This is a genomic window from Algibacillus agarilyticus, assembly GCF_003286125.1.
In the GTDB taxonomy this organism is placed as follows: Bacteria; Pseudomonadota; Gammaproteobacteria; order Enterobacterales; family Alteromonadaceae; genus Algibacillus; species Algibacillus agarilyticus.
This window is the reverse complement of the sequence record NZ_QMED01000002.1, coordinates 1-115,343: the sequence shown is the minus strand read 5'-3', so window position 1 is coordinate 115,343 and position 115,343 is coordinate 1. Positions and strand designations below refer to the sequence as shown.

83 protein-coding genes and 1 riboswitch (1 of these 84 running past the window's edge) are annotated in these 115,343 nt (G+C 39.2%); of the genes, 63 read left to right on the top strand and 20 right to left on the bottom strand.

The window, feature by feature from the left end; all coding sequences use genetic code 11:
• On the bottom strand, window positions 1–1,289 hold the 5' portion of the coding sequence (locus tag DPX34_RS02475; protein ID WP_111976829.1) for a fatty acyl-AMP ligase. Its footprint begins 514 nt before the window's first position; 1,289 of the gene's 1,803 nt are visible here — the first part of the coding sequence; the start codon lies at window positions 1,287–1,289; the stop codon falls past the left edge of the window.
• Between the two features lie 233 nt (window positions 1,290–1,522).
• A complete protein-coding gene (locus DPX34_RS02470; RefSeq protein WP_111976828.1) occupies window positions 1,523–3,877 on the bottom strand; it encodes an efflux RND transporter permease subunit in 2,355 nt (784 codons plus the stop codon).
• A gap of 387 nt (window positions 3,878–4,264) precedes the next feature.
• Here DPX34_RS02470 and DPX34_RS02465 point away from each other — a divergent pair, with 387 nt between their 5' ends.
• Both DPX34_RS02465 and DPX34_RS02460 read left to right on the top strand, forming a co-directional pair.
• The gene (locus tag DPX34_RS02465; RefSeq protein ID WP_111977009.1) at window positions 4,265–6,652 is read left to right on the top strand and encodes a DNA polymerase II; all 2,388 of its coding nucleotides are present in this window, start codon (window positions 4,265–4,267) and stop codon (window positions 6,650–6,652) included.
• 19 nt (window positions 6,653–6,671) lie between these two features.
• Window positions 6,672–7,049: a cytochrome b562 gene (locus DPX34_RS02460; RefSeq protein ID WP_111976827.1), complete on the top strand. Its 378-nt coding sequence runs from the start codon at window positions 6,672–6,674 to the stop codon at window positions 7,047–7,049.
• A gap of 503 nt (window positions 7,050–7,552) precedes the next feature.
• Here DPX34_RS02460 and DPX34_RS02455 read toward each other — a convergent pair.
• On the bottom strand, window positions 7,553–8,737 hold the full coding sequence (locus DPX34_RS02455) for a tetratricopeptide repeat protein (RefSeq protein ID WP_111976826.1): 1,185 nt from the start codon (window positions 8,735–8,737) through the stop codon (window positions 7,553–7,555).
• Between the two features lie 296 nt (window positions 8,738–9,033).
• Between DPX34_RS02455 and DPX34_RS02450 the strand changes: the two genes are divergently transcribed.
• From DPX34_RS02450 to lpxC, 20 genes are all read left to right on the top strand, one after another.
• Window positions 9,034–12,939 carry a hypothetical protein gene (locus DPX34_RS02450; RefSeq protein ID WP_111976825.1) on the top strand — a complete coding sequence of 1,302 codons (3,906 nt, stop codon included), beginning with the start codon at window positions 9,034–9,036 and terminating at the stop codon, window positions 12,937–12,939.
• A 10-nt stretch (window positions 12,940–12,949) separates the two neighbouring features.
• Complete coding sequence (locus DPX34_RS02445) at window positions 12,950–14,950, top strand: hypothetical protein (RefSeq protein WP_111976824.1); 2,001 nt, start codon at window positions 12,950–12,952, stop codon at window positions 14,948–14,950.
• Window positions 14,951–15,013: 63 nt separating this feature from the next.
• Window positions 15,014–17,719, top strand: coding sequence for a pullulanase-associated domain-containing protein (locus DPX34_RS02440; RefSeq protein WP_111976823.1), 2,706 nt, complete (start codon window positions 15,014–15,016; stop codon window positions 17,717–17,719).
• 71 nt (window positions 17,720–17,790) lie between these two features.
• A complete protein-coding gene (locus DPX34_RS02435; protein WP_198673601.1) occupies window positions 17,791–20,910 on the top strand; it encodes a S8 family peptidase in 3,120 nt (1,039 codons plus the stop codon).
• Window positions 20,911–21,306: 396 nt separating this feature from the next.
• Window positions 21,307–21,765, top strand: coding sequence for a division/cell wall cluster transcriptional repressor MraZ (mraZ, locus tag DPX34_RS02430; protein WP_111976821.1), 459 nt, complete (start codon window positions 21,307–21,309; stop codon window positions 21,763–21,765).
• A complete protein-coding gene (gene rsmH / locus DPX34_RS02425) occupies window positions 21,765–22,712 on the top strand; it encodes a 16S rRNA (cytosine(1402)-N(4))-methyltransferase RsmH (RefSeq protein ID WP_111976820.1) in 948 nt (315 codons plus the stop codon). The genes mraZ and rsmH overlap by 1 nt, the downstream gene beginning before the upstream one ends.
• A complete protein-coding gene (ftsL, locus tag DPX34_RS02420; RefSeq protein ID WP_111976819.1) occupies window positions 22,702–23,028 on the top strand; it encodes a cell division protein FtsL in 327 nt (108 codons plus the stop codon). The genes rsmH and ftsL overlap by 11 nt, the downstream gene beginning before the upstream one ends.
• Window positions 23,029–24,771: a peptidoglycan D,D-transpeptidase FtsI family protein gene (locus DPX34_RS02415; protein ID WP_111976818.1), complete on the top strand. Its 1,743-nt coding sequence runs from the start codon at window positions 23,029–23,031 to the stop codon at window positions 24,769–24,771. It abuts the gene before it with no gap.
• On the top strand, window positions 24,764–26,275 hold the full coding sequence (locus DPX34_RS02410) for a UDP-N-acetylmuramoyl-L-alanyl-D-glutamate--2,6-diaminopimelate ligase (RefSeq protein ID WP_111976817.1): 1,512 nt from the start codon (window positions 24,764–24,766) through the stop codon (window positions 26,273–26,275). The genes DPX34_RS02415 and DPX34_RS02410 overlap by 8 nt, the downstream gene beginning before the upstream one ends.
• Window positions 26,272–27,636: a UDP-N-acetylmuramoyl-tripeptide--D-alanyl-D-alanine ligase gene (locus DPX34_RS02405; protein WP_111976816.1), complete on the top strand. Its 1,365-nt coding sequence runs from the start codon at window positions 26,272–26,274 to the stop codon at window positions 27,634–27,636. The genes DPX34_RS02410 and DPX34_RS02405 overlap by 4 nt, the downstream gene beginning before the upstream one ends.
• Window positions 27,630–28,712 carry a phospho-N-acetylmuramoyl-pentapeptide-transferase gene (gene mraY, locus DPX34_RS02400; protein ID WP_111976815.1) on the top strand — a complete coding sequence of 361 codons (1,083 nt, stop codon included), beginning with the start codon at window positions 27,630–27,632 and terminating at the stop codon, window positions 28,710–28,712. Before DPX34_RS02405 ends, mraY begins: the two co-directional genes overlap by 7 nt.
• Window positions 28,713–28,715: 3 nt before the next feature.
• Window positions 28,716–30,065: a UDP-N-acetylmuramoyl-L-alanine--D-glutamate ligase gene (gene murD / locus DPX34_RS02395; RefSeq protein WP_111976814.1), complete on the top strand. Its 1,350-nt coding sequence runs from the start codon at window positions 28,716–28,718 to the stop codon at window positions 30,063–30,065.
• Between the two features lie 31 nt (window positions 30,066–30,096).
• Window positions 30,097–31,320: a cell division protein FtsW gene (ftsW, locus tag DPX34_RS02390; protein WP_111977008.1), complete on the top strand. Its 1,224-nt coding sequence runs from the start codon at window positions 30,097–30,099 to the stop codon at window positions 31,318–31,320.
• Complete coding sequence (gene murG / locus DPX34_RS02385) at window positions 31,317–32,390, top strand: undecaprenyldiphospho-muramoylpentapeptide beta-N-acetylglucosaminyltransferase (RefSeq protein ID WP_111976813.1); 1,074 nt, start codon at window positions 31,317–31,319, stop codon at window positions 32,388–32,390. Before ftsW ends, murG begins: the two co-directional genes overlap by 4 nt.
• 37 nt (window positions 32,391–32,427) lie before the next feature.
• The gene (gene murC / locus DPX34_RS02380) at window positions 32,428–33,855 is read left to right on the top strand and encodes a UDP-N-acetylmuramate--L-alanine ligase (RefSeq protein WP_232824635.1); all 1,428 of its coding nucleotides are present in this window, start codon (window positions 32,428–32,430) and stop codon (window positions 33,853–33,855) included.
• Complete coding sequence (locus tag DPX34_RS02375; protein ID WP_111976812.1) at window positions 33,852–34,769, top strand: D-alanine--D-alanine ligase; 918 nt, start codon at window positions 33,852–33,854, stop codon at window positions 34,767–34,769. The genes murC and DPX34_RS02375 overlap by 4 nt, the downstream gene beginning before the upstream one ends.
• A 6-nt stretch (window positions 34,770–34,775) precedes the next feature.
• Window positions 34,776–35,522 (top strand): cell division protein FtsQ/DivIB, encoded by a 747-nt coding sequence (locus DPX34_RS02370; protein ID WP_111976811.1) that lies wholly within the window; start codon window positions 34,776–34,778, stop codon window positions 35,520–35,522.
• An 8-nt stretch (window positions 35,523–35,530) separates the two neighbouring features.
• Window positions 35,531–36,763, top strand: a complete 1,233-nt coding sequence (ftsA, locus tag DPX34_RS02365) for a cell division protein FtsA (protein WP_111976810.1) — start codon at window positions 35,531–35,533, stop codon at window positions 36,761–36,763.
• A gap of 72 nt (window positions 36,764–36,835) precedes the next feature.
• Entirely contained in the window at window positions 36,836–38,002 is a 1,167-nt protein-coding gene (gene ftsZ / locus DPX34_RS02360; protein ID WP_111976809.1) for a cell division protein FtsZ, read from the top strand.
• A 312-nt stretch (window positions 38,003–38,314) separates the two neighbouring features.
• Complete coding sequence (gene lpxC, locus DPX34_RS02355; protein ID WP_111976808.1) at window positions 38,315–39,226, top strand: UDP-3-O-acyl-N-acetylglucosamine deacetylase; 912 nt, start codon at window positions 38,315–38,317, stop codon at window positions 39,224–39,226.
• 84 nt (window positions 39,227–39,310) lie between these two features.
• On the opposite strand, the gene DPX34_RS02350 is transcribed toward lpxC, so the two are convergent.
• Entirely contained in the window at window positions 39,311–39,781 is a 471-nt protein-coding gene (locus tag DPX34_RS02350) for a hypothetical protein (protein WP_111976807.1), read from the bottom strand.
• A 23-nt stretch (window positions 39,782–39,804) separates the two neighbouring features.
• On the opposite strand from DPX34_RS02350, the gene DPX34_RS22230 reads away from it, so the two are divergent.
• The 3 genes from DPX34_RS22230 to mutT all read left to right on the top strand — a co-directional run bounded on the left by DPX34_RS22230 (window position 39,805) and on the right by mutT (window position 43,981).
• On the top strand, window positions 39,805–40,737 hold the full coding sequence (locus DPX34_RS22230; protein ID WP_111976806.1) for a M23 family metallopeptidase: 933 nt from the start codon (window positions 39,805–39,807) through the stop codon (window positions 40,735–40,737).
• 51 nt (window positions 40,738–40,788) lie between these two features.
• A complete protein-coding gene (secA, locus tag DPX34_RS02340) occupies window positions 40,789–43,497 on the top strand; it encodes a preprotein translocase subunit SecA (protein WP_111976805.1) in 2,709 nt (902 codons plus the stop codon).
• A gap of 73 nt (window positions 43,498–43,570) precedes the next feature.
• Entirely contained in the window at window positions 43,571–43,981 is a 411-nt protein-coding gene (gene mutT, locus DPX34_RS02335) for an 8-oxo-dGTP diphosphatase MutT (RefSeq protein WP_111976804.1), read from the top strand.
• A 90-nt stretch (window positions 43,982–44,071) separates the two neighbouring features.
• Here the strand turns inward: mutT and DPX34_RS02330 are convergent, their stop codons facing one another.
• The gene (locus DPX34_RS02330) at window positions 44,072–44,464 is read right to left on the bottom strand and encodes a MerC domain-containing protein (RefSeq protein WP_111976803.1); all 393 of its coding nucleotides are present in this window, start codon (window positions 44,462–44,464) and stop codon (window positions 44,072–44,074) included.
• Window positions 44,465–44,657: 193 nt separating this feature from the next.
• Between DPX34_RS02330 and DPX34_RS02325 the strand changes: the two genes are divergently transcribed.
• From DPX34_RS02325 to ahcY, 11 genes are all read left to right on the top strand, one after another.
• Window positions 44,658–46,799, top strand: a complete 2,142-nt coding sequence (locus DPX34_RS02325; protein WP_111976802.1) for a tRNA(Met) cytidine acetyltransferase TmcA domain-containing protein — start codon at window positions 44,658–44,660, stop codon at window positions 46,797–46,799.
• A gap of 193 nt (window positions 46,800–46,992) precedes the next feature.
• Window positions 46,993–47,922: a GTP cyclohydrolase FolE2 gene (gene folE2, locus DPX34_RS02320; RefSeq protein ID WP_111976801.1), complete on the top strand. Its 930-nt coding sequence runs from the start codon at window positions 46,993–46,995 to the stop codon at window positions 47,920–47,922.
• A gap of 361 nt (window positions 47,923–48,283) precedes the next feature.
• Window positions 48,284–52,753 (top strand): glutamate synthase large subunit, encoded by a 4,470-nt coding sequence (gene gltB / locus DPX34_RS02315; protein ID WP_111976800.1) that lies wholly within the window; start codon window positions 48,284–48,286, stop codon window positions 52,751–52,753.
• A 9-nt stretch (window positions 52,754–52,762) separates the two neighbouring features.
• Window positions 52,763–54,178, top strand: coding sequence for an FAD-dependent oxidoreductase (locus tag DPX34_RS02310; protein ID WP_111976799.1), 1,416 nt, complete (start codon window positions 52,763–52,765; stop codon window positions 54,176–54,178).
• A 173-nt stretch (window positions 54,179–54,351) separates the two neighbouring features.
• Entirely contained in the window at window positions 54,352–56,100 is a 1,749-nt protein-coding gene (locus DPX34_RS02305; RefSeq protein ID WP_111976798.1) for a monovalent cation:proton antiporter-2 (CPA2) family protein, read from the top strand.
• An 85-nt stretch (window positions 56,101–56,185) separates the two neighbouring features.
• Window positions 56,186–56,788 carry a DUF2726 domain-containing protein gene (locus tag DPX34_RS02300; protein WP_111976797.1) on the top strand — a complete coding sequence of 201 codons (603 nt, stop codon included), beginning with the start codon at window positions 56,186–56,188 and terminating at the stop codon, window positions 56,786–56,788.
• A gap of 457 nt (window positions 56,789–57,245) precedes the next feature.
• Entirely contained in the window at window positions 57,246–57,938 is a 693-nt protein-coding gene (gene mtnN / locus DPX34_RS02295) for a 5'-methylthioadenosine/S-adenosylhomocysteine nucleosidase (protein WP_111976796.1), read from the top strand.
• Window positions 57,939–57,953: 15 nt separating this feature from the next.
• Entirely contained in the window at window positions 57,954–58,928 is a 975-nt protein-coding gene (locus tag DPX34_RS02290) for a cobalamin biosynthesis protein CobD/CbiB (RefSeq protein ID WP_111976795.1), read from the top strand.
• A gap of 23 nt (window positions 58,929–58,951) precedes the next feature.
• Complete coding sequence (locus DPX34_RS02285) at window positions 58,952–59,257, top strand: hypothetical protein (RefSeq protein WP_111976794.1); 306 nt, start codon at window positions 58,952–58,954, stop codon at window positions 59,255–59,257.
• A 163-nt stretch (window positions 59,258–59,420) separates the two neighbouring features.
• Entirely contained in the window at window positions 59,421–60,419 is a 999-nt protein-coding gene (locus DPX34_RS02280; RefSeq protein WP_111976793.1) for an adenosine kinase, read from the top strand.
• A gap of 35 nt (window positions 60,420–60,454) precedes the next feature.
• A complete protein-coding gene (gene ahcY, locus DPX34_RS02275; RefSeq protein WP_111976792.1) occupies window positions 60,455–61,822 on the top strand; it encodes an adenosylhomocysteinase in 1,368 nt (455 codons plus the stop codon).
• Window positions 61,823–61,901: 79 nt separating this feature from the next.
• On the opposite strand, the gene cysK is transcribed toward ahcY, so the two are convergent.
• Entirely contained in the window at window positions 61,902–62,864 is a 963-nt protein-coding gene (cysK, locus tag DPX34_RS02270; protein WP_111976791.1) for a cysteine synthase A, read from the bottom strand.
• A 571-nt stretch (window positions 62,865–63,435) separates the two neighbouring features.
• Window positions 63,436–63,750, bottom strand: coding sequence for an isoamylase early set domain-containing protein (locus DPX34_RS02265; RefSeq protein WP_111976790.1), 315 nt, complete (start codon window positions 63,748–63,750; stop codon window positions 63,436–63,438).
• A 923-nt stretch (window positions 63,751–64,673) separates the two neighbouring features.
• Here DPX34_RS02265 and DPX34_RS02260 point away from each other — a divergent pair.
• Genes DPX34_RS02260 through DPX34_RS02240 form a run of 5 tightly spaced genes read left to right on the top strand, consistent with a single transcriptional unit; the run spans window position 64,674 to window position 68,703 of the window.
• Window positions 64,674–65,306, top strand: coding sequence for a paraquat-inducible protein A (locus DPX34_RS02260; protein ID WP_111976789.1), 633 nt, complete (start codon window positions 64,674–64,676; stop codon window positions 65,304–65,306).
• Window positions 65,296–65,916: a paraquat-inducible protein A gene (locus DPX34_RS02255; protein ID WP_111976788.1), complete on the top strand. Its 621-nt coding sequence runs from the start codon at window positions 65,296–65,298 to the stop codon at window positions 65,914–65,916. Before DPX34_RS02260 ends, DPX34_RS02255 begins: the two co-directional genes overlap by 11 nt.
• Window positions 65,913–67,556, top strand: coding sequence for an intermembrane transport protein PqiB (gene pqiB / locus DPX34_RS02250; RefSeq protein ID WP_111976787.1), 1,644 nt, complete (start codon window positions 65,913–65,915; stop codon window positions 67,554–67,556). Before DPX34_RS02255 ends, pqiB begins: the two co-directional genes overlap by 4 nt.
• A gap of 10 nt (window positions 67,557–67,566) precedes the next feature.
• A complete protein-coding gene (locus tag DPX34_RS02245) occupies window positions 67,567–68,088 on the top strand; it encodes a PqiC family protein (RefSeq protein ID WP_157964595.1) in 522 nt (173 codons plus the stop codon).
• A 15-nt stretch (window positions 68,089–68,103) separates the two neighbouring features.
• Window positions 68,104–68,703: a glutathione S-transferase family protein gene (locus DPX34_RS02240; RefSeq protein ID WP_111976785.1), complete on the top strand. Its 600-nt coding sequence runs from the start codon at window positions 68,104–68,106 to the stop codon at window positions 68,701–68,703.
• 14 nt (window positions 68,704–68,717) lie between these two features.
• On the opposite strand, the gene DPX34_RS02235 is transcribed toward DPX34_RS02240, so the two are convergent.
• Entirely contained in the window at window positions 68,718–70,238 is a 1,521-nt protein-coding gene (locus DPX34_RS02235) for a YifB family Mg chelatase-like AAA ATPase (RefSeq protein ID WP_111976784.1), read from the bottom strand.
• Window positions 70,239–70,482: 244 nt separating this feature from the next.
• Between DPX34_RS02235 and DPX34_RS02230 the strand changes: the two genes are divergently transcribed.
• The 4 genes from DPX34_RS02230 to DPX34_RS02215 all read left to right on the top strand — a co-directional run bounded on the left by DPX34_RS02230 (window position 70,483) and on the right by DPX34_RS02215 (window position 75,698).
• Complete coding sequence (locus DPX34_RS02230; RefSeq protein WP_111976783.1) at window positions 70,483–71,268, top strand: TetR/AcrR family transcriptional regulator; 786 nt, start codon at window positions 70,483–70,485, stop codon at window positions 71,266–71,268.
• Window positions 71,269–71,342: 74 nt separating this feature from the next.
• Window positions 71,343–73,670, top strand: coding sequence for an efflux RND transporter permease subunit (locus DPX34_RS02225; protein ID WP_111976782.1), 2,328 nt, complete (start codon window positions 71,343–71,345; stop codon window positions 73,668–73,670).
• Window positions 73,639–74,454 carry an outer membrane lipoprotein-sorting protein gene (locus DPX34_RS02220; RefSeq protein ID WP_111976781.1) on the top strand — a complete coding sequence of 272 codons (816 nt, stop codon included), beginning with the start codon at window positions 73,639–73,641 and terminating at the stop codon, window positions 74,452–74,454. Before DPX34_RS02225 ends, DPX34_RS02220 begins: the two co-directional genes overlap by 32 nt.
• Window positions 74,455–74,507: 53 nt before the next feature.
• Window positions 74,508–75,698 (top strand): hypothetical protein, encoded by a 1,191-nt coding sequence (locus tag DPX34_RS02215; protein ID WP_111976780.1) that lies wholly within the window; start codon window positions 74,508–74,510, stop codon window positions 75,696–75,698.
• Between the two features lie 72 nt (window positions 75,699–75,770).
• Here DPX34_RS02215 and prlC read toward each other — a convergent pair whose 3' ends face one another.
• A complete protein-coding gene (gene prlC / locus DPX34_RS02210) occupies window positions 75,771–77,810 on the bottom strand; it encodes an oligopeptidase A (RefSeq protein ID WP_111976779.1) in 2,040 nt (679 codons plus the stop codon).
• Window positions 77,811–78,107: 297 nt separating this feature from the next.
• Here prlC and DPX34_RS02205 point away from each other — a divergent pair, with 297 nt between their 5' ends.
• Both DPX34_RS02205 and DPX34_RS02200 read left to right on the top strand, forming a co-directional pair.
• Window positions 78,108–78,524 (top strand): helix-turn-helix domain-containing protein, encoded by a 417-nt coding sequence (locus DPX34_RS02205; protein WP_111976778.1) that lies wholly within the window; start codon window positions 78,108–78,110, stop codon window positions 78,522–78,524.
• A gap of 90 nt (window positions 78,525–78,614) precedes the next feature.
• Window positions 78,615–79,220, top strand: a complete 606-nt coding sequence (locus DPX34_RS02200) for an adenylate/guanylate cyclase domain-containing protein (protein ID WP_111976777.1) — start codon at window positions 78,615–78,617, stop codon at window positions 79,218–79,220.
• A 102-nt stretch (window positions 79,221–79,322) separates the two neighbouring features.
• Here the strand turns inward: DPX34_RS02200 and DPX34_RS02195 are convergent, their stop codons facing one another.
• On the bottom strand, window positions 79,323–82,217 hold the full coding sequence (locus tag DPX34_RS02195; protein ID WP_111976776.1) for an insulinase family protein: 2,895 nt from the start codon (window positions 82,215–82,217) through the stop codon (window positions 79,323–79,325).
• A 758-nt stretch (window positions 82,218–82,975) separates the two neighbouring features.
• Window positions 82,976–83,638: a ribosome biogenesis GTP-binding protein YihA/YsxC gene (yihA, locus tag DPX34_RS02190; RefSeq protein ID WP_111976775.1), complete on the bottom strand. Its 663-nt coding sequence runs from the start codon at window positions 83,636–83,638 to the stop codon at window positions 82,976–82,978.
• A 401-nt stretch (window positions 83,639–84,039) separates the two neighbouring features.
• On the opposite strand from yihA, the gene DPX34_RS02185 reads away from it, so the two are divergent.
• The 8 genes from DPX34_RS02185 to DPX34_RS02150 all read left to right on the top strand — a co-directional run bounded on the left by DPX34_RS02185 (window position 84,040) and on the right by DPX34_RS02150 (window position 93,030).
• Window positions 84,040–84,660: a c-type cytochrome gene (locus tag DPX34_RS02185; RefSeq protein WP_111976774.1), complete on the top strand. Its 621-nt coding sequence runs from the start codon at window positions 84,040–84,042 to the stop codon at window positions 84,658–84,660.
• Window positions 84,661–85,489: 829 nt separating this feature from the next.
• Window positions 85,490–86,050: a Der GTPase-activating protein YihI gene (gene yihI / locus DPX34_RS02180; protein ID WP_111976773.1), complete on the top strand. Its 561-nt coding sequence runs from the start codon at window positions 85,490–85,492 to the stop codon at window positions 86,048–86,050.
• The gene (locus tag DPX34_RS02175; protein ID WP_111976772.1) at window positions 86,050–86,529 is read left to right on the top strand and encodes a DUF2489 domain-containing protein; all 480 of its coding nucleotides are present in this window, start codon (window positions 86,050–86,052) and stop codon (window positions 86,527–86,529) included. The genes yihI and DPX34_RS02175 overlap by 1 nt, the downstream gene beginning before the upstream one ends.
• A gap of 199 nt (window positions 86,530–86,728) precedes the next feature.
• Window positions 86,729–88,738 carry a hypothetical protein gene (locus DPX34_RS02170; protein WP_111976771.1) on the top strand — a complete coding sequence of 670 codons (2,010 nt, stop codon included), beginning with the start codon at window positions 86,729–86,731 and terminating at the stop codon, window positions 88,736–88,738.
• The gene (locus tag DPX34_RS02165) at window positions 88,704–89,060 is read left to right on the top strand and encodes a putative signal transducing protein (RefSeq protein WP_111976770.1); all 357 of its coding nucleotides are present in this window, start codon (window positions 88,704–88,706) and stop codon (window positions 89,058–89,060) included. Before DPX34_RS02170 ends, DPX34_RS02165 begins: the two co-directional genes overlap by 35 nt.
• Window positions 89,061–89,069: 9 nt before the next feature.
• Complete coding sequence (locus DPX34_RS02160; RefSeq protein ID WP_111976769.1) at window positions 89,070–89,663, top strand: YjaG family protein; 594 nt, start codon at window positions 89,070–89,072, stop codon at window positions 89,661–89,663.
• Between the two features lie 444 nt (window positions 89,664–90,107).
• Window positions 90,108–91,928 (top strand): DUF885 domain-containing protein, encoded by a 1,821-nt coding sequence (locus DPX34_RS02155; RefSeq protein WP_157964594.1) that lies wholly within the window; start codon window positions 90,108–90,110, stop codon window positions 91,926–91,928.
• 19 nt (window positions 91,929–91,947) lie between these two features.
• Window positions 91,948–93,030 carry a response regulator gene (locus DPX34_RS02150; RefSeq protein ID WP_111976767.1) on the top strand — a complete coding sequence of 361 codons (1,083 nt, stop codon included), beginning with the start codon at window positions 91,948–91,950 and terminating at the stop codon, window positions 93,028–93,030.
• 203 nt (window positions 93,031–93,233) lie between these two features.
• On the opposite strand, the gene moaA is transcribed toward DPX34_RS02150, so the two are convergent.
• Complete coding sequence (moaA, locus tag DPX34_RS02145; protein WP_111976766.1) at window positions 93,234–94,208, bottom strand: GTP 3',8-cyclase MoaA; 975 nt, start codon at window positions 94,206–94,208, stop codon at window positions 93,234–93,236.
• Window positions 94,201–94,336: riboswitch (molybdenum cofactor riboswitch) on the bottom strand. It overlaps the preceding gene by 8 nt.
• Before the next feature lie 208 nt (window positions 94,337–94,544).
• Here moaA and DPX34_RS02140 point away from each other — a divergent pair.
• Window positions 94,545–94,841: a DUF1244 domain-containing protein gene (locus tag DPX34_RS02140; RefSeq protein ID WP_111976765.1), complete on the top strand. Its 297-nt coding sequence runs from the start codon at window positions 94,545–94,547 to the stop codon at window positions 94,839–94,841.
• Window positions 94,842–94,905: 64 nt separating this feature from the next.
• Here DPX34_RS02140 and rpoD read toward each other — a convergent pair whose 3' ends face one another.
• The 4 genes from rpoD to rpsU all read right to left on the bottom strand — a co-directional run bounded on the left by rpoD (window position 94,906) and on the right by rpsU (window position 99,489).
• Window positions 94,906–96,738, bottom strand: coding sequence for an RNA polymerase sigma factor RpoD (gene rpoD, locus DPX34_RS02135; protein WP_111976764.1), 1,833 nt, complete (start codon window positions 96,736–96,738; stop codon window positions 94,906–94,908).
• A 112-nt stretch (window positions 96,739–96,850) separates the two neighbouring features.
• Window positions 96,851–98,605, bottom strand: coding sequence for a DNA primase (gene dnaG / locus DPX34_RS02130; RefSeq protein ID WP_111976763.1), 1,755 nt, complete (start codon window positions 98,603–98,605; stop codon window positions 96,851–96,853).
• A gap of 207 nt (window positions 98,606–98,812) precedes the next feature.
• Window positions 98,813–99,259 (bottom strand): GatB/YqeY domain-containing protein, encoded by a 447-nt coding sequence (locus DPX34_RS02125; protein ID WP_111976762.1) that lies wholly within the window; start codon window positions 99,257–99,259, stop codon window positions 98,813–98,815.
• A gap of 14 nt (window positions 99,260–99,273) precedes the next feature.
• Window positions 99,274–99,489: a 30S ribosomal protein S21 gene (gene rpsU / locus DPX34_RS02120; RefSeq protein WP_111976761.1), complete on the bottom strand. Its 216-nt coding sequence runs from the start codon at window positions 99,487–99,489 to the stop codon at window positions 99,274–99,276.
• 190 nt (window positions 99,490–99,679) lie between these two features.
• Here rpsU and tsaD point away from each other — a divergent pair, with 190 nt between their 5' ends.
• Entirely contained in the window at window positions 99,680–100,702 is a 1,023-nt protein-coding gene (tsaD, locus tag DPX34_RS02115; protein ID WP_111976760.1) for a tRNA (adenosine(37)-N6)-threonylcarbamoyltransferase complex transferase subunit TsaD, read from the top strand.
• A gap of 65 nt (window positions 100,703–100,767) precedes the next feature.
• On the opposite strand, the gene plsY is transcribed toward tsaD, so the two are convergent.
• The gene (gene plsY / locus DPX34_RS02110) at window positions 100,768–101,418 is read right to left on the bottom strand and encodes a glycerol-3-phosphate 1-O-acyltransferase PlsY (RefSeq protein ID WP_111976759.1); all 651 of its coding nucleotides are present in this window, start codon (window positions 101,416–101,418) and stop codon (window positions 100,768–100,770) included.
• 100 nt (window positions 101,419–101,518) lie between these two features.
• On the opposite strand from plsY, the gene folB reads away from it, so the two are divergent.
• From folB to DPX34_RS02095, 3 genes are read left to right on the top strand one after another with little or no spacing between them, the layout of a single operon-like run.
• Window positions 101,519–101,875 carry a dihydroneopterin aldolase gene (folB, locus tag DPX34_RS02105; RefSeq protein ID WP_111976758.1) on the top strand — a complete coding sequence of 119 codons (357 nt, stop codon included), beginning with the start codon at window positions 101,519–101,521 and terminating at the stop codon, window positions 101,873–101,875.
• Window position 101,876: 1 nt separating this feature from the next.
• Window positions 101,877–102,371 carry a 2-amino-4-hydroxy-6-hydroxymethyldihydropteridine diphosphokinase gene (folK, locus tag DPX34_RS02100; protein ID WP_111976757.1) on the top strand — a complete coding sequence of 165 codons (495 nt, stop codon included), beginning with the start codon at window positions 101,877–101,879 and terminating at the stop codon, window positions 102,369–102,371.
• A gap of 50 nt (window positions 102,372–102,421) precedes the next feature.
• Window positions 102,422–103,228: an undecaprenyl-diphosphate phosphatase gene (locus DPX34_RS02095; RefSeq protein WP_111976756.1), complete on the top strand. Its 807-nt coding sequence runs from the start codon at window positions 102,422–102,424 to the stop codon at window positions 103,226–103,228.
• Window positions 103,229–103,331: 103 nt separating this feature from the next.
• Here DPX34_RS02095 and DPX34_RS02090 read toward each other — a convergent pair whose 3' ends face one another.
• Window positions 103,332–104,600, bottom strand: coding sequence for a multifunctional CCA addition/repair protein (locus DPX34_RS02090; RefSeq protein ID WP_111976755.1), 1,269 nt, complete (start codon window positions 104,598–104,600; stop codon window positions 103,332–103,334).
• A gap of 91 nt (window positions 104,601–104,691) precedes the next feature.
• Here DPX34_RS02090 and DPX34_RS02085 point away from each other — a divergent pair, with 91 nt between their 5' ends.
• Together DPX34_RS02085 and DPX34_RS02080 are read left to right on the top strand one after the other, a co-directional pair.
• Complete coding sequence (locus DPX34_RS02085; RefSeq protein WP_111976754.1) at window positions 104,692–106,323, top strand: ExeA family protein; 1,632 nt, start codon at window positions 104,692–104,694, stop codon at window positions 106,321–106,323.
• Window positions 106,324–107,265: a general secretion pathway protein GspB gene (locus tag DPX34_RS02080; protein ID WP_111976753.1), complete on the top strand. Its 942-nt coding sequence runs from the start codon at window positions 106,324–106,326 to the stop codon at window positions 107,263–107,265.
• Window positions 107,266–107,615: 350 nt separating this feature from the next.
• Here the strand turns inward: DPX34_RS02080 and DPX34_RS02075 are convergent, their stop codons facing one another.
• A complete protein-coding gene (locus DPX34_RS02075) occupies window positions 107,616–108,089 on the bottom strand; it encodes a DUF4442 domain-containing protein (RefSeq protein ID WP_111976752.1) in 474 nt (157 codons plus the stop codon).
• A 179-nt stretch (window positions 108,090–108,268) separates the two neighbouring features.
• Window positions 108,269–109,942, bottom strand: coding sequence for an asparagine synthase B (gene asnB / locus DPX34_RS02070; protein WP_111976751.1), 1,674 nt, complete (start codon window positions 109,940–109,942; stop codon window positions 108,269–108,271).
• A gap of 460 nt (window positions 109,943–110,402) precedes the next feature.
• Between asnB and DPX34_RS02065 the strand changes: the two genes are divergently transcribed.
• On the top strand, window positions 110,403–115,343 hold a 4,941-nt coding region (locus DPX34_RS02065), incomplete at its 3' end, for a beta strand repeat-containing protein (RefSeq protein ID WP_157964593.1).

Sequence of the window (115,343 nt, the reverse complement as noted above, 5' to 3'; positions counted from 1 at the left end):
GCTAGCATGCCCGAAAAATCAGTGCCTAATACACTTTTTCTTTGCCAATAACCTTGCGCGATGCTGGCGCCTTGGATCCAAACTTCGCCTATTTCACCTTCTTTGCACGGTAGACAAGTGAGTGGATCAACGACTTTTATGCATAAATCGTTATGTAAGTGTCCGCTGCTGACCAGTGTTTGTGCATCGTGTGCTTGGCTTGTCATTGCTATATTTTGCTGTAAGGCTGTACGGTCTACTTTTTTGTATATTGCGCCTTTATTGGCTTGGCTTCCCGCGACAAATAAAGTGGTTTCGGCCATGCCATAACAAGGATAAAAAGCATTATGATTAAAGCCATGTGATGCGAAGCGTTGAGCAAAACGTTGTAAAGTGTTGGCATTAATAGGCTCAGCCCCGTTAAAGGCAATACGCCAACTTGATAAATCGATTCCGGCGAGTTGTTTATCTCGAATACGGTTAACACAAGCTTCAAAAATAAAATTGGGTCCGCCAGAAATCGTAGCTTTGTATTCGTGTATCGCTTTAAGTAATTTTATAGGGCGTTGTATTACGGATATTGGCGATAAAATGACACAGTGAAACCCTGCATATAGCGGTTGTAGTAATCCGCCAATTAAACCCATATCGTGATAAGGCGGTAACCAAGTAACACAGCATGAATCGGCGCTGGATTGCGTATTTTTATGAATTAAGCTTGAATTATGCAATAGGTTTGCATTAGACACCATGACGCCTTTTGGCGCACCGGTTGAACCGGATGTATATTGTAAAAAGGTTATATCATCTGGTTTTAAACTGATAGGTTGCCATTTTTCATTAGCTTTATTGTTAAGTGGTAAATTATCGGTTGTTAGCCAGGTTGCGCCAAATTGCGCTAATTCATCTAAAGCGTCTTTGCTTGAAATGGCTAACGTTGACTCTAAGGTTAATAGAAGTTTGGGTTGAGCATCTGCGAGTATATTAGCTAAGCGATTAAAATGACTACTTTGTCTGGGCTCGTATACGGGGACGGCTATCGCACCGGCAAAAATAACCGCAAAGTAAGCCACAATATAATCAATACCCGTTGGATACATTAATATGATGCGTTCACCTTTTACGTTATAGCTTTGTATGTGAGCGGCTAACGTTAATATACGTTGCTGAAATTCGGCATACGTGATGTTTTCTTTTTCATCTTTACGATCTTTTAAATGCGTATAGGCAACATCATTCGGTTGTACTTGAGCTCTAAAATTGACGAGTTCGATGAGTGAATCGCCTTCAAAAGGTATTAAACTTTTCATTAGTTTCGGTCCATGAGTTATTAAAGCTCAGGCCGAAGCCTGCGCTTTAATGGGTCTTTAAAATACTAAGTTTTAGAATTTATAGTCTTCTCGCTCAGGTTTTATGGTTCATTGTCAGCGCTTACTCGCCCCAATCACATAGTAGAGCATATGCTCATGGGGTCTCGAAGCTTGACAGCTTCCCCTAAAACCTGATCGCTTTGACTATATATAGGTTTTTAATTTGGCATTCATTATTGTGCATTTGTTTCGGGCTTTAATTGCTCACTGTATTGCTCTGATTGAGTGGTGCTTTTAAATAACCAAGGGTCAAGCTTGTAAAGCAAAGCCGGTAAAATGAATAAGTCCATCACGAGTGCGATAAAGATAGTCAGTGCTGACAGGTAACCTATTATGCTATTAACTTTAAAACCTGAAGTCGCTAACATTGAAAAGCCAGCAATTAAGACAATAGAGGTGACAACAATGGCTTTACCAACGGTTAAAAACGTTTGTTGTATGGCTTCATTTGCCGGTAAACCTAATTCGCGGCGATTACGTATGTAGCGAGTTATAAAATGGATGCTATCGTCTACAACAATACCAAACGTTAAAGCGGTAATAATTGAAGCCGCTAATCCGATCATGCCTACGGTTAGGCCCCAAATGCCTAATGCAACTAAAGCCGGTAGAACATTTGGAATGATACTTAATATGCCTAAGCGAACTGACTTAAACGGCAGAATTAACACAACACTTATCATGAACACCGCTAATAAAGTCGCATTTAACATAGAGGTAATATTTTTTTGCGCAATACCCCCAAACATAACTGACCAACCTAGACCTTGGGCATGCATGGTTGCAGGCAAATTTTGTTGCATCCATGTTTGTGAGCGTTGCTCAAAAGCCAGAAGCTCGTTATTGGTAATGTCATTTAAGGTTACGGTTAAACGTGTTGCTGATTTATCGAGTTTAACGCGGTCGGTAATGCCTAAGCCAAAAGGGAGTGATGTTTCGTATAATAATACCAGCTGTGCTGTTAGTTGATGATCGCTTGGGATCTGATAAAAAGCCGGATCATCCTGGTTAATATTTTTATTTAGGCGCTTAATGGTGTCGCTGAACGTATTAACATGAATAACTTCAGGTTGTTGATAAAGCCAAGCCGTAAATTTATCTAGGTTATTTAAATAAGCGGGTTGAACTATTTGGCCTTTAGCGGTGGCTTTTATGTCGTATTCAACAATATTGATCCCCGTTAAATTTTCAAGTGTAAATTCGGTGGCAACTCTCACTTCAAAACTTTCATCAAAGTAGCGAATAAAATCTTCGTTTAATTCATTTTTCATTGCACCACTGGCAATTAAAATAGCGGCCGATAAACCTAAACCTAATACTAAATTATACTTTTTCAATACCAGTTTAGCGCAAGCGTTCATTGCACTGTTTAGCCATTTGTTTTGCGGTTTAGCCGTTTGTTTATGTTTAATGGGTAAAATATTGAGTAAAGCGGGAAGCAGGGTTAAAGATAAGATGCACGCAGCTATTATGCCTACCGCTGCTATATTACCCAGTTCTCTAAAAGGTGGAGCTTCACTAAAGTTCATGGTTAAAAAGCCGATTGCTGTACTTAAGGTTGTGAGTAACACGGGCTTTACATTGACGGCCATGGCTTCTTGAATTGCTTGTGGCTTAGGCTGTTTTTTATTACGTAAATTATTAACGTAACTCATTAAGATGTGCACACAGTCAGCAACGGCGATGGTTAAGATAATAATAGGAGCAGCGCCAGAAACTGGGTTGATTTTATAGCCAATAAAGCCTGCAAATCCCATTGCAGCGACAATTGAAAGCAAGATGATTGTTAAACTGGCAATGACGGCTGAAAACGATCTGAGTAGTAAAAATAAACCAATTAATATAAGTATCAACATTAAGGGGATAAGTGTGGCGCCGTCTTTTTCGGATGTTTCGGGAAATGCATTATTCATCATAACAATGCCAGTTAAGTGAACCTGAACATCGGGTGATGCTTGACGGATTTGGTCTGCTATTTTACGAGCATAAGCAACGACCTCTCTGGTTTGCGTGTCAACTTGCCCTGGCGTAAAGTTAATCGTGACATTAACAGCACTGACATCCCCTTTTTTAGATATTAATCGGTTAACTAAATTAGGTTCATTTAATGCGGTGTTTTTGACTTGTTGCAAATAGGGTTTATTCGCGACTTTATTTATATTGACTAAATCTTCGATGATTAAATCATCACCTTCAGCGTAACTGTGTTGGTAGTTGATAATTGAATCAACACGGGTTGAATAAGGGATTTGCCAACTCGACTCTGTGAGGTTAGCGAGTAGAGTTAGTGTTTTTTGACTAAAGATGTTGCCTGATTTTGGGGCGATAACAAAAAGTATATTGTCACTTTTACTGTAACTGTTACTTAAGGCTTCAGAAGCGAGTAAATCTTTATCGTTACTTTCAAAGTAAACTTTATAGTCAGCCGTTTGGACTAAATTTTTAGCCCCAGCTCCTACAAAACTTACGAGTATAATACTCAGTATTAATAGTGCCCAACGTTGTTTGTGAACCCAACCGAATCCCATTGTGTTTATCCTTTTTTTTGTTTAATCCAATAATTTTATTGTTTAAATATAAATCTTTATATTTAAGTGGTTAATTTTTTGGCGAACGTCTATTACTTTATTTATGAAAAAATAAATTCATCCTGTTGTTTTTAAATGTCTTTTTTAAATGGTGTTATTCTTTTGTTATTTTCAACTCTAAGGGGGTAATGTGTAAGAAATGTGGATTATCGACATATTTTTTAATTGTGCAACGCGGATATTTAATTCTGAGACGTATTTAACATTACTTTTGTGATGTAATTTTAAATTGCGTTAAAAACAACCTAGATGCGGGGTTTATATTGATGTGTATACCTTGTCGATTCGGTATATAATCGAGCTAACTTACTTTTGTGTTTTTTTGTTGTGCAGCAAGGTTTTTTATTAACAAGACAAAGTCATGATACCCCGACTGGCACACAAATTGTGTTGTGGCTAAAAACACTTAACGGTCCGGTTAAATTGGTTGTTGATAATCAACAACCTGTTTTTTTTGTTGCGCAACGCGATCATAAGCAAGTTGCCTCTCTTCTTGCTCGCCATCACATTTTATATCGTTATGACCCGTTAACATTATCTACCTTTGACGATGTATTAGTCGGTGGTTTGTATTTTCAATTTATTCGCGATCATAACAAAGCCTTTCGGTTGTTAAAAAAACACAATATTGAATTATTTGAAGATGATGTGCGTTTAGAAAATCGCTTTTTGATAGAGCGTTTTGTGCATGCGGGTATTGCTTTTGTTGGTAATGAACGCGTTGATTTGCAGTTTTCTGAATGGACAAACGTTAAGTTAAAACCAACGGAATGTGTTGTCCCCTTGACTATGTTATCACTTGATATTGAATGCTCGATGCAAGGTGAATTATATTCTATTGGTTTACAGGGTTGCGGCATAAAACGTGTCTTGATGATTGGCAATCCTGAAGCGTACGATATTGAACCGAGTGTTGATATTATTCATCCGCCAGAATCGTTACAAATTTTTTGGGTTGAGAACGAAAAAGCCTTATTACAAGCGCTTGAGCTACATTTAACTCATATTGATCCGGATATTATTATTGGTTGGAATGTTGTTAATTTTGATTTTAAGTTATTACTAAAACGCGCTGAATTACACAAACTCAAATTAAAATTAGGGCGTGATCATCAGTATGCTACTTGGCGTGAAAATCGCAATGCCACACATCAAGGCTTTGTTACGTTGCCTGGGCGTGTGGTTATTGATGGCATTGATGCATTAAAAACCGCCACTTATCACTTTGATAGCTTTAGTTTAGAATCGGTTGCACAAACGTTATTAGAGCGCGGTAAAAAAATTGAAGATGTGACGAATCGTGTTGAACATATTACGCATGACTTTAATCATAATAAACTTAAATTAGCCGAATATAACCTAGAAGATTGTCAGTTAGTTACCGATATTTTCAACCATACACAGATCTTAGATTTTCTTATTTTTCGTAGCCAACTCACCGGCTTAGAATTGGATCGAGTTGGTGGTTCGGTTGCTGCCTTTACTCATGTCTACTTACCTAAATTGCATAGAGCAGGGTATGTTGCGCCTAATTTGCCATTAGATGGCGGGTTAGCGAGCCCTGGTGGTTATGTCATGAATTCTAAACCTGGTTTGTATGACAATGTCTTAGTGCTTGATTTCAAAAGCCTTTATCCTTCTATTATTCGAACTTATAAAATCGACCCTTTGGGTTTGATTGAAGGTTTAAAAAGCCCTGATTCAGCCATTGAAGGCTTTAAAGGGGCAAAATTTTCGCGTGATAAGCATTTTTTGCCCGATATTATCGATACCTTATGGCAGCAGCGCGATCAGGCTAAGCGCCATCAAGATGCACCACGATCGCAAGCCATCAAAATTTTAATGAACAGTTTTTATGGGGTGTTGGGATCGGGTGGGTGCCGTTTTTATGATACGCGTTTGGCTAGCTCAATTACGATGCGCGGCCATGAAATAATGCAGCAAACCGCGACCTGGATTGAAGCACAGGGATATGATGTTATTTACGGCGATACAGATTCAACTTTTGTTTGGTTAAAAGATGAATCCGACCCTGAAAAAATACAAAAGCTGGGTAATGAATTAGCTCAATTAATTAATCAAAAATGGCAAGATAAATTAAGCCAAGAGTTTGATTTGCCCTGTTATCTTGAAATTGAATTTGAGACACATTTCCGACGCTTTTTAATGCCAACGATTAGAGGTTCTGAAGCCGGTAGTAAAAAACGTTATGCTGGCACTGTGATTGATAAGCAGGGCAATATTAAGTTGGTATTCAAAGGGCTTGAAACAGTAAGAAGTGATTGGACCGCTTTAGCAAAAGAATTTCAATTGCATTTATACGAGCTTGTTTTTAGTGGCCAAGATCCAAGACAATATATCCAAGATATTGTTGCCGCGACACTTAAAGGTGAGAAAGATCATTTATTAGCTTACCGAAAACGTTTACGACGTAACTTGGCCGACTATGTTAAAAATGTGCCGCCGCAAGTTAAAGCAGCCCGTATGGCTGATGAAGAAAATAAGAAACGCTCGTTTCCTTTACAATACCAGAATAAAGCGTGGGTTGAATATGTGATCACAACACAAGGGCCGCAAACCACGGAATATAAAAATGCCCCTTTGGATTATCAGCATTACATTGATAAGCAATTATTACCCATTGCGGATGGTATACTGCCTTTTATCGATTTATCATTTCAAAAAGTACTTAATCGACAACTGAGTTTATTTTAAATTAACCTTCGAGGATATTATGTTTAAAGCAAGTAAGATCATCTTTTTTATTGTGATAGCAGGTTTAGTTGCGTGTAGCCGCACCACACCTTTACAAGATTCAATGCAGGGGATGGCCAAAGGCATAAAAACCATTGTTAAAGCCCAAGCGCATGAAGATAAAGAAGCTGGGTTAGCTTTATTGCAAGAGCATATTGCGATCGCAAAATTGCAGAAAGTAAGACCAGATGACCAAGAACAATTTGATGAAGGTTTAACTAAGATAGAAGCGTGTTTAGCTAAATTAGCCACAGCGGTCGCGTCAAAAGATGATGAACAAATTATGGCGGTTTTAAAAGAATTAAAGAAAATTAAACAGCATTATCATGAAGCGATTATTGATGAGCCACAGTCTTAATTAATTTTATGAGTGACTCGAGGGTGGAAAGTAAAAAACTCTTGCCGAGTTAAAAGGTTAAAGATCCCGGCAAGAGCAAACACAACCAACAGGGGGAAGTATGCGAAATAAGCGTGTAAACCCAGATAATAACGTGGCTATTTGTTAATAGCTCGCTAATGAGTTTGACTTATTTTTCATGTGGTTATGATAGTGATTTTTGCGTGGAATATAAGTCTGTGCATACGTATTCAAATGCATGTTGCTAATGCATACGTATGTATAGTCTTCTCGCTCAGGTTTTATGGTTCATTGTCAGTGCTTACTCTCGACTTTGGCTCCTGCGTCGTTCTAACACCTAAATCCATTTAGGCGGCCCCAATCACATAGTAGAGCATATGCTCATGGCGTCTCGAAGCTTGACAGAACTCCCTAAACTCCGATCGCTTTGACTGTATATTAAGCGTTATTGGTTTAATAATTGGTTTTGGTCAGCCATTCTCTTAAATCATGGTGCTCAAATTTTATAATTGATTGAGCACATCTATTTTAGCTTGATATTGAGATGACATATCGTTGAATTCGGCATATCGCTTTGCTTTACTCAAGTAATGTTTAGTTTGTGATTTATCGCCTAAGCTGTAATAAGCTTGGGCTAAATTAAAGTAAAAACTATCTACTTTATTATTCAGTCTTATCGCTTTTTTGTAATGCTTAATCGCTAACATAAAATCACCGTCTTCAACTGCTAAATCTCCTTTTAATTGATGAAAGTAAGGATTGGTATAGCGTTTTTTATTTAACGACGCGTATATTTCTTCTGCTTTATCCTCTCGTCCTATTTCGGTATATAACGCGGCTAAATTGTCATAAACCGTTAAATTAGTTGGGTCTAATTTCAGTGCTTGGTTGTAGGCTTTTTCTGCCATTGCCACCATTTCTTTGCGTTTATATAACAGACCTAAATTAGACCAAGTTGGTGAATCATTTGGATGTAATTCAATAGCTTGTCTTAAATAATGATAAGCATAATTTAAGTCACCCGCGATTAAAGCCGATGCCGCTTTGTTGTTGTAAAACATCGCTTGTACTTGCGCTTCAGATAAACTGATTCGAGGGTATCTTTTATTGTCTAAATTGGGGGCAAAATCTATTTCTTTTGAATAGCTAAATAGCTCTGTTGTGCTGCTAAACTTAGTCGCAACTATTTTTAGATTAACATGGCCATTGGCAAGTTTATTACCTTCACGATCAGACCATAACTCAGGTACTTTAACTTCTTGTAGATGTACTTTTAAGTTGGCCGTTTTAGCCATCGCGTAAGCCATAATTGATAATGAAAGGCAATTAGCGGTTTTGTTTTGATAAGCTTGAGTAGCCGTTAAATCGGCGGTAGCACTGTATTTTATATCTTCGTTGGGTTTGCCAACAATCTCCTCAATTAAAATATTAACTTTTTTTTGGTAACTATTGGTTTGCGCCATTTTTTTCTTTATGGCGAAAGCAATATTGTTGTCGAGCTCAAAAATATCGTTCCGCGACTCAATATAATAATAATTGGGATCATCAAATTGATGATCTGCCAGTAATTGCTTATCTAGTTTTGTATTGAGATGGTTTGGTAATTGACTGCACCCTGTTACTAACATCAAGCTTGTGATTATTTGAATGAATACACGCACTCTTTCTGCTCTAAGCCACATTCTCATTTTAATCACCTATATGCTTTTTAATTACTACCATATAAGCATTGCCGTAATTCTGTAAAAAGCAATATAAAATGTTTAAAAAATGTTAATAATAATTAAATTGTAAAGTGTATAAAAAACAGTCACTTAAAAAATAAGCTCTTGGTATGCTGTTGTTTATAAAGATTTTTTATTTATAGGTTTTTTGATTTAATTTTTGAATTTATTGAGAATTGTACTAATACTGATTTAAACCAATTTAAATTAGCATTGTGAATTTACAAAATAATAATAATTTTGAAGATTAAGGAGAATGTATGCGACCGTTTAATAAAACGCTATTAGCAACTGTTATAGCGTCTTGTTTTGCCTTATCGGCTTGTGGGGGCAGTGATGACCCTGCTGATGCAGATAATGATGGTGTGATTGATGTTGAAGATGCTTTTCCAAATGACGCCAGTGAAACGCTTGACACAGATAAAGATGGTATAGGTAACAACGCAGATACGGACGATGATGGTGATGGATATGCCGATAGTGATGAAGTTGCCTCAAACTCAGACCCGCTCAGTGCCGCTAGTAAACCCACCGATACCGATAACGATTTTATTTCAGATGCAACAGACCCTGATGATGATAATGATGGCGTCTCTGATGTTGATGAAGCCACCAATAATACCAACCCATTAAAAGCTGATTCAGATGATGATGGGGTTAATGATAATGTTGATGAATTTCCGAATGATGCAACAGAAACAGTAGATACCGACAATGATGGTACGGGTGATAACGCCGATACTGATGATGACAACGACGGTGTTTCAGATGTGGACGAAGCCACCAATAACACCAACTCATTAAAAGCTGATTCAGATGATGATGGGTCTAATGATAATGTAGATGCCTTTCCGAATGACCCTGCTGAAACAGTCGATACCGATGGTGATGGTACCGGTAATAATGCAGATACCGATGACGATAATGATGGTGTTTCAGATACAAATGAAGCCACCAATAACACGAACCCATTAAAAGCCGATTCAGATGATGATGGGGTTAATGATAATGTAGATGCCTTCCCGAATGATGCTGCTGAAACTACGGATACTGATGGCGATGGTATGGGCAATAATGCCGATACCGATGATGATGCCGATGGGTATTCTGATGTCGATGAAATAGCGAATAACTCAGACCCGTTAGATGCATCTAGTAAGCCGCTTGATACCGATGGCGATTTTATCCCTAATTCAAGTGATCCTGATGATGATAATGATGGTGTATCGGATGTTGATGAGGCAAAAAACAATTCTGATCCATTACTTGTTGATACTGATTCGGATGGTACAAATGATGATGTTGATAAATTTCCGGCTGATCCGGCTGAAACCGTTGATAACGATAATGACGGAGTCGGCGATAATGCCGATACTGATGATGATAACGATGGTATACCGGATACAGTTGAAGTTGCCGCAGGTTTAGACCCATTTGATGCGGCTGATGCTGCACTTGATTCGGATGGTGATTCAGTTAGTAACTTAGATGAATATAATGCGGGTACAAGCATTACCGTGGCTAACGCTTCTGTTAGTGGTGTAATTATCGCGGGGAGCGTTAAGTCGGGCAGTACTTCTGGGGCTGCAATTAGCGGCGCGGTTGTTGATATTAGTATTTTTAACACTGCGGGTAATGTGATTGCCACGCAATCAAGTTCAACAGGCGCTAATGGTAACTATCAAGTGCGTATTGCAGACCAGGTGTTAGTTGAACAACCCAATTTACATAATAGCTTCCAAGTTTCAGTCTCGAAAAAAGGGTTTGCCCAAGGTGTTTTTAAAGCCGACTCAACTAAAAAAAGTGGGCAACAAATATCGTTAAATGCGGCACTGCAGCCTGTTGCAACTAAAACCGTAAAAGTAAAAACAGATACGGCGGTTACTGCGTCAGATGGTGTGCGCAAGCTCAAATTTGGCTTGTTTAAACGTAAATCATCAGGACAAGTTAGTTTGTTAGCGGGAGAAGAGTATCAAGCCGCTAAAATTGCAGCTGACGGTGATGTATCTAACATGCTGACGGCTGAAATTCCTTTTGCGTTTTTACCTGATGATTTAGAAAAAGTAACCATAGAATCGGGGTATTTTAATCCAAATTCTGAAAAAGACCGTAACGCATTTCCGGGTGATTTTGTGGCTACGGGTAATACTGAAAATCAAGGTGTAGGTATTACGTTAGAACCGGATTCAGCCAATGCTGCCGCTGAAGATGACGAAGAGTACCGTTTAATTTCTTCTGTGTTTGCAGCACTTAAAATCTCGGATCAAGATGGCAATAATTTAACACTAGATGATTCAGCCGCAACGGCTGCAGATGGTGACCCGGTTATTACTTTAGCTGTACCTACTGATAGTTATAGCACAATTGTTCGTGACCAAGACGCTTCAATGACTGGGGTGCAAGTTCCAATTTACGTTTATAACGATGGTTGGAAATTTGTTGGTAATGCAACCTTGGTTATCGATTTAGGTGTTGGGGTTACAGAATACCAATCAAGTGGTTTTGGTTTGTATGAAGGTGCTTTAGTGCCAACTGTTGATAGTGTTATCGGTGGTAACCTTTATGCTTATATTGAAATTGTTGATGGTAATGATTGGCTGCAATGGGTCAATGTAGATTGGCCTATATTGGCCGCTAATGAAGAAACAATTAACAGTGTTTGTTTTGAAGGTTCTGTTGTTTACGAAAGTGGCAGTGATGAGCCTGAAGCATTTGCTGGTTATGTTGATATTCAATTACCTGATGGTGGATATGAATGGAACTATGTTGAAGAGTCTGACTTCCGTCACGATACATTAACATCCGAAACCGGAACCCCTGATGATTGGTTGTTTAATATTTGGAATGAAAAAACCAATGACTATGAATCAATCGATAAACCTTTTGACACTATTGTCGTTAATGATGATACCGGTGAAAACTGTAATGACTTTGGTCAAATTGTTTTATCTAATCCTTTCCGCTGCAAAATCGAAGGTTCGATAACCAATAGTGCTGGCGCGCCTGCAGAGTGGCTATATGTGCAAGCATCAAATACGTCATCTGATTACTTCAATTATGCCTATTCAAATGACAGCGGTATGTACAGTATTAATGTGCCGTGTGATGAAGCCGTAACCTTACAACCCGGGTTTGATGAGAGCGCAGCGACTAATCGTACTGTCACCTCGACTCAAGGTAAATTAACGGTTAATTTTGTCTTAGAAAATCAAGCGCCACAAGTTGAAATTTGGGGTGATGATGAGGCTGATTCTGCAGAAGCGATAACACTAAATTACTGGACTTTTGATGCTGATGGTAATGATGTTTCTGTTGTACCAACATGTGATAAAACGTGTGATGTGAGTGTGGTTGATGGTGATTCTTTAGCGTTCTCTGCTCAAGAGGGGGGTACTTATACTATCTCTTTAGTCGCTACCGACGACGCGTCATTGAGCAAATCAGCCCGCACATCTTGGGAAGTTGAAGTGTTTTCTGCTGAAAATAATTTGCCGGATATTGTCAGCGTGCAAATTGACAGTGCTGTGTATGCTTCGCCCAGCGTGATTAACCATGCCGTCAGTTTTGAAAATAGTTTATCGGTTAATATCGATGTGTTTGCTGATGATGTTGATGGTGATGATTTAACTTATAGCTGGCAAGGATGTACCTCAACCTCACCTCTTTGTACGCTAAGTGATGTTATCGCCGGTGAAACGTATAACGTAACCGTTGAAGTGAGTGATGGCATTGGTTTTGCGCAATCTCAGCAAATGGCGATATTTGTTAAGCCTGATGGTTTGCCAACAATCACATATTTATATGCTGATGCGGTTAATACACCCTCTGCCGACGGTGTGAGTACAGCCGCAATTACTTTGGCTGCGAGTGCAACAGATGATAAGGCTAAGTATAAACCCGCTAATGACTCTATTCCTAAGCTCGTACCTACTTGGTCAATTATGCAATTAGCTAATGCCGATGGAACACTTTCAACGCCGATGGCTGTGGCGTTAGATTCGTTTACGGTATCTAACCAAAAAGTCGTGATTAATGCGGGGCAGCTTCCTGTTGGTCGATACACGGTGACGTATACGGTATCAGATTCAGTTAATGATGATACCGTGTCTAAATCGACTAACTTCTCTGTGATCACCAATGACAGTGCTGTCGTTATTATTGAATAGGTAGGATGCTATGAAAACGAATAATACTCAATTGGCGATAGCTATAACAACGGCACTCATGCTGACCGCATGTGGTGATGAGTTGACGCAAGCGCCATCTAGTTCAGAAGAACCAAACGAGGTAGTTGCAGTGCAACTACCTGTTACTGATGTCTCAAAAGAAGCGGGTGTTTTTCCATCAGCGCCTGCGGAGGTTGTTGTTGAAGATAAGAGCGATATTGAAGAAGTTCCGAGTGCATTTTTAACCTTTGTGGCTAATTTACCGGCCGCTAATGAGGTTAATGCCGCTTTCATTTCTGATTCTCATTTTATTGATATCGATGTATATAGCGTGCCATTTGCCTCTTTTGATGAGTACCATGATGGACTTGATGCATGTGAAACATCGACTGGAAGTGTAAATGATTGTTTTGAAATGACTTGGGTTAGCGGGGGCGTTGTTGACAGCCTTAATCCTGAATTGCAATTTGGTTTTATTCCAGGCAATTATTTGGTTAAAGCAACACCGTATCATCAAAAAGCCAACGGCGATGTGGTTAATCAAGGCGCTATTATTGCGTTTTCTGAACTCAGTTCTGGTGAGCATTCAATTCCTTTATATGCTTTAGAGGCAAATTGGACGTTCGAGACACCTGTTGATCTGGTTTTACTTAATCAAGCAGACCCTTTTGATTTAAATAGTGATGCAGTCGTAGACGCTAACCCGATAACAGATGAAATAGAGTCGTTTGCTGAAGTGTTGCTGCTTGATAATGATAGTCCTTTGAGTACATTGCATCTGCCTTCGATCGAACGCGCTGCGGCATTTTCTTCTAATGTTAGGCAGCTTCATAACCCCATTATTGAGCAAACCCATCACCTTGATAGTAATAGTGAATTTGTGCCAATTCTAAGCCAGGTTGTTAATGGGGACATCACGCCGATTGATTACTCGAATTATTTAATCTCTGATTATGCTTCATCTGATTCAATGGGATACCAATTCGCAACACGTAATATGAGTTCGGCTTCTGTTGCTTTTAGTTACGCTGATGGCGTTGTTAATCAAGACCTGCATTTAGGCAGCTATGCATATAACTACATGGAAGGGGAAGGTGAGCAAGTTCAAGGTGTGAATGCGGGGCTCTTTTTTGTGAGTGATTGGTCTGAATTTCTTGGTGATAGCACTGACGTTGCCGGTGAGTCGATAGAAGAGGATGGTTGGGTTTATCCGCATGCTTCTGACTCGCTAGATGCGTTTGAGCATGTTTATAGCATGGTTGAAACAAATGATTTGGGTGAAACCGCGGAAGTCGACAGTTCTCTATATATAACCAATTACCTATCTTTTAGATCGGTATATCAAGATCTCGATGGTCTGTTAGCTGCTTTTGATAACGAGACCTTTACAACGATGAACATTCAAAGTGGTGTGCGAATTACGGGGTCGTTAATAGAGTATGCAATGCAAAGCTCACAAGGTCTTCTTACGCCTTTATCGCCTGAAGATGCCGTGGCGTTATTGCCAACACATGACGACATTGTCACCTTATTAGGTGTTGCTTTGATAGACGATATGTTATCTGAAAATGAAGTGAGTGCTGCGAATTCACGTTCTGATGCATGCTTTGACCTATCAAATCAAAGAGACTTGTTAACCGATGGCGTTAGTGTTGCGTTTATTGATGATGAATGGCAAGCCGGCGCTGTTAATTATTCTTACACCGTGACATTTAATTCTGAGCTTAATATACATGAAGTTGAGGGAGATGATTTAAATGGCGATGGCAGCGTTGATTATTTTGAAACGGGTGTATTTGCAAACACAACTTGTGAATATGACCCTGATTTAGACGCCGATGTGTGCAGCGATTTAGATGGTGATGGAGAAGGTCATTTTTATGAATCAATTGCAGCCTCGACTCGTACTGACGTTGACATTGAAGTATGCGTTCATCCTATTATTTTAAATGCGTCTTCTTTGGAGATGCCACAAGCAGATTTAGAAGTTGTTATTTCATCAGAAAAATAATTTTTAATAAGACAAACCAATATTAATTAATAGTAAAACCGAATATTCAAAGAGGGAAAGGCAATGAAAAAACATAATCTAGCATTAGCCATTTTGGCCACATTCGGGTTAGCAGCCTGTGGCGATGATCAAATGAAAGCGCCACAGCAGGTTGACTCAAATTCGTCGACACCTGTAGTGAGTGCACCAGCAGATGATAATACAGCGGTAGAAGTTGCAGCGCCGGTGGTCAATGTACCTGTTGTTTCTGCTCCTGTGGTAAGTGAGCCTGTTGTAACCGCTCCGGTTGTTTCTGCACCTGAGCCCGTTGTTTCAGAAGCAGATAAAACAGCGGTTGTTAGTTTTGCTGCGCGATTTACTCATAACGAAGTACGAGCCGCTTATATTGGGCAAACCGATTGGATTGATATTGAAGTTAAACGTGTACCCGCTGCATCTTACGAGGAATTATCTGATTGGTTAGATGATTGTGATGATTATGATGTGTACGATTGTGGATTTATGGACTCTTATGCTGGTGGCGGCACCATCAATAATGAAAACCCATCATTAGATATCAGTTTGCTACCTGGTAATTATGTGATTATTGCTAATCCGTATACCACAAATGATGATGGTAATGACGAGAGCCAAGGACGAATTGTTGCGTTTGCAGAGTTGAGCTCAGGGCAACATATGCTACCGCTTTATGCGATGCAAGCAAATTGGGAATTTGATGCCCCAGTTGATTTAATGCTGCTAAATGAAATGAACCCATTTGATGATGCTGATGATGCATTACCAATGGATTTTAATCCGATGACTGATGCTGTTGAAAATGCAGCTGAAACTTTGGGTTTGATGGCTGATATGAGTATTGATAGAGTGCATATCGGATCAAAAGAAAGTTTGATGAATGCAACTGGGTTAGATTTATATAACGTCGATTATTCTGACATTACGGAAGTGTTAGATGTATTAACTTATCATTGGGGTAGTCGCTTAATTCCAGTGTTAGGTCAAGGCGCAGATTCATTGCAAATGCTTGATGCGTTAGGGCACGACGATACAGAAAGCATGTATGATGATATGGATAATTTTATCGGTGATGTTAGCTTCTCAACGAGCTTTTCTAATTCAGAAGCCGTTTATCATTACGCTGATGGCGTAACGACGCATATACTCGAATTAGGTGATTATTCGGTTGATTTAGAGTATGAATTTAATGATGGCTCGTATGCAGAATATGGAGCTGGCTTATTCTTTGTATCAAACCCTGATGATGTTTTTGATGGAGAAGAAGGTGATGCAGGTGTTTATACTGATTTAGATATCGATGTATACCCTGATAATAGTTATCCAATGGAGCATTGGTTTGATGTGCTAGCGGTTGATGAATTTGGCGATGAATATATTGAAACAGATAGCATACCGATTGTGTATGCAGGTGCTGAAATATATTCAACGGTTGATTCTGGTGGCTTTATTGCTTCTTTAGGTAGCACTCAATTTGTTGATGGCTCGACTATTATGGGGTACTTGGTTGAGTATACTTATAATATGGAAGGTACCGTTGTTGTACCTGATCCAGATACTGCCGTCGCACCGCCATCTCATGACGAAATCATGGATAATGTCATGTTCCATGCAATGCTTGATGATATGAAAGATTATATGGATGGTAACGTTGTATCAGCGGCCAATGATCGTAGTGATATGTGTTATGACCTAGATGAAATGTCGATGGAATCACAATGGACATCGTATGCGTATATTGATGACATGTGGCAATCAGGTGTCGTTAATGATAGTTATTATATTGAATGGATTGTGGGTGAAGATCGTCCGTTAGGTGAATTAAGCTTATCTGTAGGTGATGCCGACCAAGATATGGCTTATACCGAATCTTGGGATTATGTGGCTCATATCACAACAACGATTGATGGTGAAACCTTAGACGTTGTTAATGATTTAGATGAAGTGATTGCGTCGGCAACGGTTGATACTGCCGGTAGCTATACGGTTGTATTATCTGAAGAATATGCAATTAATGATGCAGACCCTCTTGATGCTCCGACTATCGTGCCTGATACAGATGAAGCCGTACTTTATTATTTAGCTGCAGATGGTGATTATACTGGCAATATCATGTTACATGTGTGGAATGATGACGTTTGTGACGCATATGCTGGAACCGATACGACTTGGGATGATGGTTTGATCCCGATGATGGATGGAGATCAAGGTGCATATTGGGTTATCCCGACAACGGCTACCGACTTAAATTGTCTTAATTTCGCAATTTATGATGTAGATGACAATGCGGACTGGGATCAACCGGTATCGGATATGGATCAGATGTTTGATTTATCACAAGGCACAATGGCCTTTACGACCGATGCGATGGAAGATATGGTTGCATACACGGCCCCAGATTTTGGTTATGAAGACGTTTTAGTCATCGATCTAGAAGATGGGCATGTGGATTTTGTTGAAGCATTGGTTTCTGGGTATGGCATTTTCGGTGATGACTTAAATGAAGATGGTATGGTAATGCCATTTGAAACGGGCGTTTTCTATAACGAAACATGCATGTGGGATGATGAAACTAGCATGCAAGTTTGTGATGATTTAGATGGCGATACGGTGGGCGAAATGTACGAAATGGCCAGCACAAATGTTGTGGGTACCGGTTCGGCTGAAGTGTGTGTTCATCCTGTTACATTAACCGCTTCTGATTTGGATTACCCTACCGCTGATTTAGGTGTGGTGATTTCTAGCGAGAAATAGCTTTTTGTAATAAGGTGTACCATAGTTAAAAGGCCTGCCTAGCAGGCCTTTTTTGTTTTTTATGGATGTTTATGATTGCTCGTTATTTAATTTTTTTGCTTCTTATTATTTTTAGTCTCAATACGGTTAATGCAAACAGTGTCATTGTAAAATGGCAAGCTAACGTTTTATATAGTGAACGAGTCTTAGCGTTATCTGCTTTTCCCTTTGCTGAACTCACTCAAGAGTGGCTGGCAGAAGACCCTTCCGGTGCAAGTTATACGCGTTTAACAATTCCTGATCATCAGAGTGATGCCGATATTCTTTTGGCTTTACGGTCACTTGATATTGTTGCCAATGTTGAACTTGACCAAGTGAGTAAAATTAATCAATTACCTAACGATCCTGATTTTACAGAGCAATGGCATCACACCAGATTAAACTCTGAGTCATTATGGTTACGCAATTTGGACTGTTCTAATGTGACGATTGCCGTTATTGATACTGGGGTTCAGTTAGATCATCCTGAATTGATTAGTAACTTATGGTTAAACCCTTTTGAGATAGCGGGTGATAATATCGATAACGATTTGAATGGTTATATCGATGATATTAATGGTATTAATTTAGTCGAAAATCAAGCAATACCTGAAGATGATAATGGCCATGGTACGCATGTATCGGGTGTGATTGGTGCACTTGGTAATAATGGTAAGCAAACTGTTGGGGTATGCTGGCAAGCCAGTATTATGAGCGTCAAAGTTTTAAACGCTAATGGCGCGGGTCCAATCTCTAATATTATTGAAGGCATATACTATGCCATTGATAATGGCGCTAAAATTATTAATTTATCGTTAGAGTTTGGTGATTATAGCCAAGCGATTGCCGATGCCATTGAATACGCTGAATCAAAGCAAGTTGTTGTGGTTACTGCGGCGGGTAACTCTGGCCGCAACTTACAGAAACATCCTGTTTACCCCGCAGCCCTAAGTTCTATTTATTCTAATTTAGTTAGTGTGGCCGCGACTAATGAATCGGAATCACTATGGGATAAATCTAATTACTCGGCTAATTTAGTTGATGTGGCAGCGCCTGGTGAAGGTATTTTCAGTACATGGTTAGACAGCAGCACTAAGTATTTATCGGGCACGTCTATGGCTACGCCTATAGTGAGTGCCGCTATTGCCCATTATTTGACTCTGCAGCCTTCAATTGCGTTAAGTCATTTAAAACCTAACTTATGGCATGCGACTCAAGAAAATGACAGCATACGGTATTTAGAAAAAATACGCAGTGGCGATGGGCTTAATTTACTTGAATTAATCAATTCACCTATACAAGCCTATTCTGAATTTTATCGATTTAATGTGCAAGACAATGCACAAGACAATGCACAGAACAACGAAAATGAGAGTGAAATACAGTTTGACGGTACGCAACTTGATAATATTTCTCATTTAAATTTTTATCAGTTAACTCAGCAAGGTGTAGATAAACATAATTTAGACATTATCACGCAAACTAATAATATGATGCGCGTAAAGCTAAATACTCAACGTATTGGCTATTTTGTTGGTGTTGATTTATCAGGTAGAGAAACTAAGCCGTTATTTTTTGAACCCGATCTTTCTCCGGTTGAAATTGATAACATTAAAGTTGAAGGTAACAGTGTATTGCTAAACTGGAACCCGAATGAGTATGCTGACCGTATTTCTATTTTTCGCCGTAAAGGTTTTGGTTGGTCTAAGCTTGCCGATGTAGAAAGTGACATTTTAGAATACCGTGATGATGCGGTACTCGAAAATAGTCAGTATCAATATCGAATACGTGCATCTTATGAGTATTGGTCGCCGGCCGCTAATACTTTAGTCACTAAACACTCAAGCTATTCAAGTACCGTGATTTTAAATGATTTAACACAATACTGGCTGACTCAATCGCTTTTTTCAGTACCTTATAACGAGCCGGTCACTATCCCGCTTAGGTTTAATCACGCTGATGATATTAACTATGCTTTAAATAACTCATCGTTACCCGTTGGTTTAACATTAAATAATGCAACGGGAGAGATCCAAGGTGTTGCTGCTGAGATCAGTCGTGATGACGTGAGTATTATTGCGGAAAATAAAACAGAAAATTGGCAACAGTTATTAGATATTAACATTGAAGTCAGTAGCCGGGCTGATTGGTGTTCTAGCTATAGCGATATCGGTAGAATGTGCATTAGCGCTGAGCAATCATTGAGTAGCGTGCAGTGGCTTTCGCGTTTGCCTGACGATACGACTCATGAAGCAGAACAATTGATATTACAAATTGATTCTATTCAGAATGATGCTTTAACACTTAATTTTCAATTTCTTGATCAAACATATTATACGTTGCAAAAAATTGAGGTATGGCAACAAGCAGAGTGGAAAGATATATCGGCTGACCTTGTAAGAGATGAGCAAGGTCTTTCGGTGCCTATTGCGGTTAACTCGACACGCAATTTATTTAGATTAGTGGCGGGATTACGAGATCTTGATAGTGATGGTGTTGCTGATATCTCGGATGCATTCCCGCAAGATGCGACAGAATGGTTAGATACTGACAATGATAGTGTTGGTGATAATGCCGATGTATTCCCGCAAGATGCGACAGAATGGCAAGATTCAGATAGCGATGGTGTCGGTGATAACGCGGATGTTTTCCCACAAGATGCGACAGAGTGGCTAGATACTGACAATGATAGTGTTGGTGATAATGCCGATGTTTTTCCGCAAGATGCGACAGAATGGCAAGATTCAGATAGCGATGGTGTCGGTGATAACGCAGATTTTTTCCCAAAAGATGAGACAGAATGGTTAGATACTGACAATGATAGTGTTGGTGATAACGCCGATGTATTCCCGCAAGATGCGACAGAATGGCAAGATTCAGATAGCGATGGTGTCGGTGATAACGCGGATGTATTCCCACAAGATGCGACAGAGTGGCTAGATACTGACAATGATAGTGTTGGTGATAACGCGGATGTATTCCCGCAAGATGCGACAGAATGGCAAGATTCAGATAGTGATGGTGTCGGTGACAATGCCGATGCTTTTCCATTAGACCCTGATAAAACAGTACCCGATTCTGCGGGAGGGGGATTATCAATAATTTGGTTGTGGTGTTTGGCTTGGTTATTTAGCTATCGTTGGTTTATTTCATTATTACGCTTTAGCGCGTAATATCACTACCTGGGTTACTTAAGTAAAATGTGAATCACGCCTATTAGTTGGTTTAGATATGCTGGCAAATATAGTCTTTTTTGTCGTTTTAATTCCCCCTTTCTTTTAAGCATAAAATAATGACATGGTTTGGACTCTCCCAATGTGACATTCATTATATTTTGTTCTCTACTTAGACCGTTTTGCTCTTATCAAAAAACACCCACATCTTTTATCCACTGTTTTCAAGGCTTTGCCGAAAAATTCAATTTTAACTGTGTATATACCCAGTTGTCATATCTTATTTTAATCTTGACAAAATAGGCCTGCGCCCCGAAACTGTGCCATTGTGGGTAAAAGTGGATCTTTGTGGATCAAAGTGGTTTTTCCAATTAATCGTGTGGGTAGGTAAGTTACGTGTTTAGAGGCTCTCATTTGTTAACAATGGATGATAAAGGTCGGATCGCAATTCCGACACGTTATCGTGATCTGTTGCAAGATGAATGTGGTGGCTCTGTGATCTGTACGATTAACTTAAACCAGCGTTGTTTATGGCTTTACCCGTTAACTGAATGGGAAGCGATAGAACAAAAACTATTGAAATTATCTGATATGGATCCACAACAAAGTCGTGTAAAACGTTTACTTTTGGGTAATGCCAATGAGGCAGAAATCGATAAAAATGGTCGATTTATCATTCCAAGTGCGTTGCGACAATACGCTAATTTAAAAAAACAATTATTGCTGTCAGGCCAAGTTAATAAATTTGAAATTTGGGCTCAAGATGAATGGGATCAACAAATGGAAAATGATATTAACGCAATGCATGCACCTGATTACGAAATAAGTGAACGACTACAGGATTTATCGTTGTAATGGAACAAGCTCAAGCTGGTCATATAAGTGTTTTATTACGAGAGTCTGTTGATGCCTTAGCCATAAAGCCTAATGGACTTTATGTTGATGGTACATTTGGCCGTGGTGGACACAGTCGAGAAATTTTAAAACAACTCGGGCCTGACGGGCGTTTAATCGCCTTTGATCAAGACCCGACAGCAATTGAATTTGCGAACACACATTTTAATGATCCACGTTTTACCATTGTTCATAGTAATTTTGCCAATATGCAAGATGAATTAACAACGATGAATTTAATGGGGAAAGTTGACGGCATTTTATTTGATTTAGGGGTGAGTTCACCACAACTTGATGATGCTGAGCGCGGTTTTAGTTTTATGCGTGACGGCCCACTTGATATGCGTATGGACTCATCTAAAGGTCAGTCGGCTGCTCAGTGGTTGAAAACAGCTGAACGAGACGACATTGCCTATGTATTAAAAGAATACGGTGAAGAGCGCTTTGCACGAAAGATTGCGGCGGCAATTGTGTATGATCGTGATACTAAACCGTTTGTTCGTACGCTTGATTTAGCGGGGTTATTAGAGCGCATTATAAAAAAGAAAGAGCCTGGAAAACATCCTGCAACACGCACGTTTCAAGCTATTCGGATCCAAGTTAATGGTGAGTTAGATGCGATAAAGCAAGTATTGACCGATGCAATTGATATGTTGGCCATTGGTGGTCGTTTATCAGTTATTAGTTTCCATTCACTAGAAGATCGTATTGTGAAACGCTTCATGAATGAAAAAAGCAAAGCTGTTGCGGTGCCACGAGGCTTGCCTGTAACGGATGATGAGCTCAATAAACACATCAAATTAAAAACGATTGGTAAAGCGATAAAACCGACAGCACAAGAAGTTGAGTTGAACACGCGCTCTCGAAGCTCAGTTTTACGGATTGCAGAACGGTTACGTGGCGAATAACGAGCAATTAGATAAAACACCCAATTTAGCTTGGGTCATTATTAAAGATTGGCTCGATCATAAGCTGATCATTGTATTGGTACTTGCTGTTTTAAGCAGTGCATACGCGGTTGTTTATTTTGCATGGAAAAACCGTTTACTCAATACACAAGTGCAAAAATTACAAGATAGCCAAGATAGACTCGATGTAGATTGGCGCCATATGTTGCTCGAACTTAACGCATTATCTGAACATAGTCGAATTGAGCAAATGGCTAAAGATGACTTAAAAATGAAACGGGCTATTCCCGCTGACGAAATTATTATAGAACCTTAGATGAAAAAGCGAACTGGAAAACCAAAACAACAACAAGTGGGACGCTGGCGATTTTATGTCGTTTTTGCGACGGTTGCGCTTGTGTTTTTTGCCTTAATTTCTCGTGCTGCTTATATCCAAGTTATTCAACCTGACATGTTGCGAAAGCAAGGTGATGCTCGAACTCATCGTTATCTAGCGGATAATGTTCATCGTGGCATGATTAAAGATCGCAACGGTTTAGAGTTAGCTATCTCAGCTCCTGTCAATACTGTTTGGGCTGACCCCGTCACGATCAATCGTTACCATGGCCTTACTTTAGAGCGTGAGTGGCGTGCATTAGCCGATGTGCTGAATGATCCTGTTGATCGTTTGCTCGATAAAGTGAATGTTGCTATTGAGAAAGAAAAACGCTTTATTTATTTGGGTCGCCAAATAACCCCCGCTTTAGCTGAATACATAGACCAATTGGACATTCCAGGTGTCTATTTGCGTCCAGAGTCTAAACGTTATTATCCGTACGGTGAAGTGAGTGCACATTTAGTTGGCTTAACTAATATTGATGACGATGGGATCGAAGGGATTGAAAGTTTATACAATGATGAATTGACAGGTGAAGCTGGCAAACGCCACGTATTAAAAGATGCTCGAGGGCAAGTGATCAAAGTGCTTAATGTTGATGAAGCACATCCAGCTCAAGATATTTATTTATCGATAGATCAAGGCATTCAAGCGCTTGCTTACCAAGAGCTAAAATCAGCGGTTCAGTACCACGATGCTGACTCTGGCTCTGTCGTTATGGTTGATGTTAACACCGGCGAGATATTAGCGCTGGTTAATAGCCCAAGTTACAACCCGAATAATCGTAATACTTATAGCGCGCGTAATGCTCGAAATAGGGCGGTTACCGATGCTTTTGAACCTGGGTCGTCAATTAAACCGCTAGTGGTATTGTCGGCGTTAGAGTTTGGTTCTGTTAGTCCTGGTGATTTAATCGATACGTCTCCTGGTTGGATGCAAATTGGTGGTCGTCGAGTTCGAGATGGTCGCAATAATGGCAAAATGGATTTGATTTCGATATTGCAAAAATCCAGTAATGTTGGGGTGACTAAATTGGCGTTATCTATGCCGGTTGAACATTTTTTAGATGCTTATTACAACGCGGGTTTTGGTACTGATTCTGGCAGTTCTATATTGGGTGAAAGCTCAGGTGTATTTTATGACCGTCGCCGTTGGTCTGATTTCGAATTAGCGACGTTATCATTCGGTTATGGCCTTTCTGTTACACCAATTCAGCTCGCTCGGTTTTATGCGACGATAGCGGCTGGCGGTATTCAACGACCGCTTTCGATTATAAAAAGAGATACCGCTCCAGAGGGTGATCGAGTTTTTGCTGCGAGTTCAAGTCGTCAAGTTTTACGTATGTTAGAACGAGTCACCGAAGAAGGTGGAACCGGCACGCGAGCTGCAGTTGAAGGTTATCGTATTGCAGGTAAAACAGGCACATCGCGAAAAGCGGTTGCGGGTGGTTATGGCCATGATTATTACAGCACCTTTGTTGGAATAGCGCCAGCCAGTAAGCCGCGTATTGCGTTGGTGGTTGTGGTTAATAATCCTAAAGGTGATGAATACGGTGGTGGTGATGTCGCGGCGCCTGTGTTTAGTAAAATAGCGCAAGGTGCTTTACGTATTTTAAATGAATCACCCGATCAAGAAGGTTCAGTGACATTAGCTAACCGACAAGGAGGCAAGCCAAGTGCCTAACTCGTTGTCGTTGTTTAATAATATTTGTAAGGCTGATTTGCCTGATATTGAGTTTGAGCGTTTACAACTTGATTCAAGAAAAGTGGATACACAAACGGTATTTATTGCTTTGCTGGGCGCGCGGCTTGATGGCCGTCAATATATACACCAAGCAATTAAGCAAGGTGCCGTTGCTGTTTTGGCAGAAGCCGATACAGATAACCCACACGGTCGAGTTAAAACCTTTAACGCAGTGCAAATTATTTATATCGCACATCTGTCAAGCTTACAAAATGCATTGGCAACTGCCTGCATGTCATCGATGATTTCAGATTTTCCCTTAATAGCGATAACCGGTACTAACGGCAAAACATCAATTGCGGATATGACATATCAATGTTTACTTTTTTTAAATAAACAACCCGCATATTTAGGTACGTTAGGCGTAAAAACACCTAATGATGAAAAGGAATTGGCTAATACGACCCCTGTTGCAATTGAATTATATAACTTGCTCGCTGACATTAAGCTCGCAGGCTCTGATATTTGTGCTTTAGAGGTATCGAGCCACGCATTAGTTGAGCAACGGGTGCATGGATTGGCTTTTTTTGTGAGTGCTTTTAGCAATTTATCACATGACCATCTTGATTTTCATGGTGATATGTCAAGCTATTATCAAGCCAAAAAAGCGCTTTTTACTCAGTATGATGCAAACGCTTTTGTGATTAATATTGATAATAAATGGGGTTCATTATTAGTTGAAGAATTAATGAATGAGGCGAGCGTTGAAAATGCAAAAATCATTCAAGTTGGCCGCTCTGCTGCTTTAACTCAACAGCCTAATTTTGTACAAGCATGTGATATTAAAGTGCTTCCGCATGGATTTAAATTTGCTTTAAAAACAACAACAGAGACCGTTAAATGTCAGTTGAATTTGTTGGGGCAATTTAATATTGAAAACGCATTAGTCGTCGCCGGTATTTTACTAGCTCAGGGATTTACGTTAACTGAAGTGATGCAAGCGATTGAAAGTATTAATGCAATTAAAGGTCGAATGGAAACTTTTTATTGCCCCGATAAACCTTTATTAGTTGTTGATTTTGCTCATACACCAGATGGATTAGCACAAGCTTTACAAGCTTGTCGTCAACATTTGTCATCTACTGATTGTGCTTTGTATGTCGTTTTTGGCTGTGGCGGTGATCGAGATATTGATAAAAGACCTTTAATGGGGCAAGTGGCAGCACAGTATGCGGATCGTATTATTATCACGAATGATAATGCACGTAGCGAAGATCCAATGATGATCGCAAATGCAATCTACGATGGAATTTCTAATAATACAGCGGTAGAGATTGTACTCGACCGCAAAGCTGCCATTGCACAAGCTTATCAGCAAGCTCAACCGGGCGATGTTGTTTTAATCGCCGGAAAAGGGCATGAATTAACTCAAGAAATAGGCTCTGAAAAAATAAAATATAACGAAAGAGCTTATGTTCAGCAATTGATGGAGCGCGCAGCATGATAAAAATGAGTCTGCAAGAAATTTGTGAACTATGCAAAGGGCAGTTTATTGGACTTGATACGCCTATCGAACAAGTCAGTACGGATACACGTGAAATTAAAAGTGGCTCTTTGTTTATCGCCTTAAGAGGCGACCGTTTTGATGCACATGCTTTTATCGAACAAGCGATTGAACAAGGGGCAAGCGCGGTTGTGGTTGATCATGTACTTGAGCTTGATATACCTCAAGTTGTTGTTGATGACACCCGCGTTGCGCTAGGTTTAATTGCTAAAGGTGTAAAAGCGTTAAGTAAAGCGGTGACTATTGCTATCACCGGTAGTTGTGGCAAAACAACGGTTAAAGAACTATTAGGATCTATTTGCGCACAAGCCGGTCAAACTTTAATGACACAAGGCAATTTAAATAACGATATTGGTGTGCCATTAACTTTACTTAATTTAACGCTCGAACATGAGTATGCGGTTGTAGAGCTCGGTGCTAATCATATTGGTGAAATATCTTATACGGTTGATTTGGTACAACCCGATGTCGCGCTCGTTAATAATGTTTCAGCTGCTCACCTTGAAGGTTTTGGCTCTCTTAATGGTGTTGCGCAAGCAAAAGGCGAAATATACGGTGGCTTAGCGCCTGATAAAGTCGCTGTGATTAATTTAGATTGCCCGTATATCACGCGTTGGCACGGCCGTTTAGAAAAAGTAAATACACTCAGTTTTGCTTTGCAGCACCGATCTGCAGATGTGAGTGCGGCTGACATTCGTTTTAACGCATCGGGTTATGCTGAATTTAATTTAGTCCACAAAAGTAAAGCCTACCCGATAACACTCTCTTTGCCGGGGCAGCACAATATTCAAAATGCGCTAGCGGCGGCTACATGTGCTATTGCTGCGGGCATTGCGATTGAATCGGTTGTAGTCGGTTTAAACCGAGATGTTACGGTACAAGGCCGATTAAATAGAATCGAAATTAGCCCAACACTTGTTGCTATTGATGATACTTACAATGCTAATTCAGCTTCAATGAAAGCGGCGTTAGATGTATTGGCGCAAACAGGTGGCCGTAAAATATTTGTGATGGGCGATATGGCTGAATTAGGTAATTATGCCCGTAAAGAGCACCAAATGGTGGGGGATTATGCGCGCTCTATAGGGATCTCTGAATTGTTTACCTTAGGTGAACTTAGCTTGCATGCTCACACTGGGCATACCCATCGCCATCATTATCATGAACTTGATCATTTAATGGTCGCACTGCATGCCGAGTTAACAGCTGAACCAACCACTATTTTAGTAAAAGGTTCTCGTAGTGCAAAAATGGAAAGAGTAATAGAAGAATTGAAAATTTTAGGAGTTAATGAATGCTAGTTTGGCTAGCCGAATGGCTAACACAATATGAGCCTGGTTTTAATGTTTTTTCGTATTTGACGATGCGGGCCATATTAAGCATTTTAACGGCTTTAATGTTGTCATTGTATTTAGGACCCAAATTGATCCGTTATTTACAACGGATGCAGATTGGTCAAACGGTTCGTGATGATGGCCCTGAATCCCATTTTTCAAAATCGGGTACGCCAACGATGGGCGGTATTTTGATTTTAGGTTCGATTGTTTTTGCTTCTTTGATGTGGGCAGATTTATCAAATCGTTATGTTTTAGTGACTTTATTTGTTGTGGTGAGCTTTGGCCTAATTGGTTTTGTTGATGATTACCGCAAAGTGATCCGCAAAGATTCTAAAGGCTTAATTGCGCGTTGGAAATATTTTTGGCAATCGACTTGTGCGTTGTTAGTTGCTTTTTTCTTGTATTACACCGCTCAAGACCCAAATGAAACGGTACTCTTAGTGCCATTTTTTAAAGAAGTTTTACCACAGCTTGGCGCTTTGTATTTACTGGTTTGTTATTTCGTTATCGTTGGCACGAGTAACGCGGTTAATTTAACCGATGGATTAGATGGATTAGCGATTGTGCCTACGATTATGGTTGCGAGTGCATTTGCATTAATTGCGTATGTTACAGGTAATGTTAATTTTTCTGCTTATTTAAATATTCCTTATTTACCTTTAACCAGTGAATTAGTCATTGTGTGTACCGCGATTGTTGGCGCTGGATTAGGGTTTTTATGGTTTAACACTTACCCAGCTCAAGTTTTTATGGGCGATGTAGGCTCTTTAGCGTTAGGCGCTGCATTGGGCGTGATCGCTATTTTAGTAAGACAAGAGCTCATCCTATTTATTATGGGTGGGGTTTTTGTTATTGAAACGCTGTCGGTTATTTTACAAGTCGGCAGTTATAAATTACGGGGTGAACGTATTTTTAGAATGGCTCCCATTCATCATCATTATGAATTGAAAGGCTGGCCAGAGCCGCGCGTGATCGTGCGATTTTGGATTATTAGTTTAATGTTGGTATTGGTTGGTTTAGCAACCCTGAAGATAAGATAAAATATGACTTGGCTTAAACGTAACAATCATAAGAAATTTTGTGTACTGGGCTTAGGGCTGAGTGGACTTTCTTGCGTGCGTTATTTATTAAGTCAAGGTATTGTGCCTGCAGTTTGTGATACTCGAAAGCAACCGCCATTGGTTGATCAACTTGATTTAATTCCAGAGCGCTTAGCGCTGAAGTTTGGTTTTGTTGATTCTGAATATTTACAACAATTTGATTATATTTTAATGAGTCCAGGCATTGACCCTCGTCAAAGCTGGATCGAAGATGCCCAAGCTGAAGGCGTTGAGTTAATAAATGAAATTGAACTATTTTCGCATGCAATTGAGCATATCCAAGAAAATAGAACGCCAGTTAAAGTGATTGCGGTTACAGGCTCAAATGGTAAATCGACTGTTGTGAGTTTATTAGGCGAAACACTTTTGGCTGCGGGCATATCAAATGCTGTTGGCGGAAACATAGGGCGTCCAGCTTTAGACTTATTAAATGATAATCCTGATGTTTATGTGCTTGAATTATCTAGTTTTCAATTAGAATTTTGCCCCAGTTTTTCTCCTGATATAGCTTTATTATTGAATGTAAGCGAAGACCATATGGATCGCTACAGCAGTATGGAAGAATATACTGCGACTAAAAAGAATATTTATCGTGGTGCTCAATTAGCCATTTTTAATGCTGATGATGATTTAACTCAACCTAATGAATGTTATCGACAAGTTAGTTTTGGCCAATCGAAAAATGCCAAATGGCAAGTGATTGATGATCGAGCCTGTTATTTAAATCAACCGGTATACTCTTTACAAAATGCAGGCCTTGTCGGTGTACATAATCAACTGAATATGCTTGCGGTTGCTGCCGTCATGTTTGAATTTTCGGCTATTGCCGAAAAAGTTGAGCACGCATTTCAGCATTACACCGGGTTAGCCCATCGATGTCAGCGTATTTCTCAGCGTTTTGGTGTTAATTGGCTCAATGATTCAAAAGCGACTAATGTCGGTGCGACTTTAGCGGCTCTGAATGGGTTAGCGAATGAGCAGGGGCAATTGATATTGATTGCAGGCGGTGTCGGTAAAGATGCTGATTTTGAACCACTCCGTTCAGTGTTAAATGAGCAAGTCAGTCAGTTGATCACATTTGGCCAAGAAGGACATTTAATTGCGAGTCTAAAAGCAAGTTCAACTCAAGTTGATGATTTAGAAGGGGCGGTTAAGTTAGCGGCATCATTGGCTAACAATGGTGATACGGTGCTGCTTTCACCTGCTTGTGCTTCGCTCGATATGTTTAAAAATTTTGAACAGCGCGGTTTGGCTTTTATTCAAGCGGTGGAGGCCTTAGATGAGTTTAGTTGATCAGCTCACCAAGCCGACATGGCAAGAACAGATGAGTGAGTTAGGCAATAACGTATTTGGTAAGGGTCAAGACCATGCTTTATATGATCGGACTTTAGTTATCTTATGTTGCATTTTATTGGCGACTGGGTTGCTAATGGTGGCCTCTGCGTCGATTCCTGTTGCCAGCAAACTGTATGATAACCCGCTGCATTTTGCCATCCGGCATATTGTTTATTTAGTTTTAGGGTTTATTACGTTCATGGCGGTAATACAAATACCGATGTCATGGTGGAAAAAATATAACCCTTATTTATTAATGGTCGCATTTGGTTTATTAGTGGCCGTTTTGTTAGTCGGTAAAACGGTTAACGGTAGTACTCGTTGGTTGGCCTTAGGGCCTTTGAATATACAAGCTGCAGAGCCGGCTAAGTTGTTCTTTTTTGTTTATTTAGCGGGTTATTTAGTTCGTCGAGAAACCGAAGTTAAAGCGAATATTCGCGGCTTTATTAAGCCTTTATGCGTTATGTTTGCCTTGGCGATGCTGTTATTGCTGCAACCTGATTTGGGCACTGTGGTTGTGATGTTTGCGACAACCATTGGTTTGCTTTTTTTAGCCGGTGCTAAGTTAGTTCAATTTTTTGGTTTGTTTATCATGGGCTGTTGTGCGGTTGTTGTGCTTATTTTATCTGCTGAATACCGGGTTCGTCGTGTGACTTCATTTTTAGACCCATGGTCTGATCCATTTGGTAGTGGCTATCAATTAACTCAGTCATTAATGGCCTACGGTCGAGGTGATTGGTTTGGCATGGGCTTAGGCAATAGTATTCAAAAATTACATTTTTTACCTGAAGCGCATACCGATTTTGTGTTTGCTGTTTTGGCTGAAGAAACCGGATTTGTCGGTGTTTTTTTGATTGTTGGTATTGTGTTTTGGCTTGTTGGTAAAATTTTAACGCTTGGTAAAAGAGCGCTTGTCGCCGAAAAACAATTTGAAGGCTATTTTGCGTATGCGATGGCTATTTGGATTAGTTTTCAAGCCGCGGTTAATATCGGCGCAAGTGCTGGCATGTTACCCACGAAAGGTTTAACCCTACCTTTAGTTAGTTATGGTGGCAGTAGTTTATTGGTAATGAGTGTGGCGATCGCGGCTGTTATGAGAATTGACTATGAATTGCGTTTAGAAAGTATTCAAGCAACGCGCTCTAGTAAACCTAAAAAAGAAAATAAATTAACTAAAAGCAAGCAATCCAAGCGTAAGGCTAACAAAAAATGAGTTCAGTTAAGCGCGCAATTATTATGGCGGGTGGCACCGGAGGGCATATTTTCCCTGGGCTGGCCGTTGCTGAAGAGCTTAAAAAACAAGGTTGGCAAGTTACGTGGTTAGGGACAGCCGAGCGTATGGAAGCTCAGCTTGTTCCACAACATGATATCGAAATTGATTTCATTGATATCAAAGGTGTGCGTAATAAAGGTTTATTTAGAAAGCTGTTAACGCCATTTATGTTACTAAACGCTGTATGGCAAGCGATAACCATTATTAAAGCAAGGCGAGCTGACATTGTTATTGGTTTTGGTGGTTATGCTGCAATGCCAGGTGGGTTAGCGGCTAAATTGCTAGCTAAACCTTTGGTGATCCACGAGCAAAATGCAGCGGCTGGTTTAACAAATAGAGTGTTAAGTCGTTTAGCTGATCGTACCTTGATGGCCTTTGCTAATACCAAAGGATTATCAGCTAATACAAACGTGGTAGGAAACCCAGTACGAAATCAAATTAAAGCAGTAGAAGAAACGGCATTAACGGAGTTAAGTATTTTAGTTGTTGGCGGTAGTTTAGGGGCACAGGTATTAAATGAGCAAATGCCAGTCGCACTTAAATTATTAGTTGAGCAAAACATTGATGTTAGTGTTTTGCATCAAACTGGTCGCGGTAATTTAGCGTCGGTTAAGGCGGCTTATGCGGGTATTAACGCAAAAGTCGAGGTTGTTGAATTTATTGACGACATGGCTGCTGCCTATGATTTAGCTAATTTAGTTGTTTGTCGAGCTGGAGCCTTAACGGTTTCTGAGTTAGCGGCGGCTCATATGCCGAGTATTTTAGTGCCGTTGCCACATGCGGTTGATGACCACCAAACTAAAAATGCGGAAATATTGGTTAACGCAGGTGCAGGCATTTTATTGCCGCAAACAGAATTATTAAAAGGTGAGTTAGCTAAGCATTTAATTGCACTAGCACAGCTGCCGAGTTTATTAGTCGAAATGGCAGCGCAGTGCAAAAGCGTTGCCATCGTTGATTCAACCGAGCGAGTTGTCAACGTTGTAAATCAATTAGTTGTAGAGGATTAGAGTGAACATAAACGAAACCGAATTTAAAATACCAGAAATGCGCAGAGTTCAAAATATTCACATGGTGGGTATTGGTGGCTCTGGCATGTGTGGCATTGCCGAAGTGTTATTAACTGACGGTTATAAAATATCGGGCTCGGATATTGCTCATAGTGCTAATACACAGCGTTTAATCGACATGGGGGCTAATGTGTTAATTGGTCATCATGCTGAGAATATTAATTCTGCAGATGTTGTGGTTATTTCCAGTGCAGTTTCTGCACAAAACCCAGAAGTTGCAGCGGCAAAAGAGCAACGGATCCCCGTTATTCAACGTGCTGAAATGCTAGCTGAATTAATGCGTTATCGCCATGGTATTGCGATCGCGGGTACGCATGGCAAAACAACAACAACGAGCTTGGTTGCGAGTATATTTGCTCAAGCCGGTCTTGATCCCACCTTTATCATTGGTGGTCGATTAAACAGTGCAAATACCAATGCGCGTTTGGGTAAAAGCCGATACTTAGTTGCAGAAGCAGATGAGTCAGATGCTTCATTTTTACATTTACAACCGATGATCTCTGTCGTAACGAATGTTGAACCTGATCACATGGATACCTACGAGGGTGATTTCAGTAAAATGAAAGATACCTATTGTGACTTTTTACACAATTTACCTTTTTATGGCATGGCTATTTTGTGTTTTGATGACGAAACCGTTGTTGAGTTAGCCGAGCGTATTGGTCGAAATTATTTAAGTTATGGTTTTACAGATAAAGCGGATTACCAAATAACCGGTTTTTCTCAAGTGGGCAGTACAAGTCATTTTACTGTTTTACGGCCTAAAGCTGAACCATTAACGGTCACGTTAAATTTACCTGGTCAACATAATGCGTTAAATGCAACGGCTGCTATTGCGTTAGCTTGTGACGAAGGGATTGCAGACGATCTTATATTAGCCGCTTTGCAAAAGTTTGAAGGCATTGGTCGTCGTTTTGAACGACTTGGAAATTACCCTGTTGGTGATGGAAATGTTGAATTTATTGACGATTATGGCCATCACCCGACTGAAGTCGCAGCGACGATAAAATCTATACGTGCTGCTTTTCCTGATCGCCGCTTAGTGATGGCGTATCAACCACATCGATTTACTCGAACACGTGATTTATACGAAGATTTTGTAAAAGTATTAGCCGAAGTTGATCAACTTTGCTTACTTGAGGTGTATAGTGCAGGCGAAGCGCCAATAGCGGGGGCAGATAGCCGCTCGTTATGCCGTTCTATTCGTCAACAAGCATCAATTGAACCGCTTTATGTTAGTAAACCTAATGAGTTACCTGCGCAACTCGCTAAAATTATTCAAGCGGGTGATGTGGTTTTAACCCAAGGCGCTGGTAATATTGGCGCAATGGCTAAACTATTAGCCGATTTAAAATTTAATAAGCCGGCTATGGCTGCTTATGTTGAACAAGGAGGTGCGTCATGAGTGAATTTGGTAATGTTGCAGTATTATATGGCGGCACATCTGCAGAGCGCGAAATCTCATTAAAATCAGGTCGAGCGGTTCATAACGCATTGGTCGAGCAAGGTATTACGGCTGGTTTAGTTGATACCCGTGAAGTGTCTCCTTTACAACTTAAAAGCTTAGGTTACGACCGTGTATTTAATACACTACATGGTCGTGGCGGTGAAGATGGTGTTATTCAAGGTGTATTGGAATATTTAAAATTACCTTATGCCGGCTCACGGGTATTAGGATCTGCACTTTGCATGGACAAAATTTTAACTAAACGAGTTTGGCAAAGTTTAGCTTTACCTACCGCAAAATTTCGTGAAGTCAAAACAAGCCAGGCCGGAAATATCGATTTTGAGCAAATGCTAGTCGAGTTAAACGGTAAAGCGTTTGTTAAGCCTGCACAAGAAGGCTCAAGCATTGGTATGAGTATGGTTACCACGGCTGACGAATTAAAAGCAGCCGTTAATAAAGCACTCGAGTTTGGCTGTAATGTGCTGATTGAGCAATTTATTAATGGACCTGAATTTACGGTGTCTATTTTAAATGGCGACGCCTTACCCAGTATTCGGATGCAAACCCCACATGCATTTTATGATTACGAAGCTAAATACCTTTCTAATTCGACTGAATATTTCTGCCCGAGTGGTTTATCAATTGAAGATGAAACTTATATCCAGTCTTTGGCGGTAACGGCTTTTGCGGCCGTTGATGCTGAAGGTTGGGGGCGTGTCGATTTAATGCGAGATGAAGATGGACAGTTTTATTTGCTAGAAGTGAATACCGTGCCAGGTATGACAGAAAAAAGTTTAGTGCCAATGGCGGCTAAAGCTAAAGGTCTTTCTTTTGCTGAATTAGTGGTCACTATTTTAAGATCTGCTCGTTAAATTTTTATGAGTGAACAGGTGACTTGGCAAGAGAAAGTAGCCGCTGTTGGCTGGCCTTTTTGGGCTGGCGTGGTTTTTTTCTTTTGGGTGATTATCGGTCTGGTTTGGCTCATTGAATACGTTGGCAATTGGTTAATTGATGAAAACCAATTGCCAGTAAAAGAAATTGTTGTGCATGGCACACAAAATTACGTTGTAAAAAAAGATGTTATTAATGCATTAGAAAGTCAGATGCAACAGAGTTTTTTTACATTAGATGTAAATCAGGCTCAATTACATTTAGAGTCATTAGCTTGGGTTTACAGCGCGTCAGTACGCAAAGAGTGGCCAAATAGATTAAAAATTTATTTAACTGAGCAAAAGCCGGTTGCGCATTGGAACGGTGATTTTTTTATTAACGAATTTGGCGATGTATTCCAAGCTGAGCAAGATAGGTTATTGCAACCGCTTTCTTGGCTTTATGGCCCTGAAGGTGATGAAAAAAGCGCACTAAATACTTATACGCAGTTGGCTGAGTTAATGAAACTGTATGACATTGACATGACTGAATTGTCATTGTCAGAGCGACATGCACTGAGTATTACGCTCGCAAATGGCGTTAAGTTAAGGTTAGGTCGAGAAGACTGGCTTAATCGAAGTAAGCGGTTTTTACAACATTATCAAATGCTAATGCAGAAACATGAATTAGCATATGTTGATTTACGATATGACACAGGCTTTGCCATTGGTGTAAAGCATGAAAATAATAAATAGAGTTGAGTATGTCTAAAGTAACAGACAGAAATTTAATAGTTGGGCTCGATATCGGTACAGCAAAAGTTGTAGCGGTTGTTGGTGAGGTTTTACCTGATGGCGCTGTGAGTGTTGTTGGGGTGGGTTCACATGCTTCAAGAGGGATGGATAAAGGCGGCGTTAACGATCTTAATTTAGTGATTGAGTCGATCCAGCGGGCAATAGAAGAAGCCGAGTTAATGTCAGGCTGTCAGATTTCATCTGTGTATATTGCTATTTCAGGGCGTCATATCAAATGTCAAAATGAAAATGGCATGGTGCCGATCAATGAACACGAAGTCACTCAAGATGATGTTGATAATGTCATTCATACCGCTAAATCAGTGCCGTTACCCGCTGAGCGCAAAGTGCTGCATGTGTTACCACAAGATTATAGTGTTGATATTCAAGAAGGCATTAAAAGCCCTATTGGGATGTCGGGCGTAAGACTTGAAGCGAAAGTGCATTTAGTGACGTGTGCCGCTGACATGGCGAAAAACATTGTTAAATGTGCGGAGCGTTGCGGTTTGCGTGTTGATGATTTGGTGTTTTCCGCTATTGCCTCTAGCGACTCCGTTTTAACTGATGATGAGAAAGAGCTTGGTGTCGCGGTTGTTGATGTGGGCGCAGGTACGATTGATTTAGTTATTTATGTTGATGGCGCTATTCGTCATAACGCCGTTATCGCGGTTGCGGGTAACCAAGTAACAAAAGATATCGCGCAAATATTTCGGACTCCGATCAGCCATGCTGAGCAGTTAAAAGTTCAATATGCCTGTGCATTACGTAATTTGGTGAGTATTGAAGAAAGTATCGAAGTCCCTAGTGTAGGAGGGCGTCCGGCTCGTTCAATGTCGCGTCATACATTAGCTGAAGTCGTCGAGCCTCGTTATCAAGAGTTGTTTGAATTGATTTATGACGAGATAAAGAAAAGCGGCTTAGAGGATAAAATTGCCGCGGGTATCGTTTTAACGGGTGGCACTTCTAAAATGGAAGGCGCTGTTGAATTTGCTGAAGATATCTTCCAAATGCCAGTGCGTTTAGGTAGTCCAGTTAATTTAAAAGGTTTAACTGAATACGTGGATGATCCCATGTATGCAACATCAATTGGTTTATTACATTACGGTAAAGATCAATTAATGAATCGAGTTTCAAATCGAGTTGATGAAGAAGATGCTAGTTTTTGGCAACGGATCCACAGCTGGTTTAAAGGTGAATTCTAGCTAAGTGGTTGTGCGCTTAGTTGAATGTTTTTGTATTAAAAATTTAATTAAAGTAAGTAAGTGGAGAAAAACATGTTTGATTTAATGAGTGAACATGCCGATGAAGCAGTAATTAAAGTCATTGGCGTAGGCGGTGGCGGTGGTAATGCCGTTGAGCATATGGTTAAGCACACCATTGAAGGTGTTGAATTCATGACCGCCAATACGGATGCGCAAGCGTTGCGTAACTCAAATGCGCAGACAACATTACAAATTGGTCGTGATGTAACTAAAGGTTTAGGCGCTGGGGCTAATCCAGAAATTGGCCGTCAAAGTGCAGAAGAAGATAGAGAAGCTATTCGTACTGCAATTGAAGGCGCTGATATGGTTTTTATTGCCGCTGGCATGGGCGGTGGTACGGGTACGGGCGCTGCACCCGTTGTAGCTGAAGTAGCACGTGAAATGGGAATATTGACGGTTGCTGTTGTGACTAAGCCTTTCCCTTTTGAAGGTCGTAAGCGTATGGCTTATGCAGAGCAAGGTATCGATGGTTTAGCTAAATCAGTTGATTCCTTGATCACGATCCCAAATGATAAATTATTAAAAGTATTAGGCAAAGGCACCACTTTACTTGATGCATTTAAAGCCGCTAACGATGTGTTATTAGGCGCGGTTCAAGGTATTGCAGAGCTGATTACACGACCTGGTTTAATTAATGTCGATTTCGCCGATGTAAGAACGGTTATGGCTGAAATGGGTACAGCTATGATGGGCACTGGTATTGCTAAAGGTGAAGACCGTGCTGAAGAAGCCGCTGAGCAAGCTATTTCTTCTCCATTATTAGAAGACGTCGATCTTGCTGGCGCTCGTGGTATTTTAGTTAATATCACTGCGGGTATGGATATCAGTATTGAAGAGTTTGAAACGGTTGGTAATGCGGTTAAAGCATTTGCATCAGAAAACGCAACGGTTGTTGTGGGGGCAGTTATTGACCCTGAAATGAGTGAAGAATTGCGAGTAACGGTGGTTGCAACGGGTATTGGTGAGCGTAAGCCTGATATTTCATTGGTCACGTCTTCTCGTTATGAAGCTTCTTCTGCGCCAGCCGTGACGATGTCTGAAGGTGCTGCGGCTGTAAACTTAGAAGCTCAAACGCGTCCTGCTACTGCGCCTGCACAACAGCCAGTTGGACAACCTGCACAACAACAAGGTTTAGATTATTTAGACGTACCTGCGTTTTTAAGAAAACAAGCCGATTAATTAATCGGCGAGGCTAAGCCTCAACCACACTTACTTACTTTCCCGTTTATGGTCTGACTATAAGCGGGTTTTCTGCTTTCTATTTTTAAATAGGTAGGTATTTGATTTGATATTAATTGATAAAAATGTGAAATAAAGCATGTGTTTTTCTGGTCTAATGAGTGGCAATATTAGTTTGCATTCAATAGCTATGATAAAATATCGGCACTTTTGGCTAAAGCTGTAGTCAAACGAGTAAATTAAGCGCGTTCATTCAAATTAGAGAAATGAGCGTGAGTATTAAGTGACCAGAGAGTATTTATACCTGTAAATATGAATTATCAAAGAACGTTAAAAAAGAGCGTATCAACTACGGGCGTAGGTCTGCATAAAGGCGAAAAAGTCTTTATGGCATTACATCCGGCACCTGCCAATACGGGGATTATTTTTCGCCGTGTGGATATTAATCCGCCTGTTGATTTTCCGGTTAGCCCACATGCGGTAACCGACACGCGTATGTGTACGTGTATGACTGATGAAAATGGCGTGGCTATTTCAACGGTTGAGCATTTAATGTCTGCGCTAGCAGGGTTAGGTATCGACAATTTGATCATTGAGCTCGATGCCAATGAAGTGCCTATTGTTGATGGCAGTGCGAGTCCGTTTATCTTTTTAATTGAAGAAGCGGGTATTCAAGATTTAAATACCCCTAAACGCTTTATTCGCATCGATAAGCCTATTCGTATTGAACAAGGTGATAAGTGGGCTGAAATTTTACCTTACCAAGGTTTCAAACTGGATTTTGGTATTGATTTTTTACACCCCGCTATTGCAGCGACTAAACAACATTGTGTTTTTGAATTTTCAAGTGATGAATATATTCGTGAAGTGAGTAGAGCCCGAACATTTGGCTTCATGAAAGATTTTGAGTATTTACGCTCATTGAACTTAGCTTTAGGCGGTAGTTTTGATAATGCAGTCGTGCTAGATGAATACCAAGTGCTTAATGCCAATGGTTTGCGTTACGATGATGAATTTTTAATGCACAAAATTTTAGATGCTGTGGGTGATATGTATATGACCGGGCATGCGATATTAGGCGAAATGCGCGCTTATAAGTCTGGGCATGAAATTAATAATATATTACTGCGTGCCATTATGGATAACACCGATAGTTGGTCTTGGGTTGAATATACCGAGAATAATGAAGTGCCATTAAAGTTTCTTCCTGCAGAAGCCGTATAAGTCTCGTTAATAATGACTTCCCTATAAAAAAGGCTTAATTTTTATTAAGCCTTTTTTATTGGATGGCTGAAATAAGCTTTTGTCTTATTTTTTACTTTTGGCTAAACGCTCTAATGCGAAGCGTAAATTATCGGGTAAATTTTTTGCTGCATCCAAAATACTGGTTTGTGCCTTGGCTGATAAATTGTTTTTTAGCTCTGTTTTATTATTATTTCGCTGCGCGCTCACTTTTATTTGTGCAGGTGCTAAGTTCTTATTCGGATTTATTTGTTCATTAATACTAACAAGATCAGGGATCTTTTTTCGTAGATGACTAAGTAAATCAAGGCGTACAGCATTAAAACGCATCTTATAAGCTGCACTTATCAGCTCAATATACAAAATACCGTTTTGATATTTCTTCGCGTTTATTTTATTCTGCCACTCTAGAGGTAAGTAAACCGCTAGCTCCTGTTGAATCAGACTGATATAATCATCAGCTTTAGCTGCATTAATTTGTTTATCTGGCCAAGTTTCATTAACGACTTGGGTAAAAGATTTTGGTCTACTTTTCATATTTTCTTAGAGATTCTTAAACAATGGCGTTTTCGATACATTATAAAAAGCAAGATATCGAATTAGAATGGCACTTAGATAAGCGTCATTGGATTGCATTACTGTTAGTTTTATTTACAGCTGCGTTAATCGTACTTTCTTTTGTTTCTTGGCTCTTTAATGGGGCGAATGATAACAGACTAAATGGTGTACAAGAAGCAAGAGGCTTATTAGTTGAACAAAAACGTCAAGTAGTCGACTTAAAGAAGAAAACACAGGTTGAATTAACCGCATTAACCCTCAAATTAGGTGAAGTGCAATCGCAAATGTTGCGAGTTAATGCATTAGGTGCAGGTGTACAAGCGCATGCACAATTAGAAGGTGATGAGTTTAATTTTGAATATATGCCAGCAACAGGCGGTCCATCAAATGACATCAGCTTAGATACATTCCAACATTCAGATTCTTTTAGCTTGTTGAATGATATTGATGCATTGATCCAAGAATTAAATGAGCAAGAGCGCCAACTGGGCTTGCTTGAATCGGTTATGCGTAACCACGATGTAGATCAGCAAAGCTATATATCAGGACGACCTATCAGCAAAGGCTGGTTGTCTTCATATTATGGTATGCGAAAAGATCCATTTAGTGGTTTACCTGCAATGCATAAGGGGATAGATTTTGCAGGTGAAGAAGGAAATAAAGTCGTAGCGACAGGTGCAGGTATTGTTACTTGGGCAGGAGAACGTTACGGTTATGGACATTTAGTTGAAGTAGAACACGGCGATGGTTTGCGTACTCGCTACGGACACAACAAAGAAATTTTAGTTTCACTGGGTGATGTTGTGGTTAAAGGTCAGCAGATTGGTGTTATGGGAAGCACTGGTCGCTCTACTGGCCCACATGTACATTACGAAGTGCTGCGAAATGGAAAGCAAATTGATCCGTTAAAGTACGTTTATCGTCGAAATAAATAAAATAATTAAAAGCTCGCTCCAACCAGGAAGGGTGAATTTCAAGGTAACTCCATGATCACAAAAGTATTAACCAAGTTATTTGGTAGCCGTAATGACCGCGTACTAAAAAAATTAAAAAAGGTCGTCGATCAAGTCAACGCTTTAGAGCCTGAATATGAAGCACTAAACGATGATGAACTTAAGGCAAAAACAATTGAGTTCAGAGAGCGAATTGAAAAAGGAGAAACACTTGAGCAATTAACGGTTGAAGCTTTTGCTGTTGTCCGAGAAGCGAGTAAACGTGTGTTTAGTATGCGTCATTTTGATGCGCAAATGCTGGGTGGGATCATTTTACACCAAGGCAAAATTGCAGAAATGCGTACTGGTGAAGGTAAAACATTAACTGCAACGTTGCCAACCTACTTAAATGCCCTTTCAGGACCCGTTCACGTTATTACGGTGAATGACTACCTAGCGAGTCGTGATGCTGAATGGAGTCGTCCATTATTCGAATTTTTAGGCTTAACGGTAGGTTGTAATATTCCGGGACTTGCGCCAGATCAAAAACGTCAAGCTTATGCTGCAGATGTAACCTATGGCACGAATAATGAGTTTGGCTTTGATTATCTGCGCGATAATATGGCTTTTAGTCCACAAGATCGTGTTCAACGTAAATTGTCTTTTGCTGTTGTGGATGAAGTCGATTCAATTCTCATTGATGAAGCTAGAACCCCGCTTATCATTTCAGGTGCGGCAGAAGATAGCTCTGAAATGTATCGTCGCCTGAATAAAATTGTTCCAATGCTTGAACAACAAGAAAAAGAAGATGAAGAAGGCGTTGAGAGTACGGGTGATTTCAGTATTGATGAAAAATCGAAACAAGTTTATTTGACAGAAAAAGGTCAAGAGCGCGTAGAAGAAATTTTAAAAGAACACGGTATCATCAAACAAGAAGATTCATTGTATGCCGCTGCTAATATTGCTTTGTTTCATCATGTAAATGCCGCATTGCGTGCCCATCAACTTTATGTAAGAGATGTTGATTACATTGTTAAAGACGATGAAATCGTGATTGTTGATGAGCATACCGGTCGAACAATGGAAGGGCGTCGTTGGTCGGAAGGTTTACATCAAGCTATTGAAGCAAAAGAAGGTGTAAATATTCAAAATGAGAATCAAACGCTTGCTTCTATTACCTTCCAAAATTATTTCCGTTTATATAACAAACTTTCAGGGATGACCGGTACGGCTGATACTGAGGCATTTGAGTTCAATCATATTTATAATTTAGAAACGATTGTTGTTCCAACTAATAAAGATATGATCCGTAATGATATGCCTGATTTGGTTTATTTGTCTGAAGAAGAAAAATTCGAAGCTATCATTGAAGATATTGAAGAGTGTGTTAAAGCAGGGCGCCCTGTTTTAGTTGGTACTATTTCGATTGAAAGTTCTGAACGTTTATCTAATGCGCTTAAAAAGCAAAAAATTAAACACAATGTACTTAATGCTAAGTTCCATGAAAAAGAAGCTGAAATTGTAGCAAATGCCGGTAAACCCAGTGCGGTAACCATTGCAACTAATATGGCGGGTCGTGGTACAGATATTGTTTTAGGGGGTAATTTAGCGGCCGAGTTAGATAAGTTAAATAATCCAACTGATGAGCAAATTCAACAAGCAAAAGATGAATGGAAAAAAACGCACGAATTAGTCTTAACCAATGGTGGTTTGCATATTATTGGTACTGAACGTCATGAATCTCGTCGTATTGATAATCAATTACGTGGTCGTGCAGGCCGCCAGGGTGATGCGGGGTCTTCACGTTTTTATTTATCAATGGAAGATTCATTAATGCGCATATTTGCTTCTGATCGTGTTACCGGTTTAATGAAAAAACTTGGTATGGAACGTGGTGAAGCAATCGAGCATCCGTGGGTTACTCGTGCAATTGAAAATGCTCAACGTAAAGTTGAAGGGCGTAATTTCGATACTCGCAAGCAGTTACTTGAGTATGATGATGTCGCTAATGATCAGCGTAAAGTCGTTTATCAACAACGTAATGAATTATTGGAAGAGGGGGATATTAAAGAAACTATCGATAATATTCGTCTTGATGTTGTCACGAGTACTATTGATATGTATATCCCGCCGCAATCGGTTGAAGAGTTATGGGATATTCCTGGTTTAGAAGAGCGCATTAAAGCCGATTTCTTACTTGATTTACCTTTACAGCAATGGCTTGATGACGATGATAAGTTATATGAAGATATATTAAGAGAGCGTATTCTCGAATCAATTCTTGCTGATTATAAAGAGAAAGAAGATCATGTTGGTGAGCAAGTCATGCGCCAATTTGAAAAAGGCATTATGTTGCAATCGCTTGATACTCATTGGAAAGAGCATTTAGCGGCGATGGATCATTTACGTCAAGGTATTCACTTACGTGGCTATGCGCAGAAAAATCCAAAACAAGAATATAAGCGCGAATCTTTTGAATTATTCTCTGAAATGTTAGATACATTGAAGTTTGATGTTGTGAGCATTTTATCAAAAGTAAAAGTTCGTGATGAGTCTGATGCTGAAGCGGTTGAAGAGCAACGTCGAACAACACAAGCGGCGCAAAAGAAGTATGAACATGAAAGCGCAAACCAATTAACCAAAGGTGAGCAAGCAACACCTGATCGCCCACAAGTGCGTGAAGGCGCTAAATTAGGGCGTAACGATCCTTGTCCTTGTGGTTCAGGTCGTAAATATAAAGCTTGCCATGGTCGCTTAAATTAAACGACTTTGGATTGTGATGTGAGTTAACTTAAAAATCGCTTTTTATAAGCGATTTTTTTATGGGAGAAGATCAGTGAAACAAGTACATGTTGCAGTGGGTGTTGTAATTAATGATAAACATGAAGTGCTAATCGCTAAACGGCATTCGCATCAACATCAAGGTGGTTTATGGGAGTTTCCGGGCGGTAAAGTTGAACCTGGAGAGACGACCTTTAGTGCATTAAAACGTGAATTTAAAGAAGAGGTTAACCTTGACCTCATTCAAAGCGAATCATTATTGGTGGTTGAGCATGATTATGGAGATAAACGGGTAAAGCTCGATACCTTGGTTGTTAAACATTTTAGTGGCGTAGCGGTAGGACTTGAATCGCAAGAAGTGAAATGGGTTAAGGTAAATGAGTTAACAAACTACGAGTTTCCAAAAGCGAATGAAGTTATTTTAGATGCGATAACAGCGCTAAATTTAAACGCTGGCTTTTGTTAATTCAAACCTGAAAGTATAAAGTTTGTTTTAGATATAAAAAAAGCCCATTTAATGGGCTTTGATTTTAATATTAACAACGATTTTATTATACTAATGACTTTCGCATGATTTACAGCTTTTACATAATCGGATATTCATCACGTGAGCAAAAATAATTAAACCTGCACCAATTAATAAAACAATAGTTTGTAATTCTTCACCTAAAAAATCACGAGAAACATACAAAACAATACCTAATGCTAAAGCATAAATAGGGTAAAGCTTTTTATGGTAACGATGAAAACCACTAAACAAAGCTATTGCGCCGGCGGCTAGTGTTAATACAAGAATAACATGTTCAAAACCATGTTCTGCCAAAAAGCTAAGGCCTAACAAAGGTAACATAGGGAGCATTACGGGCAGGAGAATACAGTGCAAGGCACATAAAGAGGTAACGGCTATACCTATTTTATCAACTAAATTGCTTTTATTTATTCCGCTCACATCAAACAACCCTTATAAAAATGGACGCTGAATTTACCACATTTTTTTGTATTTTGAAATGTTATTCTATAACAAAGATGGATTAAAATTATATTAGTCTCTGTTACTATCGTACTTAGCGTTATAATGCGAGTTCCCTTATATTACTCATCGGCGCTTGCTTATGTTTTCACCGACAGTTTAAACCATTGATATGATGCTAACTTCTCTTCTAACACAACATAAAAACGCAGGTTATCGTTTCCCATTACTGATAGAGGGTGAGGAAAATGCGGTTTATCCGTGTTTGTTATCATACCTTGATACGATTAAAGCCGGTGAAAATCAGGTTTTGCGGGTTGGTAACAAAATAAATGGTATTAACTCGACTGAATATAAGCATTATTTAGGTCATGAGTTTGATGTTGTGATCATTAATGGCTTTGATGGTTTTCATGTTGAGGCCATTGCCGCATTAAGTGGGACAGTCGTTGCTGGTGGATTATTTATCTTATTAATGCCGGCTTTGAAACCACCGCAGAATTGGAGTGCGTTTTTAGATCCCGATTTTGAGCGTTTTGTGCAATGGGGTCATGACACAAAACAAATAACGTCTTACTTTTTACAGCGTGCTGAAACCTTAATGGAATCTTCATTTTATCGGTGTTTAGGTAGCGACCTGACATCGACAGAATCAACATTAATTCAGCAACCTATATCATTAGCTAATTTAGATCAACGCGTGGCTACACCTTTTACACTTCCAACGTCTTTGACACTTGAGCAGCTTAAGATAAAAAAAGATATTATTTCTAGCGTTGAATCCCGTTGTTGTGCTGCCAGTGTGATCACGGCTAATCGTGGCCGAGGTAAATCTGCTCTATTAGGTGCGCTGGCTGCTGAGTTAGCCAACCTAAATAAAACAGTTTATGTAATGGCTCCAAGGCCAGATTGCATCAAACAGGTTCAATATTGGAATAATAAATTAGGCGGAAAGCTACTTGAGTTTATCCCTGTTGACCAAATGAATGGCGAGTGGCACCGGACAAGCATATTACTCATAGATGAAGCTGCCGCTATTCCTATTTCAATATTAACTGAAGCGACTCAACATTTTAAGCATGTTGTATATGCTTCAACGGAACATGGTTATGAAGGTTCTGGTCGTGGTTTTACGGTTAGATTCCTAAAATGGTTGGAAGATAACTACAGCAACAAACATTATCAATTATCGGCTCCCATTCGTTGGCGAGAAGGAGACCCTTTAGAGGTTGCGATTAATAAGATAATGTTACTGGATGCTGAGCCGAGTATTATTCAACCCGAAGAGCTGCATGATTGGCGGCTAGATGATTGCGAATGTCGATGGATTAATTCAAAAGAATTAATTGAGTCACCGGCATTACTCCAGCAGGTCTTTGGTTTGCTTGTTCAGGCGCATTATCGAACGACGCCTGCTGATTTACGTTACATGTTAGATAGTCCAACTTTTCGTGTTTGTATCCTATTTAGTCGCAAAATGCCTAATATCGTGCAAGCTGTTACTTTGATTTCAATTGAAGGTCAACTTCCTACAGAGCTAAGTGTAGATATATCGCGTGGCTTAAGGCGGCCAAAAGGGCATTTGATACCGCAAGTTATTGGGGCGCAAATGATCATTGATGAATTTGCGAGCTTACAGGGCTGGCGTGTGGTACGGATCGCAACCCATTCACAACTCCAAGGGCGTGGTTGCGGTAGTCAATTGTTGTGCCATTTATATCAATGCGCAGAGGTACAAAAACTTGATTACATTTCGACAAGCTTTGGTATGACTATTGCTTTATTAAACTTTTGGCAAGGCAATAAATATACTTTGTGTCGAGTGGGGCATAAACCGGACGCAGCGACTGGGGAAGTTTCTGCTGTCATGCTTAGAGCGTTATCCAAGAGTGCATGTGAGTTATTAAATGAGATTGCAGGGTTAGGTCAGGCCGATTTTGAATTACAAACTGGAACACATAAGAACTCAAAAACAGTTCAAATGGCAAAGTCGTTATTTTTGTCAGGTGAATTTGGCCTCATACTGCCACCTGATCGAGTTAAAAAACAATTATCGGCTTTTGCTTATTATTCTGCTAACTTCTCGGCTTGTCGTGTTGCATTAATAACCTATTTATCATTTCTAAATGAAGAAGAGCAAGATAACAAGTCAGTTAAGCTGATAAAAGAAGCGCTTAAACCGAATATAGACACCAATGCTTTGATTTTATTAGCTAAAGAGTTAAAACTAGGCGATATAACTGGTAAAAAACAGATGACTAAATTGTTAAGAGAGCAGGTTAAGTCATTATTAGCGCTTGATTTGATAAAATAATAAACCATACAACTGATATGTTTTATTAAAATAAAAAATCGTTATACTGGCGCCTAATTTAAGCTAAATTAGCGACTTTTCTCTACATTTTGGTCGTTTACTTTAAAAAATCACCAACTTTGTCCATTTTTATGGTATAAAGTGCGCCCTTTTTTAATAGCAATATAATCTACAACTGATTTCGGGAGTTTTCATGCCTACAGCAATGCCGGACATCGCTAACCAATCAACCGCTCAAACAGAGGGGACTTTAGACTGGGTTGGCATGAGCGAGATTGAAGTGCCAGTGATGGTGTCAGCTAAAAATGAAGCTGAGCGTCATGTGAGTGCACAAGTAGAAGCCTTTGTTAATCTAAAAGAAGCTAAAGCGAAAGGCATTCATATGTCTCGGCTTTATCTGCTGTTAGATAAATTATCGACAGAAGATACGCTCAATTTGCGTAGCCTCGCTAAATTACTAGAAAACTTTATTGAAAGTCACGGTGAATTAAGTGATCGTGCTTTTGTTAAGTTCAATTTTGATTATCATATGCGCAGAAAGTCACTCATCAGCGGTAAGCAAGGCTGGAAAGCTTACCCCGTGACAATTATCGGTTGCTATTTAAAAGGTAAAGTTGAAACCGAGCTAAAAATTGATGTGCCGTATTCATCGACTTGTCCATGTTCTGCTGCTTTAGCTCGTCAATTAATTCAGCAATCGTTTAATGACAAGTTTTCAAGTGCTGAAAGTGTGAGTCGCGCAGATGTTCATGAATGGTTAGGTACGACAGAAGGTATTGTTGCAACGCCTCATAGTCAGCGTTCAATCGCCGAGGTCAAAGTCAAGCTTAGCGAAGACGTTGTTGATTTTCCTATTACTGATCTAGTTGATACCATTGAATCATCATTGAGCACACCAGTACAAGCCGCCGTTAAACGTGAAGATGAGCAAGAGTTTGCGCGTTTGAATGGCCAAAATTTGATGTTTTGCGAAGATGCAGGACGTCGATTAACTCATGCATTAGGGTTAGTTGAAGGTTATAAAGATTTTTGGATAAGAGTGAATCATTATGAATCACTCCATGCACATGATGCCGTTAGTGTGAACACTAAAGGTATTGAAGATGGTTACAGACCATATTAATTGAAATTAACGAAGTGGTATTTATTCATTAATTTCGAATATTTATTCATTGATAGCCTTATATAAGTTGTATATAACCATTTGGTTTAAGCGCTATTAATTGAATGATAATTTCTTTTTCGGGTTATTTAGCTTATTTTAATGACAATATCTCTATTGTTTGAAGAATTTAGTTAGATCTAATAGGTATCAAGCTTTCTTAGACGTGAATTGACCTTCTTAGCATAAAAAGCTAATGTGTGAAGTTCTCTTATTAGAAAATTTGAATAAAAATTACGATGCGACTTGCTTGAAATCGGCAGAGCCATTTTAAAGTGCCAAAAGCTAGTAATTATATAAGTCGTAGTATCGGAGGTTTTTGATGAAAAAACTATATGACGTTAGCCAGTCAAAAGACAACTGTGGTTTTGGTTTAATCGCCCATATGGACGGAGAGCCAAGTCACAAGTTAGTTAGTACGGCCATTAGTGCTTTAGACAGAATGAAACATCGCGGCGGTATTGCTGCTGATGGTGTTACTGGTGATGGTTGTGGCTTGCTTATGCAAAAGCCTGACTCATTTTTCCGCACTGTCGCGGAAGAAAACAATTGGTCACTTGCTGATAACTACGGCGTGGGTACCATCTTCTTAAGTAATGACGAAGCCAAAGCGGATTTCGCGCGTAAAGTTATTGAAGACGAATTAAGCAAAGAAACGTTAACGGTTGTCGGTTGGCGTGTTATGCCAACGGTAAAAAGCGTTTTAGGTGAAATTGCGACGGCATCAGTACCTGTTATTGAGCAGGTCTTTGTCAATGCGCCTCACGGCTGGAAGAATGTTGATCTTGAACGTCGTTTATATATAGCGCGTCGTCGTGCTGAAAAACGTATTGAAAATGATGAAACCTTTTATGTTGCGTCATTATCTTGTTTAGTCACTATATTCAAAGGCTTGGTAATGCCGGCTGATTTGCCGCGTTTTTATACTGACCTTGCTGATTTGCGTCTTAAATCAAGTATTTGTGTATTCCATCAGCGTTTCTCGACCAATACATTACCACAATGGAAATTAGCTCAGCCGTTCCGCTTTTTAGCACATAACGGTGAAATAAATACCATTAAAGGCAATCGCCAATGGGCTGATGCACGTATTGCTAAATTCTCAACGCCTTTATTACCTGATTTAGAAGCGGCTGCGCCATTTGTTAATAAAACGGGGTCAGATTCATCTTCACTAGATAACATGCTTGAATTGTTATTAGCTGGTGGTATGGATTTATATCGCGCTATGCGTTTGCTTGTGCCACCTGCGTGGCAGCAAAACCCTGAAATGCCAGCTGAATTAAAAGCATTTTATGAATTCAATTCAATGCACATGGAACCATGGGACGGCCCAGCGGGTATCGTTTTAACTAATGGTCGTCATGTTGCTTGTAACCTTGACCGAAACGGCTTACGTCCAGCGCGTTATGTCATTACGTCAAATCGCTTCATTACCTTGGCTTCTGAAGTTGGGATTTGGGATTACACGCCGGATGAAGTGGTAGAAAAAGGTCGTGTTGGACCGGGTGAAATGCTGGCTGTAGATACTAAAACAGGTCAGCTCTTTAATTCTTCAATGATTGATAATGAATTAAAAGATCGTCATCCATACCGTGAGTGGTTAGATAATAACATTAACTACTTAACGTCATTTGAAGATTTTGAAGGTAAAATAGCAGGCGATCGCACGTTTGATGACAGCGAATTAGCGGTTTATCATAAATTGTTTAATTACAGTTATGAAGAAATTGATTCGGTCATAAAAGTATTGGCCAAAGATGGTCAAGAAGCTATCGGCTCAATGGGCGATGATACCCCAATGGCTGTGCTTTCTTCACAAAATCGTACACTTTACGATTTCTTCCGTCAGATGTTTGCTCAGGTTACTAATCCGCCTATTGATCCATTGCGTGAAGCGCATGTTATGTCGTTACAAACATGTATTGGGCGTGAAAAAAATGTCTTCAGTGAAACAACCGGACATGCCAATCGCGTGCTGTTTGAATCACCTGTTCTAATGCATTCTGATTTACAACAATTGTGTGAATTTGATGCAGAACATTACCGTACTGAAACGCTTGAATTAAATTATGCGCCAACTGAAGGCTTAGAAGCAGCGATCAAGCGTATCGTTGATGAGTCTATTGAAGCGGTTCGAGATAGAGATACGGTTATTTTGATCTTATCAGATCGAAAAATAGCCAAAGGTTCGTTACCTATTCCAGCCCCAATGGCTGTTGGTGCGGTACAACGAGCATTAGTTGAAGCAGGTTTACGTTGTGACTCTAACATTATTGTAGAGACCGGTTCTGCACGAGACCCTCATCATTTTGCTGTTTTATTAGGTTTAGGTGCGACGGCGGTTTACCCGTTCATCGCCTATGAAACCATCGAGCAAATGTTAGCAAGCGGTAACTTAAAAGTTGAGCCTCGCCAAGCTATGATCAATTACCGTAAAGGTATTGATAAAGGTTTATATAAAATTATGTCTAAGATGGGGATTTCAACAATCGCCTCTTATCGTTGTTCTCAATTGTTTGAAGCGATTGGTTTGAATGAAGACATAATGGAACTTTGCTTTAAAGGCGTTGTGAGCCGCTTAGCGGGCGCAAACTTTAGTGACTTCCAACAAGATGCTGAAGAATTAGATAAAAAAGCATGGTCTAAGCGCAAAAAAATCACTCACGGTGGCTTATTAAAATATGTACACGGTGAAGAATATCATGCGTTTAACCCTGATGTAGTGAAGACATTACAAACTGCGGTTGTGTCGGGTAAATATTCTGACTATCAAAAATTCTCGTCAACTGTTAATGAACGCCCTGTTGCTTCTATTCGTGACTTATTGACGTTGAGTAGCGACAAAGAAGCGATTGCTGTTGATGATGTAGAACCGCTTGAAAATTTCTACAAGCGTTTTGATACCGCGGCTATGTCTATTGGTGCTCTTAGCCCTGAAGCGCATGAAGCTTTAGCGATTGCAATGAATACCTTGGGTGGTAACTCAAATTCAGGCGAAGGCGGCGAAGATATAAAACGTTACGGCACGCTTAAAAATTCAAATATTAAGCAAGTTGCTTCAGGCCGATTTGGTGTAACACCACATTACTTAACGAATGCTAAAATCATTCAAATTAAAGTGGCACAAGGTGCTAAGCCTGGTGAAGGTGGTCAGTTACCGGGTGACAAAGTTAATCCTTATATTGCTAAATTACGTTTTGCCGTACCGGGTGTGACACTTATTTCACCTCCACCGCATCACGATATTTATTCAATTGAAGATTTAGCTCAGCTTATTTTCGATTTAAAACAAGTTAATCCACAAGCGCTAATTTCAGTTAAGTTAGTCTCTGAACCGGGTGTGGGTACAATCGCAACGGGTGTTGCTAAAGCCTATGCAGATTTAATTACGGTTTCTGGTTACGATGGTGGTACAGCCGCTTCGCCATTAACATCGGTTAAATATGCAGGTTCACCTTGGGAATTAGGTGTTGCAGAAACACAGCAAGCGCTTGTTGAAAATAATTTACGTCATAAAATCCGTTTACAAACTGATGGCGGTTTAAAAACCGGTTTAGATGTGATTAAAGCGGGTATTTTAGGCGCTGAAAGCTTTGGTTTTGGCACGGGTCCAATGGTTGCTTTAGGTTGTAAATTCTTAAGAATTTGTCACTTAAACAATTGTGCGACAGGTGTTGCAACCCAAGACGAAAAATTACGTGCAGATCATTATATTGGCTTACCAGAAATGGTAATGAACTACTTTAAGTTTATTGCACAAGAAACTCGTGAAATTATGGCTTCAATTGGTGTGGCTAAATTTGAAGATTTAGTGGGTCGCACTGATTTATTAGAAGCGGTTGATGGGTTCACAATTAAGCAAGGTCGTTTAGATTTATCACCTGTTTTAGCCGATGCTGTACCTTCGAGTGCAACACATCGTTTTTGTACTGAAGGTCGCAATGAGCCGTTCGATCAAGCTTTGCTGAATAAACAAATTGTTAATGATGCAGCGGAGTGTATTGAAAAAGGGATAAGCGGTGATTTTAATTACACTATCTCTAACTTAGATCGTTCAGTTGGCGCAACGGCTTCAGGTATGATTGCCAATAAATATGGCAATCAAGGTTTAGCTAAAAATCCAATCACAATCAACTTTACCGGTACAGCTGGTCAAAGCTTTGGTGTGTGGAATGCGGGTGGCTTAAACCTAACCTTAACGGGTGATGCAAACGATTATGTAGGTAAAGGTATGGCGGGCGGTAAGCTTGTTATTAAATTACCAAAAGGTGTTGATTTTAAATCAAACGAAAGTTCAATCGCAGGTAACACGTGTTTATATGGTGCTACAGGCGGTAAATTATTTGCTGCAGGTCGTGTTGGTGAGCGCTTTGGTGTTCGTAACTCAGGTGTAGTCACCGTGGTTGAAGGCACAGGCGATAATGCTTGTGAATACATGACTGGCGGTATTGTTTGTATACTGGGCTCTACTGGAGTTAACTTTGGTGCCGGTATGACAGGTGGTTTCGCTTATATACTTGACGAACAAGATAATTTTGAAGCGAAGTTAAATAAACAATTAGTAGAAATCGTTGAATTTGAAGATAAGGCTATATTTGTTGAGCATTTACGTGGCTTAATCAACCAGCACTTTGAAGAAACTGATAGTACACATGCACACAACATTCTCAGTAACTTTGAAAGCTACTTGCCTAAGTTCAAGTTAGTTAAACCAAAAACAAGTGATGTTAATGGCTTGTTAGGTCATATCAGCCGCTCAACGTCTGAGCTTATGGTTGAAGGGCAGTAGGAGATTATTATGGCTAAGAATGTTTATCAATTTGTTGATGTCGAGCGTATCGATCCACCTAAAAAGTCGATCGAAATGCGCAAAATTGAATTTGTTGAAATTTATCAACCTTTATCGGCAGATCAAACTGCCGGTCAAGCCGATCGCTGTTTAGATTGTGGTAACCCTTACTGTGAATGGAAATGTCCTGTACATAACTACATTCCACAATGGTTAACACTGGCAAACGAAGGTCGTATTATAGAAGCGGCTGAGTTATCGCACCAGACAAATAGCTTGCCTGAGATGTGTGGTCGAGTTTGTCCGCAAGATCGCTTATGTGAAGGGGCCTGTACGCTTAATGATGGCTTTGGTGCTGTCACCATTGGTTCTATTGAAAAATATATTACCGATGAAGCTTTTAAAATGGGCTGGAAACCTGATTTATCACATGTTGTTAAAACAGATAAAAAAGTCGCTATTATAGGGGCTGGACCTGCAGGTTTATCTTGTGCCGATGTACTTATTCGTAACGGTGTGCAACCTGTTGTTTTTGATAAGTACCCAGAAATTGGTGGCCTATTAACGTTTGGTATTCCTTCTTTCAAATTAGAGAAAGACGTAATTGCAAAACGACGTGAGATATTTGAAGGCATGGGTATTGAGTTCCGTCTTAATACTGAAGTGGGTAAAGACATCAAAATCGAAGATCTATTAAAAGATTACGATGCTGTTTTCTTAGGTATGGGTACGTATAAGTACATGAAAGGTGGCTTCGAAAACGAAGACGCTAACGGTGTATTTGATGCATTACCTTACTTAATTGCCAACACTAACCGTGTTATGGGGATTGAAAAAGAGACTAAAGACTACATCGATATGAATGGCAAAAAAGTCATCGTATTAGGTGGTGGTGATACATCAATGGACTGCGTTCGTACAGCCGTGCGTCAAGGCGCTACCGATGTATTCTGTGCGTACCGTCGTGATGAAGAGAATATGCCTGGGTCAGCGCGTGAAGTACAAAATGCCAAAGAAGAAGGTGTAAATTTCTTATGGAACTTACAGCCTGTTGGTGTTGAACTTGATGCTGATGGTCATGCTAAAGGCGTTAAATTTGTTAAAACACGTATGGGTCAACCAGATGAAAATGGTCGTCAACGCGCTGAAACAGTTGAAGGTTCTGAGCATGTAATTGAATGCGATAATGTCATTGTTGCATTTGGTTTTAAACCATCGCCTACTGGCTGGATGGCTGAACATGGTATCGAGCTTGATCAATGGGATCGTGTTGTTGCGCCTGAAAATGGTCAGTTTGCTTATCAAACGACTAACCAAAAAATCTTTGCTGGTGGCGATATGGTTCGCGGCGCTGATTTGGTTGTTACGGCGGTTGCTGAAGGGCGAGGTGCAGCAGAAGGTATATTAGATTATTTAGAAATCTAATTGTTGCTAACGCCGCCTTTATAAAACCAGCCGTAAGGCTGGTTTTTTTGTTTCTGGTGGTAAATTTTCTGAGAATTGAGCAAAATTTCAAATTATTAATGTTTAGGTCATGGGAACACTGTAAAGTGTGAGCATCTAAACCAACTGTTTTTTATACAAATAATAGGTTAAATATGGACAGCCTGAGTTCAACTCTTATTTTTCTCGCTGCGGCAGTGATCGCGGTCCCTATTTTCAACAAGCTTAAATTGGGCGCTATTTTAGGTTACTTAGCAGCGGGGGTTATTATCGGCCCATCGGCATTGCAATTAATTAATGATCCTAGCCATATTTTACATGTGGCCGAATTGGGTGTGATATTTTTATTATTCATTATTGGTTTAGAGCTTAACCCACAAAAGCTATGGCGTATGCGCAATAGTATTTTGCTAACAGGGGGCGGTCAGTTGGTATTAACCGCCAGTGTGATCGCGGCTGGGCTGATCTTAATATTAGATTTATCAACTCATGTTGCCTTGGTGATTGCGTTGGCTTTAGCTTTATCGTCGACCGCATTTGCTATTCAATTAATGACAGAGCAAAAAGTATTAAAAACCCCACCAGGTCAGCAAGGCTTTTCTATTTTATTAATGCAAGATTTAGCGGTTATTCCGATCCTATTATTTGTTGGTGCTATTTCGATCACCGGCGGTAAAGAAAGTGTCGCTTGGTGGCAAACGCTTTTAGCGATTGGATTAGTACTGATTTCAGGCCGATATATTGTTAACCCTGTTTTACGCATTATTGCGCGTAGTGGTAGCGAAGAAGTCATGACCGCTGCTGCGTTACTAATTGTAACGGCAACGGCGGTGGCGATGGATCAGGCTGGTCTGTCTATGGGCTTGGGGGCATTTGTCGCAGGCATTCTATTAGCTAACTCCAGTTTTAGGCATCAGCTTGAAGCCGAGGTTGAGCCCTTTAAAGGTTTATTATTAGGCTTATTTTTTATCGCGATTGGCATGAACATGGATTTACAGCTATTAGCTATCAACCCTGTTGTTATTGTTGGATCCGCTTTAGGTTTAGTGGCGATTAAAGCTTTGATTATATTTATGGTATTAAAGTTACGTAAACATAATAAAACGGATTCATTTCGGTTAGGCTTAATGTTGTCTCAAGGTGGCGAATTTGCATTTGTTGTGATGACGCAGGCAACGGTTGGCGGCATTATTGAAGCCGAACTAGCGGCCACTGTTAACTTGGTTGTGGGTATTTCAATGGCTTTAACCTCACCTTTGGTTATATTGCATAGTTTAGGTTATAACAGTAAAAATGTGAGACCCGTATACGATACGGTTGCGCACATCGATGAACCTGAAATCATGATTGCCGGTTTTGGTCGTTTTGCTCAAATTACAGCGCGCATATTAACCGCGAATAATATTCCGTTTATAGCGTTAGATAAAGATGCTGAACACATTGCATTTCTAAAACAATTTGGTAATAAAGCCTTTTATGGTGATGCGACAAGGCTCGATTTATTGAAAACAGCCGGTATTGAACATGTAAATGTGTTATTCATTGCGGTAAACGATGAAAAAGCCTTTGAAATCGCGACTATTGTCCGTAAACATTATCCGCATATAAAAATAGTGACACGGGTACAAAACCGTTTTACGGTTGCTAAGTTTCATGATATCGGTGTTACCGATTGTGTACGTGAGATGTTTGCGAGTGGTTTAGCGGCTGCAGAGTCGGTATTACTTAATCACGGTGTCGATAAACAACGTACGAATGAGATGACTCAACTATTCAAACAACATGATGAAGCGTTATTGAAAGAAGCCATTGATCATAACTATGATTTGAAAACCATTATTCAAAAAGCAGATCAGGGTAAGCAGGCGTTAAAATCACTTTTCCAAGATGATAAAACAATATAATGACATGAATGGCACAAGGATTGCTTTGTTGTAATTAACAAAGCAATTCAAACCATTAACGTCAAAATATTGTGAGGCTACAAATATGGAACTGATTATCATCCTAATGATCGTTCTTTTGGTCGTATCTGCAATCGCGATCCGTTTAACGCAATCGGATACGCCTTTTCCTTATAAAAAGCGTCAAAGTTTATTTAGTAACTCTGAACGTGCTTTTATGCTTATGCTTGAGAAAGCGATAGGTGATGAATTCAGAATAATTAACCGAGTTAGATTAACTGAGTTATTAGATATTAGAACGGGTACCCAGAAGCGAGTTGCACAAGCCGCTAAATTAAAAGCGAATGGTAAAATTTTAGATTTTGTTTTATTGGATCGAAAAACGCTTAATCCAATTGCGGCCATTGATTTAGTTAACAGTGAATCAAATACGGGTTATAAAACTAAGCAAGATTGGTATTTAAAAGGCGCGCTCGACACGGTCAACTTACCCCACATACGGATTAAAGTTAAAAATGGCTACACCGCTTCTGAAATTCGTGAGTGTATTGCGAATAAATTGGGGGCAGGAAATAAATTAAGCCCACTGAATGTTCGAAAAATGAAAGCTAAAGGTCCGACTCGTCCCGTTAAACCGCTAATATCATCGCCGATTAACCAAGGTATTATTCAAGATGCCGTAGCATAATTTTTCACCGTTTTAATTTCTAAAGCGTAACTAGATTTTATTAAAAGCTGAGTGATAGAATGAGTTAAACATGCTATCACTCAGCTTTTTATATTTGATGACTAGGGCGTGTTTATCTTTGTCGTATAGATTTTGTTCAATTCCAAAGCGTTTTGATCGCGGCATTGGCTTGATGGCATAGTGGTTCTACGTCAAAAGCCAATAACAAAGAGCAAAACGTTTTGGATTGAACCCAAAGGGCAGCGCATTTGCACTCTTTCTACTATGTTGCCCCACATGGATGTGGGGTAAGGTGACTTTGCAGGAGCATAAAGTCTTTATCGCTCTTTTATGTAGAATAACGACACCGCAATCGCTCTGCCTTGTATAAATCGTGCAAATACGGCTGCAAAAGCATACACAAAAGAGAAACACGCCCTAGGTATACATTTTAATCGTTTTTATTGAGGCTTAAATAATGACCATTGCTATTATTGGCGCAATGCAGCAAGAAATTGATATTTTACGTTCACAAATGACAGACTGTCGTGAAGAGCAACATGGTCCAGTCACGCTTTATACCGGCTTTTTAGTTGAACAAAAAATTGTTTTAGTACTTAGTGGTGTGGGTAAAACGGCGGCAGCAATGTCAACGACAATCGTCATTGATCGTTTTAAACCTAAATTTGTGATTAACACAGGCTCAGCAGGTGGTTTTGCCCAAGAGCTAAATATTGGTGATTTAGTTATTTCATCTGAAGTGCGTCATCATGATGTTGATTTAACCGCATTTGGTTTTGAAATCGGTCAAGGTTTTGGTTTTCCGGCAGCGTTTCATGCGGATAAAAAATTAGTTGAATTAGCTAAGCTGGCAGCGAGTGAGCAATCCGCTTTACAATACAAAATTGGTTTGATTTGTTCGGGCGATAGCTTTATGGCTTGCCCAGATCGGGTTAGCAAAGCGCGAGAGCAATTTCCTGATATGATCGCCGTTGAAATGGAAGCCGCGCCTATCGCGCAAGTTTGTCAGCAATTTGGCACGCCATTTGTTGTTATTCGTGCTTTATCTGATATTGCAGGTAAAACATCACATCAAAGTTTTGATCAATTTTTGGCTCAAGCCGCAATTAATTCATCTAAACTCGTCGTGGATTTTTTGACGCGTTGTTAACGTGTCACTTTAACGATGAATAGTTTGGCTTTATTTGAGCAATATCCTTATTGGATCGTTAACTGTGCGATCATGATGGGGATACTGATCTTAGATTTATTCTTTTCTATCCCTGAAAAACTACACCCTTTAACTTTTTTTAGAGTTATTGCCCAACGTTTAACTGCAAAGGTTTTCCCTGATCCAAACCGTGCAAAACAACAGCAAATAATTGCGGGGGCTTTAGCGATTGCGGTGGCAACTTTACCTTGGCTCGTTATTATATACTTGACCGTGCAGATAACCGAATTTCCTCTCTTTTTCGAAGGACTTATCTTTTGGTTATGCTTAGGTTTTATGCCGTGTTTGCGCGATATAAAAAAAGTTGAATTAGCCTTAGCCAAGCAACAAAAGTTTTTAGCTCGTGACCGATTAGCAGATTGGGTATTACGTCGTACCGATAACTTGTCTGCGATTGGTATTGCTAAAACAGCATGTGAAGTTTTAATTTTACGAAATATTTACTCCTATCAAGCAATGATTTTATGGTTTGTTATTGCGGGGCCTTATGCTTTATTAGCGGTTAGGCTTTTGCTTGAACTGCAACAAGTGAGTAATGCTAAGTTAAATCGTTTTCGGTATTTTTCTATCTCGATTAATTTTTGTTTTAACGTGGTGATGTGGTTACCGGTCAAAATATCAACTTTTACTTACGCTATTAAAGGTGGTTTATTAAGAGGTTGGCAAAATGCCAAACAAGTACGTGCTTGCTGGCCTTATAAATTATCACTCGCACCTTTAGTGGTGGTGGCGCATAGTTTGAATGTGCGTTTGGGCGGCCCTGTTTTTTATAACCAAGATAAAATGCAACGTCCTCATTTAGGTGAAAACTATCCTCAGCCTAATCATGAATCGATCAAAGCAACGCGCTATTTAATAATAGCGAGTAATTTATTTTTAGTTGCTTTACTTTGTTGTGCATCTTTAGTCAGTTACTCTTTTTTACGTTAACCTTTATACATCCGTTTTCAGCCATGATTGATACCATAACAAAAGGGCAAGCTGATTTTGTTTTAGCGCCTTTTTCAAATGCCGCTGACTTAGTTATTCGGGTTAATGACTTACGCTTGGTTCCTATTCCTAGTGTTAGAGTGATGATAAACGAATCAGGGCATGTTTTAGTGAATAAAATGCACCCAGAAGGAGTCGCCATTTATCAGGCATTAAATAAAGGCTTAGTGATATTAAAGCAACAAGACAAAATAAATAAAGTATTAACGCAAAGCGGTTTTTATAACCCTGAGTTGGCTGATTGGTCAATACTAAATACCGTAAAATAAGCCTTCTATCTACTTTTCAGCTAAAACTCGGTATTATTTTAAGGTTTCGTTTGTAATTTGCTGCTTAAACCTTATCATTCTCAACCACATGTTTACATAAATTCACTGGTCAAATTCTAGTATTCGACTAGCATATAAATTAATCAAATCCATAGAAGAAATTATGACTAAATACAATGTATATGGCTTAGGCAATGCGCTTGTTGATAACGAATTTGAAGTTACTGATGCATTCTTGGCGGAACAAAATATAGAAAAAGGTTTAATGACGTTAATTGAACCAGAGCAAAAGCAAACATTATTAGCAAGTTTAACGGCTAACTTCCCGCTAAAAAAGCGAGCGGGTGGTGGTTCAGCGGCTAATAGTTTAGTTGGGCTTACTCAATTTGGCGGCAGTGCTTTTTATGCCTGTAAAGTGGGTAATGATGAGTTGGGTTCTTTTTACGCAACCGATCTTGAGCAAAGTGGTGTTACTACGCGTTTAACCGAGCTTGATTCAGTGGGTGAAACGGGAACCTGTTTGGTTATGGTAACCGATGATGCTGAACGTACAATGAATACTTATTTAGGTTGCACTGCTGATTTATCGGTTAACGAATTATTTATTGATGAATTAAGTGAAGCTGAATACTTGTATATTGAAGGTTATTTAGTGCCATCACCCACGGCTTTAACGGCGATTGCAAAAGCCAAAAATCAAGCCAAAGCGCAAAATGTTAAAATTGCGATGACTTTTTCTGATCCAAGCATGGTTAAATATTTTAAAACGGGTGTAGAAGAAGCGCTTGGAACTGATCCAATTGACTTATTATTCTGTAATGAAGAAGAGGCGTTAACGTTTACTGAAACTGATACCCTTGAGCAAGCTCGTGATAACTTGTTAACACGTGCCAAAATGGTAGTCATCACGTTAGGAGCTAATGGCTTATTGATTGCAACCGCTGATGACGTTATCCAAGTTGCGGCAGAGCAAGTTACTGCAGTTGATTCAAACGGTGCGGGCGATATGGTTGCCGGTGCATTTTTATATGGTTTAACGCAAGGTTGGGATTTAACTAAAGCGGGGCAACTGGCGTGTAAAGCCGCTGCACAGGTTGTATCACACTTTGGTCCTCGCCTTACACAAGTTCAACAACAACAAATTTTATCACAGCTAGCTTGAGCTTAGCTGTGCACATTTATTAATTGGAGCTATAAATGACAACTGATTATAAAGTTGCAGATATCACCCTAGCTGATTGGGGTCGTAAAGAATTAACTATCGCTGAAAGCGAAATGCCAGCATTAATGGCATGTCGTGCTAAATATCAAGCTAGCCAACCGCTTAAAGGCGCTAAAATTTTGGGTTGTATTCATATGACAATTCAAACTGGTGTGTTAATTGAAACGCTTGTTGCCTTAGGCGCTGAAGTGCGTTGGTCATCATGTAATATTTTCTCAACTCAAGATCACGCTGCTGCCGCGATTGCTGCAGCGGGTGTACCTGTTTTTGCTTGGAAAGGTGAAACGGAAGAAGAGTATGAATGGTGCCTTGAACAGACGATTAATAAAAATGGTCAGGTTTGGGATGCCAATATGGTGCTAGATGATGGTGGCGATTTAACGCTTCTTTTACATGAAAAATATTCAGCATTATTAGATAACATTCATGGTATTACTGAAGAAACGACAACGGGTGTTCATCGTTTACAAGAAATGCTTGAAAAAGGTGAACTTAAAGTTCCAGCCATTAATGTTAACGATTCAGTAACTAAATCTAAGAATGATAACAAGTATGGTTGTCGTCATAGTTTAAATGATGCCATTAAGCGTGGTACTGATCACTTGCTATCAGGTAAAAAAGCCCTTGTCATAGGTTATGGTGATGTAGGTAAAGGCTCTGCTCAAAGCTTACGCCAAGAAGGCATGATTGTGTCGATCACTGAAGTTGATCCTATTTGTGCCATGCAAGCATGTATGGATGGCTTTGAAGTTGTTTCTCCTTATAATAACGGTGTAAACACGGGTAAATTAGACGATATCAATACCGCTTTATTAGGTAAAACTGATTTAATTGTAACAACAACAGGTAATGTGAATGTATGTGATTCAAGCATGTTACAGGCGCTTAAATCAGGTGCTGTTGTTTGTAATATCGGTCACTTTGATAATGAAATTGACACGGCTTATATGCGCGAAAACTGGAAATGGGATGAAGTTAAACCTCAAGTTCATCAAGTTTTCCGTTCGGATGATGTTAGTGATTTCTTAATTGTTTTATCTGAAGGGCGTTTAGTTAATTTAGGTAATGCAACCGGTCATCCTAGTCGTATTATGGATGGTTCATTTGCTAACCAAGTTTTAGCGCAAATTCATTTATTTGATAAAAAGTTTGCTGACCTAGCTGATACTGATAAAGCACAACAAATCACACTCGAAGTATTACCTAAACAGTTAGATGAAGAAGTTGCTGCTTATATGGTTCAAGGTTTTGGTGGGGTTGTCACGCAATTAACTAAAACTCAAGCTGATTATATAAATGTACCCGTTGTTGGTCCATTCAAGCCCGATACTTATCGTTATTAAATTAACCTTGGTTATTTTTAGTTATCAAAAAAGGATGCCAAGGCATCCTTTTTTATTCACTCTCAATATGAATTAGCGACTATTGCTCTAATTCAGCTTCAGAGAAGAAGCCCGCAAATAATGGGCTAGATAAATAACGCTCTGCAGAACTTGGTAAAATAACAACAATATTTTTGTCTTTATTTTCTGGTAATTCAGCTAAACGCTTAGCGACTACAACGGCAGCACCTGAAGAAATACCGGCTAAGATACCTTCTTCTTTCATTAATTTGTGTGCCATTTCAATTGATTCGTCATTCGTAACAGACTCAACTGAATCAACAATATCAAGATCTAAGTTGCCAGGAATAAAGCCTGCACCAATACCTTGAATTTTATGAGGACCAGGTGTTAACTCTTGACCTGCTTTTGCTTGAGCAATAACAGGCGAATCAACAGGCTCAACGGCAACTGATTGAATTGCTTTGCCTTTAGTATTCTTAAGGTAACGACTTACACCCGTAATGGTACCACCTGTGCCTACGCCGGCTACAAAAATGTCAATTTCGCCATTTAAGTCTTCCCAAATTTCAGGACCCGTTGTTTGCTCATGAATTTGTGGGTTAGCAGGGTTATCAAATTGTTGTAATAATACAAAGCTGTCATCTGCTTCTGCAATTTCTTGTGCTTTAGCTACCGCACCTTTCATGCCTTTAGGGCCTTCAGTTAATACAATGTTTGCGCCGAGTGCTTTTAATAGCTTACGACGTTCTAAACTCATTGTTGAAGGCATTGTTAATGTTAATTGATAGCCTTTAGACGCAGCAACAAATGCTAATGCAATACCAGTATTACCTGAAGTCGGTTCAACTAACTGTTTACCTGGGACTAAAACACCTGTTTTTTCAGCATCCCAAATCATGTTTGCGCCGATACGGCATTTAACACTGAAGCTTGGATTACGAGATTCTATTTTGGCAAATACGTTACCCGTGGTTACTTTATTTAGTTTAACAAGAGGTGTGTTACCAATTGATTGTGGATTATCTTGGAATACGCTCATTTCGGGCTTGTCCTTTAATTTAGCAAATTTCACTAGCGCTTTAAGGTATCGTTATAGTCTTCTCGCTCAGGTTTTATGGTTCATTGTCAGCGCTTACTCGCCCCAATCACATAGTAGAGCATATGCTCATGGGGTCTCGAAGCTTGACGGCTTCCCCTAAAACCCGATCGCTTTGACTATACTTTTAAAGTGCTGGCGATTTAGATTATTTTTGTTAAGTAGCAAGATTAATCTTAACCCTAATTAACGTAAACAAAAGTGCTAATTTGTTATATTAAATAACCTGAATATTTCATCTCTATCATAAAATAACGGTGATAATCCTGACTGATTATTTTTGGTTGATATACCAGTGATTTTAGAAGGGCGTTGTTTAAATGAGTAACGAGATGTTGGAGTATTAGGAGCATTGATTTAATCAAAAGAGGTTGCAGTGCACAACGAATGAATAGGGCTGTTTGCTTTTAATAAAATTTGGGTGGTTAAGTTTCAATTAAGCCATTAATCACAAATGGTTAAAAGAGTAATAAAAAAAGGTAGGTTAATTGATTTAATTAACCTACCGATAGATTTATGCTTCGCAGATAATAACGGAGTTATCTGAATCACCGACTGATGATGGTTTGTAATCATCAGCGTCCCAATCATTTTCCCAAACGTCAGCGCCGAGTAAATAACGAAACTCATATGATTTACCTGACTCTAAATTTAAGGCAAGCGAGAAGTCACCGTTTTTTAATTTTTTCATTGGGGTTGCAGCGGGTTCCCAATCGTTAAAATCACCAACGATGTGAACAGATTCTGCGCTTTGCGCTTGTTCTTTGGTTAAACGGAACGTTACTTTACAGACTGGTTTTGATTTTAAAAATTGTTTTTTAAAGCTCATGTTGTCATCCCTTTAAAGTTAATTAATCTTTGAAACTAATGCTGGTTAAATTATGGACTTTTTGTAATTAAATTTCAATATATGCATTCGTATTCTTATTTATTGCAGTTTTATTGGACAAATGTTGAAATAAAGTTACATTTAGGGCTTGCCTCTTAATTATAAAGTTATTATCAATATTTAACCTTATTATTTTAAGAAAGTTAAAGATTGTTGTTATTAATCTAAAAAACGAGCTAATTTAATACGCCAATCATTGCACTTTCATTACAAGTTAGTCTAGAACGTGTTTATCTTTGTCTTATCGGTTTTGTTCAACCAAAGAGCCGCGCATTCGCATTATTTCTACTACGTTTTTTATGTAGAATAACAACACAGTAATCACTTTTTTTGTATAAATTGTACAAATACGGCTGAAAAAAACTGATACAAAAGATAAACACGCCTTTGTTGTATTAATAGATACCCGTGTGAAAACGTTTATCTATTTTATAATATAGGCGGGTATACGTTTTCAACAAGTCTTACCAATGATATACCCAAGCGATATGTGTAATGCATGCAAATTTTGTGCTAAAAACGTAATTCAAAAAAGTGAGTCGTTTATTTTCAGTTTTAAGCTTCAAGCAGGATGAATTTAAAATAGGCAGATGTTACTTTACTATTTGATTATTATGAAGTTATTTAATATTAACCTGCTAGATATTGATATGAACGTTTGCTTACCTTGATTTTTTGTTTGCTACCGTTTTATGTGAAAGTTGGCTTTTTATGTAGGATCTAATCGTTATATGCACTTTGAATGGGCAAGTAGATGGATCATAATATTGCTAAGGCAATTTAGAGCTAATTACGCTTTTCTTTGTTAAATTATAAATAATTAATCAAGCGTTAAATATGTTGTTAAATACGACGAGGAAAAAATGGACGATAAAATTGCGTGTTTAGAATGTGATTTACTTATTGCTCCACCCATATTAAATGCTAAACAATCAGCCTACTGTCCGCGTTGTCATGCCTTAATAACCGCTAAATCATATAATAATTTACAGTACAGTTTAGCTTTTGCTTTGTCTGGCTTATTATTAATGTTGGTCGCTAATTTTTTCCCTTTTTTAATCTTTGATAGCCAAGGTCAAATTCTAAACATGAATTTATGGCAAAGTGCTTGGACGCTATATCAATACGAAGAACATTTTTTAGCTTTTTTGACGGCCGTATTTATTATTGGTTTACCGTTTTTACTCTGTTTTACATTAGTGTATTTACTGTTTCCTATGATTTTTTTACGTAAGTTGTGGTTTAGCGGGCAAACCGTAGCGAGAGTTTTTTTTGAAGTGCGAATATGGAGCATGTCGGAAGTTTTTTTATTGGGTGTATTAGTGAGCTTAACTAAAATTATGACAATGGCAGATGTGAGAGTTGGGATTTCTTTTTGGGCTTATGTATTATTTGTTTTTTGCTTGAGTGCGGCTTTGGCTAACCTAGACCGGTATCGGTTTTGGCATTATACCCAACGCATTATAAATCTTCAGCGAGGGCATCATGTTAGTTAAAACCGCGCTTGAAGCGGGTTACATTACTTGCCAAACCTGCGGTAAGCTAAGTGCCATTGATGTGGTGAAATGCCCGCTATGTTATCGAAACCTGGCTCCTCGGCAATTAAAGAGCTTACAAAACACTCTTGCTTGGTTATGTACGGCTATTTTATTGTATTTGCCTGCTAATTTTTTGCCTATCATGTTTACGCAACAATTTAGTCAATATTATAGTGCTACTATCGTTGGTGGCGTTATTGATTTATGGCAGCAGCAAGCTTACTTTATTGCCATTGTTATTTTTATGGCCAGTATTGTTGTTCCTATTATTAAGATCGTTATTTTACTCTGGCTAGTTGTTTCTGTTAAATATTATCGGGAACATCATCAAAAACAGCGTTCAATTATGTATCGATTAACCGAAATTGTCGGCCGTTGGTCAATGATTGATGTATTTGTTGTGGCAATATTAGTAGCTTTATTTCAATTAGGTGGCGTTATTACTATTATTCCTGGCCCTGCTGCATTAGCCTTTGCAGGGGTCGTTGCTACGACTATGTTTGCTGCAAAATCATTTGATTCGCGTTTAATTTGGGATCACGTTAACACAGAAGGAAAACAACATTGAGTTCGTCTCAAGCTATTATTAAAACTCGGCCGAAGTTATCTTCCATCTGGTTGATCCCCATTTTAGCGTTATTAGTGAGTGTTTGGATCGTGACTCAGCATTATTTAGATCGCGGCCCCGAAATTCGCATTACTTTTCAGACTGCAGAAGGTATAGAAGCCGGTAAAACAAAAATAAAAGCATTGAATGTTGAAGTGGGTATTGTTGAGCGAGTTGAGCTTCATCGTGATTTAGAAAGTGTTATTATTCATGCTCGTATAAAACCTGATGCCGTGAACTTATTACGCAAAGAAACTCAATTTTGGGTTGAAAAGCCGCGAATAGGTTCGAGAGGAATATCGGGGTTATCGACTTTACTCAGTGGGGCTTATATTGAATTAGGCCCCGGAGAAGGACCAATAGGGAAAACGGAATATACAGGCTATGCCAACCGCCCCTTAACGGTTGGCAAACAAAAAGGGGTTAATGTTTTTCTACTGAGTGCCGCTAGCTCTTCTTTATCGGAAGGGGCTCCGGTTTTATATCGCGGTTTTAGAGTTGGGCAGATCACCCATTTGGAAGTGTTATCTTCTGGGCAATTACGAGCCAGTGCTTTTATTAACGAGCCATACGATCGCTTAGTTAGCTCGACTAGCCGTTTTTTTAACGCGAGTGGTTTTTCATTTCGTTTAACGCCTGAAGGCATGGACTTTGAGTCAGAATCAATCAGTAGTTTAATGTCAGGCGGGGTTGCGTTTGATGTCCCCAATGGGATTAACCCTGGCGCAAACGTAAAAGAAGGGCAAGAGTTTGTCTTGTACGACAAGCTTGCTGACATAGATTTGCACCCTTATCAATTTGTGAATGAGTATTTACTTTTGTTTGATGCCTCAACGCGGGGGTTGCAAGTTGGTGCGCCTGTTGAATATAGAGGGATCCCTGTGGGGTCGGTTGCCGCTATTTCGATGGACCTAATTTCAGACGATATAAGAAACGAGCAAGACGTGCCGCAAGTACCCGTTTTAATTAAAGTTGATACAGGACGTTTAGTGGGTGATGACAGTATAAAAGGTCAAAAGAGGCTTCAAGATAGATTTGTCAGTTATGTTGCGCAAGGTATGCGAGCGGCGCTTAAAAATGCCAGTCTTGTGACGGGGCAACGAGTCATTACGCTAGATTTTTATCCTGAAGTTAAAGCCGGTGAAATCAGTCAATTAGAGCGTTTTACTGTTTTACCCACGATAAGTGATGATGTAGACAGAGTGATCAGTCGAGTGGGTATATTTGTTGATAAACTGAATAAATTGCCACTTAATGAAACGGTCGTTAATGCCAACCAAACAATAAATTCACTGCAATTAATGATTGAGCAGGCTAATCATTTAGTTAAAAGTGGTCATGATTTACTCGCACAAGATGAAACGCAGGCGATACCAACGGAGTTGAATAATACGTTACAGCAGTTACAGGCTACACTCTCAGGTTTGTCTCCTAATGCTCCCGTATATCAATCATTAATCAATACGTTAGATCAAGCTAAAGTGACTTTGCAAAGCGTTGAGCGTGTCAGTAATGCGTTAGACAGCCAGCCAAGTTCTATTTTATTCTCAGAGCCTAAAGATCCTGATTTAACTCCAGGTGCTCATCAAGATGAAAAATAAGGGAGCCATAATGCGCTTATTATTTAGTTTAATTATTATGTGTTTATTGAGTGCTTGTGCCAGTCAAAAAATTCCTGATATAAAATATTATGTGTTGCCGATTGAATCGAATACTTTATTTAATGAAAACATTGAAGTCTCGGTTTCAAGTGCGTTACAAGATAATCGCATCCTATTTAAGGAGTTGCATCAAGTTATTCCCTCGCATTATCACCGTTGGAAAGCGCCTTTAGCGCATAACTTGCAACGCGTTTTAGCGGCTAAATTAGGCAGCGTGACCACTAAAACGTATATTCATTTTGATGCTTTTTATACCTCACAACGCGGTGAAATGATTATATCGGGTTATTGGCGTACAGAAAAAAAGGTGAATGTAGTTAATATAAATGACACGGCAAATATGATGGCGGTTAACTATCCTTTTGAATACAGCCTATATCAAAAAGAACAAGGTTATAATGCTTTAGTTGATACCGCGGCTATTTTATTGGATCAATTAGCCGAAAAAATTCAAAAACATTTAGTGCCATAATAAGGAAATAAACATATGCATATATATGGTGATATACAGTCAGGAAATTGCTACAAAATTAAATTATTAGTTGAATTTTTAGGCTTGCCTTATCAGTGGCATCATGTTGATATTTTAAACGGTGCGACTCAAACCCTTGAGTTTTTACAAAAAAATCCAAATGGAAAAATTCCATTGGTTGAGTTTGAGAACGGACAAACGTTAGCAGAGTCTAATGCTATTTTGAATTATTTAGCGCAAGGAACATCTTTTATACCTCAAGATGCTTTTAACTACGCTGAAGTTTTACAATGGCAGTTTTTTGAACAATATAGCCACGAGCCTTATATCGCGGTTGCGCGTTATATAGCTAAATATTTAGGTTTACCGGCTGATCGCAAACAAGATTACCTAGATAAACAAGAAGGTGGACATAAAGCGTTAGCGGTTATGGAACAACAGTTACTCAAAACGCCTTTTTTGACTGGCGCTGATTTAACCATTGCAGATATTAGTCTATTTGCTTATACCCATGTGGCGGACGAAGGTGGGTTTGATTTAAGTTTATACTCCGCGATCCAATCTTGGATCGAACGGATAAAAAATACACCTAATTATGTATCAATGGCTGACTAAAATCGCGTTTTAGGTTAGCGCTTTAAGTTACTGAGTAAGCGATCCATTGCGCGATAGCCTAAAGCTTCGGCTAAATTCGCTTTACTGACATCATCTTGCTGATTTAAATCAGCAATCGTACGTGCGACTTTTAAAATTCGATGGTAGGCCCTAATCGATAAACCTAATGTTTCGATTGCTGTTTCTAGAAAATCGGCATCGGCTTTAGTTAGAGCGCAATATTTATCTATTTCCCGTGTACTTAAATCACTGTTTAGTTTTCCTTGTCGGTTTAGTTGTAATTGATGTGCTTGAATAACACGTTCTCTGACAATAACAGTTGATTCGCCTCGATCTTGATTTTGGTTTAATGCGCCTTTAGGTAAACGCGATACTTCAATTTGAATATCAATACGATCTAAAAAAGGGCCTGATAATTTACTCAAATAACGTAAAATTTGATCAGGCGTTGAGCGCATTTTGTCATCATTATAATGACCGCATGGGCTCGGGTTTAAAGCGGCAACTAACAAAAATTTAGCTGGAAAGTCAGCTTGCCTTGCTGCTCTTGAAATTGTCACCATGCCAGATTCTAAAGGTTCACGTAATACATCAATAACCTTACGATCGAACTCAGGCAATTCATCTAAAAATAATACGCCATTGTGTGCTAATGATATTTCGCCTGGGCGAGGGTTAGAGCTGCCGCCGACTAATGCGACACCAGAACAAGTATGATGGGGAGCTCTAAATGGACGTTTATGCCAATTGCCAATATCAGATGCCATACCCACAATCGAATGCACCGATGCGGTTTCAAGTGCTTGTTGATCTGTCATCGGGGGTAACAGTTCTGCTAATCGAGACGCTAGCATTGTTTTACCGGTGCCTGGCGGCCCCAACATGAGTAAATGATGATTACCCGCGGCACTTATCTCTAACGCTCGTTTAGCGAGGGGTTGACCTATTACATCCGTTAAATCTTTACTGGGTGCCGATAACTCAGGTTCTGCTTTTTCTTCAACGGTTGAAAGCGCTAATGCCTTTTGCCCACTTAAGTGAAAAAATACCTCAGTTAGTTGATGAGCAGAAAACACGTTAGCATGTTGAATGTGGCAAGCAATGGCTGCATTTTCTGTTGGTAATACCGCGATGCGCTTGTTATTTGCACATGCCATTGTAAACGGGATCTCGCCTAATATGGGCCGCAATTCACCCGTTAGGGCGAGTTCGCCTATAAATTCATAATTATCAATGTCGGTATTAGGCAGTTGATTCGACGCTATTAATATGCCGAGTGCAATGGGTAGATCAAAGCGTCCACCTTCTTTAGGTAAGTCTGCGGGCGCTAGATTAACCGTGATTTTTTCATCTGGAAAAGTGAAATGGCTGTTAATGATCGCACTTCTGACTCTATCTCGTGATTCTTTAACGGATGCTTCAGGCAATCCAACTAGATTGAAGCCTGGTTGACCAGGCGAAATGTGAACTTCAACGGTAACCAAAGGGGCTTCAATGGCAACTCTCGCTCGGCTGTATAAAACGGCTAATGACATGTTCATCCTTGAAAATAATGCGTTATTGTTAGTTTAAGTGATGTGATCCGAATATTACGCTTTGTTTATTTTTATAAAATCAAATGGTTGTTAAATGCAACTACATTTAATTTAAGGGTATAGTATAACGTTAGATTAGCAAATTTACGGATAAAACTTTTTTTGACGCTTTGTATAAAAAAATTGACTTGCTTTTTTTTTATACTAAAATGACGATTAGTCAAAATTGACGGATTGTATAAAAATGGGTTATTGGTTAAAGCATATTAAAAAATTGCATGCGAATGGACTCTGTCCCATCGATATTTGTATGGGGTCAGCGCGTAAGCAACAAAAAATAGCTGAACGTGAAGAAGGCTTATTAACTCAAGCCCATGAACTGGTTGATCAAGTTGGATTTGCTGGCCTCACCATTGATAAATTAGTTAAAACAGCGACTTGCTCAAAAGGCACTATTTATAACCATTTTTCATCGAAAGAAGACCTCATTTCCGCTTTAAGTATTCGTTCACTTAATATCGTTATTGATTTATTTGATAAGGCGATCCAATTTCCGGGTAACGCGCGTGAACGGGCATTATCGGTTATCTTTGCTTACCAACTTTATAGCCAATTAGAACCGACTTTGTTTATGTGTGTGATGTCAGCCAAAACACCAGCGGTGATGGAAAAGACCTCTCCTGAACGTTTATCCATAATGCAAGAAAAAGAGCTACAGCTCACCGCTGTTTGTGATCAGCTGTTCGAATCGGGCATTAACGAGGGCAGTTTGAAAAGTGAAATTCGGACTGTTGCTGATTTAACATTTGCTATGTGGGCACTGAGTTTTGGTTCTAATGCTTTATTAATGAATGCCAAGGCTGCACAGGGGATAGATCGTTTAGATCAAAAAAATGCGTTACTGAGTAATGCTAACCTCATGTTTGATGGCATGCAGTGGCAACCACTCGCTCAAGATTTTGATTATCAAAAAACGTGGCAACGGTTAGAGGTCTTTTTTGCGGAATATATAGAACTTTTACCCGTTTAACCGTCAATTTAAATTATTTATAGCGTTAATTTTTATCAATTAACGCCCTTTACAACTAAACAGTGGATATTAAGATGAAAATCGGATTTATACGGCTTATCTTACAACGCCCTTATCTTGTTATGCTGAGTATCATTCTCGTCGTAGCAGGCTTAGGTTATGGAGCGCAAAACCTTTATTTTAGAGGTGATTACAAAGTCTTTTTTGGTGAAGAAAACCCACAGCTTAATGGGTTTGAAACAATGCAAAAAGTCTTTAACAAGAATGATAATGTTTCTATTATTTTGGCCCCCAAATCAGGCCATGTTTTTGAAGCAGAATCGCTTGAACTTGTATATAAGCTTACTGAAGCCTCTTGGCAAACCCCTTATTCTACGCGGGTAGATTCTATAACTAACTACCAGCATACCGAAGCTGAAGAAGATGATCTTATTGTAGAAGATTTACTGCTTGATCCTGCTGACTTAAACGCATCAAAAATAGCGAAAATTAAGCAGGCGGCTTTAGCTGAACCCATGTTATTAAATCGTTTAGTGTCAGATCGCGGGCATGTCACTATGATTAACATTACCGTTCAGCTCCCCGAACTCGATAAAAATCAAGAAGTGTTAGATGTTACTGCATTTGTTCGACAAATTGCAGCCGAGTATCAAACGCTATATCCGGATATCGATATTCATCTCGCGGGGATTGTGATGATGAATAATAGCTTCCAAGAGGAAGCAAACGGGGATGCACAAACCCTGATCCCTGGGATGTTTTTGGCCATTCTAATCATGCTGGCCGTGTTATTAAGATCCATGTTGGGCATGCTTGCTACGCTGATGGTGATTATCTGCTCTATTGTTGCGACACTGGGAGGGGCTGGCTGGGCTGGGTTCTTTATGTCAACACCGACAATCAATGTGCCTGTATTGGTTATGACGTTAGCGGTAGCCGATTGTGTTCATATCATCGCCTCTATGAATTATAACCTTCGCCAAGGAATGGATAAATTATTAGCCATAGAAAATGCCCTTGATATCAATATCGTGCCTATCTTTATTACAAGTGCAACCACCGCGATTGGCTTTTTAACGTTTAATTTTTCAGACGTCCCGCCTTTAAGAGATTTGGGTAACATGGTTGCTTGGGGCGTTATGTTAGCCTTTGCGTTATCGGTTATTTTGTTGCCAGCATTATTAACTGTACTCCCGGTGAGAAGACCTAAGCAGAGTGAAAAAACAGGGTTTATGGAAAGTTTTGCTGATTGGGTCATTGCGAAACGAACGCCTGTATTATTAGTTTCGACCTTAGTTATTGTTGGGTTAACGGCATTTGTTCCGCTAAATAAAGCCAATGATATCGCGGTTGAATATTTTGACGAACGCGTCAAATTTAGACAAGCCTCTGATTTTATGGACGAAAACTTAATGGGCGTTTCAACCATTGATTTTGCGATTGATGCTGGAGAATCCAATGGCGTTAATAAGCCTGAGTTTATAAAAGTCGTTTCAGATTTTACAGATTGGTTACGTGGACAAGAGGTTGTTGACCATGTTTATTCTTTATCTGATACGTTTAAACGCTTAAATAAAAACTTACACGGTGACGATGATACCTATTATCGAATTCCGGCTGATCATGAGCTAGCCGCGCAATATTTATTGATGTATGAAATGTCTTTACCTTATGGTTTAGACTTAAACAATCAGCTCAATATTGATAAATCCGCTATTCGTATTACCGTGACTATGGATAACATCGGCTCAAAAGAAGTGATCGCGATGGAAGATGCCGTCAACGTTTGGTTTGCCAATAACGCGCCGCAATATAGCGTTACGGCTGCCAGTCCAACGTTAATGTTTGGTCATATTGGTGAGCGCAACATGAGTAGTATGCTAATTGGTACGAGCATTGCGATGGTGTTGATTTCTGTCTTATTGATTATTGCATTACGTTCATGGAAATTAGGCATTATTAGTATATTACCTAATATGATCCCAGCGGGTATGGGGTTTGGGTTTTGGGCGCTGTACTCAAGTAATATTAACTTAGGTCTGTCTGTTGTGACAAGTATGAGTTTAGGGATTGTGGTTGATGATACCGTGCACTTTTTAGCTAAATATAAGCGCGCTCGTATGGCGGGTAAAAATGCTGAAGATGCAGTGCGTTATGCGTTTGCAAGTGTAGGTAGAGCGCTTTGGATCACAACTTTAGTTTTAGTTAGTGGCTTTATGGTGTTAGCACAATCCGCTTTTGCCTTAAACGGTAATATGGGGTTGTTAACGGCGGTTATTATTCTACTGGCGCTTGCTGTTGATTTCTTATTTTTACCTGCATTTCTCATTTTAACTGATAAAAAAGAATACGTTACAGAAGGAAAAACAAATGACTCAGTCACTAAAGAACAACTTGCTTAAAACCATTGTTTTAGGCTCATTAATTGCCACTGTTCCATTAACGGCTCTTGCGCAAACCGCGCAAGAAAAAGGGCTCGCCATTGCCAAAGAGCGTAAATTGCGTGATACGGGTTGGGGCAGTAGCGAGCAAAATATGCTGATGATTTTACGCAATGCACAAGGCGAAGAAAGCGAACGCGAAATGCGCAGTAAAAATTTAGAAGTGAGCAATGATGGTGATAAAGGTTTAACGGTTTTTGATAAGCCTTTTGATGTTAAAGGGACTGCATTTTTATCGTTTTCACATATTAATAAGCCTGATGATCAATGGCTTTATTTACCTGCACTTAAAAGGGTAAAACGTATTGCTTCAAGAAATAAATCAGGGCCTTTTATGGGGAGTGAATTTGCTTATGAAGATTTAAGTTCATTCGAAATAGCTAAATATACATTTACGCATTTAAGAGATGAGGCTTGCCCTGAGCAGCCTGATTTACAATGTTTTGTTCTTGAGTCGATACCAACAGATAAATATTCTGGTTACACCAAACAAATAGCCTGGATTGATCAATCTGACTACCGCGTACAAAAAGTGGATTACTTCGATCGTAAAAAGTCATTGTTAAAAACGCTTATTTCAAGTGATTTTAAGTTATACAAAAAGAAGTATTGGCGACCTTTAACGATGACGGTAACAAATCATCAAACAGGAAAAAGTACGGTTTTAAAAACATCTGAGATTAAATTTGATGTTGGTTTAACTGACAAAGATTTTAATAAAAATACGCTAAAACGTATTCGCTAAATGTTTAGTGACTTCTTAATAAACACAGTCGATAGAAAGAGTCATATTTGATAATGAAAAAAATAATTTTGAGGGCTTTATTCCCTTTTATTGCCGGCACATCAGTGGCTAATGCGGATGAAATGACAGGTAATATTGGGGTTGAAGGGCGCTATTTTTTACAAGATAGCCAATTCAACCAACAGCTTGATCAGCAGTTTACGGTACATGCCGAAACTGAATTCTATTTTGCAATTGGTGAACAAGGCAATAGCTTAACGATCACGCCTTATTTAAGAGTCGATAATCAAGATGCCGCTCGTAATCAATTTGATTTACGGGAGTTTCTATTTTTATATATTGCGGATGAATGGGAAGTTAAAGCGGGTTTAGGCAAAGTGTTTTGGGGAGTAACAGAAACGACCCATTTGGTCGATATTGTTAATCAAACTGACAATCTGGCGTCATTTGACGGTGAAGAAAAGCTAGGTCAACCCATGGTGCATTTCAGTACGGTTCGAGACTGGGGGATTGTTGATGCGTTGATTTTACCCGGATTTAGAGAGCGGCGTTTTAGTGGCGAAGCGGGTCGAATACGATCAGGTCTTCCTACTTTAGCATCGGCAGCCTATGAATCGGCAGATAAAAAAGATCATGTCGATTTTGCTTTTCGCTGGTCTAATACGTTAGGTGATTGGGATCTAGGTTTAACCGCGTTTAACGGTACGGCACGTGAAGCTGAATTTATTCCGGTGGTTAAATCACCAGATGACATCCGCTTACAACCTTTTTACGGTCAAATAACCCAATTTGGTTTAGATGCTCAATATATATATGATTCTTGGTTATTTAAGCTTGAAGCTATATCACGATCGAGTAAAACCATGCAAGATACACAGGCCGTGGTGGGGGGCTTTGAATACTCGCAAGTGGGCTTACTAGACAGTGCTATCGATTTAGGTTGGGTGGTTGAATATGCATACGATCATCGTGATGCCGTATTTGCGGCTAGGCAAAATGATATTTCATTTGCGACACGCTGGGCGTTGAATGATGCAGAAAGTACTGAATTTTTAGTCGGTTTTAGCCAAGATTTGGATTATTCAAACAGTCGTAGTGCTTTTGTTGAGGGATCAACACGTTTAGGTGACCGGATGACACTAACCATCGATGCTTGGTTTTTTACCGCTAACGATCCTGCAGAGCTAAGCTATAACATACGCCAAGATGATTTTATTCAGGTGGATGTGAGTTATTTCTTCTAAGTAAACATTTGATTAAATAAACACCGAAGCTAATTGTTTAGCTTCGGTTTTTTTCTGCTGTTACTCTTTCATTTATACTTGTATCCCCGAATGTGCGAGTAGGGCATCAACTTTGGGTTCTCTGCCTCTAAAGGCTTTAAACAACGTCATTGGTTCTTTTGACCCCCCCATTTCAAGAATGTTTTCTAAAAATGCTTTCCCAGTTTCTGGATTAAAAATCCCATCTTCTTCAAACTTAGAAAACGCATCCGCCGATAAGACTTCAGCCCATTTATAACTGTAATAACCTGCCGCGTATCCACCTGCGAATATATGGGTGAATGAATGTTGAAAGCGATTAAAGGCTGGCGGTGTCATAACGGCTGTTTGACTTCTAACATCATTGATTGTGTCTTGCACAAATGATTTATTTGCTTCTGCTGTATACTCGTGATGAATTCTAAAGTCGAATAATGAAAATTCAATCTGTCTTGCCATCATCATCGCTGATTGAAAGTTTTTAGCAGCGAGCATTTTATCCAGTAAGCTTTTTGGTAGCGATTCACCGGTTTCATAGTGACCTGAAATATCGGCCAATGCGCCTTCTTGCCAGCACCAGTTCTCTAAAAATTGACTGGGTAATTCAACTGCATCCCAAGCGACACCGCTAATGCCTGATACTGCCGATACATCAATTTTTGTTAACATGTGGTGTATGCCATGCCCAAATTCATGAAACAAGGTAACCACTTCATTATGAGTAAATAGCGCCGGTTTATCTCCGATTGGTTTGTTAAAGTTGCAAGTTAAAAATGCGATAGGGTGCTGCAAACTATTATCTATTGTTAAACGACGGCTAACACAATCTGCCATCCAAGCACCACCCCGTTTGTTCTCACGGGCGTATAAATCTAGATAAAATCGACCTCGATGCTGGCCTTGGCTATCGGTTATTTCAAAAAAGCGCACAGAAGGGTGCCAGGTATCAAATGATGAAATTTCTTTTACGTTTAAACCAAATAATTTTTTAACGGTGATAAATAATCCACTAAGGACTTTGTCTTCAGGAAAATAAGGTTTTAATTCTTCATCTGAAATTGAATATTTTTCTTGTTTTAATTTTTCAGCATAATACGTGGTGTCCCAAGCTTCTAACTTATTAATGCCATGTTTTTCTTTGGCAAAACTAAGTAATTCACTAAATTCATTGTGCGCTTGGTTTTTTGATTTTTGCGCTAAATCGCTTAAAAAGGTTAATACTTGCTCTGGTGTTTCAGCCATTTTAGTGGCGATGGACTTTTCGGCTGAGTTATTAAAATCCAGCAAATTAGCAAGCTCGTGACGCAAGGCGAGTGTTTCATTTATTAAGTCGGTATTATCCCATTTTCCTGCGTTAGGCCCTTGATCTGAGGCTCTGGTGGCAAATGCAGTGTACATTTGTTGTCTCATCTCGCGATTATCGGCATACATCATAATCGGTAAATAACTTGGGAATTCAAGTGTGAACAACCAACCTTCAAGATCTTTACTTTCTGCTGCGGCTTTAGCCGCACTGATTGCACTTTCTGGCAATCCGGATAAGTCGTCTTGTTGATCAACTGTTAATGTCCAACCTTGTGTTGCATCGAGTACGTTGTTGCTAAATTTTGAGCTTAGTTCAGATAAACGTTTGCAAATATCGCCATAACGTTTTTGTTTTTCCTCATCGAGGCCGATACCAGAGAGTGTGAAGTCTCGTAAGGCATTATCAATAGATTTTTGCTGTGCGGTTGATAATTTGGGATATTCATCACTGTTGGCTAATGTTTGATAAGCTTTGTATAGAGGCTGATGTTGACCTACAAATGTACTATATTCAGAAAGCAATGGTAAGCAAGCTTCATAAGCTTGGCGTAACTCATCAGAGTTTAATACGGAGTGCAATTGAGATATAGGTGACCAGACACGATTTAGTTTGTCTTCTGCTTCATCTATAGTTAAAACTAAATTTTTCCAATTAATATCTTGTGAAAGCGCAGTGTCGATTGCTTGTCGGCATTCATTTAAACAATGTTCAACGGCCGGTTGTATATCTTTTGGATCTATTTGTGAAAAAGGAGGGAGTTCAAATTCTGCTAGTAATGGATTATTCATGAGCACCTGATTATTATTTTTGATAGCTAACTTCACTATAAGATGGTGATGTTATTGAGTTTTTACAAGGTTTTAGACGGGATCTCAGATTATAAAAGTATAAAACTTCGTTATATCAGCTTATAGAATTGATATTTAGTGGAATAAATAACTAAAATTAAATTGAATTTAGTATATATTTCATAGAGTTAAATTGATTTAACGTAAAATGTTATAAATAACCTTGATAAACACAGGTATTTTCTGGAAAATCGTTATTGTTAGATTACATTGTTGTTTAGACAGATAGTGGGGACTATGGAACAGTTTATAAAGGAATTAACCTCGTTAATTGAACAACACGTTGATGAAGCAAACAAACTGTTCACAGCTTGTACCTCAGCGGTTGTTGATGAATTCGACTTAATAAAACGTGCAGAGTTAATTGATCATTTAGAACAAGCAACGAATGCAACGCCTGCGTTAGGGCATTTAAGCAATGCATTGCTCGATCAATTAGAACAATATGAATACACAACATTGCCAGCTGAATCTCGGTTGGTATTACATTATTTAATGAAAGCAAATAAAGTTAAACAAAAAGATTTAGCTGATATTGCGACACAAAGTATTATTTCTGAAATTTTAAATGGTAAACGTCGTATGACGGTTAAACAAATTAAAGGTTTCTCGCAATACTTTAGTGTGCCTGTCACGGTTTTTATGAACGATTAGGTTCGTTTATAAAAGCCTTAAATTCAGAACAGCCCATCTAATAACTTTCTTACTGCTAAACTTAAATAAAAACAAGCTTGGATTTATTTAATGTTTCAATTCCAAAACTTACTCGATGAGTATTTTAATCAAAATAACGACTCGGCACGACAAGTGATCGATGACAAAATATGGCAAAGTTTTGAGCAAACTGGAGCTATTATGATTATGGATATGTCGGGCTTCTCGCTGGTCACACAACGATATGGAATTGTTTATTATCTTTCAATGATCCAGCGCATGCGTACAATTTGTCAGCCTATCGTTGAGGCTAATGACGGTGAGTTGATAAAATTTGTCGCCGATAATGTATTTGCCCGTTTTAAGCAAGCTCAAGATGCGATCAACGCTGCGCTCGCTATAAATTTAGCGCTTGATGATATAAACAAAAAAACGCCTAAAATGTGGGATATACAAGTCTCAACAGGGATTGATTACGGTCGTTATTTATATACGGATGATAAAGATGTGTTTGGCGACAGTGTTAATTGTGCCAGCAAATTAGGTGAGGATATCGCCGCCAGTGGTGAAATACTTGTTACTGAAACGGCAATGGCGCAATTGCCTACAAATCACGGAATCAAAGCAGAATTACTCCACTTTAAAATATCAGGCATTGCTTTAAATGCTTATAAGGTCAATTACAACGCGTTGTGATGACGTGACATTATTTTAAATAAAACATTCTAATCATTTTACGCGAGCGTTGAAAGCAGGTAAACCCGCTGCCTTGTCGTGATTAGAATGTTATTTTAGTTATTATTTAGCATTTGTATTGTTCGTACTTCCTTTTCCATTCGACTGATAAAAGTCACTATCTTTAAATTCATTGCCTTTAACTTGAATGATTAAGTGATGACTTTCACCATTAATAAATACACGATTAAATAGCTCGATTAAAGCGGTTTTATCAATTTTGGCAAGCGCGGCTAACTGTGTTTGATAGCTGTCAAATGCGACTTTGTGGTGAAACCAGTCATTTTCAAATTTTGATGCTTCAGCAAGTAAATTATTAGGGCGCTCATTCGCATTGGCTATCATGGCACTGGTAATTTGTTGAATAACATTATCAGGTGTAGACGCTAATTCTTGGGCAAAAAATGGCAAAAATTCATCAAACGCTCGTTTGATATTAGGTAAGCTGGTGTTGCCACTCTGCACTAATAAATTAATAGCAGGATAACCGTGTAATTTAGTCGGATGGCTATAAACGGCATAACCCATTTGTTGTTTGGTTCTTAATTCTGAATACAAACTTTGACTTAATAATTGGTTTAATACGTAAAGCTGCATTTCGCTGATAAGCGATTTTTCTTTTAAAACATAGCCATTAATAATGCCTACATCTGCGGCTTTTATCTCTGTCTTTATATTGAGTGTGTCATGATGGTTAAATTGAAATGCACTCTTGAATTGCCATTTTTCAGTTAGCGAACTTGTACCTAATTCTGTTCTAAGTGTGTCTATCACGTTGCTAATGTTTTTAGGTTGGTAATGCCCAAATGCAAACGCATAAATATAATTATGCTTAAGCATTTTTTGATGTAAGGTTTTAACATCGTCTAATTTTATGTCGGCTAGCGCCGCTAAGCGTTGCTCATTGCTCCAAAGTAATGGAGGCATTTTTATCGCGGTATAGAGCTCGTCATATAATAATTGTTCTGGTGTACTTTTATCATAACTTTCTAATGAGTCGACATACGCTTTTATTTCAATCGCAATATCATCAGCGGTGATCTCTAAATTAATATACCGCTGGATTAAGTCTTTAGCATAGCTAGCATGATATTGGGTTTCATTAACAAAGGTTAATTCTGTCATGCCAAATGCGTTAGAGCTATCATAAAGTTCAACTTGATATTGTTCGGCCGAACGGCTTCTTAATGCTGCATTCTTTCGGCTATATATATTGTTAATTAAATGCGACATCACAAAATGCTTCACGTTTTTTAAGCTGTCTGGTGTTTGTATTTGTATGCGCAAAATGCCCGATGTATCGGTAAAGTGTTGGCTATTCATTAACCAAGCTTCAGTACTTGCTTGTGTTTCTAATTTTATGGGGTGGTTAATGTTTTCTTGTATCGCTACATTTTCAGCTACAACGGCACTATATTCTGTTGGTGGTAACTGCATCGTAAATGATGTTGATTGCCATGCGTTGTAATCAGCTGCTGTAAAAGGGGTTTGATTGTATAAGCCATCGGCATATTGAATCGGTTTATCGGCTTTGCTATCCGGTGTTAAATGCCAAACCCGCATGTTTTGTGGTGTTATCGCCGATAAAATTTGTTCTATTTCTTTTGGTGCAAAATTTAATGCAACTTGACTCTGAGTTAATACATGTTTAGCTGGGTATGTTTGCATGGCGATTGCCATATGATAAACCAAATCGAAAATGGCGGGGGGAGCCGATTGACGCCAACTTTTGTGTATTGTTTTTTTCATTTGCTTGTAATAAGCCGTTTGAATGCCTTGCTGCTTGATTAAGGTCACATAATTAAAAACAGCGGCAATAATCGTATCTTTTTGTTCTGCTCCTTTTTCTGTTAATTCAATATCAAAATAAAACTCACCACTATTATCGTAACGGCTAGGATCAAGGTAGGTGCCCATGTTAACGATTAATCCCGCTGTTTTAAGTGTGTGTTTTAAGCTGTCTGGCTCTTCAGAGTTCAATAACCGATAAATATATAAATTTGATTTGTTTTGCCAGCGACTTGTGTTGTTAGCCATCGGGAATTGTAAACCTAACCGTTGACCTTTTATTTTTGTTTTAACGTGAATATGCTGAGTTAAGTCACTGGGTAAATAAAGTGTTGATTTAACGGTCGGCTTCTCAATCTGCTTGTTTTCTATCTGATTAAAGTATTTTTCTACCATGCTTTTTAATGTGGCAGTATCTTGCTTACTCGCGATCACGAGTTTCATTATATTGGCTGAATAATACTGTTGATGAAATGCTTGCATGGCATCTTGTAAAGTTTGTTCTTGTGTATCTTGGAGTGTCGCTAAATTGCCGCCACCAAATTTGTGATTAGGATGTTGTGGGTTTGTTGTTAAGGCATTCACTCGACTTATTGAAAAACTGTCGTTTTCTTTCATTCTGCGCCACTCTTCATTTATCGCTGTTCTTTCTTTGTCGCTATCAGTTGGATCTAAAAGAGGTGACGCTATGGCAGAGCTGAACATATCTAAGGCGAGTTCAAATTTATTTTCGGTTATTGAAAACAAATACTGAGTTTGGTTATTCAACGTGTAAGCATTGGTATAGCCATTATTTTCAGCCATTAATTGTTGAAAACCATTTGTTTGTGGATACTTCTTAGAGCTAGACCACACCATATGCTCTAAGTAATGTGCTAAGCCTGGCAGTGTTTCTGGATCTTGGTAATAACCTGCTCCCACCGTTAACGTTGCCACTGAATCAGAAACGTTGGGGTCAGATATCACAATGACTTCGAGGCCATTTGCTAAATTGAATGTATCGTAATCTCGATAATCGGAAGGGCTTTTATCGACCGCCCCCGGAATAAACAATGCATATTTAAATGTATTGTAATTCGGCGTTGTGGTTTTACATGAAATAATAAATACGCTAATTAACGCGAAACTAAAGAACTTTGCGGCCCATCGCTGATTTTTTAATGCAAACATAAAGTTGTGATTATTCCCTTAAGTGTAATGAGTTCAACTCGCATTCTAATAAGCTTATTACATATTGCAATTAATGAGTCATTTATTTAGTAGAAGTTAGGCAATTGTTTTGTCGGGGAAACTGAGGTGAGGTGGTACTCGTTTTAAAATGAGTCCCTTTATACCCAAGTGACTTCAAGATGCAGGATTCAGTGGGAATTTAAATTGATTTAGGCACAGCAAACAGGTGCAAGTTTAGCGGGTTAAATTAAGCCTGTTTAACACAGCATAAATCAATTTAAAACCCACCGGAACGGAGCCCCTGAGCGATGTTACTTCGGTGTTGTATTAACTTGAAAGGAGACTACACTCCTGCATTAATACGCCTAGAATTAAAATCGCTCAAGGGCTCTGAACGAGCATATTGAAGTGACTTGGGCGTGTTTATCTTTGTCGTATCGATTTTGTTCAATTCCAACGCGTTTTGATCGCGGCATTGGCTTGATGGCATAGTGGTTCTACGTCAAAAGCCAACAACAAAGAGCAAAACGTTTTGGATTGAACCCAAAGGGCAGCGCATTTGCCCTATTTCTACTATGTTGCCCCACATGGATGTGGGGTAAGGTGACTTTGCAGGAGCATAAAGTCTTTATCGCTCTTTTATGTAGAATTACGACACCGCAATCGCTCTGCCTTGTATAAACCGTGCAAATACGGCTGCAAAAGCATACACAAAAGATAAACACGCCCTAGGGGATAACTCAAGGTATCGCTTAATATTAAGAGTTTTCAGTTGGCGTGTGAGCTATATCACTGTCGACGGTTAAATCAGATGCTTCTTCTGGATCGAGTGTTGCGTACCATTCATTAAGTTTTCTTTCTAATTCAGGTAAACCTGTGCCCTTTAATGAAGAGAAAGCATGAATTTCAATGTTGCCCCCAAAGCCTTTACTGGCTTCTCGTACTTGCATTAGCGCTTGTTTACGCTGGCCTTGTTTTAATTTATCCGCTTTAGTTAATAAAACTAAAATAGGTAAATTAGAGTCTAGCGCCCAAAAAATTAAATCTTGGTCAAGCTCTTTTAACGGATGACGAATATCCATTAAGACAACTAAACCTTTTAAGCAAGTGCGTTCTTGTAAATACTCAGCTAATGCGTGTTGCCATTTACGTTTCATTGCTTCAGGTACTTTTGCGTAACCGTAGCCGGGTAAATCAATTAATCTGCGGTGTTCATCTAAATCGAAAACATTAATTAACTGAGTTCGGCCCGGTGTTTTACTGGTTCTTGCTAACCCTTTTTGTCGGGTTAATGTGTTTAATGCGCTTGATTTTCCCGCATTTGAACGACCCGCAAAAGCCACTTCTATTCCCACATCAGGTGGTAGTTTTGTTATATCGGGTGCGCTCGTGGTGAAATGAGCTTTATTAAAAGCAATCATAGTCTTTTTCCAAAATGAATCATGTGCATAGTCTAACCATTTTTACATTAATAACCAGAATTAAGCGTTTAATGAAGGGTGGATTATAAAAATGCGTCAACCAAGATGAAAAAATAACATAAATCTGCACTTTGATGCACATAATCATGCGATTCGGAGTTTTGTCTTGTGCTGTTTTGTGTAAAAATAGCCACCAAAATGTGACGGAGCATTTGGCAAGCGGAGAATACCTGCTACAACTTATTAAGGTCGTTAAACAAGGTGGATATATTCAGTCGCCTTATTTAGTGTTATCAATTCAAACCTTTATTAATTGATGCTATCGCCAGTAAGTTAGGTTTTTCAATTTGTTGAATTGAACATCTAAATAAAAATTTGAAAATTAAATTGAGATTTGAGCCATGAAAAAAATCATTATTGCTTTATCTTTGTTAGTAGGGTTAACAACTCATGTTAATGCTGCAACAGGAAATGCCGAGGCAGGAAAACAAAAATCAGTAACATGCGGAGCTTGTCACGGAGCTGATGGAAACAGCATGATACCAGCCAACCCTAAATTAGCGGGCCAAAGCGAAGCTTATTTAGTTAAGCAGCTTACCGAATTTAAATCGGCTGCAATGGGTGGCGAAGGTCGTAAAAGTGCGATGATGGGTGCGATGTCTATGTCGTTAAGTGAGCAAGATATTCTTGATTTAGCAGCATATTTTTCGAGTCAAGAGACTAAACCAGGCGCAACACCAGAAAATGTGATTGCCAAAGGTAAAAAGTTATACACAGGTGGTGATGCTGAGCGTGGCGTTACGGCTTGTACAGCGTGTCATGGCCCTCGTGGTGATGGTATGAGTTTGGCGGGCTTTCCTAAAATATCGTTTCAGCATGCTGATTATTTAGCGGCACAATTAAAAGCGTTTCGTGATGGTTCTCGCGATAATGATTTAAACGGCATGATGCGTGATATTGCTAAAAAATTATCTGATGATGACATCGATACCTTGTCTCAATATTTAGGTGGTTTACACTAAACTGTATATACCTAGGTGACTTAGGTATATGACTTAAATATAAATAACAAAGGTTATGCATAACATAGCCTTTGTTCGTTTTTTGGTTAATTACGCTTAGCCTGTTTTGATTTATTAATTTTATTACGTCATACCTTCCTCGGTGTATTATTATCCTCTTTTTGTTTATTAAACTACCCATGTTAAATTAAGTTACGTGCTGAACTATACTTGTGTGAGATATATCTCACATTATTGTGCGATATTAACTTGGTTGCTTTGTGAGTTAAATCGTATATTAAATTTACTTAACTTTAAAAAAACCTTATAAAACAGTCTATTGCTTTTGTTGCAATAAAAACGTATTCCTTAATATGCATTTCATCGCTTGTGGTTGTTAGCTCAGTCTATTAAAGTTTATCTCGTTGCTTGGATGCAGCGAGATTTAAAATTGAATATGGGATGTACAGGTTAAGGAAGCCGATTACAGGATGTACTTGTTCTGCAAGGTGTGCAGTTTAACTAACATGGATGGTTTATTTAACGCCAAGGGTGGTGTGTTAGTACCAATACAGGGATGATCAACAAAGCGTCATGATGACCGAAAATGTATAAAATCGTAAGGAAGCATAAATAACATAGGGGAATATTGACTGGGATAGTCACGCTAACCAAAGGATATTTGGAATAGATATTTCACTGTCGAGAGACAGAAAATTAAATTTTAGGCGACTTTTAGTCGCCTTTTTTGTGCCCGCCATTAAATAATCTAATGAAAACTTCAGATTAGTACCGCCTCTTCTTCAAAACTAAGTTAAAATAGCATCAAATTTAAAGAGTGGTTATTATTATGAGCCGAGTAAAAAAGTCGCGTAAAAGTGGGCAATTAGCTGTACGTAAAACAGATGCCCCAAGACCTGAAAAAGCCAAACGCTTGTTTGAGAAAAAACGTAAAGGTTTACAAGCCGGTGCGCGTTATATTGACGATAATGCGAATGCCTTCAACGAAAGCTTATCTAGTGAGGAACAGAAAGATCCTCGTATTGGTAGCAAAAAACCAATTGACCTGCATGCTAAGGTTCAAGCTGAACCCGCCGTGACCGAACGAAAAGCAGCGCCTAATGCTAAACCAAAAGCCAAGCTTATTAATATTATCAATGATGATGAAATACGCGCTAAATGGCAAACAGAGCTAGATAAGATTGAAGCGGATCAAGAGTTACAAGATTTACTTGATCGATATGACGATGATGAAACTTTAACGCCTCAAGAGTTAGCAAAAGTTAATAAGATGACCGCACGATACACTGATTTAATGGATAAGCTTGGTATTGCTGAAACTGATGATTTAGATGAAGATGAAGCATTGCTGAATGAATGGAACAATACCGAGGGTAAAGGTGATTGGTAGTGAGTGATTTGCAAATGATTCTTTTACTTATACTGGGTAGCTTAATCATTGCTGGATTAGCTTTTTATGCAGGGCGACTTTTATATTTATTAAAGCGCCAGAAGCAAAAAGAGCAGGCCTTTATGATTGAGTTAGAGCGCAAACAAAAAGCTAAAAATGCACATTTGATAATGAGTGTGCAAACGATTGCCAAAGCAATTAAAGAAGAGCAATGTGAGTTATCAGAAGGTGCTATCCGTATTTGTACGATGCTAAATAATTTTGCCGGGCAAGATGATGCGTACGCAATTGATTATCCTGCTTTTTATCAGCTCTTTAATGGCATTAAAGACTTTCCCACACATCAAGCTTATCTTGACTTAACGAGCAAAGAACGTGGCAAGCAAGATATGAAGCGTTGGAATTTAGAAGCTGACGTAAAAGATAAAATGCTGGTAGAGGCTGCAACGTTAGCTTCTTTTCAATCTAACCTGCATTAGTCTTTATACCTAAGTCACTTTAAGGTGCAGGATTCAGTGGGAATTTAAATAGATCTTGTACTAATAACAAACAATTATTCTGTTAATTGTTATTGATACTTAATAAACCCTAACCATGTTAACTTAATGTTAATTTAGTGCTAGGGTTTTTTAGTTTACAGCGGTAAACTAAATCGATATTAATAAAAATAATAGAGTTATGTCTGATTTAAATTCTAAAGTAATTGATGCTGGCTGGGCGCTAAGACAGAAAGGTTTAATTGTTGATCGCCAAGCGTTAATGAGCGCAACGGGCAATGATGATGGCACTGCACTCATGCATATTTGGCAGCAACATATACAATCCTCTACAGCGCAGTTAACACAGTCCAGTTTACTCAAAACAGAAATTGATGCCTTCGTGAATACGTTAAGTGAATCAATTGCGCATGAAAGACATCAATTGCACTGTGAAGCTGAGAGCTTACTTGAGCAAGCCAATCTTTCGTTTGCTCACCAATTGCAAGCAGAGCAAGATAAAACCCTCTTGTTAATGGATGAGGCGACAGGCTTACAAGCGCAAATAGCCGAACTTCAGCAAAAAGACCAAGAAGAAAAAAAGTGCATTGATGAATTAAATGATCGTATTAGTCAATTGCAACATGAGTTGGTCGGGCAGCAAGAAGAAGCGCGCAGCTCACTAGAGCTAAATACCACATTAACCAACCAGTTAGATGACTTAAAACAAGCTCAATATACGACTGAACAAGCGCAAGCTGAACAGTTGAGTGCTTTAAAGCATAAACATGACGCTGAATTAAATGAATATCGTGCTAGTCAACAGAAAAGTGATGAGTACATATCTGAATATAAACGACATGAAGATGAGCTCAATAAACAAGTTGCACACTTAAATATTGAACTTGAGCAGTTAACCGAACAAAATAAAGCATTAACTGAGCAACAAGCACAGCAACTTAAATATTCGCAAGATGAAGCTAAGCAACGAATCGCACAGTTGCTTGAAGAGCTAAGCGAAAGTAATAAATTGGTTATTGATTTACAGGCTAATATTCAAATAGCGGAGCAATCTGAGCACCACTTAGCTAATCGAGTATTAGAACTAGAGCACACCATTGAAGAGCAAGCTGCAGCGAATGAGCAACTCACTCATTCACAACAACAATATCAAGCCGAGTTAAAAGACAATCGCGCCGAATATTTAGCCTTTCAGCAAGAAGTGTCTCAATTTAAGCAATCAGCACACCTTGAAACGTCAGAGTTGAAGGAACAAATTCAAGCGATTAATACGTTAAATAATCAGCTATCAGTGCAATTACAACATGCACAAGAGCAACACTCGCAACTAGAAGTTCAATTACAAGCTGAAGTTAAAGCCGCACAACACGTTTACGATCAAGAATGTCAAAGCTTACAAACAGAGCTCAGTCATTGTCGTGAACAGATTAACGAATTAAATGAACAGATTCAGCTAACGGTTAAACAAGAAAAAGAAAGTGGTATTCAGCTAACTCAATTGCAGCAAGAACATCAAACGTTAACGCGTATTCAAGCGACTAAAGATGATGAAATTAATCAATTAAACCAAAGTATCACGGCGTTAAAACGTGAATCACAAACCGCATTAACTGACGTGCAGCAGAAAAATACTTTGCTTAGCGATACCTTAGCAGAATTAGAATCACAGCAATCAACAAGCCATAGTCAGTATCGCAATAAAATTGATGCATTAGAGCAAGAAATTCATAGACTGACTCTAAATCATGAACATGAAGTTAAAGCATTAAATACGCAAATTACACAAGCTGAGCGCCATTTTGGTGAAGAGAAAGAGGCTCATGTGAGTGAAGAGGCCAAAGTCGCTGATCTCAATCATCAATTAAAAGAACAAGAATCAGAACATAAAAAACAGCAAAAAGTATTTGACCGAGATATCGAAGAGCTGACTCAACAATTGCACAATGCAGAAGAAAAAATTCACCTTTTAGAAGATTCAAATCAACGATTAAGTAACAATGTGTCGAATAAATCGAAAAAGCAAGAAGAGGAAGAAGACCGAATTCGTGAAACTATTCGTGATTTACGTCATCATATTCATCAATTAGAGCAACAATACGTTGAACTAGAACATGATAGCCAACAGCAATTGACAGAATATAGATTGAAATTCGAATATGCCCAACGACAATTACAACAGCTCACCTCTTGAATGGGTCGAGGCTTATTTGGCTGAAAATACACTACAAGCACATTGCATCAAGGGATTATTAGCCACTCAAGGTATTGATGCTAAATTACACGGAGAAGCACTGATGGGGGCGGTAGGTGAAATTCCCATTGATGCTTGTTATATTAAGTTAATGGTTAAAGTTGAAGATAAAGAAGTGACTGAAACGGTACTTAAGCATTACGAACAGGCACTTAAGAACAACCCACTTGATTGGTTTTGCCACCAATGTGGCGAAAATAATGCAACTACATTTGACCTTTGCTGGCACTGCGGTCATGATCCCTTACACACTACTCTATAGAATTTTTTTATGTCTAAACCATCTACTTTTGCCCGCATCCGAGATTTAAATCGTCGCCAATTAACGGCCTTTAACGCTATGTTATTAGAGCGTATGTTACCTAATTATAATTTATATGCTGAACTCACCGAAGAAGGCGATGCCAGTATATTACGTAAAGCGTTGGATGTTATTTGGCAACAAGTCTACGACGCTAAAACCAAAATTAATTTAGAGTTGCGTCAAGAGAAAATTGAAGAGCAAATACCCGTTGCGAGTGAATCCGATAGCATCGGCCTTTATGCTGCTGTTGACGCCGGTATGGCGATTATTGCGACATTGGCGATTATGGATACTCCCGCTGACGAGGCGAACAAAGAAGTAACTTATCCTTCATTACTTTCGCAAGGAACGGTAGAACGTTTGTTAATTATGAATGGCGAAGTTGAACATAGTAAAGCCGCATTAGAGCACCCTCATATGCAGTGGGAAATTGAAACACAGAATGAATTTTTGGATGAAGTTGAAAAAATAACTAAATTTGATAGCAGTATATGTAGAACACTACAGACTTTTGCATTAGCTGAAGGGGTTTCAAATCTGGGTATTGAGATTGAATTATAAATTTTAATTTTATGTGCGCCCAAGCCATCTGGGGATAGTCAGCCTGTTTTATCGTGTTCAATCTATAGTCTTCTCGCTCAGGTTTTAGGGTTCATTGTCAGCGCTTACTCTCGACTTTGGCTCCTGCGTCGTTCTAACACCTAAATCCATTTAGGCGGCTCCAATCACATAGTAGAGTATATGCTCATGGGGTCTCGAAGCTTGCCTGCATGGATGCAGGTAAGGGGCGAGAGCAGGACGCGGTAGCTTTGACTGCTTTGCTGACATGGATGTAAGTACTTAGGTTTCGTCTGGAACGAGAAACCTGCCCATAAAACCCGATCGCTTTGACTATAAATAATGTAAATAGACCCTCTCTGCGTTTGTGCCTATTTTTTGTTTCTACTATTTATTTTATGCAAAATAGTCTAACGTTGAATAACGTTAAATTAGCTAGGTTCGATCGTGGTTGTTGGTTTAAGAAACGTTCTAATATTTTGCCTATTCAGTTCTTTTTATTTTTGTATTACAGCTGCACAAGCGAGTGCGGATAAAAATAAAAGCGCACGTCAACTCGATATACTCACAAAAAATTATTACCAAGCTAATTTACATTGGGAGCCCTTGGCTGCAACGAGCTCAGAAGTGAATCATTACAATGATAAATTTATTCCCCCGTTAACGGATACCAATATAGAAAAACGCCTCAACCAAGAAAAAACCTTTTTAGCATTAGCAGAGCAAATTACAGTCGAAGAATTGTCTCTAGAGGAATCGCTAACACTCGAGCATTTTATTTATCTACGAAAGCTGGCGATAGAACGCTCACAATTTCCTAATCATCACCTTGCGATTAATCAAATGTATGGCACGCATAATGATTTTTCTGCTTTAGGTTCTGGTGATGGCTCACAACCTTTTACAACCCATAAGGACTATCATCACTTTGTAACACGCAGTAAAGGTTATGTGCGTTACATGGATAGTGTGATAGAGCAGATGAGAAAAGGCATTAAGAACGGTATTACGCTCCCCCAAGTTTTGGTTGAAAAACTATTACCTCAATTTAAAACGCATATTGTCGAGAAAGTAGAAGATAGTTTATTTTGGCAACCCGTTAAAAATATACCGCCTGCTTTTACCTCTTTACAAAAAATAACCATTACTCAAGAGTATCGTCGCTTAATTCGAGATACGCTTGTGCCAAGCTTTCGGCGTTTTTACCAATTTCTACAAGTTGAATACTTACCTCATGCGCGTAAAACGATTGGGTATTCTGCATTACCTAATGGTCAGGCTTGGTATCAATTTAAAATAAAAGAAAATATCTCATTTAACAGTACACCGCATGAGTTACATGAATTTGGCAAACAAGAAGTGGCTAGAATTTTGTCTGAAATGAGAAAAGTTAAAAAATCGGTGGGTTTTTCAGGCGATCTAGCGCACTTTTTTCGATTTTTAAAACAAGATAAGCAATTTTATTTTAATAATGAACAAGAGGTTATTACGGCTTACAATAATATTAGGTATAAAATTAATCAGAAAATCCCTGAATTATTTGATCTATTTCCTACGGCTGAATACATTATCAAACCCGTGGAAGCTTTTCGGGCTCAGTCAGCTGCGGGCGCTAGCTATAATCCACCTTCGCTAGATGGCTCAAGACCCGGTATTTTTTACGTGAACACCTTCAATCTAAAAGCACAGCCTAAATATTTACTTGAAACATTAAGTTTGCATGAAGCAGCACCGGGTCATCATTTTCAGATATCAATTCAGCAAGAGTTGCAAAATGTCCCCAGCTTTAGACGTTTTTCGTATTCGACTGTTTTTGTAGAGGGTTGGGCCTTATATGCAGAAAGCTTGGGTCATGAATTGGGTTTATTTACGGATCCTTATATGTGGTATGGGCGTTTATCAGATGAGCAGCTGCGTGCGATGCGCTTAGTTGTCGATACTGGGATGCATGCATTTGGTTGGACTCGAAAACGAGCGATTAATTATATGAAGGCGAATTCATCGTTAGCCGAATCTGATATCATTGCTGAAGTTGAGCGTTATTTAGCGATACCGGGTCAAGCACTTGCTTATAAGGTGGGGGAACGTGTATTTAGGCAATTGAGGGCAGAAGCTAAAACTATACTTGGTGATCGCTTTAATTTAAAACGGTTTCATGCTCAAATATTATCGTCAGGTGCGTTACCTATGCCTATACTTAATAAAAAGATACGTAACTGGATCGCTCAGCAGCAAAAATTAACGACTTCTGGATCACTTAATCATTAAAGTTTAGGGAAATAATGTAATGACCACGCTTAGTCCAACCACCGATGTATTGCTTGCGTGTTATCAAACACATTGGCAAACATCATCAGATGCTTTAATTATTATTGAATTTGATAAGCAAAAAGGTTATTTACATTATGCTAATGGTATTTTTGCTAGCGAGTTACAATTTTCAACTCGAGATAATTTAGAGCACGTCTTACCGACTATTTTGGCCAATAAAATTAATGTGCTTGGTTTACAAGCGGTAAACAGTGGCAGTGAAGTGAGATATGTTGATGTGCAAGGTCACGAAATTGTTTTATTTCCTTTTGTATTAAAAGCGCAATCTTTTGCGCTTTGCCGCATCACTCATTTAGCTGCCATGTTAGCGCAATTAACAAAAGAACCTAACCTTTGCAATAATGCTTCTTTATTGCCTTCTGCGATTAAGAAACTTTCGGGCCAAGTTTTAGTGGCTGAAGATCATTTTGACAACCGACAATTAATTTCTCGTTTACTGCAAAAAATGGGGCTAAGTGTTGTGATCGCTAAAAATGGTGAAGAAGCGGTTGAATTAGCGATTTCTAAAGATTTTGAATTGATTTTAATGGACATACAAATGCCGGTTTTTAGTGGCATTAAGGCATTGGAGTTATTACAGCAAACGGGCTTATCTTGTCCGGTGATTGCATTGAGTTCAAATGCCAGCAACCGAGATATTCAACATTACTTGTCACTTGGTTTTAATGCTCATGTTGCCAAACCCATTAATGTTCAAGCGTTAGTTGATGTCGTTAATCAACATGTGAATAATGATTCGGCAGAAGCGGTTGGACAAGTTAATTTATCGAGTGAAGAGTATTTATCGCTCAAACGCCAATATATCAGCCACTTACCTGCCGATATTGATCGCTTACAAAAAGCGTATCAAATGAAAGATTTTCGTCTCATTGGTAAGGTTGCACATGCGATTAAAGGGTCAAGTGGTAATTTTGGTTTTGATAAGCTGAGTGAATTAGCTGGAGCGATTGAGCAAGCTGCTGATGATGTTAATCAAACTGATATTGATACCGCGATGTTGGCTTTTGAATCTGAATACAGGCGCTACGGCTTATTCTAAAGAGAATAGCAGGTTATGTATAGTCTTCTCGCTCAGGTTTTATGATTCATTGTCAGCGCTTACTCGCCCCAATCACATAGTAGAGCATATGCTCATGGCGTCTCGAAGCTTGACGGCTTCCCCTAAAACCCGATCGCTTTGACTATATTTGTCCTGCTATTCTGCCGTTATTAACATGAATAGAACTTTGTAATGCGGCTTATCTAACCACCTAACATCGCTAAATGTTTAGTTGCTCCCGTATTTAAGTTATGTAAGTCATGTGTAGCGGCTTTTGTATTTAATAAACGGTGTAGTTGAGTCACTAAATCAGGTAGCTGTTGATCTGTTTGCAACCATTCTCGAATACTGTAGCCTTGCTCGGCAAACAAACATAAATGTAAATTACCTAAAGCGCTAATGCGTAATCGGTTGCAGGTGTGGCAAAAATCGGGGCTATATGGCATTATTAAACCTATATTACCTTGATAATCTGAGTGACTAAACTCTTGAGCTGGCCCTGCATTTTTATGCTTGATTTTTTCTACCCAACCGTCATCAATAAGTGTTTTTTTTATGTCAGCTCCGCTTATATGGTGTTTATTGAAGTAGTCTAAGTTATCACCCGTTTGCATCAGCTCGATAAAGCGCAAGGTCATTTCTTTATCTTTTATCCAATGCTTAAATTCATCTAACTGTCTATGGTTAAAGCCATTGAGCAATACGGCATTCACTTTCACCGCATTAAAATTTAAAGATTGTGCTATTTCTAAGCCCGCTAAAATTTCATTTAATTTATCAAAGCCGGTAATTTGTTTAAATACATCAGGCCGTAAACTATCAATTGAAACATTTAATGCATCTAAGCCTGCATTTTTCCATTCTGTTATTTTTTTGCTTAAGTTAAAACCATTGGTTGTTAAGGCTACCGTATCAATGCCTTTGACATTTTTACAAATTTCAATGATCTCCGTTAAGTCTTTACGCAGGGCGGGCTCGCCACCGGTAAGGCGTATTTTACTGATGCCTGTTTGGGCAAACCCTGTGACTAAGCGGCGTATTTCGTCAGGGGATAAAAATTTTCTTTCGGTATCGCATTCATATCCATCAGGTAAACAATAATCACATCGAAAATTGCAAACATCAGTGATGGATAATCTTAGATAACGAAATTCTCGTTTAAAATTATCTATGAGCATGTAGTAACACCTTTCCAAATTCGGGAGGCTCAAACATTTCTATTTAAACCTTGGAGAGCTTGTTTGCTCTCGGCTAAGTAACCTTAGTTAAACACCTTAGGTTAAGAAGCTCGGAGTTATGAGGATCAAGCTTTATACCTTACCTGGCACAAGCTTAATCAGATTGTGTATTTTAAGCATTTTAATCACTAAATACTATCGTAACGTTAATTTGAGGATGGTTATCTTGTTATTTCTGCTTTTGCTCTTATAGGGGCTATCACTTGCAGTCATCCGAGCATAAGTATAATCTGTCTTGATAATCGAAACCTTGATCTACCTTAAGTGAGAATAACTATGCAACAAAATGATCAAATTGAAGCCGCTGTATTTCGTCGTTTACTTAAACATTTAGACAGCCGAAAAGATGTGCAAAATATCGAACTCATGAATTTAGCGGGTTTTTGCCGTAATTGTTTATCTAAATGGTATGTCGCAGAAGCTGAAAAATTAAATCTTGAAGCCGATTCAGATTCGGCAAGAGAGCTTGTTTATGGAATGCCTTACGCTGAATGGAAAGAAAAACACCAATTACCTGCTACACCAGAGCAATTAGCTCAGTTTGAAGCTATTCAGGCTGCTAAGAAAAAATAACAAAACCAAGAAACAAAAAACGCGACTTTAAGTCGCGTTTATAAGCGTTAGTGCGAAGCGAATCTTACTCGTCTAAAAAGCTTTTAAGCTGTTCAGAGCGAGAAGGGTGTCTTAACTTACGTAATGCTTTCGCTTCAATTTGACGAATACGTTCGCGTGTTACATCAAATTGCTTACCCACTTCTTCTAACGTGTGATCGGTATTCATATCAATACCAAATCGCATACGTAGCACTTTCGATTCTCTCGCGGTTAAACCCGATAAAACATCGCGTGTTGCATTTTGTAAGCTTTCAGACGTTGCAGAGTCAACAGGTGAATCAATGGTTGAATCTTCAATAAAATCACCAAGATGTGAATCTTCATCATCGCCTATCGGTGTTTCCATCGAAATAGGTTCTTTGGCAATCTTTAATACTTTACGTATTTTGTCTTCTGGCATTAGCATTTGCTCTGCTAATTCTTCAGGCGTTGGCTCGCGACCCATTTCTTGCAACATTTGACGTGAAATACGATTAAGTTTATTAATCGTTTCAATCATATGTACCGGAATACGTATCGTTCTTGCTTGGTCAGCAATTGAACGCGTAATTGCTTGACGGATCCACCAAGTCGCATAAGTTGAGAATTTGTAACCACGACGGTATTCAAATTTATCAACTGCTTTCATTAAGCCGATATTACCTTCTTGGATTAAATCCAAGAATTGTAAACCACGGTTGGTATATTTTTTGGCAATTGAAATAACTAAACGCAAGTTGGCTTCTACCATTTCTTTTTTCGCTCTACGCGCTTTGGCTTCACCAATAGACATACGACGATTGATATCTTTAATCGCATGAATATTTAACTGTGTTTCTTCTTCAACGGCTTTTAATTTTTGTAAACAACGTTCTATATCATGTTGTTGCTGAGCTAAGCTTGCAGAATAGGCTTTACCTGAATCAATCGCGGTTAATAACCAAGCATTTGATGATTCATCGCCTGCAAAAGCGCGCATAAACTCAAGTTTTGGCATTTTTGCATATTCAACAGTAAACTTAAGAATTAAACGTTCTTGAGTTCGAACTCGCTCCATCATGCTGCGCATTTTATTAACAAGCAAATCAAATTGCTTCGGAATTAAGCGAAACTCTTTAAAGAGTTCGCCTAAAGCGGCAATAGAGGCTTGTGCTGGCGGTGATGCACGTCCTGACTTTTCAATATCGGCACATACTTTTTCGTATGCTGTTCTTAATTCGCTAAATTTTTCACGTGCGAACTCAGGGTCTATGCCGGTGTCTTCTTCTTCTTCCTCATCGTCGTCATCATCTTCATCATCAAGATCTTCATCTGATAGTTCTGAACCAACGTGAGTTGCGGCAGGAGCAACAGCTTCAGTTTCATTTGGATCAATGAAACCATTAACAATATCAGATAAGCGAATTTCTTCTGCTTCAAAGCGATCCCATTCACCGAGTAAATGAGACATTGAATCTGGATATTCAGCAACTGAAGATTGTACTTGGTTAATACCATCTTCTATGCGTTTCGCTATTTCTATTTCGCCTTCGCGGGTCAATAGTTCAACGGTTCCCATCTCACGCATATACATGCGCACAGGATCAGTCGTGCGTCCAATTTCACTTTCTACAGTCGCTAATGCAGCGGCAGCTGCTTCTGCTGCGTCTTCATCTGTAGTATTAGTTTCTTCTGCCATTAACAAGGCATCAGCATCAGGCGCTGTTTCAAAGACCTGAATACCCATGTCGTTGATCATGCCAATGATGTCTTCAATTTGGTCAGAATCAACAATCTCTTGAGGAAGATGGTCGTTTACTTCGGCGTAGGTTAAGTAACCTTGTTCTTTGCCTTTAGCAACGAGAAGCTTTAATTGTGACTGGCGGTTTTGCTCCATACAGACTTCCACTTAATATTAATAAATTTTCGGTATAAATAAACGAGAACGGTAAACGACCAATTATAACATGGTATGTCAATTACTGTATAAAAAATGTAAACTAATTTTATTACATTTTAAGAAGAGCTTTTAATTCTTCTTTTTCGTTTTGCTGGATTAAATTCATTCTTGCTTTTGTCATCAATATTTCTTTTCTTTGTTTTATGAATAAGCTTAATAAACTATCCATAATATCGAGAAATACTTTTTCTTGATTTTCTTCTGTCACATGGTGTTCCCACGCTGATATTTTAGCTAATGTGACTTGATTTGGGTTATTGCGCCAATGCTCAAGTATTTGACCTACATTAACGTTTTCACGTGCGCGGCAGTACATTAAAACTTCAACAAATAAGGTCACCCCAGGCAGCTCTACTTGCCCAAGGGCAAGTATTTGAGAATCAGTCATGTGGGCTAATGTTTGTGCTAATCTGGGTTGTTCTAATAATATTGCAAGTGCTTTTCTTACCGGTGTTGCTTTGGTGCTGGCGGTTTGATTGCGCATTGTTTGTTTTTGTTTGGCTTCTTTTACTCTATCTAGGTGCGAATTATCTGCTTTGCCTAAGGTTTGGTTAAGCTTATTGCTTAATAACCGTTTAAATTCACCTGGTGGTATTTTATCGAGCAAAGGAGTTAGAAGCTCATTGAGTTTAGCTTTACCTTGTAAACTATCAATATTGGCTTGATTCGCCAATTCTTCAAATAAAAATGTTTCGATGGGTTTCGCGTTATCGATTAGGTTTTCAAATTCCGCTGCACCAATTTTTTTAACCAGTGTGTCGGGATCTTCTTTATCTGGAAGAAATACAAAACGCATTTTAACGTTATCTGTTAAATACATTAATGCATTTTCAAGCGCTCGCCAAGCCGCGCTTCTACCCGCTTTATCACCATCGTAGCAACAAATAATTTCAGGTGAATACCTAAACATTAATTGAATTTGCTCGGGTGTTGTCGCGGTTCCGAGAGAGGCAACAGCGTAATTAATACCGGCTTGAGCTAATGCAACCACGTCCATATAGCCTTCAACAACTAATAAGCGGTCTAATCTTCGATTGTTTTGCCTTGCTTGATATAAACCGTATAACTCTTTACCTTTATGGAATATACGCGTTTCAGGCGAGTTTAAATATTTGGGTGTGCCGTCACCTAAAATGCGACCACCAAAGCCAATGCATTTTCCGCGGCGATCAAGAATAGGGAACATTAACCTATCGCGAAAACGATCATACAATCTATTGTTATCATTTTCGATGAGCATACCTAAGTCGCGCAATTGATGTGCGGCTTGTTTTGTTTGCCCTAATGTTTTTAATAAGGCGTCCCAGGCTTCTGGTGCATACCCTATTTGGAAGGCTTGCACAATATTTTGCTCGATCCCCCGCATTTTGACATAAGCTTGTACGTCAGCTGATTTTTCATGCGTTTGTAGCTGCTGATTAAAAAACTCAGCCGCAAGTTGCATTAACTCATAATCCGCTTTTATTTGTGAAACCTGTTCTGGTGTTTGCTTATGTTGGCCTTCTTCACGGGGGACTTCCATGCTATGCATGCCCGCGAGTTCTTCTATTGCATCAACAAATTCTAGCTTGTCATATTCGATAAGAAATGAGATAGCGTTACCATGTGCCCCACAGCCAAAACAATGGTAAAACTGTTTATCGGGTGCAACGGTGAATGAAGGCGATTTCTCATTATGGAAAGGGCAACATGCTTGATAATTACGACCTGCTTTTTTTAGACGCACTCGGCTATCGATCAGATCTACAATATCTGTTCGAGCTATAATGTCATCAATAAATGCGCGAGGAATACGTCCGGCCATATTTAGAGGTTAGCCTTAAGTTAGGTATAGGTTTGTAATTATCTACAACTTGATCATATCAAGTATAATTAAATGAGGATGAAATCTTAAAATTCAAGCCTGTTGATTCTTTAATTTTAATGAGTAATAGGATTAAAAAATTAAGCTTTAAATATAACAAAACCGCACAATAGCGCGGTTTTGGATAGGCTTTAAACTGGGTATTGGCTAGCTGTTTAATTGATCGCGAACTTGTTTGCTCACAACCGACATATCGGCTCTACCTTGTATTTGAGGTTTTAACACCCCCATTACTTTACCCATATCCTGCATGCCTTCGGCTCCGCTGGAGTTAATGGCGGCTGTGATTAAATCTGAAACTTCAGATTCACTCAACTTAGCAGGTAAAAATCCTTCAATCACTTCAATCTCGTTGGCTTCATTTGCAGCTAAATCATCACGCCCAGCATCTATAAACTGAGATAGCGAATCTTTACGCTGTTTAACCATTTTAGTCAAAACAGCAACGATGTCGTCATCGTTAAGTTCTTTCTTTTCATCGATCTCGATTTGCTTTATCGCAGCAAGTGCCATACGAATAGTTGCTAAGCGAACTTTTTCTTTTGCTCGCATTGCATCTTTCATGGCAGATTTTAACTGTTCAATTAAGCTCATGATTGAAGTTCTTCTTAATAAAGTCTAGTGCGACGTGCGTTTTCGCGAGCAACTTTCTTAGCAGAACGTTTTACGGCTGCTGCTTTTTTACGCTTACGTTCACTAGTTGGTTTTTCGTAGTGTTCGCGACGACGTACTTCAGAAAGAATACCGGCTTTTTCGCATGAGCGTTTGAAACGGCGTAATGCAACGTCAAACGGTTCGTTATCTTTTACCTTAATGATTGGCATTATAAAAGCACCTCAAGGATGTTAATTTAAACCCGCTCCACATCATAAAAAATGGACGAGTGACTCAAAAAATGGTGCGGCATTCTAAACCTTAGCCCTTTACTTGTAAAGCTACTTTAAACTTAAAACTGGAGAAATAGTTAAACCGTAGGTAAAATACGCGCCAAATATCCCATAACGTTAAGAAAGTATGCGCATTTTAGGAATCGAAACCTCATGTGATGAGACCGGCATAGCCGTTTATGATGACGAGCTTGGTTTGTTATCTCATCAATTATATAGTCAGGTTAAATTACATGCCGATTACGGTGGTGTAGTTCCAGAGCTTGCTTCGCGCGACCATGTGCGTAAAACATTACCTCTTATTGATGCGGCATTAGAAGAAAGTGGCTCAACTAAAAACGATATTGATGCTATTGCTTATACCGCAGGGCCAGGTTTGGTCGGTGCGCTGTTAGTCGGGTCTACGATTGCGAGAGGGTTAGCTTTTGCTTGGCAAAAACCGGTTGTGCCCGTGCATCATATGGAAGGACATTTACTTGCACCTATGTTAGAAGAAGAGCAGCCAGAATATCCATTTATCGCCTTACTGGTTTCGGGTGGGCATACGTTGTTGGTTGAAGTTAAACAGCTTGGCGACTATACCATTTTGGGTGAGAGTATTGATGACGCTGTTGGTGAAGCGTTTGATAAAACAGCGAAAATTATGGGGCTTGAATACCCCGGTGGTCCTCGGTTAGCTAAATTAGCTGAGCTTGGTGAAAAAGGTGTTTATCGTTTTCCACGACCAATGACCGACCGACCAGGATTAGATTTTAGCTTTTCAGGTTTAAAAACATTTGCTGCCAACACGTTAAGAGCCGAAGGCGGGATGGATAACACAAATGAACAAACCAAAGCCAATATCGCTTTTGCTTTTCAAGAAGCCGCTGTTGATACGCTTTTAATTAAATGTAAGCGTGCATTAAAGCAAACGGGTCTAAAACGAATTGTGATTGCGGGGGGGGTGAGTGCTAATGTCCATTTAAGGGCTGCTCTCGGTGACTTAATGAAAAAATTAGGTGGCCAAGTCTATTACCCTCGAACTGAATTTTGTACCGATAATGGAGCGATGATTGCTTATGCCGGTATGCAACGTTTTAAAGCGGGACATGTTAGCAATGATGCGGTTGTTAAGCCGAGATGGCCAATTACTGAGCTGCTAGCAATGTAAACACTGCGGATATCGTTTTGTATTTATATCAGTGAGTTGTATTTATTTTGGCATTGCATAACAACTTACTGATTTTTCTCTTTATTAACCGCTTTGTTTTTATGTCTATTTTTCAGATTCGTTAAAAATTGCTTTTCAGCCATTGTTTTCTCTTCACCTTTTAATAACCTTTGTATGTTAGGCCAGTGCCTAATAATAATTAAAATACATAACATTATTGCAGGGTAGACATATTCTGGTTTGATAAAATAAATATAAAGTGGTGCAAGTCCGGCAGTGGTAATGGACGCTAAAGATGAGAAACGTGATTTAAACATAATGATCAGCCAAGTGAACATCAGCATTAAACCAAGCTCAATGCCAAGTGGCAACATTGACCCATAGGCAGTCGCGACGCCTTTACCGCCTTGTAAGCGATAATATATTGGCCAAATATGGCCAATACAGGCCGCTATGGCAATAATACCTAATTCAAGCGGAGGTAATTTTAAAAAGAATGAACCATAAACGGGGATAAGTGCTTTAAAGGTATCAAACAAAAATGTAAAAACAGCCGGCTTTAAACCCGCTATTCGGTACATGTTAGTCGCACCTGGGTTTTTAGAGCCTTCAGTTAATGGATTAGCGGTATTAAAAATATAACGGGCAATGCGGGCTCCTGATAAAGAACCAATCAAATAGGCACATAAAAGCATAGGCCAGAATAAATTCGTCATTGGCTCTGTATTTGTCCTTGCAGTAAAATAAGGTACACTCTCGCTTTAAACCCATCGGCATTGAATTAAGCAAGAATAGCAAAGATTTTAGGGCGAAACTATGGCAATTGTTTTTATTGAAGAATTAACTGTAAATTCTTGTATAGGTGTTTACGATTGGGAAAAGCGAATCCGTCAAAAATTAATTTTTGATATTGAAATGGCATGGCCAAATTCAGAACCTGCCGCGACTGACGATATTACTAAAGCACTGGATTATAGTGAAGTATCAGCAGCTGTTACGCGGTTTGCTGAATCAAGAAAGTTTGAATTGCTTGAGGCAATGATTGAGCAAATAGCAGAACTGATTATGACGACGTTTGGGGTAAAGTGGCTCAAAATTAAACTGTCGAAACCCGGTGCGGTAGAAAATGCCCGCACGGTGGGCGTGATTATAGAAAGAGGTCAAAAAATTTAAAATGGCGACGATTTATATCAGTGTAGGCAGTAATGTTAATCGTGAAGCGCATATTCGAGCCGGGGTAGCCAGTCTATCAACTTTTTTTGATGAGCTAACGCTATCATCGGTATATGAGAGTGAGTCAGTTGGTTTTAGCGGCGACCCTTTTTATAACATGGCTATTTCAGCCTCAACCGCAAAACCCATTGCGGAAGTTGTACACATTTTAAAAAAAATCGAAGATGAAAATGGACGTGTACGAAAATGTGCCAAATTTAGTTCACGGACGTTAGATCTTGATTTGTTAACTTATGATGATGTTGTTTGTCAGGACCCTGTTGAACTTCCTCGTGGTGAAATAACCAAAAATGCATTTGTATTGTGGCCTCTCGCTGAGATAGCACCGCAAGCTCTGCATCCTGTACTAAAGCAAAACTACGCTGAGCTTTGGTCAGATTTTGATAAAAACAAACAAGCATTGTGGGTCGTTGATTTCATTTGGCCTGCTCATTAATACTTTTAGTTCTCATTTAATTTACGGAATATAAAATTTAAGGATTTTCCATGACGTTTCTTCAAATTTTGGTTTTGGCCTTGATTCAAGGCATTACTGAATTTTTACCCATTTCGAGCTCTGCTCATTTGATATTACCGGCTCAAATTCTTGATTGGCAAGATCAAGGAACCGCTTTTGATGTCGCTGTTCATTTTGGTTCATTATTAGCTGTTGTTTTATATTTTCGTAAAGACGTAAGCGACATATTATTCGCTTGGTTTAAATCCATTAAAACTAAGCAGCAAACTCAAAGCAGTCGACTGGGTTGGCTTATTATTTTTGCTACTTTACCCGGTTTAGGGTTTGGTTTTATGATGAGTGATTTTGTTGAAGATTATGGTCGCTCGCCTTTAGTGATAGCCAGTACAACCATTGGTTTTGGTTTATTACTGTGGTGGGCCGATGCCAAAGCAACACAAGTTAAAACAATTGAGAGCATTAACTGGAAAGTCGCTTTAGGTGTTGGCTTTGCTCAAGCTTTAGCCGTTATTCCGGGGACTTCACGTTCAGGTGCAACGATGACAGCAGGTTTAATGATGGGCTTAACACGAGATGCAGCTGCGCGTTTTTCTTTCTTGTTGTCTATCCCTATTATTATGGCAGCAGCAACTTATTATAGCTTAAAGCTGGTGACGGAAGGCGATGCTAACGCGGTTAATTGGTTAGGGCTGGGTACGGGGGCATTTTTAGCATTTATCAGTGCTTATGCTTGTATACATCTGTTTTTAAAAATAATTAACAGTATTGGCATGTTCCCATTTGTTATTTATCGTTTGGCTTTAGGTGGTGTGTTACTGGCTTATGTTTATTGGTAATAAACCCACTGACGCTTTTATAAACGGTTACTTTATTTAAGCGCTTGAACCAAAAAACTGATTAGCCTTAGTGTGTTTTTATTAGGGCTAATCAATCGTCTTTTTACTGTTTGTTGTGTGTCTGTGCTGCTTTAATCGTCTTTATGGCGGTAATCCGTTGTTTAGTTAATTCTTCCCGTATTGCTTTGCCCTGAAACCCTCGTTTTATAATACTTTGAATATCAATCGCATTGGCGGCGATAAGGCAGTCATTTAAGTAGTTTATTTGCGGGTATTCTCTATTTTCAAAACCCAAGCGGCCAGTAAAATCGGCTAAGCAGCAGGTTAAAAATGAATTAAAACGTTCGGGTTTTCGCCACACATCCATACTATCGAATATTTTTAAAATAGTTTGAGCTTTTAAATCAAACGCTTTGTGAGTGTGCAAATGAAACTCACTGACAATACAAGCAAGTGATTTTAATTCATTGGGGATACGCAAACGATCACAAAGTTTTTTGATAATTGGCACTCCTCTTTTTTCATGTCCATGATGAGAGGGCCATTCGTTTGCGGGAGTAACGGCTTTGCCTAAATCATGACATAGGGCGGAAAACCGAATGGCAATATCATCGCTATACAGGCAAGCCTGCTGCAAAACGAGCATGGTGTGTTCGCCCGTGTCGATTTCAGGGTGCCACTCTGCAGGATTGGGGATCCCCCATAGTTTGTCTATTTCAGGATAAATAATAGCTAAAGCGTTACACGCTTTTAATGCTTCAAAATAGGCTCTTGGATTCGGTGTTTGTAATGCTTTTTCGGTTTCTATCCAGATGCGTTCAGGTGTTAATGATGCTAGTTCGCCTGATTCAGCCAAGGTACGCATTAAATCGACTGTTTCGGGGGCAATAGTAAAGCCTAAGTGATGTAATTTAGCCGCGAAGCGGGCCACCCTAAGCACTCTTAATGGATCTTCAACAAAAGCGTTAGAAACATGCTTGAGTGTTTTATTATTTAAATCGTATTGGCCATTATAGGGGTCTATTATTTTGCCTGCTTGATTTTGGGCCATTGCATTAATGGTTAAATCTCGACGGCGTAAATCATCTTCTAAGGTAACATCGGGTTCTGCATAACAAGTAAAACCGGTATAACCCGCACTTAATTTTTTTTCGGTGCGTGCTAAAGCATGTTCATCATGTGTTTCTGGATGCAGAAAAACCGGAAAATCTTTACCGACTTGTTGAAAGCCCGCATCAAGCATTTGCTGCTGATTAACGCCAACAACAACCCAATCTTTATCTTTAACGGTAAGGTTTAGCAAGTTATCACGTACGGCTCCACCGACTAAATAACGCTTCTTCTCGATCTCTGCTTGGTTTTTGATGCTCATATCTCTACTATTGTGCCTATAAATTTTTTTAGTAGTGAACAAACGTTGTATTTTGTTCAACGTGACTTTTTATTGTAGGCATCAAGATACCATGTACAAAGGATTTTTTGGCTTAAAAGATACACCTTTTTCGATCGCACCCAACCCACAATATTTATACATGAGTGACAGACATAAAGAAGCCCTAGCGCATTTGATGTTTGGGTTAAGAGAAACCGGTGGCTTTGTATTATTAACCGGTGAGGTGGGAACAGGGAAAACCACGACTTCGCGTTGTTTATTAGAACAAGTCCCTGACGATACCAAAGTCGCTTTTATTTTAAATCCAACGTTAACTGAACATGAGTTACTAGCCACTATTTGTGATGAATTCTCGATTGAATCTTCATCAGATGCGAGTATCAAAGAACTGACAGATAGTATTCGTGATTTTTTATTAGCGAATCATAAAGCCGATCAAAATGCATTGTTGATTATTGATGAAGCCCAGCATTTAAAACCAGAAGTGCTAGAGCAGTTGCGTTTATTAACAAACTTAGAAACAAATACTAAAAAATTATTACAGGTTATTTTAATTGGCCAACCTGAACTACAACAATTATTAAAAAGACAAGAGTTAAGGCAATTAGCGCAACGGATCACTGCACGCTACCATTTATTGCCTTTAACGTTAAATGAAGTCGCCGCTTATGTCGTACATCGTTTAACGGTTGCAGGCTGCCAACAGGCTATTTTTACGCGGTCTGCAATAAAAGAAATTCATGTTTTAAGTGGAGGTATCCCTCGTATTATTAATTTGTTATGCGACAGAGCATTGCTTGGCGCTTATGGACAAAATAAAAGTAAAGTGGATGCTAAAATTATTAAGCAAGCGGCTGTTGAAGCATTGGGACATGACGTTGTAACCCATTCGGTTTCACCTAATGTGATAAAAATAGTGAGCGGCATTATATTACTGATTTTTGTTTTTATGTCAGGGTGGTGGTTAAGTCAACCGGAAGAATCAGAAAAAAGCGTTAAGCCAATTGGCACTTCTAGCATGCCATTAGCCAATAACACACCAACTCGTGTAAACACGAACGAACAAATAGAATCAAACCGTTTATTAGTAAAACAACAAGATATAAATAGTGCTCGTGATTCAAATGATGCGTTTAACGCTTTATTTGCTTTATGGAAAATTGAAATAGCAGGGCCGTTAGTTAAACCCTGTCAGCAAATTAGTGATTGGCGTTTGGGATGCTACTCTGTCAACACATCTATTTCTCGTATAACGAAACTTAATTACCCTAGTGTGGTCAAACTTTATGACACTACAGGTCAAGCTTTTTATGGTGTTTTATTTCAAGTAAATCAAGCAACTAAGCACTATCAAATACAGTTAAATAACATAAGGGTTAATGTTTCTCGTGATTGGCTGGATGAGCATTGGCGTGGTGAAGCCATTGTTATTTGGCAACAACCGACTGACTTTAAAGGCGAAATAAAACCGACGAGTGAGCAAGCTCAAATTCAATGGTTAGAGAATGCACTGTCTTATATTCAGCAACGCCGACCTAGGGTGATCACTGAATTTGATAGTTTGTTACAACGCAATTTAAATAATTTTCAAAATACTCAAAGCTTGACGTTAACGCCTTATGCGGATGAAGAAACATTGATCGCGATCCAAAGAGTTACACATACCGATGGACCATCATTAAAAAGAATAGGTAACGATTAAATGTCATTTTTGTTAGACGCACTTAAAAAATCAGAGAACGATCAAGCTTTACGACCAGCTGATTTATTTGCTGAGCCTATAAAAATTGAGTTAGAACCAGAAGCATTTAATGAATCACGCTCTAAATTGGTTATTATTTTAATGGTTGTCATTATTGCGCTAGTGGCGGTGCTCTTTTTTATGCTGGGGCGGGAGTTTTCAATGAATCAACCCACACCTGTATACACTGCCCAAAAGGAACAGCATGCAACCAGTCGAGCTGATGTTGTAGTTAGCTCGACATTATCAGCAACACCAACGGCCAGTAATAATGATGGTTTAATAGCGGGCACACAATCGACTTTAGCCTATAACAACAATTCAATGGGTGATAATGAAAGACTGGCTAAAACGCGGGGGGCTGAATCTAGTATCAATCACGATACATTTGCATCTGCGTTTAACAAGCCCGAAAGTATACCTACTAAGGCCGCTACGCCAACAACAAAAAGTAAGCGTGCTGAACATGACGATGCAGCAGAAAATAACCTAACTCAAACCCCACCATCAAATATGATTGAAGGTAAACGTTTAACGAATACGACTATCGATGTAACTGAAAGTAGCCCCATATCAAATAGCTTACTGTTACGCTTTGAAAAAGCCGTAGCCGAAACCATGGCGTTATCAGATCAAGAAATATACGAAACACAACGAGCTGACATTGTGACACCTTTAGTTGATATGCCGGTAGCCGTCCAAAATGCGGTGCCAGAACTTAGTTTTCAAACGCATATCTATTCTTCTAATATCGAAGAGAGGTGGATCAAAGTTAATGGTAAGGTTGTTCGTGAGTTAGAGCTTATTGCTCCTAATTTAACCTTGGTTGAAATTATGCCGCAAAATGTTGTGTTGAAGTTAGGTGATGATGAATTTTCATTACCTGCCTTAAGTGATTGGTAATCTTTTTTACTCGGTCTAGGGCGTGTTTATCTTTTGTGTATGCTTTTGCAGCCGTATTTGAACGATTTATACAAGGCAGAGCGATTGCGGTGTCGTTATTCTACATAAAATGAGCGATAAAGACTTTATGCTCCTGCAAAGTCACCTTACCCCACATCCATGTGGGGCAACATAGTAGAAATAGTGCCAATGCGCTGCCCTTTGGGTTCAATTCAAAACGTTTTGCTCTTTGTTATTGGCTTTTGACATAGAACTACTATGCCATCGCGCCAATGGCGCGATCAAAACGCTTTGGAATTGAACAAAACCTATACGACAAAGATAAACACGCCCTAGGCAAATAAGAATTGTTAAATTAGGTCTAGGCAGCGAATTGATAGCGTGAGTTCAAAGCGGGCTACCACATCATTATTGATGGCTGGGCAAGTCGCGATGATGGTAACCGTTTGATTCACTCTGATGTCATTTTTTATGGATTCTGTCAGCATTTGGTCTATTAATTTTCCATCTGCACAACTAAATACAACGTGGTGTTCTGGGCGCTTAAAAAATTGACCTTTTACATCTTTAAAAGCAAATGATATTTTTTGTTGGCTATTTTTCGATTTCAAAAAAGCTAAAAAACCACCGGCTAGATCGGCGCCTACGCATAATGACCCAAAATACATGCTTGATAAGTGATTCTTCGTAAAATAACCTAGCTTGATCTGTAAACGTACCTCATCTTCGGTTAAATAAATAATCTTCGGGTTGTGTAAAGCAATTAAAGGCACTTTAAACCAAGCAAAAAGTTTAAGTTGCCAATTGGCTTTTGAAAGTTTCATAGAGTGAGCCTAGTCAAATATTCATTATTAAATAGGATAGTTATTAAATAGTGTTAAGCATACCGAAGGGTGAACTTAATGGGTTTCAATAAATGGGCTTCACTTGGGGATAAATGGATTATATAAAACAAAAAAGCCAGCGAAACGCTGGCTTTTATTAAAGTATCAAAAGCTTGATACTATTTAGAATACGAATCGTCATGAACACCCGCAACAGCGCGACCCGATGGATCGGCCATCTTGCTAAAGCTTTCATCCCAAGCTAGTGCTTCAGGTGTACTACATGCAACTGACTTGCCGCCAGGCACACATTCAGCACATGATGCATGTGGGAAGTGCTCAGTGAAAATAGTGCGGTAGTGATAAGCTTCTTTTGTATCAGGTGTATTGTATGGGAAGATATGTTCAGCATTAGCTAATTGATCGTCCGACACGTTGTCTGCACAGTGCTCTTTTAAGCTATCAATCCAGCTATAACCAACACCATCAGAGAATTGCTCTTTCTGACGCCATAAGACTTCATCCGGTAAATAACCTTCTGCAAACGCTTCTCGTAAAATATTTTTCTCGATACGGCCATCTTTACACATTTTAGCTTCAGGGTTAATGCGCATTGCAACATCCATAAAGTCTTTATCTAAGAAAGGTACGCGTGATTCAACGCCCCAAGCTGACATCGCTTTATTAGCGCGTAAACAGTCAAACATATGTAGTTTGTTTAGCTTACGATTAAGTTCTTCATGAAACTCTTTTGCGTTAGGTGCTTTATGGAAGTATAAATAACCGCCAAATATTTCATCTGCCCCTTCACCTGATAACACCATTTTAATACCCATAGCTTTGATCTTTCTGGCCATTAAGTACATCGGAGTTGATGCTCGGATAGTGGTCACATCATAAGTTTCTAAATGATAAATAACATCTTTAATCGCATCGATACCATCTTGAACGGTATAGGTCATTTCGTGATGAACCGTACCAATTGCATCTGCAACTTTTTTCGCGGCAATTAAATCAGGAGCACCTTCTAGACCGACTGCAAAAGAATGCAGTTTTGGCCACCAGGCTTCGCCTTCATCATTATCTTCAACGCGACGCGCTGCAAATTTTTGCGTGATTGATGAGATAACTGAAGAATCTAAACCGCCAGATAATAAAACACCATAAGGCACATCTGACATTAAGTGAGTTTTAACTGACTTTTCAAGTGCCGCGTTTATATCAGCTGCTGATGCATCGTTATCTTTAACGGCATCATAAGACATCCAGTCACGTTGATAATATTGGCGAATTTCGCCATTAGCGCTGTGTAAATAATGCCCTGGAGGAAACTCTTTAATTGATGCACAAACCGGTACTAAAGCTTTCATTTCTGAAGCGACATAAAAATTACCGTGTTCGTCCCAACCCATATATAAAGGAATTATGCCCATGTGATCACGTGCAATCAGGTATTCATCTTTTGTTTCATCATAAAGAATAAAAGCAAACATACCTTTTAATTCATCAATAAAATCAATACCTTTTTCTTGGTATTTAGCCAAGATCACTTCACAATCAGATTTTGTTTGAAACTCGAAGTCGATGCTTAAGTTTGCTTCAAGTTCTTTATGATTATAAATTTCGCCGTTAACCGCTAAAACATGATTTCGATTTATATTGTAGAGTGGTTGGTCGCCTGAATTTACATCAACGATGGCTAAACGTTCATGAGCTAATATTGCGTTTTCGCCCGCATAAATACCGGACCAATCTGGACCGCGATGGCGTAATAATTTAGACAGCTCTACAGCTGATTTTCTAAGCTCTGCTTGATCAGTTTTTAAATCAAGAATACCAAAAATGGAACACATAGAGTTTTCACTCCCTCTTCTACATTGTTTTGTTTTTAATCGAAATCTTCAACGGGAGTTTCCCGAACATGCAATGTGCCAGTTTTTAAATAAAATTCAAGGTCAGAATGTAAGTTTTTATCTTTTTCTTATGTCATATGGTTATAACAACTAGCGATGTATAGTGTGAACCTAAATAAATCATCGATTTAATTGGTAGTTCATTCACTGTGCTAGGGTCAGTTAAAAGTATTAAACTCAATCTATAACTATAATTTTATACATTATTGCATTCAATTAATTCACGTAATTGTAAGTAAATACGAATTATTATCATAATGCTGCAAAATGATATTTTTTGGGTCTGAAAAAGATAGATGTAAAGCTTTTAGATACCCATCCGATGAGTTAATATCATAGATGTATAAATTTAATATTATAAGTTGTTTTGGTAGAGCAACTTAAGAATTGGGGAATTCAAATGGCAACAGAATATATTTTAAAAGAATCCGGTCGAGTCGTCGAAATTGAAGGGGCCGTTTTTAAATTGGAAAACGGTCAGTTATTACCTTTGTCTGTTGGTGATTCTGTTTTTGCAGGCTCTACGGTTGTTGCTGAGGCTGATGCTGAATTTCGCTTACAATTAACGAATGGCGAAGAGTTACTTTTTCCTACTGCTGCTGTTGCTGAAACCGAACTTGAAACAGAAAACGAGCCTGTCGCAGATGAAGTGAGTGACATTCAAGATGCCATTGCGGAAGGTGATTTTTCCGAAATCGAAGCAACCGCTGCTGGTGGTTCTTCAAGTTCAGGAAGTGATGGCCCTGCAACCATTGATTCATCTAATCAACAAACTATTGCTGACTCTGGTTATTCTACTTCTGCCAATAATAACGATAGCGATACTGACATCCCCGACGGTAACGCTTCTGTTATTTTAGATTTTGATGCCCCTAATGCTGAATTTGAAGATGTTGTTGTTAACACTACCACGCCAACGCTTGTTGGCTCAGTTGACGACCCTAACGCAGTTGTAACCGTTTCACTAAATGGTGGTTCCCCTTTTGAAGTTATTAATAACGGTGACGGTACGTATTCTTTCCCTGAAGGAATTGTTTTTAATGAAGGCGTCAATGATGTTGTTATTACCGCTACCGATCAAAACGGTAATCAGGATACCGTTTCAGGCACAGTCACGGTTGATACTATTGCCCCAACTGGAACCGTAGATAGTTTTTCGACTGACGATACGACACCTGCATTATCGGGTACGGTCAGTGAACCCGACGCTATTGTTATCGTAACGATTAACGATGAAACTTTTCAAGCCGTTAATAATGGCGATGGAACTTGGACCTTACCGGATAATGTGGTTGCAGAATTAACTGAAGCGGTATTTGATGTTTCGGCTACTTTTTCTGATGCGATGGGTAACACGAGTACAAGTAATGGTCAGGTCGATGTACAAATAAATGAAACGCCTACAGCTGAAAATGTAGCATTAAGTGATATATCTGAAGATGGTTCAATTATCTTTACGGCAGAGCAATTGTTGGCTAATGCAACTGATCCTGACGGTGATGATTTAACCGTTAGTGATGTGAGTTTAGTTAATCCTGCTTTAGGCACATTAGTTGATAATAACAATGGCACATGGACATTTACCCCTAACCCTGAGAGTTCAGGTCCTATTACTTTTAATTTTAGCGTAACGGATGGTGAGTTTACTGATTCTGCCCAAGCTTCACTCAACGTCAACCCCGTTAATGATCCACCTACTATAACGGTAACTGCGGCTGATATTATTGAAACAGAAACAACGACATCAACAGTTGTTGCAACATTTAATACCAGTGACGTTGATAGCGATAATTTAATTGTTACGATTGAAAATAATGACGATAACTTTTTTGTTATTGATGGTGCCACCGTTAAGTTAACCCCTGCGGGTGTAGCGGCGGTTGATAATGATGAATTAAACTTAACGGAATTAGCCATTGAAATATCAGTTTCTGATGGCGAATTTACGGTCTCAGATTCAGATATTATTAACATTACACGAATTGATGATACCGCCCCAATTGGTGAAACCGATAACGCCACGATAAATGAAGGTGCTTCTGTTGTTATTGATGTCGCGTCTAACGATAGCGATGATGAAGTTGGTCTTGATTTAACGTCTATCCAAATTATTTCTACGCCTGCAAACGGCACGCTAGTTGTAAACGATGATGGCACGATCACATATTTACATGATGATAGTGATACAACCGGTGATGTGTTCACCTATACTATCGCGGATAATAACGGCAACGTTTCTGATCCCATTACGGTTAATGTTGCGGTTAATGCAATTGATGATACAAAACCTATTGGTGAAGATGACTCTGCTTCATTAAATGAAGGCGCGTTAATCTCTATCAACATCGCTAATAATGATGCTGATGCAGAATCGGGATTAGATCTTTCATCTATTAGCATCATTACCCAACCAAACAATGGAACTCTCGTTATTAATGATGACGGTACGGTAGATTATCAACATGATGACTCTGATACCACGAGTGATAGCTTTATATACACCATCAAAGATAACGATGGTAATGAATCAGATCCGATCTCGGTTAATTTAGCGATTGCCTCGGTTGATGACACTAAGCCCATTGGTGAAGATGATGCAGGGTCTTTAGATGAAGGTGCGAAATTAACACTTAATATTATAAATAATGATTTTGATAGTGAATCTGGCCTTGATTTATCGTCTATTGTAATCACTGAACAGCCAGGAAACGGTACTCTCATTATCAATGCTGATGGCACGGTTGATTACCAACATGATGGTAGCGATACAACCGCTGATACGTTTATCTATACCATTAGTGATAATGATGGCAATGTATCGGATCCTATTACCGTTAATTTGGCTATTGCATCGGTTGATGATACAGCTCCAATCGGCCAAGATGATTCGGCTACACTAGATGAAGGCGCGAGTGTTGTTATCAATGTTGCAAGCAATGATACTGACAGTGAGTCGTCTTTAGATTTATCTTCGATCCAAATTATTAATCAGCCAAATAATGGTTCGCTTGTTATCAATGATGATGGCACGGTTAATTATACTCACGACAGTAGTAATACAACCTCTGATATTTTCACCTACACTATTGCTGATAGTGAAGGTAATGCTTCTGATCCTATCTCAGTGAATATTGCTGTTGCCCCCATAGACGACACAGTCAGTATCCATTTAACGGCAACGGATTCGGTGAGTGAAGATAACGGCAATATAGTTTATACCGCTACATTAAAAGATGTATTTGGTAACGATGTTACGACCAACGAAAATTTAGACGTTACTTTAGATAATGGTGAAGTCATATCCATTGCTGTCGGGCAGTCATCTGCTTCTGTTACAACAAATGTTACTCGCGATGATGTGTTTGTTGAAACAGATAGCTTGAGTAATTCGATTTCGTCGATATCGGGTGGTGATACCTTTGAGCGTTTAATTGCAGCCGAAAATAATCAAGTTACTACCGTGATCACTGATGATAGCGACACGGTTACATTAACTTTAAATGCAAGCAATGCCACCACTGAAGATGGTGGGTCGATTACTTATACTGTTGAGCTCACCAATGAAGCTGGTGAATCTGTATTAGCTAATTCGGCTGTCTCGATCGTGTTAGCTAATGGTGAAGAATTAACCATTGATAGTGGTAATTCAAGTGCTTCGATCACACTTGATATTAATCGAGACGATGTATATAGCGAAAACGATGTCATTAGTAATTCGATCGCGTCAGTTAATGATAATGGCTCGTTTGAAAACCTTGTTGTTAATTCTACAAATGTAACAACCACAATTAATGATGATGTTGATGTCGTCACGGTTAGTTTAAGCGGTGATACGCAGGTCTTAGAAGGCGATAAAGCCTCATTCACTATCAGCATTGACGACAGTCATGTGCCGACCAGTGATGTCGTCGTTACGTTTACATATACCGGCACGGCAACAGATGGCACGGATTACACCGGCCAAGCCTCAGCCACCATTAGCGCGGGCTCAACCAGTCAAGCGTTTGATGTTGCGACGTTAGATGATGTCTTTGCTGAAGGCTCAGAAAACTTCACTATTAGCATCAACACTATCACCGGTGGTGGTTTTGAAAGTATCAGTGCCAACAGTGCAGCTAATAGTGTTGAAACGACAATTTATGACGAATCAAACCCAGATGCGCCCGAGCCAAAAGAAGACCCTGATACGGGAGAGGCGCCAGAGAACAACAGTGAAAACGTCACGGTTAGTTTAAGCGGCGATACGCAGGTCTTAGAAGGCGATAAAGCCTCATTCACTATCAGCATTGACGACAGTCATGTGCCGACCAGTGATGTCGTCGTTACGTTTACATATACCGGCACGGCAACAGATGGCACGGATTACACCGGCCAAGCCTCAGCCACCATTAGCGCGGGCTCAACCAGTCAAGCGTTTGATGTTGCGACGTTAGATGATGTGTTTGTCGAAGGTACAGAAAACTTTTCAATTATTATAGATTCTGTCAATGGTGGTGGTTTTGAAGCCGTTAAAGCCAATGCTGACTCTAATAGTGTTACGACGACAATCATTAGTCAAAATGCAATCAATGACAGTGAAGAAATAGAAGAAGGTAGTACAGCTGTCGGCAATGTTTTGACTAACGATGATCCAAGTTTGAATGTAATCAGCTACAGTATTAATGATGTTGCTTATAACATTGGTGAAAAGCAAAATATAGAAAATGTTGGCAGCATTACAATAAATAGTAACGGCGAATATATATTTGAACCATTAAATAATTTTAATGGTTCTGTTCCTGATATTGTCTATAAAGTTACAGGCGGAAATGAAGCTAAATTAGCGATAAATGTCAACGCCGCAACCGATTTAACGGCTGCCGATGATAATTTCAGTGCAACGGAAGATACGGTATTAAACGGCAGTGTTGCCGGTAATGACTCAACCACCTCAGGTGGTACATTAAGCTTTGTGAAAGCAAGCGATCCAAGTCATGGTACGGTGACGGTTAATACCGACGGCACGTTCAGCTACACGCCAAACAGTAACTACACTGGTTCAGATTCATTCACCTACACGGTGACGGATGCGGATTCAGGCGAAAGCTTGACGCAAACCGTCAGTGTGACAGTCGCCGCCGTCACGGATTTAACCGCTGCGGATGACAGCTTCAATGCAACCGAAGATACGGTGTTAAACGGCAGTGTTGCCGGTAATGACAGCACGACTTCGGGTGGCACATTAAGCTTTGCTAAAGCGACTGATCCTGCGAACGGTACCGTAACCGTTAATACCGATGGTACGTTCAGCTACACACCAAACAGTAACTACACCGGCAATGACAGCTTTACGTATACCGTA

Coding starts and splice junctions, on each gene's coding strand:
- DPX34_RS02245 (WP_157964595.1), top strand. CDS start 67,567: ATGCGCTTATTATTTAGTTTAATTATTATGTGTTTATTGAGTGCTTGT.
- DPX34_RS02225 (WP_111976782.1), top strand. CDS start 71,343: ATGAAAATCGGATTTATACGGCTTATCTTACAACGCCCTTATCTTGTT.
- secA (WP_111976805.1), top strand. CDS start 40,789: ATGATCACAAAAGTATTAACCAAGTTATTTGGTAGCCGTAATGACCGC.
- DPX34_RS02325 (WP_111976802.1), top strand. CDS start 44,658: ATGATGCTAACTTCTCTTCTAACACAACATAAAAACGCAGGTTATCGT.
- ahcY (WP_111976792.1), top strand. CDS start 60,455: ATGACAACTGATTATAAAGTTGCAGATATCACCCTAGCTGATTGGGGT.
- mraY (WP_111976815.1), top strand. CDS start 27,630: ATGCTAGTTTGGCTAGCCGAATGGCTAACACAATATGAGCCTGGTTTT.
- DPX34_RS02450 (WP_111976825.1), top strand. CDS start 9,034: ATGCGACCGTTTAATAAAACGCTATTAGCAACTGTTATAGCGTCTTGT.
- gltB (WP_111976800.1), top strand. CDS start 48,284: ATGAAAAAACTATATGACGTTAGCCAGTCAAAAGACAACTGTGGTTTT.
- DPX34_RS02085 (WP_111976754.1), top strand. CDS start 104,692: ATGTACAAAGGATTTTTTGGCTTAAAAGATACACCTTTTTCGATCGCA.
- DPX34_RS02165 (WP_111976770.1), top strand. CDS start 88,704: ATGCCCAACGACAATTACAACAGCTCACCTCTTGAATGGGTCGAGGCT.
- DPX34_RS02235 (WP_111976784.1), bottom strand. CDS start 70,238: ATGTCATTAGCCGTTTTATACAGCCGAGCGAGAGTTGCCATTGAAGCC.
- folE2 (WP_111976801.1), top strand. CDS start 46,993: ATGCCTACAGCAATGCCGGACATCGCTAACCAATCAACCGCTCAAACA.
- DPX34_RS02200 (WP_111976777.1), top strand. CDS start 78,615: ATGTTTCAATTCCAAAACTTACTCGATGAGTATTTTAATCAAAATAAC.
- prlC (WP_111976779.1), bottom strand. CDS start 77,810: ATGAATAATCCATTACTAGCAGAATTTGAACTCCCTCCTTTTTCACAA.
- DPX34_RS02160 (WP_111976769.1), top strand. CDS start 89,070: ATGTCTAAACCATCTACTTTTGCCCGCATCCGAGATTTAAATCGTCGC.
- ftsW (WP_111977008.1), top strand. CDS start 30,097: ATGAGTGAGTTAGGCAATAACGTATTTGGTAAGGGTCAAGACCATGCT.
- asnB (WP_111976751.1), bottom strand. CDS start 109,942: ATGTGTTCCATTTTTGGTATTCTTGATTTAAAAACTGATCAAGCAGAG.
- DPX34_RS02075 (WP_111976752.1), bottom strand. CDS start 108,089: ATGAAACTTTCAAAAGCCAATTGGCAACTTAAACTTTTTGCTTGGTTT.
- yihI (WP_111976773.1), top strand. CDS start 85,490: ATGAGCCGAGTAAAAAAGTCGCGTAAAAGTGGGCAATTAGCTGTACGT.
- yihA (WP_111976775.1), bottom strand. CDS start 83,638: ATGATTGCTTTTAATAAAGCTCATTTCACCACGAGCGCACCCGATATA.
- lpxC (WP_111976808.1), top strand. CDS start 38,315: ATGAATTATCAAAGAACGTTAAAAAAGAGCGTATCAACTACGGGCGTA.
- DPX34_RS02350 (WP_111976807.1), bottom strand. CDS start 39,781: ATGAAAAGTAGACCAAAATCTTTTACCCAAGTCGTTAATGAAACTTGG.
- moaA (WP_111976766.1), bottom strand. CDS start 94,208: ATGCTCATAGATAATTTTAAACGAGAATTTCGTTATCTAAGATTATCC.
- DPX34_RS02280 (WP_111976793.1), top strand. CDS start 59,421: ATGACTAAATACAATGTATATGGCTTAGGCAATGCGCTTGTTGATAAC.
- murC (WP_232824635.1), top strand. CDS start 32,428: ATGCGCAGAGTTCAAAATATTCACATGGTGGGTATTGGTGGCTCTGGC.
- rsmH (WP_111976820.1), top strand. CDS start 21,765: ATGGAACAAGCTCAAGCTGGTCATATAAGTGTTTTATTACGAGAGTCT.
- DPX34_RS02370 (WP_111976811.1), top strand. CDS start 34,776: ATGAGTGAACAGGTGACTTGGCAAGAGAAAGTAGCCGCTGTTGGCTGG.
- DPX34_RS02080 (WP_111976753.1), top strand. CDS start 106,324: ATGTCATTTTTGTTAGACGCACTTAAAAAATCAGAGAACGATCAAGCT.
- mtnN (WP_111976796.1), top strand. CDS start 57,246: ATGACCATTGCTATTATTGGCGCAATGCAGCAAGAAATTGATATTTTA.
- DPX34_RS02290 (WP_111976795.1), top strand. CDS start 57,954: ATGAATAGTTTGGCTTTATTTGAGCAATATCCTTATTGGATCGTTAAC.
- ftsA (WP_111976810.1), top strand. CDS start 35,531: ATGTCTAAAGTAACAGACAGAAATTTAATAGTTGGGCTCGATATCGGT.
- DPX34_RS02375 (WP_111976812.1), top strand. CDS start 33,852: ATGAGTGAATTTGGTAATGTTGCAGTATTATATGGCGGCACATCTGCA.
- DPX34_RS02415 (WP_111976818.1), top strand. CDS start 23,029: ATGAAAAAGCGAACTGGAAAACCAAAACAACAACAAGTGGGACGCTGG.
- DPX34_RS22230 (WP_111976806.1), top strand. CDS start 39,805: ATGGCGTTTTCGATACATTATAAAAAGCAAGATATCGAATTAGAATGG.
- DPX34_RS02125 (WP_111976762.1), bottom strand. CDS start 99,259: ATGAGCTTAATTGAACAGTTAAAATCTGCCATGAAAGATGCAATGCGA.
- DPX34_RS02215 (WP_111976780.1), top strand. CDS start 74,508: ATGAAAAAAATAATTTTGAGGGCTTTATTCCCTTTTATTGCCGGCACA.
- folK (WP_111976757.1), top strand. CDS start 101,877: ATGGCGACGATTTATATCAGTGTAGGCAGTAATGTTAATCGTGAAGCG.
- dnaG (WP_111976763.1), bottom strand. CDS start 98,605: ATGGCCGGACGTATTCCTCGCGCATTTATTGATGACATTATAGCTCGA.
- ftsZ (WP_111976809.1), top strand. CDS start 36,836: ATGTTTGATTTAATGAGTGAACATGCCGATGAAGCAGTAATTAAAGTC.
- DPX34_RS02265 (WP_111976790.1), bottom strand. CDS start 63,750: ATGAGCTTTAAAAAACAATTTTTAAAATCAAAACCAGTCTGTAAAGTA.
- rpsU (WP_111976761.1), bottom strand. CDS start 99,489: ATGCCAATCATTAAGGTAAAAGATAACGAACCGTTTGACGTTGCATTA.
- DPX34_RS02205 (WP_111976778.1), top strand. CDS start 78,108: ATGGAACAGTTTATAAAGGAATTAACCTCGTTAATTGAACAACACGTT.
- DPX34_RS02310 (WP_111976799.1), top strand. CDS start 52,763: ATGGCTAAGAATGTTTATCAATTTGTTGATGTCGAGCGTATCGATCCA.
- murD (WP_111976814.1), top strand. CDS start 28,716: ATGACTTGGCTTAAACGTAACAATCATAAGAAATTTTGTGTACTGGGC.
- DPX34_RS02460 (WP_111976827.1), top strand. CDS start 6,672: ATGTTTAAAGCAAGTAAGATCATCTTTTTTATTGTGATAGCAGGTTTA.
- DPX34_RS02445 (WP_111976824.1), top strand. CDS start 12,950: ATGAAAACGAATAATACTCAATTGGCGATAGCTATAACAACGGCACTC.
- DPX34_RS02150 (WP_111976767.1), top strand. CDS start 91,948: ATGACCACGCTTAGTCCAACCACCGATGTATTGCTTGCGTGTTATCAA.
- DPX34_RS02285 (WP_111976794.1), top strand. CDS start 58,952: ATGATTGATACCATAACAAAAGGGCAAGCTGATTTTGTTTTAGCGCCT.
- DPX34_RS02170 (WP_111976771.1), top strand. CDS start 86,729: ATGTCTGATTTAAATTCTAAAGTAATTGATGCTGGCTGGGCGCTAAGA.
- DPX34_RS02440 (WP_111976823.1), top strand. CDS start 15,014: ATGAAAAAACATAATCTAGCATTAGCCATTTTGGCCACATTCGGGTTA.
- cysK (WP_111976791.1), bottom strand. CDS start 62,864: ATGAGCGTATTCCAAGATAATCCACAATCAATTGGTAACACACCTCTT.
- DPX34_RS02240 (WP_111976785.1), top strand. CDS start 68,104: ATGCATATATATGGTGATATACAGTCAGGAAATTGCTACAAAATTAAA.
- DPX34_RS02305 (WP_111976798.1), top strand. CDS start 54,352: ATGGACAGCCTGAGTTCAACTCTTATTTTTCTCGCTGCGGCAGTGATC.
- rpoD (WP_111976764.1), bottom strand. CDS start 96,738: ATGGAGCAAAACCGCCAGTCACAATTAAAGCTTCTCGTTGCTAAAGGC.
- DPX34_RS02455 (WP_111976826.1), bottom strand. CDS start 8,737: ATGAGAATGTGGCTTAGAGCAGAAAGAGTGCGTGTATTCATTCAAATA.
- DPX34_RS02220 (WP_111976781.1), top strand. CDS start 73,639: ATGACTCAGTCACTAAAGAACAACTTGCTTAAAACCATTGTTTTAGGC.
- DPX34_RS02435 (WP_198673601.1), top strand. CDS start 17,791: ATGATTGCTCGTTATTTAATTTTTTTGCTTCTTATTATTTTTAGTCTC.
- DPX34_RS02095 (WP_111976756.1), top strand. CDS start 102,422: ATGACGTTTCTTCAAATTTTGGTTTTGGCCTTGATTCAAGGCATTACT.
- DPX34_RS02230 (WP_111976783.1), top strand. CDS start 70,483: ATGGGTTATTGGTTAAAGCATATTAAAAAATTGCATGCGAATGGACTC.
- plsY (WP_111976759.1), bottom strand. CDS start 101,418: ATGACGAATTTATTCTGGCCTATGCTTTTATGTGCCTATTTGATTGGT.
- DPX34_RS02260 (WP_111976789.1), top strand. CDS start 64,674: ATGGACGATAAAATTGCGTGTTTAGAATGTGATTTACTTATTGCTCCA.
- DPX34_RS02470 (WP_111976828.1), bottom strand. CDS start 3,877: ATGGGATTCGGTTGGGTTCACAAACAACGTTGGGCACTATTAATACTG.
- DPX34_RS02185 (WP_111976774.1), top strand. CDS start 84,040: ATGAAAAAAATCATTATTGCTTTATCTTTGTTAGTAGGGTTAACAACT.
- DPX34_RS02090 (WP_111976755.1), bottom strand. CDS start 104,600: ATGAGCATCAAAAACCAAGCAGAGATCGAGAAGAAGCGTTATTTAGTC.
- DPX34_RS02195 (WP_111976776.1), bottom strand. CDS start 82,217: ATGTTTGCATTAAAAAATCAGCGATGGGCCGCAAAGTTCTTTAGTTTC.
- DPX34_RS02255 (WP_111976788.1), top strand. CDS start 65,296: ATGTTAGTTAAAACCGCGCTTGAAGCGGGTTACATTACTTGCCAAACC.
- DPX34_RS02405 (WP_111976816.1), top strand. CDS start 26,272: ATGATAAAAATGAGTCTGCAAGAAATTTGTGAACTATGCAAAGGGCAG.
- DPX34_RS02300 (WP_111976797.1), top strand. CDS start 56,186: ATGGAACTGATTATCATCCTAATGATCGTTCTTTTGGTCGTATCTGCA.
- DPX34_RS02140 (WP_111976765.1), top strand. CDS start 94,545: ATGCAACAAAATGATCAAATTGAAGCCGCTGTATTTCGTCGTTTACTT.
- folB (WP_111976758.1), top strand. CDS start 101,519: ATGGCAATTGTTTTTATTGAAGAATTAACTGTAAATTCTTGTATAGGT.
- tsaD (WP_111976760.1), top strand. CDS start 99,680: ATGCGCATTTTAGGAATCGAAACCTCATGTGATGAGACCGGCATAGCC.
- murG (WP_111976813.1), top strand. CDS start 31,317: ATGAGTTCAGTTAAGCGCGCAATTATTATGGCGGGTGGCACCGGAGGG.